General features: G+C 62.5%; 122 protein-coding genes (1 of these 122 running past the window's edge). 60 read left to right on the forward strand and 62 right to left on the reverse strand.

The window, feature by feature from the left end:
• Window positions 1-151: 151 nt before the first annotated feature.
• Genes K3758_RS04295 through motA form a run of 3 tightly spaced genes read right to left on the reverse strand, consistent with a single transcriptional unit; the run spans window position 152 to window position 1,700 of the window.
• On the reverse strand, window positions 152-577 hold the full coding sequence (locus K3758_RS04295) for a hypothetical protein (protein ID WP_259947954.1): 426 nt from the start codon (window positions 575-577) through the stop codon (window positions 152-154).
• Window positions 574-837 carry a hypothetical protein gene (locus K3758_RS04300; protein WP_259947957.1) on the reverse strand — a complete coding sequence of 88 codons (264 nt, stop codon included), beginning with the start codon at window positions 835-837 and terminating at the stop codon, window positions 574-576. The genes K3758_RS04295 and K3758_RS04300 overlap by 4 nt, the downstream gene beginning before the upstream one ends.
• On the reverse strand, window positions 834-1,700 hold the full coding sequence (gene motA / locus K3758_RS04305; RefSeq protein WP_120350409.1) for a flagellar motor stator protein MotA: 867 nt from the start codon (window positions 1,698-1,700) through the stop codon (window positions 834-836). Before motA ends, K3758_RS04300 begins: the two co-directional genes overlap by 4 nt.
• Window positions 1,701-1,793: 93 nt before the next feature.
• Between motA and K3758_RS04310 the strand changes: the two genes are divergently transcribed.
• The 6 genes from K3758_RS04310 to K3758_RS04335 all read left to right on the forward strand — a co-directional run bounded on the left by K3758_RS04310 (window position 1,794) and on the right by K3758_RS04335 (window position 7,520).
• Window positions 1,794-2,894 carry a hypothetical protein gene (locus tag K3758_RS04310; protein WP_259947959.1) on the forward strand — a complete coding sequence of 367 codons (1,101 nt, stop codon included), beginning with the start codon at window positions 1,794-1,796 and terminating at the stop codon, window positions 2,892-2,894.
• A 186-nt stretch (window positions 2,895-3,080) separates the two neighbouring features.
• Window positions 3,081-3,548 (forward strand): MucR family transcriptional regulator, encoded by a 468-nt coding sequence (locus K3758_RS04315; RefSeq protein ID WP_120350411.1) that lies wholly within the window; start codon window positions 3,081-3,083, stop codon window positions 3,546-3,548.
• Between the two features lie 42 nt (window positions 3,549-3,590).
• Window positions 3,591-4,520, forward strand: coding sequence for a flagellar motor protein MotB (locus tag K3758_RS04320; RefSeq protein WP_067938892.1), 930 nt, complete (start codon window positions 3,591-3,593; stop codon window positions 4,518-4,520).
• Between the two features lie 275 nt (window positions 4,521-4,795).
• Window positions 4,796-5,428, forward strand: a complete 633-nt coding sequence (locus K3758_RS04325; RefSeq protein WP_067938894.1) for a hypothetical protein — start codon at window positions 4,796-4,798, stop codon at window positions 5,426-5,428.
• Window positions 5,429-5,481: 53 nt separating this feature from the next.
• Entirely contained in the window at window positions 5,482-6,840 is a 1,359-nt protein-coding gene (locus K3758_RS04330) for a flagellar hook-length control protein FliK (RefSeq protein ID WP_259947960.1), read from the forward strand.
• Between the two features lie 11 nt (window positions 6,841-6,851).
• A complete protein-coding gene (locus K3758_RS04335) occupies window positions 6,852-7,520 on the forward strand; it encodes a flagellar hook assembly protein FlgD (RefSeq protein ID WP_259947961.1) in 669 nt (222 codons plus the stop codon).
• 19 nt (window positions 7,521-7,539) lie between these two features.
• Here K3758_RS04335 and K3758_RS04340 read toward each other — a convergent pair whose 3' ends face one another.
• The 5 genes from K3758_RS04340 to flgF all read right to left on the reverse strand — a co-directional run bounded on the left by K3758_RS04340 (window position 7,540) and on the right by flgF (window position 11,178).
• Complete coding sequence (locus K3758_RS04340) at window positions 7,540-8,109, reverse strand: hypothetical protein (protein ID WP_259947962.1); 570 nt, start codon at window positions 8,107-8,109, stop codon at window positions 7,540-7,542.
• 80 nt (window positions 8,110-8,189) lie between these two features.
• The gene (locus K3758_RS04345) at window positions 8,190-8,960 is read right to left on the reverse strand and encodes a flagellar basal body L-ring protein FlgH (RefSeq protein WP_120350413.1); all 771 of its coding nucleotides are present in this window, start codon (window positions 8,958-8,960) and stop codon (window positions 8,190-8,192) included.
• Complete coding sequence (flgA, locus tag K3758_RS04350; RefSeq protein WP_259947963.1) at window positions 8,957-9,616, reverse strand: flagellar basal body P-ring formation chaperone FlgA; 660 nt, start codon at window positions 9,614-9,616, stop codon at window positions 8,957-8,959. Before flgA ends, K3758_RS04345 begins: the two co-directional genes overlap by 4 nt.
• Entirely contained in the window at window positions 9,616-10,401 is a 786-nt protein-coding gene (gene flgG, locus K3758_RS04355) for a flagellar basal-body rod protein FlgG (RefSeq protein WP_067938908.1), read from the reverse strand. Before flgG ends, flgA begins: the two co-directional genes overlap by 1 nt.
• Window positions 10,402-10,434: 33 nt before the next feature.
• On the reverse strand, window positions 10,435-11,178 hold the full coding sequence (gene flgF, locus K3758_RS04360; RefSeq protein ID WP_259947964.1) for a flagellar basal-body rod protein FlgF: 744 nt from the start codon (window positions 11,176-11,178) through the stop codon (window positions 10,435-10,437).
• Between the two features lie 99 nt (window positions 11,179-11,277).
• Between flgF and K3758_RS04365 the strand changes: the two genes are divergently transcribed.
• The 11 genes from K3758_RS04365 (at window position 11,278) to K3758_RS04415 (ending at window position 21,556) form a co-directional block, all read left to right on the forward strand.
• Window positions 11,278-13,044: a hypothetical protein gene (locus K3758_RS04365; RefSeq protein WP_259947965.1), complete on the forward strand. Its 1,767-nt coding sequence runs from the start codon at window positions 11,278-11,280 to the stop codon at window positions 13,042-13,044.
• A gap of 98 nt (window positions 13,045-13,142) precedes the next feature.
• Window positions 13,143-14,411, forward strand: a complete 1,269-nt coding sequence (locus tag K3758_RS04370) for a flagellar hook protein FlgE (RefSeq protein WP_259947966.1) — start codon at window positions 13,143-13,145, stop codon at window positions 14,409-14,411.
• Window positions 14,412-14,423: 12 nt separating this feature from the next.
• A complete protein-coding gene (gene flgK, locus K3758_RS04375) occupies window positions 14,424-15,839 on the forward strand; it encodes a flagellar hook-associated protein FlgK (protein ID WP_259947967.1) in 1,416 nt (471 codons plus the stop codon).
• Between the two features lie 7 nt (window positions 15,840-15,846).
• The gene (locus tag K3758_RS04380; RefSeq protein ID WP_259947968.1) at window positions 15,847-16,908 is read left to right on the forward strand and encodes a flagellin; all 1,062 of its coding nucleotides are present in this window, start codon (window positions 15,847-15,849) and stop codon (window positions 16,906-16,908) included.
• A 15-nt stretch (window positions 16,909-16,923) separates the two neighbouring features.
• Window positions 16,924-18,024 (forward strand): flagellar basal body P-ring protein FlgI, encoded by a 1,101-nt coding sequence (locus K3758_RS04385; RefSeq protein WP_259947969.1) that lies wholly within the window; start codon window positions 16,924-16,926, stop codon window positions 18,022-18,024.
• Between the two features lie 9 nt (window positions 18,025-18,033).
• On the forward strand, window positions 18,034-18,336 hold the full coding sequence (locus K3758_RS04390; protein WP_259947970.1) for a rod-binding protein: 303 nt from the start codon (window positions 18,034-18,036) through the stop codon (window positions 18,334-18,336).
• The gene (locus K3758_RS04395; RefSeq protein WP_209217508.1) at window positions 18,333-18,710 is read left to right on the forward strand and encodes a hypothetical protein; all 378 of its coding nucleotides are present in this window, start codon (window positions 18,333-18,335) and stop codon (window positions 18,708-18,710) included. The genes K3758_RS04390 and K3758_RS04395 overlap by 4 nt, the downstream gene beginning before the upstream one ends.
• A gap of 107 nt (window positions 18,711-18,817) precedes the next feature.
• Window positions 18,818-19,789, forward strand: coding sequence for a flagellin (locus K3758_RS04400; RefSeq protein ID WP_259947971.1), 972 nt, complete (start codon window positions 18,818-18,820; stop codon window positions 19,787-19,789).
• Between the two features lie 105 nt (window positions 19,790-19,894).
• Window positions 19,895-20,299: a flagellar biosynthesis regulator FlaF gene (gene flaF, locus K3758_RS04405; RefSeq protein ID WP_259947972.1), complete on the forward strand. Its 405-nt coding sequence runs from the start codon at window positions 19,895-19,897 to the stop codon at window positions 20,297-20,299.
• Window position 20,300: 1 nt separating this feature from the next.
• Window positions 20,301-20,726, forward strand: coding sequence for a flagellar biosynthesis repressor FlbT (locus tag K3758_RS04410; protein ID WP_259947973.1), 426 nt, complete (start codon window positions 20,301-20,303; stop codon window positions 20,724-20,726).
• Entirely contained in the window at window positions 20,723-21,556 is an 834-nt protein-coding gene (locus K3758_RS04415; protein WP_259947974.1) for a DUF1217 domain-containing protein, read from the forward strand. Before K3758_RS04410 ends, K3758_RS04415 begins: the two co-directional genes overlap by 4 nt.
• Window positions 21,557-21,562: 6 nt before the next feature.
• Here the strand turns inward: K3758_RS04415 and K3758_RS04420 are convergent, their stop codons facing one another.
• From K3758_RS04420 to fliF, 5 genes are read right to left on the reverse strand one after another with little or no spacing between them, the layout of a single operon-like run.
• On the reverse strand, window positions 21,563-22,612 hold the full coding sequence (locus tag K3758_RS04420) for a flagellar motor switch protein FliG (protein ID WP_259947975.1): 1,050 nt from the start codon (window positions 22,610-22,612) through the stop codon (window positions 21,563-21,565).
• A gap of 22 nt (window positions 22,613-22,634) precedes the next feature.
• A complete protein-coding gene (gene fliP, locus K3758_RS04425) occupies window positions 22,635-23,471 on the reverse strand; it encodes a flagellar type III secretion system pore protein FliP (RefSeq protein WP_259947976.1) in 837 nt (278 codons plus the stop codon).
• Window positions 23,458-23,928: a FliM/FliN family flagellar motor switch protein gene (locus K3758_RS04430; protein WP_311201532.1), complete on the reverse strand. Its 471-nt coding sequence runs from the start codon at window positions 23,926-23,928 to the stop codon at window positions 23,458-23,460. Before K3758_RS04430 ends, fliP begins: the two co-directional genes overlap by 14 nt.
• On the reverse strand, window positions 23,915-24,577 hold the full coding sequence (locus tag K3758_RS04435) for a FliH/SctL family protein (protein ID WP_259947977.1): 663 nt from the start codon (window positions 24,575-24,577) through the stop codon (window positions 23,915-23,917). The genes K3758_RS04430 and K3758_RS04435 overlap by 14 nt, the downstream gene beginning before the upstream one ends.
• The gene (gene fliF / locus K3758_RS04440; protein WP_259947978.1) at window positions 24,574-26,277 is read right to left on the reverse strand and encodes a flagellar basal-body MS-ring/collar protein FliF; all 1,704 of its coding nucleotides are present in this window, start codon (window positions 26,275-26,277) and stop codon (window positions 24,574-24,576) included. Before fliF ends, K3758_RS04435 begins: the two co-directional genes overlap by 4 nt.
• 182 nt (window positions 26,278-26,459) lie before the next feature.
• On the opposite strand from fliF, the gene K3758_RS04445 reads away from it, so the two are divergent.
• From K3758_RS04445 to K3758_RS04460, 4 genes are read left to right on the forward strand one after another with little or no spacing between them, the layout of a single operon-like run.
• Window positions 26,460-26,993, forward strand: coding sequence for a flagellar basal body-associated FliL family protein (locus K3758_RS04445; protein WP_259947979.1), 534 nt, complete (start codon window positions 26,460-26,462; stop codon window positions 26,991-26,993).
• Window positions 26,990-27,937 carry a flagellar motor switch protein FliM gene (locus tag K3758_RS04450; RefSeq protein WP_067938964.1) on the forward strand — a complete coding sequence of 316 codons (948 nt, stop codon included), beginning with the start codon at window positions 26,990-26,992 and terminating at the stop codon, window positions 27,935-27,937. The genes K3758_RS04445 and K3758_RS04450 overlap by 4 nt, the downstream gene beginning before the upstream one ends.
• Window positions 27,918-28,319, forward strand: a complete 402-nt coding sequence (locus K3758_RS04455; protein ID WP_259947980.1) for a flagellar motor switch protein — start codon at window positions 27,918-27,920, stop codon at window positions 28,317-28,319. Before K3758_RS04450 ends, K3758_RS04455 begins: the two co-directional genes overlap by 20 nt.
• The gene (locus K3758_RS04460) at window positions 28,316-28,945 is read left to right on the forward strand and encodes a MotE family protein (protein ID WP_259947981.1); all 630 of its coding nucleotides are present in this window, start codon (window positions 28,316-28,318) and stop codon (window positions 28,943-28,945) included. Before K3758_RS04455 ends, K3758_RS04460 begins: the two co-directional genes overlap by 4 nt.
• Window positions 28,946-28,954: 9 nt before the next feature.
• On the opposite strand, the gene flhB is transcribed toward K3758_RS04460, so the two are convergent.
• From flhB to flgB, 8 genes are read right to left on the reverse strand one after another with little or no spacing between them, the layout of a single operon-like run.
• On the reverse strand, window positions 28,955-30,073 hold the full coding sequence (flhB, locus tag K3758_RS04465; RefSeq protein ID WP_259947982.1) for a flagellar biosynthesis protein FlhB: 1,119 nt from the start codon (window positions 30,071-30,073) through the stop codon (window positions 28,955-28,957).
• Window positions 30,074-30,076: 3 nt separating this feature from the next.
• On the reverse strand, window positions 30,077-30,832 hold the full coding sequence (locus K3758_RS04470; protein WP_120350435.1) for a flagellar biosynthetic protein FliR: 756 nt from the start codon (window positions 30,830-30,832) through the stop codon (window positions 30,077-30,079).
• Between the two features lie 2 nt (window positions 30,833-30,834).
• Window positions 30,835-32,919 carry a flagellar biosynthesis protein FlhA gene (gene flhA, locus K3758_RS04475; protein ID WP_259947983.1) on the reverse strand — a complete coding sequence of 695 codons (2,085 nt, stop codon included), beginning with the start codon at window positions 32,917-32,919 and terminating at the stop codon, window positions 30,835-30,837.
• Window positions 32,916-33,746 carry a lytic transglycosylase domain-containing protein gene (locus K3758_RS04480; RefSeq protein ID WP_259947984.1) on the reverse strand — a complete coding sequence of 277 codons (831 nt, stop codon included), beginning with the start codon at window positions 33,744-33,746 and terminating at the stop codon, window positions 32,916-32,918. The genes flhA and K3758_RS04480 overlap by 4 nt, the downstream gene beginning before the upstream one ends.
• On the reverse strand, window positions 33,743-34,012 hold the full coding sequence (fliQ, locus tag K3758_RS04485; protein WP_067261035.1) for a flagellar biosynthesis protein FliQ: 270 nt from the start codon (window positions 34,010-34,012) through the stop codon (window positions 33,743-33,745). Before fliQ ends, K3758_RS04480 begins: the two co-directional genes overlap by 4 nt.
• 3 nt (window positions 34,013-34,015) lie before the next feature.
• On the reverse strand, window positions 34,016-34,348 hold the full coding sequence (locus tag K3758_RS04490; protein ID WP_120350438.1) for a flagellar hook-basal body complex protein FliE: 333 nt from the start codon (window positions 34,346-34,348) through the stop codon (window positions 34,016-34,018).
• Window positions 34,349-34,359: 11 nt separating this feature from the next.
• A complete protein-coding gene (flgC, locus tag K3758_RS04495; RefSeq protein WP_067630405.1) occupies window positions 34,360-34,770 on the reverse strand; it encodes a flagellar basal body rod protein FlgC in 411 nt (136 codons plus the stop codon).
• Window positions 34,771-34,779: 9 nt separating this feature from the next.
• A complete protein-coding gene (gene flgB / locus K3758_RS04500) occupies window positions 34,780-35,184 on the reverse strand; it encodes a flagellar basal body rod protein FlgB (RefSeq protein WP_259947985.1) in 405 nt (134 codons plus the stop codon).
• A 70-nt stretch (window positions 35,185-35,254) separates the two neighbouring features.
• On the opposite strand from flgB, the gene K3758_RS04505 reads away from it, so the two are divergent.
• Window positions 35,255-36,595: a FliI/YscN family ATPase gene (locus tag K3758_RS04505; RefSeq protein WP_259947986.1), complete on the forward strand. Its 1,341-nt coding sequence runs from the start codon at window positions 35,255-35,257 to the stop codon at window positions 36,593-36,595.
• 6 nt (window positions 36,596-36,601) lie between these two features.
• Here K3758_RS04505 and K3758_RS04510 read toward each other — a convergent pair whose 3' ends face one another.
• The 6 genes from K3758_RS04510 to K3758_RS04535 form a co-directional block, all read right to left on the reverse strand.
• Window positions 36,602-37,750: a lytic murein transglycosylase gene (locus tag K3758_RS04510; RefSeq protein WP_259947987.1), complete on the reverse strand. Its 1,149-nt coding sequence runs from the start codon at window positions 37,748-37,750 to the stop codon at window positions 36,602-36,604.
• A 117-nt stretch (window positions 37,751-37,867) separates the two neighbouring features.
• A complete protein-coding gene (locus K3758_RS04515; RefSeq protein ID WP_259947988.1) occupies window positions 37,868-38,332 on the reverse strand; it encodes a CreA family protein in 465 nt (154 codons plus the stop codon).
• A gap of 61 nt (window positions 38,333-38,393) precedes the next feature.
• Window positions 38,394-40,115, reverse strand: coding sequence for a SulP family inorganic anion transporter (locus tag K3758_RS04520; RefSeq protein WP_259947989.1), 1,722 nt, complete (start codon window positions 40,113-40,115; stop codon window positions 38,394-38,396).
• A gap of 54 nt (window positions 40,116-40,169) precedes the next feature.
• Window positions 40,170-41,087: an MBL fold metallo-hydrolase gene (locus K3758_RS04525; RefSeq protein ID WP_259947990.1), complete on the reverse strand. Its 918-nt coding sequence runs from the start codon at window positions 41,085-41,087 to the stop codon at window positions 40,170-40,172.
• Window positions 41,087-41,527: a YeeE/YedE family protein gene (locus K3758_RS04530; RefSeq protein WP_259947991.1), complete on the reverse strand. Its 441-nt coding sequence runs from the start codon at window positions 41,525-41,527 to the stop codon at window positions 41,087-41,089. The genes K3758_RS04525 and K3758_RS04530 overlap by 1 nt, the downstream gene beginning before the upstream one ends.
• 1 nt (window position 41,528) lies before the next feature.
• Window positions 41,529-41,963 (reverse strand): YeeE/YedE family protein, encoded by a 435-nt coding sequence (locus K3758_RS04535; protein WP_259947992.1) that lies wholly within the window; start codon window positions 41,961-41,963, stop codon window positions 41,529-41,531.
• Window positions 41,964-42,057: 94 nt separating this feature from the next.
• Here K3758_RS04535 and K3758_RS04540 point away from each other — a divergent pair, with 94 nt between their 5' ends.
• Window positions 42,058-42,363, forward strand: coding sequence for a helix-turn-helix transcriptional regulator (locus K3758_RS04540; protein ID WP_067628498.1), 306 nt, complete (start codon window positions 42,058-42,060; stop codon window positions 42,361-42,363).
• Between the two features lie 27 nt (window positions 42,364-42,390).
• Here K3758_RS04540 and K3758_RS04545 read toward each other — a convergent pair whose 3' ends face one another.
• Window positions 42,391-42,849 carry a beta-lactamase hydrolase domain-containing protein gene (locus K3758_RS04545; RefSeq protein ID WP_259947993.1) on the reverse strand — a complete coding sequence of 153 codons (459 nt, stop codon included), beginning with the start codon at window positions 42,847-42,849 and terminating at the stop codon, window positions 42,391-42,393.
• 277 nt (window positions 42,850-43,126) lie between these two features.
• Between K3758_RS04545 and K3758_RS04550 the strand changes: the two genes are divergently transcribed.
• From K3758_RS04550 to K3758_RS04570, 5 genes are read left to right on the forward strand one after another with little or no spacing between them, the layout of a single operon-like run.
• On the forward strand, window positions 43,127-43,573 hold the full coding sequence (locus K3758_RS04550; protein ID WP_259947994.1) for a hypothetical protein: 447 nt from the start codon (window positions 43,127-43,129) through the stop codon (window positions 43,571-43,573).
• Entirely contained in the window at window positions 43,573-44,259 is a 687-nt protein-coding gene (locus tag K3758_RS04555; RefSeq protein WP_259947995.1) for a MotA/TolQ/ExbB proton channel family protein, read from the forward strand. Before K3758_RS04550 ends, K3758_RS04555 begins: the two co-directional genes overlap by 1 nt.
• The gene (locus tag K3758_RS04560) at window positions 44,252-44,629 is read left to right on the forward strand and encodes a biopolymer transporter ExbD (RefSeq protein WP_132445053.1); all 378 of its coding nucleotides are present in this window, start codon (window positions 44,252-44,254) and stop codon (window positions 44,627-44,629) included. Before K3758_RS04555 ends, K3758_RS04560 begins: the two co-directional genes overlap by 8 nt.
• A 2-nt stretch (window positions 44,630-44,631) precedes the next feature.
• On the forward strand, window positions 44,632-45,021 hold the full coding sequence (locus tag K3758_RS04565; protein ID WP_120350451.1) for a biopolymer transporter ExbD: 390 nt from the start codon (window positions 44,632-44,634) through the stop codon (window positions 45,019-45,021).
• Window positions 45,018-45,974 (forward strand): TonB family protein, encoded by a 957-nt coding sequence (locus K3758_RS04570; RefSeq protein ID WP_259947996.1) that lies wholly within the window; start codon window positions 45,018-45,020, stop codon window positions 45,972-45,974. The genes K3758_RS04565 and K3758_RS04570 overlap by 4 nt, the downstream gene beginning before the upstream one ends.
• A gap of 13 nt (window positions 45,975-45,987) precedes the next feature.
• Here the strand turns inward: K3758_RS04570 and K3758_RS04575 are convergent, their stop codons facing one another.
• On the reverse strand, window positions 45,988-47,322 hold the full coding sequence (locus tag K3758_RS04575; protein WP_259947997.1) for an aspartate aminotransferase family protein: 1,335 nt from the start codon (window positions 47,320-47,322) through the stop codon (window positions 45,988-45,990).
• Between the two features lie 174 nt (window positions 47,323-47,496).
• On the opposite strand from K3758_RS04575, the gene K3758_RS04580 reads away from it, so the two are divergent.
• The 6 genes from K3758_RS04580 (at window position 47,497) to gap (ending at window position 54,517) form a co-directional block, all read left to right on the forward strand.
• The gene (locus K3758_RS04580; RefSeq protein WP_259947998.1) at window positions 47,497-48,504 is read left to right on the forward strand and encodes a BMP family protein; all 1,008 of its coding nucleotides are present in this window, start codon (window positions 47,497-47,499) and stop codon (window positions 48,502-48,504) included.
• On the forward strand, window positions 48,504-50,051 hold the full coding sequence (locus tag K3758_RS04585) for an ABC transporter ATP-binding protein (RefSeq protein WP_259947999.1): 1,548 nt from the start codon (window positions 48,504-48,506) through the stop codon (window positions 50,049-50,051). The genes K3758_RS04580 and K3758_RS04585 overlap by 1 nt, the downstream gene beginning before the upstream one ends.
• A complete protein-coding gene (locus tag K3758_RS04590) occupies window positions 50,041-51,090 on the forward strand; it encodes an ABC transporter permease (protein WP_259948000.1) in 1,050 nt (349 codons plus the stop codon). Before K3758_RS04585 ends, K3758_RS04590 begins: the two co-directional genes overlap by 11 nt.
• Complete coding sequence (locus K3758_RS04595) at window positions 51,090-52,034, forward strand: ABC transporter permease (protein WP_259948001.1); 945 nt, start codon at window positions 51,090-51,092, stop codon at window positions 52,032-52,034. Before K3758_RS04590 ends, K3758_RS04595 begins: the two co-directional genes overlap by 1 nt.
• A 55-nt stretch (window positions 52,035-52,089) precedes the next feature.
• The gene (locus K3758_RS04600; protein ID WP_259948002.1) at window positions 52,090-53,370 is read left to right on the forward strand and encodes an amidohydrolase family protein; all 1,281 of its coding nucleotides are present in this window, start codon (window positions 52,090-52,092) and stop codon (window positions 53,368-53,370) included.
• Between the two features lie 145 nt (window positions 53,371-53,515).
• The gene (gap, locus tag K3758_RS04605; protein WP_259948003.1) at window positions 53,516-54,517 is read left to right on the forward strand and encodes a type I glyceraldehyde-3-phosphate dehydrogenase; all 1,002 of its coding nucleotides are present in this window, start codon (window positions 53,516-53,518) and stop codon (window positions 54,515-54,517) included.
• Between the two features lie 39 nt (window positions 54,518-54,556).
• On the opposite strand, the gene K3758_RS04610 is transcribed toward gap, so the two are convergent.
• The gene (locus K3758_RS04610; protein ID WP_259948005.1) at window positions 54,557-55,084 is read right to left on the reverse strand and encodes a winged helix DNA-binding protein; all 528 of its coding nucleotides are present in this window, start codon (window positions 55,082-55,084) and stop codon (window positions 54,557-54,559) included.
• A 191-nt stretch (window positions 55,085-55,275) separates the two neighbouring features.
• Between K3758_RS04610 and K3758_RS04615 the strand changes: the two genes are divergently transcribed.
• Complete coding sequence (locus tag K3758_RS04615) at window positions 55,276-56,349, forward strand: Hint domain-containing protein (protein ID WP_259948007.1); 1,074 nt, start codon at window positions 55,276-55,278, stop codon at window positions 56,347-56,349.
• 36 nt (window positions 56,350-56,385) lie between these two features.
• On the opposite strand, the gene K3758_RS04620 is transcribed toward K3758_RS04615, so the two are convergent.
• Window positions 56,386-56,955 carry a TlpA family protein disulfide reductase gene (locus K3758_RS04620; protein ID WP_259948008.1) on the reverse strand — a complete coding sequence of 190 codons (570 nt, stop codon included), beginning with the start codon at window positions 56,953-56,955 and terminating at the stop codon, window positions 56,386-56,388.
• Window positions 56,956-56,978: 23 nt separating this feature from the next.
• On the opposite strand from K3758_RS04620, the gene argH reads away from it, so the two are divergent.
• The 6 genes from argH to K3758_RS04650 are packed head-to-tail and all read left to right on the forward strand — an operon-like array spanning window position 56,979 to window position 62,897.
• The gene (gene argH / locus K3758_RS04625; protein ID WP_259948009.1) at window positions 56,979-58,370 is read left to right on the forward strand and encodes an argininosuccinate lyase; all 1,392 of its coding nucleotides are present in this window, start codon (window positions 56,979-56,981) and stop codon (window positions 58,368-58,370) included.
• A complete protein-coding gene (locus K3758_RS04630) occupies window positions 58,367-58,546 on the forward strand; it encodes a hypothetical protein (protein WP_067628460.1) in 180 nt (59 codons plus the stop codon). The genes argH and K3758_RS04630 overlap by 4 nt, the downstream gene beginning before the upstream one ends.
• Window positions 58,543-58,701 carry a hypothetical protein gene (locus K3758_RS04635; protein WP_259948011.1) on the forward strand — a complete coding sequence of 53 codons (159 nt, stop codon included), beginning with the start codon at window positions 58,543-58,545 and terminating at the stop codon, window positions 58,699-58,701. Before K3758_RS04630 ends, K3758_RS04635 begins: the two co-directional genes overlap by 4 nt.
• Window positions 58,701-59,018 (forward strand): DUF2834 domain-containing protein, encoded by a 318-nt coding sequence (locus K3758_RS04640; RefSeq protein WP_259948012.1) that lies wholly within the window; start codon window positions 58,701-58,703, stop codon window positions 59,016-59,018. The genes K3758_RS04635 and K3758_RS04640 overlap by 1 nt, the downstream gene beginning before the upstream one ends.
• A 28-nt stretch (window positions 59,019-59,046) precedes the next feature.
• Window positions 59,047-60,312 carry a diaminopimelate decarboxylase gene (gene lysA / locus K3758_RS04645; RefSeq protein ID WP_259948013.1) on the forward strand — a complete coding sequence of 422 codons (1,266 nt, stop codon included), beginning with the start codon at window positions 59,047-59,049 and terminating at the stop codon, window positions 60,310-60,312.
• 35 nt (window positions 60,313-60,347) lie between these two features.
• Entirely contained in the window at window positions 60,348-62,897 is a 2,550-nt protein-coding gene (locus K3758_RS04650; RefSeq protein ID WP_259948014.1) for a DUF4175 domain-containing protein, read from the forward strand.
• Between the two features lie 6 nt (window positions 62,898-62,903).
• Here K3758_RS04650 and K3758_RS04655 read toward each other — a convergent pair whose 3' ends face one another.
• On the reverse strand, window positions 62,904-63,977 hold the full coding sequence (locus K3758_RS04655; protein WP_259948015.1) for a zinc-ribbon domain-containing protein: 1,074 nt from the start codon (window positions 63,975-63,977) through the stop codon (window positions 62,904-62,906).
• 162 nt (window positions 63,978-64,139) lie between these two features.
• Here K3758_RS04655 and K3758_RS04660 point away from each other — a divergent pair, with 162 nt between their 5' ends.
• From K3758_RS04660 to K3758_RS04670, 3 genes are read left to right on the forward strand one after another with little or no spacing between them, the layout of a single operon-like run.
• On the forward strand, window positions 64,140-64,817 hold the full coding sequence (locus K3758_RS04660; RefSeq protein ID WP_067942215.1) for a cell division ATP-binding protein FtsE: 678 nt from the start codon (window positions 64,140-64,142) through the stop codon (window positions 64,815-64,817).
• An 11-nt stretch (window positions 64,818-64,828) separates the two neighbouring features.
• Entirely contained in the window at window positions 64,829-65,722 is an 894-nt protein-coding gene (locus K3758_RS04665) for an ABC transporter permease (RefSeq protein WP_259949971.1), read from the forward strand.
• Complete coding sequence (locus K3758_RS04670) at window positions 65,719-66,456, forward strand: 1-acyl-sn-glycerol-3-phosphate acyltransferase (RefSeq protein WP_259948017.1); 738 nt, start codon at window positions 65,719-65,721, stop codon at window positions 66,454-66,456. Before K3758_RS04665 ends, K3758_RS04670 begins: the two co-directional genes overlap by 4 nt.
• 359 nt (window positions 66,457-66,815) lie before the next feature.
• Here K3758_RS04670 and lpdA read toward each other — a convergent pair whose 3' ends face one another.
• The 15 genes from lpdA to K3758_RS04745 all read right to left on the reverse strand — a co-directional run bounded on the left by lpdA (window position 66,816) and on the right by K3758_RS04745 (window position 80,499).
• The gene (gene lpdA, locus K3758_RS04675; RefSeq protein WP_259948023.1) at window positions 66,816-68,204 is read right to left on the reverse strand and encodes a dihydrolipoyl dehydrogenase; all 1,389 of its coding nucleotides are present in this window, start codon (window positions 68,202-68,204) and stop codon (window positions 66,816-66,818) included.
• Between the two features lie 94 nt (window positions 68,205-68,298).
• On the reverse strand, window positions 68,299-68,694 hold the full coding sequence (locus K3758_RS04680; protein WP_259948024.1) for an MAPEG family protein: 396 nt from the start codon (window positions 68,692-68,694) through the stop codon (window positions 68,299-68,301).
• Entirely contained in the window at window positions 68,691-68,954 is a 264-nt protein-coding gene (locus K3758_RS04685) for a hypothetical protein (RefSeq protein ID WP_259948026.1), read from the reverse strand. The genes K3758_RS04680 and K3758_RS04685 overlap by 4 nt, the downstream gene beginning before the upstream one ends.
• 11 nt (window positions 68,955-68,965) lie before the next feature.
• Window positions 68,966-69,349, reverse strand: a complete 384-nt coding sequence (locus tag K3758_RS04690; protein WP_259948028.1) for an MAPEG family protein — start codon at window positions 69,347-69,349, stop codon at window positions 68,966-68,968.
• Window positions 69,350-69,428: 79 nt separating this feature from the next.
• Window positions 69,429-71,015 (reverse strand): 2-oxoglutarate dehydrogenase complex dihydrolipoyllysine-residue succinyltransferase, encoded by a 1,587-nt coding sequence (gene odhB / locus K3758_RS04695; RefSeq protein ID WP_259948029.1) that lies wholly within the window; start codon window positions 71,013-71,015, stop codon window positions 69,429-69,431.
• 4 nt (window positions 71,016-71,019) lie between these two features.
• Complete coding sequence (locus tag K3758_RS04700; RefSeq protein ID WP_259948030.1) at window positions 71,020-73,980, reverse strand: 2-oxoglutarate dehydrogenase E1 component; 2,961 nt, start codon at window positions 73,978-73,980, stop codon at window positions 71,020-71,022.
• A 60-nt stretch (window positions 73,981-74,040) separates the two neighbouring features.
• The gene (locus K3758_RS04705) at window positions 74,041-74,175 is read right to left on the reverse strand and encodes a hypothetical protein (RefSeq protein WP_259948032.1); all 135 of its coding nucleotides are present in this window, start codon (window positions 74,173-74,175) and stop codon (window positions 74,041-74,043) included.
• Window positions 74,176-74,286: 111 nt separating this feature from the next.
• Window positions 74,287-75,174 carry a succinate--CoA ligase subunit alpha gene (sucD, locus tag K3758_RS04710; protein ID WP_067630488.1) on the reverse strand — a complete coding sequence of 296 codons (888 nt, stop codon included), beginning with the start codon at window positions 75,172-75,174 and terminating at the stop codon, window positions 74,287-74,289.
• A 52-nt stretch (window positions 75,175-75,226) separates the two neighbouring features.
• A complete protein-coding gene (locus K3758_RS04715) occupies window positions 75,227-75,913 on the reverse strand; it encodes a hypothetical protein (protein ID WP_259948033.1) in 687 nt (228 codons plus the stop codon).
• A gap of 73 nt (window positions 75,914-75,986) precedes the next feature.
• Complete coding sequence (locus tag K3758_RS04720; protein ID WP_259948034.1) at window positions 75,987-76,280, reverse strand: hypothetical protein; 294 nt, start codon at window positions 76,278-76,280, stop codon at window positions 75,987-75,989.
• Window positions 76,281-76,413: 133 nt separating this feature from the next.
• Window positions 76,414-77,607 (reverse strand): ADP-forming succinate--CoA ligase subunit beta, encoded by a 1,194-nt coding sequence (sucC, locus tag K3758_RS04725; protein WP_067630482.1) that lies wholly within the window; start codon window positions 77,605-77,607, stop codon window positions 76,414-76,416.
• Between the two features lie 223 nt (window positions 77,608-77,830).
• Window positions 77,831-78,862 (reverse strand): MaoC family dehydratase, encoded by a 1,032-nt coding sequence (locus K3758_RS04730; RefSeq protein WP_259948036.1) that lies wholly within the window; start codon window positions 78,860-78,862, stop codon window positions 77,831-77,833.
• Window positions 78,862-79,065, reverse strand: a complete 204-nt coding sequence (locus tag K3758_RS04735) for a DUF1737 domain-containing protein (protein WP_067630476.1) — start codon at window positions 79,063-79,065, stop codon at window positions 78,862-78,864. The genes K3758_RS04730 and K3758_RS04735 overlap by 1 nt, the downstream gene beginning before the upstream one ends.
• A gap of 13 nt (window positions 79,066-79,078) precedes the next feature.
• Window positions 79,079-79,636: an NnrU family protein gene (locus K3758_RS04740; RefSeq protein ID WP_259948039.1), complete on the reverse strand. Its 558-nt coding sequence runs from the start codon at window positions 79,634-79,636 to the stop codon at window positions 79,079-79,081.
• Complete coding sequence (locus K3758_RS04745; protein WP_259948041.1) at window positions 79,633-80,499, reverse strand: CoA ester lyase; 867 nt, start codon at window positions 80,497-80,499, stop codon at window positions 79,633-79,635. Before K3758_RS04745 ends, K3758_RS04740 begins: the two co-directional genes overlap by 4 nt.
• Before the next feature lie 302 nt (window positions 80,500-80,801).
• On the opposite strand from K3758_RS04745, the gene K3758_RS04750 reads away from it, so the two are divergent.
• From K3758_RS04750 to K3758_RS04795, 10 genes are all read left to right on the forward strand, one after another.
• Window positions 80,802-81,128, forward strand: coding sequence for a hypothetical protein (locus K3758_RS04750; protein ID WP_067630467.1), 327 nt, complete (start codon window positions 80,802-80,804; stop codon window positions 81,126-81,128).
• Window positions 81,129-81,294: 166 nt separating this feature from the next.
• Entirely contained in the window at window positions 81,295-82,380 is a 1,086-nt protein-coding gene (locus K3758_RS04755; protein WP_259948044.1) for a PRC-barrel domain-containing protein, read from the forward strand.
• Between the two features lie 154 nt (window positions 82,381-82,534).
• Window positions 82,535-83,497, forward strand: coding sequence for a malate dehydrogenase (mdh, locus tag K3758_RS04760; protein ID WP_067261933.1), 963 nt, complete (start codon window positions 82,535-82,537; stop codon window positions 83,495-83,497).
• Between the two features lie 254 nt (window positions 83,498-83,751).
• Complete coding sequence (gene sdhC, locus K3758_RS04765) at window positions 83,752-84,135, forward strand: succinate dehydrogenase, cytochrome b556 subunit (RefSeq protein ID WP_259948049.1); 384 nt, start codon at window positions 83,752-83,754, stop codon at window positions 84,133-84,135.
• An 11-nt stretch (window positions 84,136-84,146) separates the two neighbouring features.
• Window positions 84,147-84,518, forward strand: coding sequence for a succinate dehydrogenase, hydrophobic membrane anchor protein (gene sdhD / locus K3758_RS04770; RefSeq protein WP_067630457.1), 372 nt, complete (start codon window positions 84,147-84,149; stop codon window positions 84,516-84,518).
• A 29-nt stretch (window positions 84,519-84,547) separates the two neighbouring features.
• Complete coding sequence (gene sdhA / locus K3758_RS04775) at window positions 84,548-86,353, forward strand: succinate dehydrogenase flavoprotein subunit (RefSeq protein ID WP_067630456.1); 1,806 nt, start codon at window positions 84,548-84,550, stop codon at window positions 86,351-86,353.
• Entirely contained in the window at window positions 86,353-86,688 is a 336-nt protein-coding gene (locus K3758_RS04780; protein ID WP_259948055.1) for a hypothetical protein, read from the forward strand. The genes sdhA and K3758_RS04780 overlap by 1 nt, the downstream gene beginning before the upstream one ends.
• 10 nt (window positions 86,689-86,698) lie before the next feature.
• Window positions 86,699-87,478, forward strand: coding sequence for a succinate dehydrogenase iron-sulfur subunit (locus K3758_RS04785; protein WP_132446576.1), 780 nt, complete (start codon window positions 86,699-86,701; stop codon window positions 87,476-87,478).
• 42 nt (window positions 87,479-87,520) lie between these two features.
• Entirely contained in the window at window positions 87,521-87,736 is a 216-nt protein-coding gene (locus K3758_RS04790; protein ID WP_067630449.1) for a hypothetical protein, read from the forward strand.
• 54 nt (window positions 87,737-87,790) lie between these two features.
• Window positions 87,791-89,443, forward strand: a complete 1,653-nt coding sequence (locus K3758_RS04795) for an FAD-binding dehydrogenase (RefSeq protein ID WP_259948059.1) — start codon at window positions 87,791-87,793, stop codon at window positions 89,441-89,443.
• Between the two features lie 91 nt (window positions 89,444-89,534).
• On the opposite strand, the gene deoD is transcribed toward K3758_RS04795, so the two are convergent.
• The 3 genes from deoD to K3758_RS04810 form a co-directional block, all read right to left on the reverse strand.
• Window positions 89,535-90,239: a purine-nucleoside phosphorylase gene (gene deoD, locus K3758_RS04800; RefSeq protein ID WP_259948061.1), complete on the reverse strand. Its 705-nt coding sequence runs from the start codon at window positions 90,237-90,239 to the stop codon at window positions 89,535-89,537.
• Between the two features lie 201 nt (window positions 90,240-90,440).
• Complete coding sequence (locus K3758_RS04805; protein ID WP_067630441.1) at window positions 90,441-90,785, reverse strand: H-NS family nucleoid-associated regulatory protein; 345 nt, start codon at window positions 90,783-90,785, stop codon at window positions 90,441-90,443.
• An 83-nt stretch (window positions 90,786-90,868) separates the two neighbouring features.
• On the reverse strand, window positions 90,869-92,836 hold the full coding sequence (locus K3758_RS04810) for a protein meaA (RefSeq protein WP_259948063.1): 1,968 nt from the start codon (window positions 92,834-92,836) through the stop codon (window positions 90,869-90,871).
• Window positions 92,837-93,000: 164 nt separating this feature from the next.
• On the opposite strand from K3758_RS04810, the gene K3758_RS04815 reads away from it, so the two are divergent.
• The 5 genes from K3758_RS04815 to K3758_RS04835 all read left to right on the forward strand — a co-directional run bounded on the left by K3758_RS04815 (window position 93,001) and on the right by K3758_RS04835 (window position 98,492).
• Window positions 93,001-94,398: a 1-acyl-sn-glycerol-3-phosphate acyltransferase gene (locus K3758_RS04815; protein WP_259948065.1), complete on the forward strand. Its 1,398-nt coding sequence runs from the start codon at window positions 93,001-93,003 to the stop codon at window positions 94,396-94,398.
• A 125-nt stretch (window positions 94,399-94,523) separates the two neighbouring features.
• Window positions 94,524-95,804 carry a crotonyl-CoA carboxylase/reductase gene (gene ccrA / locus K3758_RS04820; protein ID WP_067630432.1) on the forward strand — a complete coding sequence of 427 codons (1,281 nt, stop codon included), beginning with the start codon at window positions 94,524-94,526 and terminating at the stop codon, window positions 95,802-95,804.
• A gap of 195 nt (window positions 95,805-95,999) precedes the next feature.
• On the forward strand, window positions 96,000-96,206 hold the full coding sequence (locus K3758_RS04825) for a hypothetical protein (protein ID WP_120350489.1): 207 nt from the start codon (window positions 96,000-96,002) through the stop codon (window positions 96,204-96,206).
• Complete coding sequence (locus K3758_RS04830) at window positions 96,154-96,873, forward strand: LuxR family transcriptional regulator (RefSeq protein WP_259948069.1); 720 nt, start codon at window positions 96,154-96,156, stop codon at window positions 96,871-96,873. The genes K3758_RS04825 and K3758_RS04830 overlap by 53 nt, the downstream gene beginning before the upstream one ends.
• Window positions 96,874-96,953: 80 nt before the next feature.
• Complete coding sequence (locus K3758_RS04835; protein ID WP_259948071.1) at window positions 96,954-98,492, forward strand: ATP-dependent RecD-like DNA helicase; 1,539 nt, start codon at window positions 96,954-96,956, stop codon at window positions 98,490-98,492.
• Here the strand turns inward: K3758_RS04835 and K3758_RS04840 are convergent.
• The 12 genes from K3758_RS04840 to K3758_RS04895 all read right to left on the reverse strand — a co-directional run bounded on the left by K3758_RS04840 (window position 98,489) and on the right by K3758_RS04895 (window position 108,736).
• Entirely contained in the window at window positions 98,489-99,256 is a 768-nt protein-coding gene (locus K3758_RS04840) for a TIGR02186 family protein (RefSeq protein ID WP_259948073.1), read from the reverse strand. The genes K3758_RS04835 and K3758_RS04840 overlap by 4 nt on opposite strands.
• The gene (locus K3758_RS04845) at window positions 99,253-100,167 is read right to left on the reverse strand and encodes a sulfite exporter TauE/SafE family protein (protein WP_259948076.1); all 915 of its coding nucleotides are present in this window, start codon (window positions 100,165-100,167) and stop codon (window positions 99,253-99,255) included. The genes K3758_RS04840 and K3758_RS04845 overlap by 4 nt, the downstream gene beginning before the upstream one ends.
• Before the next feature lie 114 nt (window positions 100,168-100,281).
• A complete protein-coding gene (locus tag K3758_RS04850) occupies window positions 100,282-101,250 on the reverse strand; it encodes an ABC transporter permease (protein ID WP_259948078.1) in 969 nt (322 codons plus the stop codon).
• A gap of 35 nt (window positions 101,251-101,285) precedes the next feature.
• Window positions 101,286-102,446, reverse strand: coding sequence for an ABC transporter permease (locus tag K3758_RS04855; RefSeq protein WP_259948079.1), 1,161 nt, complete (start codon window positions 102,444-102,446; stop codon window positions 101,286-101,288).
• A gap of 1 nt (window position 102,447) precedes the next feature.
• Entirely contained in the window at window positions 102,448-104,049 is a 1,602-nt protein-coding gene (locus tag K3758_RS04860) for an ABC transporter ATP-binding protein (RefSeq protein ID WP_259948081.1), read from the reverse strand.
• Window positions 104,050-104,187: 138 nt separating this feature from the next.
• A complete protein-coding gene (locus K3758_RS04865) occupies window positions 104,188-105,189 on the reverse strand; it encodes a BMP family protein (protein ID WP_259948083.1) in 1,002 nt (333 codons plus the stop codon).
• Between the two features lie 106 nt (window positions 105,190-105,295).
• Window positions 105,296-105,751, reverse strand: coding sequence for a GNAT family N-acetyltransferase (locus tag K3758_RS04870; RefSeq protein ID WP_259948094.1), 456 nt, complete (start codon window positions 105,749-105,751; stop codon window positions 105,296-105,298).
• The gene (gene tsaB, locus K3758_RS04875; RefSeq protein ID WP_259948100.1) at window positions 105,748-106,371 is read right to left on the reverse strand and encodes a tRNA (adenosine(37)-N6)-threonylcarbamoyltransferase complex dimerization subunit type 1 TsaB; all 624 of its coding nucleotides are present in this window, start codon (window positions 106,369-106,371) and stop codon (window positions 105,748-105,750) included. Before tsaB ends, K3758_RS04870 begins: the two co-directional genes overlap by 4 nt.
• Window positions 106,364-106,924 carry a NifU family protein gene (locus tag K3758_RS04880; RefSeq protein WP_093928438.1) on the reverse strand — a complete coding sequence of 187 codons (561 nt, stop codon included), beginning with the start codon at window positions 106,922-106,924 and terminating at the stop codon, window positions 106,364-106,366. The genes tsaB and K3758_RS04880 overlap by 8 nt, the downstream gene beginning before the upstream one ends.
• Window positions 106,925-107,060: 136 nt before the next feature.
• On the reverse strand, window positions 107,061-107,519 hold the full coding sequence (locus tag K3758_RS04885) for a universal stress protein (protein ID WP_040700546.1): 459 nt from the start codon (window positions 107,517-107,519) through the stop codon (window positions 107,061-107,063).
• 97 nt (window positions 107,520-107,616) lie between these two features.
• Window positions 107,617-108,495: a branched-chain amino acid aminotransferase gene (locus tag K3758_RS04890; RefSeq protein WP_067942742.1), complete on the reverse strand. Its 879-nt coding sequence runs from the start codon at window positions 108,493-108,495 to the stop codon at window positions 107,617-107,619.
• Between the two features lie 10 nt (window positions 108,496-108,505).
• Window positions 108,506-108,736 carry a hypothetical protein gene (locus tag K3758_RS04895; protein ID WP_007117540.1) on the reverse strand — a complete coding sequence of 77 codons (231 nt, stop codon included), beginning with the start codon at window positions 108,734-108,736 and terminating at the stop codon, window positions 108,506-108,508.
• Between the two features lie 138 nt (window positions 108,737-108,874).
• Here K3758_RS04895 and K3758_RS04900 point away from each other — a divergent pair, with 138 nt between their 5' ends.
• Window positions 108,875-109,150, forward strand: the 5' portion of a protein-coding gene (locus K3758_RS04900; protein ID WP_409202624.1) for a M48 family metallopeptidase. Its footprint extends 459 nt past the window's final position; only the first 276 of its 735 coding nucleotides appear in the window; the start codon lies at window positions 108,875-108,877; its stop codon lies beyond the right edge, outside the window.

Here is a 109,150-nt window from a genome sequence, read left to right on the forward strand (position 1 = left end):
AGCCGAAATACGAACTCATCGGCCTCGGCGCCCCTCCCCGGGGCGGCATATACAATGCGGTTTTGATGGAATCGAATTGCGGTTTTTTCTTGTCCGATATTCGCTATTTAGGGGAATTTTCGGAAATAGTTCCCGTAAATGGATAGGCCCGCTAGCGCTGATCGTCGAGCCAGATCGACAGGAATCCTTCGGCTTGGGCAGCCGTTTCGGCTTCTTGCAAAGCCTGCTTGTGGGCCTCGGCGCGGCGGTTGCGGATCAGGTCAATGCGCTTGGCCTCGGCGAAGAGCCCGTTCAGCCTGTCGTGGATGCCCGCGCTATCGGCGCGCAGCCGATCGGCCTCGGCCTCTTTGCGGTGGATCGTTTCCGAGACGTTGCGGATGAAGGCCGAGACCACGCGTGTCGATTCCACGGCATCGGGGTCGCCACGGTCATTCAGCTGCTCCATCAGACTGTGGCGTTCGTTTTCGATCTGGGTCAGGGCGCGGTTCACCTCGGCCATCTCCAGCGCCACATTTTCCATCTCGAAGCGTTTGAGCCGCGACAATACGGCCAGCCCGTCGCCGCGCCGCGGTTTCACGGCTTGGCGCCCTGCGACAGAACAATGAGCCGCTCGCGCATCCGCTCAAGCACCTCAGGGTCAAGCAGCGGTAGCCCCGCCATCGGGGGAACATGGCCGATCACCCCGTGCCGACGCATGGAATTGGGCAGGCGGGCTTCTGCTTCGGCTGCCTTGTCGACCTTTTCTGCGCCTTTTTCGTCGTCCGTGCTGGCGGCCAGCCCCGGCCCGGCAAGAAGCGCGACGAGCGCAATCAGGGGCAGGGGCTGGGCGCGCATCATACCGCGGGCAGTTCGCGCTGCGAGGCCTCCACGGCGGAGAAGTTCGGCTGTTTCGTCGTGGGGATGTTGCCGCGGCCCAATTCGATGCAGATGCCGGGGGGGTGGCCCGCCACGATGGCCACGATCACGTCGCGGATCACGGTATATATCGCGCCGTCTTCCTCTTCGATCTGCTCCAACCGGCCCGCGATGGGCTGTACCATGCAGTAAGCAAGGAAGACCCCAAGGAAGGTGCCCACCAAGGCCCCGCCGATCATCGCGCCAAGGATCTCTGGCGGCTTGTCGATCGAGGACATGGTTTTGATTACCCCCAGCACCGCCGCGACGATGCCGATGGCGGGCAGCCCGTCGGCCATGCTCTGGATCGCGCTGGCAGAGACGAGCGATTCATGGTGGTGCTTCTTGATCTTGCGGTTCAACACGTCTTCCATTTGAAAACGGTCGTCGAATTGCATCGACATCATGCGGAAGCTGTCGGCGATGAGGTCGGTCAGAAAATGGTCTTTCATCAGCTTGGGGTAGCGTTGAAAGATCGGGCTGGCCTCGGGGTTTTCGATATGCTCGTCCATCGCGACGATGCCCTTGGTCTTATAAAGGCGCGCCAGTTCGAACATCAGCGCCAGTAGATCGTTGTAATCCGCCGCCTTCCACCGCGGCCCCTTGATCACGCGCATCACGCCGACCAGCGATGACTTCACCACCGAGAAGGAGTTGGCGATCACGAAAGCCCCGAGAGAGGCGCCGCCGATCATCATGCCTTCATAGGGTAGGGCGTGCAGGACGATGTCCATATTGCCCCCCGACAGCATGAAGCCGCCAAAGACCAGACCGAAGACCATTACAAGACCAAGCAAGAGTGTCATTGCTGCACACGCCTCCAAAAAGAAACTATTCTTACTTTATCCTTGAGTGAATGGGTCTATACAAGTATTATCTAGAAAAGAACTTGGGTTTCTATGATGAATAGTGGTTTTTCGGTCAAAGAAGAGTTGAGGAATGATGTCGACGCTCTGCAAGAGCCCGACGCCTTCGCCTATTTCGTCGACCCCTCCGAGCTTTCGGTGCTCGTGCAGGGTTGGCCCGAGGAGATGCGGCTGCTGCTTTGCATGGATGCGGGCGGGCTTTGTGAGTTCGTGGTCTTTCACAATGACGAAGAGCACGCGGTCTTTGACCGGGTTGCGGATATCCTTGATCGTCCCGTGGGCAGCTTTGCCGTCAGCCCCGAAGTTGAGGGGCATCCCTGCCGCAGGTTGTTGTTTTCTGAGGAAAACGCGCTGTTGAAGGCGATTCAGGAAAGCAAAACACTGGAAGAAACGGCGGCGGATTACCTGATCAATTACAACTTCGCCCGCGAAGAGGGCTTGGATTTCGACGAGTTGATGCGCCAGCGCCCTGAGTTGGAGCAGTTCCAGCGCGTCAGCACCAACAAGATCTTTCCCATCGGCACCCGCAAGCGCCGCAAGCTGCGCACGGGCCCGCCCGAAGGTTATATGCCCTCCGCCGAGGTGCAGCCGGGTGAGTGTTTCTATGTGCGCCTTGAAATGTGGCTCGCCGGGGGGCGGATGCGAATCGCGGCCAGCCCGGAAAAGCCGCTGCCCATGGTGCCGACCTTGGTGCGTGACATTGCGTTCCGTGATGATTTTGCATCGGTCTACATTCCCCGCGACACGCTCGCGGCGGAGTGGCGGCCCAAGGATAACATGGTGATCGACATCCCGGCCGAGCTTTTCCCCGCCGGGTTCAGCGACAGTTGTGAGCGGCGCGAAGTGAAGGTCTCGGTCATGCCCCGCGGTATCTTTGTCGAATTCGGCGCACACATTGACGTGCCCCCGGCACCCGAGCCTGAGTTGCTCGACCCCGCGACGTTGACACCGCAGCCGCCCGCACCGCGCAAGAGCCTGTGGAAGTCCCTGCATATCCCGCTGATCGCGGTGGCAGGGCTGGGGGTGACCGGTCTGTTCAGCACGATCATCGCGCAGACGACGGGGAATGACGTGGCCCCCGATCCGGCCCCGAAAAGCGCGATTTTCAAAACCGTCGCGCAGATGGAGCCGTGATGCATTCTGCACGATATGGCGGAAAAGTGCTTGCCAATGCTTGCGCGGGTTCCAAATACAATTCGAATCGTGATAAGAATAAACGGCAAAGAATTGTTTATCTTTGCTGCGCCCCTTGCGAAGCGCTTCTTGAATGCTTCGCGAACCTTGCAGAAGGCAAGATTAACTTAACAAGGAAGTTGCTTCATGCCTAATGTACCCCCCAAGCAGAATCTAAGCGATACCGCGATTGCGACCATCGTTTCGGGTTTCGCCAGCCGCAGCGATGTGACGATCGACGATATTTTGACCTTGGTCGAACGTCTGCGCGCCACCCCAGCTGACGCCCCTGCCACCGCATTGGCCAATATCCCCGCCGCCGTCGCGCCCATCGCGCCCAAGGCCCAAGGCATGACTGCCGCGCCGGGTGAGCAGCCGATGACCGATGACACGATCTTTTGCCTGTGCTGCGGCAAGGGGTTCAAAATGCTCAAGCGTCACCTCGGGGCCGAACATGGGCTGACCGAAGCGGAATACCGCGTGATGTTCAGCCTGCCCGCCGACGCGCCGCTGGTCGCGCCGAGCTACTCCAAGCGCAAGGCCGAATACGCCAAACGCGCAGGGTTGGGCAAATACAGCCGCGACAAGTCGGACAACAACGCAGAGCTTTCCTGATCTGGCCCCGGGCCCGATCTTGCGTAGTCGGGAGGCCGTGTGATGGCTGACAAAAAGAACGCGATGATCATCATCAAGCGCTACGACGCGGAGGGCGGCCATGCCCACCACGGCGGCGGTTGGAAGGTGGCCTATGCGGACTTCATGACCGCGATGATGGCGTTTTTCCTGCTGTTGTGGATCCTCGCCGCCTCGGATGAGGAAAAGCTGCGCGGTCTGGCCAATTACTTTACGCCGACGGTGTCGGATGGGGGCTCCTCCTCGGATGCGGCGGCGGACCTGCGTCCGCTGATGGCCGCTGGGGTGATGACCGGCGCGGTCGACAACACTGGCAATGTGCAAAAGCCGACCTTTGGCCGGGACAACCCGATGATGGTTTTTGACAGCCGCCTGCGCGACAAACCGGCGGCAGTGGTCGTGGAATATGCCGAAGCGCCCGAGCCTGCGGCAGCCGCCGATCCCGCTACATTGGCCGCGATCGAGGAATCCGAGCGCCGCCAGTCCGAGATCGACCGCATGGCCGAAGACATCGCCGAGCGGATCACCTCGGACAGCGCGCTGAATGATCTGGCGCGCAATGTCCGGTTGGAGAAATCGAACGGGGCGCTGACGGTTCAGGTGCTGGATCAGGATGAGCGGTCCCTCTTTGCGCGGGGCAGTGCGGACGTGACCCCCAAGACCCGTGAATTGCTGCTGGCCATCGGTGATGTGATCGCCGATCAGAACCAGCCGGTCGAGATCGTGGGCCATACCGATGCCGCCGCCTTTGGCGCGAACAACGGCTACACGAACTGGGAATTGTCGGCAGATCGTGCGAATGCCACGCGTCGCACGCTGATGGCTGCGGGGATCGCTGGCGCGCGCTTCATGCGGGTTTCCGGTGTGGCCGACACGCAACCGATCAACACAATCGATCCCTTGGCCTCGGAAAATCGCCGCATCTCGATTCGCTTGGTGTACCAGGCCGAGTAGCCCTTGTTTTCAAGGCTCTATCGGCCCGGTTGTGCGTAATTCAAGCCTCGACAAAAGTGCGACATACCTGCCGCTGATTCCCAAAAATAATATCCGGTCTTGAAAAATTGTTGACGGTCAAGGTCTTGCGATCTAGACCTAAAGCAATAAACGAGCACCGGGCACCTAAAAAACTTTTAAAAAACGCCCGGATAAACCATGGACAGAATGTCCTGAACGAGGCGGAAATGCAGGTAAACTCACTTATAGGTGGCATCTGGAAGGGTGCCTGCCACATGGATTCATCGGCCGATGGCCGTCATTTCAACATGCTGATCCGGGCGCTGATCCCGGTTCAAGCTTCGGTCTTCGAGATGCAGGATTGGGCCGGTCACCCGGTGGCAATGCCTGATTGCATCGAACCGATCCCGGGCATCTGCCTTGGCGATATCCTTGCCGAAGAACTCGACGCCGATGTGCCTTATGGCTCGCTCGTCGTCATTCGCAAAAGCGACAATTTCACCAATATCTCCCAAGCCGCCGGTGCGCTGGTGGGCGAAGTCTTGATCGGGATCATCGGACGCGGACTGTTCCCGATGATGGACGAAGACAGCGTTCTGCATGCATTGGGTCAGGCATATCATCATGCGGCAGAGGCGGATGAGCTGCTCAAGCTGGGGCTTGAGCCTGCGGCCTTCCGCATGGGGCTGAGCGCGGTTTTGGGGCAGTACTGGGGCCGTCCTGTCGACAGTCACTCGGTCTTTGCGGCACAGCCCGCCGAGAGCGCACAGATTTCGCTGCGGGCCCTGACCGGCACAGAGACACCCGTGACCCTCAATCAGTGGACTTTGCGGTTGAAAGCCCTTGTTGAAGGCCGCAGCGCGCGCCGCGCCTTCGAAGATCAGCGCGGAAACGTGCGGATCTCCTGATCCCAAAAGGGCCTTCGGGTTCCCTTGTGGAAGCCTAAGTTGGAGGACGTCAAATGATTGCTCAGCTTCAGGCAGCACCAGCGGTGCCAAGTGTCCCAGGTCTCGGGCAGCCGTCCCCAAAAGGGGCGGCCGAAGGCTTTGCCGCGCTGATGCAGGGCATGGCGGGGCAGGAGGCCGCGCCAGAGCCGCAGGTTCAGGGCATGCAAACCCCCTTGCCGGAGACAGACACCGCCGAGGATGCGCTGCCTGAGGGGATCGACCTTGAGACGGCAGAGGGGCTGATGGCCCTGATGGATCACACCATCGCGGGGCTGGAGGAGGCCAACCACCCGATCACCCCAAAGGCCGCACTCGCCGCATTTGCCGAAGCCTTGGGCGCGGCGCCGCCCGACAGTGTCGGCGCGTTGGAAGCGGTGGCCCAAATTGACGACCTCAGCCTTGAGGCCGCGCTGGAAGAGAAACTTGGCCGTGCCCTGCGCATCCCGACGCCGACCAGCCAGCTTAGCATCGCGTCGGCGGTGGTGCCGGTCGTCGGACGGGTCGCCATCGTCAGGGGGCCGGTCTTGGGGATGGCCGAAGGGGCCGCGCCGGCTTTGCAAATCGATGGGATCGTTGGTCAAGTCGCCGCCAAGCCGGTAACCTCGGGCGACACGCCGGTCCTGCGGTTGACGCCTGATGCGACTACAGAAAGGGTCGTCGCTGCGCCCGCCGCCTCTGCCGCTCCCACCGCGGCTGCCGAGGCCAGTACAAGTCCCATCCCGCAGGTGGACTTGAGCGCGGAAGCCGCAGATCCCCGCATCACCGCCGCCGCCGACCGGTTCAGCGCCGCTGTCGATGCCGCCAAGGCACCCCAGCCCGGCGCGAATGCCCCGGCAGCCGAGGCCGCGCTGCGCGAAGTGGCCGCTTTGACCGCGCTGCAGGCCCCCCAGAGTGAGGGGCTTCGCCTCAGCCCGCCGCAGCCGACACCCGCGCCGAACCCCGCCGCCGCGCCAGATGAGCAACTGCGCCAGCATGTCAGCCAGCAGATCCGCGGCCTCGACACCGCGGACAACAAGCTGCGCTTCTCGCTCTCGCCCTACGGCATGGGCGAGATCGAGATCGAGGTTGTGCGCAGTGAGGCGGGGCGCATGCAGATCGCCATGACCACCGAAAGCGCCTCGGTGCTGAACATGTTGCGGCAAGACCGCGAACAACTGCTGGATGCGCTGCAGTCGCGCGGCATCAGCGCCGATAACGCCGATCTAGATTTCCAGACCTTCGGGGACCGGGGCCGCAACGGCGGGCAGCAGCATGGGCCAGAGTTCACCCAAAGAGCAGCGCAGGCCGATGATGCGCCGGGCACTGACGCCCAGCCCTTGGCGCAAACCCCCAGCTCAAACTTGAGCGCCGGGCAGTTGGATATCCTCACCTGAAAGGCGAGACCATGATTGACGCGACCACAGCAAGCACCCTGAGCACCGCCAACACCTCGGCGGCGGCGACCTCTTCGGCAGAGCTTCAAGAGAGCTACAACAGCTTTCTGACCCTACTGACGGCGCAGATCTCAAACCAAGACCCCCTGAACCCGGTGGATTCGACGCAGTTCGTTTCGCAGTTGGCGCAATTGACCCAAGTCGAGCAGAGCATCGCCACCAACGCGAGCCTTGAGCAGATCAGCGCGATGCTTTCCACCGTCGGCGCGATGTCGGACCTGCAATTGATCGGGCGCGACGTGCTTGTCCCCTCGAGCCAAGTGCGCATGACTGAAGATGAATTCCCGCTGAGCTATCAGCTCAATGCCGGGGCGGAGGATGTGACCGTCCGCATCTATTCCCAAGACGGCAGCCTGATCCGCGAGATGCCCGGCCCCTCTACCGCAGAGGGGGAGGTGATCGACGTGGATTGGAACCGCCTCGATTCAGTCGGCCTGCCGGTGCCGCCCGATACTTTCCGGGTTGAGATCACGGCGACGGATGCCGCTGGCAATGACGTGGGGGTGACCCCGTTGACCCGGTCCGAGGTGACGCGGGTGAACTTCACTGCCTTGGGGCCGGAGTTGGAGTTGGATAACGGGGAATCCGTGCTGTCGAACGTGGTGCGTTCGGTTCTGTAAACCTGCGGCGCGGCGCGGGTCAGAGCCGCGCCACATCCTGTTTGTAGAGCGATACGAACATCACATCGTCGACGCCCTTATGCTCTTTGCTGATCAGATCGCGCAGCAACCGCGAGAGGGCTTCGCTGTCAATCGCCACCCCGCGCAGCACAGCGCTTTCGGCGGCGAGGTTCATCGCCTGCAAAAGGGAATCGCGCATCCGCGTCGCATCTTCGACCCGGCGGTAGCGTTCGGCCAATTCCAGCGTTCCCATCTTCAGCGCGAAATCCGCCACGATATAAGAGACGCTGTTGGTCTTCTCTACCGGGATCGTCATCTGACCAAGCCGCACCACGGTGCGGTCCTTGGCCAGTTCATAGCTGTCCATCGGCGCTTGGGCCTCATCCTTGGCGGATGCCTCGCCATGGGCGTCTTTCTCGGGGGTGTGGCCCGCGTCTTTTACCACCTCATCCGCGCCAAGGGGGGCGTTTTCATCAATCTCTGTTCCCGCCGCTTCGGCTGGGGCAGGGCCAAGGGCCAGACCGGCGCCATAGCCTGCGCCCATGCAAAGCAAGGGGAGTGCTACGAATGCGATTGCTGCCTTTTTCATGTTCGACCTTTCCTGAGCTTTCGTCAGGTTTAACGGTCGATTGCGACGGCAATGGTCTCACTTTGTGACCAAGTCGCGAATTAATAGGGCAGGATCACATCCATCGCATCTTCGCCGTAACTGCGCTCTTGGGCGCGCGAAAGCGTGCCACGACCGCCATAGGCGATGCGGGCCTCGGCGATCTTGTCATAAGAGATGGTGTTGTCATCGCGGATGTCGGCAGGGCGCACGATCCCAGCCATGCGCAGCTCACGCAGCTCTTGATTCACCATGATTTCTTGGCGTCCCGCGACCACAAGCGTGCCGTTGGGCAATTTGTCGATGACCAAGGCGGCCACTTTAAGCTCGATCTGTTCGTTGCGCGAAATGGCGCCAGAGCCGCTTGCCTCGGAGGCCGAGCCGATCTCGACGACATCGCCGCTCGGTAGGTCGGCTGCGCTGATTCCGGGCAGAATTGCGGCAATTTTCGCGCCATAGCCAAAGAATGTCGGGAAACCGATAGAGCTTGCACCCTCGCGCTCGCGGTCGGTTGAGTTGCGCAACTGCGCGCGGTCGTCGATTGAGATCACGACCGTGACGATATCGCCGATATCATCGGCGCGCTGGTCCGCAAACAACGCTTCGCTGCGGGCCGAGAAGAGCGAGGCTTTGGCACTGCCGCGACGTGGCGGCTCCATCGCGACGGCGGGCATCGGCACCTGAACGCGGGCCACCTCGGGGATGGTTTGCCCATCCACCACGATCGGCGAGGGCTGCGGATCGCGGTCGAAGTGATCTGCGGTATCGCAGGCGGTCAGGGCAAGGGCCGCGCCCAACATCAAGACAGAGGGGCGCGCGAAAGCGGTGGTCATCGAATGATCTCCACGGTCCCTTCGCCGGTGGCGATGCCGGTGACCGTTTTGTTGCTGACAAGGTTCACGATACGGATTTCCTGCCCCTCATGCGCATCATCAAGCGCGCGCCCCGGAGAGGAGAGGGCCAGAAGCCCGTCGCTGAAATAAATATCCACCCGTTCGCCCCGGTTGATGACCAGGGGCTGGATGATGGACTGGATCTGGATTGGGCGGCCCGGCGTCAGTACGCGGCGGACCTGTTTGCCGATGACCTCTTCCATATCCGTCATCACATAGGTGCCGATGCGGCCCACGGGCAGGCGCATGACGGTCAGGTCGTCTTCCATGATGATTTCATCGGGCAGCAGGCGCGTGAGCGGGACAGGGACCGGCATGGTCACAAGGGCATAGCCGCCGATGCGCTGCACCTCGCCCGTCTCAAGCACCGCATTCGCCAGAAATTTGCCGCTGCGCGGGTCCATCCAGAACTCTGCCAGCGTCAACACGGCGTCAGCTGGGGCGTCCTTGACGGTGATCTCGAACTCGCCGTCTTGCGGCAGGCTGTCGGCGTAATCCGTGCGCGCGCGTTCCTCGACCAACACGCCGATGGGGGCCGACAGGGCAGGGCCCGTCAGCACCATCAGGCCAAGGAAGAGGGCGGCGAGCCGTTTCATTAGCGGATTTGGTTCGCAGCCGAGAGCATCTGGTCTGCGGTCTCGATTGATTTGGAGTTCATCTCATAGGCGCGCTGCGCCGAGATCAGATCGGTGATCTGCTGGATGACATTCACGTTGGACGCCTCAAGATAGCCCTGACGGATCATCCCCGCGCCCGGATCACCGGGGTTCACCACCTGCGCCTCGCCCGAGGCTTCGGTCGCCAGCAGGAAGTTGTTGCCCACCGGGCGCATCCCCGGCTCGTTGACAAAGGTGGTCAGGCTGAACTGGCCCAGTTCCACCGGCACGGGATCGTTTTCGACATAGGCCATGACGACGCCCTGTTCGTTGATCTCGACCGCTGTGGTGTTTTCGGGCACGACCATGCCCGGCTCGACACGGTAGCCCTGCATGGTGACGATCTCCCCCTCGGGGGAAAGTTGGAACGACCCGTCGCGGGTATAGGCGGTGCCGCCATCGGGCAGCGTGACCGAGAAATACCCACGCCCGTCGATAGCGACGTTAAGCTGGTTCTCGGTGGCAACCATGCCGCCTTGGGTATTCAGCCGCACGGTGCCTGCGGTCTGCACGCCCATGCCGATATCGATGCCCACGGGGCGGGTCGATCCGGCCTCGGAAGTGACAGCGCCCTCGCGCTGCATGGATTGATAGATCAGATCCTGAAAGGCGGCGCGGCTGGCTTTAAATCCGGTGGTGTTCGCGTTGGCGATGTTGTTCGAGATCACATCGACATTGGTCTGCTGCGCCATCATGCCGGTTGCGGCGATGCTAAGTGCCTTCATTGTCTCGTTCCTTCCGTTTCACGGATGTCGGGGTCAGACCGCCTGCGCGATCCGTTTGAGCGAGTCGCGGCGCAGGTCGTCCGCATTGCCCATCATGGTATTGGTGCGCTCATAGGCGCGTTGCACGTCGATCAGCCGGGTCATCTCGCGCACCGGGTTGACGTTGCTAAGCTCCAGCGTGCCTTGGCGCACCTGCACGGCTTCGGCCACGGCGGGATTGGCAGCGCCCTCGGGCGCAACCAGCATGCCGCCGCCAAGACGCTTGTAGCTTTGGATTTCAGGGATATTAAAAACGCCGATACGGCCCAGCGGGCCGGTCTCACTGCCCGAAATCGTGCCGTCTTCGGAAATGTTGATGTCGCCTATGCCCGCGGGGGGCAGTTGGATCGGCGCACCGCCCGCGTCGAGTACTTTGGCCCCCGACAACAGGGTCAGATTGCCCTCAGGGTCGAGGACAAAGCTGCCATCGCGGCCAAAGGCCTGCTGCCCGTCGGCGGTTTGATAGCTGAACCACCCCTCACCATGCAGCGCCACATCCAGCGGGTTGCCGGTCTGCGACAGCGCGCCGGGGCGGGTGTCGATGTAGGAGCCTGTGTCGCTGACGAATGCCGCCTGATCGTCGCCAAGCGCTGTGTTGTCCTGCAACAGCGCTTCGAACACCACATGCTCGCCCTTGTAGCCTGCGGTGCTGGCGTTGGCGATGTTGTTGGCGGTGATGTCGAGTTGGCGCTGAAGGGAAGTCGCCAGCGACATGCTGATATGGCTGGTTTCCGTCATGGCGGGCCTCAGTTTGGGCAAGGATGGCGTGACTTTATTGAAGGTCAGTGTGAAATAAAGAATGGATCTTTACAAGAATAAAGTGCATCTATTCATAGAATGAAGCATCTGCACAACATTGTCCTTGGTCTCTCTTTGATCTTGGCCGCGCCCTTGGCGGGGGAGGAGGGCGCTATCTTTGCGCCTCTGTCCTTGGTGGAACATGGGCAGGAGGATTTCCTTGCCGCCCGTGAGACGCTGATGATGCAGCTTTTCGCCACGACCGATCCGGATGCCTCCCAGCGGGCCGCGGCGCTGCTGGACCTTTCGGAATTGCACCTTGCATGGATGATGCGCCCTGAGGCGGCAGGCTTTTTGGCGGCGCTCGACGGCGAGGCCCTCAAAGGTGACGCAGCGCGGCGGCATCGAACATTGAACCTCGCCCTTGCTTTGTTGGAAGAGGACGCGGGCGCGGGCGGAGATTTGGGGCAGGCGGTGTCTTGGTCCGTCGGGTGGAGCGAGGGGCAGGCCCTGCGGGCAGCGGCCTTTGCCCGGCTGGGGGCGGCGGAGGAGGCGGCGCGTTTGATGCCGCGCACGTTGGAGAGTCTCGGCGCCCTGTCACCCGCGATCCAAGCCGCGGTCCTGCCGGACCTGCTTGAGGCGGCTTTGGAGGCCGAGAATTGGGATGTGGCGCAGGCACTGGCCGCGCAGTTTCCTAAACATGCAGAGTTGCGCGATGGCCCCGCCTATCGCTACCTGCTGGCCCGCGCGTCAGAAGTGTCGGGCGATCTTTTGATGGCCTTTGAGGGCTATGTCCAAGCCGCGCAGGGCCGCGATCTCTATGCGCAACGGGCGCGGCTCGCGCTGGTTCGGATGGGGCGAGAAACCGAGACTTTGCCGGGGAAAGATGCACTGTCGCTGCTGAAAACCGCGCGCTGGATGTGGAGCGGGGATGACCTTGGCCGCGAGGGCGCGGTGCTGCTGGCCGAGGTCGCGACAGAGCAGGGCGATACCGATACCGCCCTTTGGGCCTTGCATAATTTGCTGCGCAGCGCCCCTGATGATGAGGCCGACGCGCTACGCGCACAGGCGCGGGATATCTATGGCGCATTCTACGCGGCGGGCGCCGCAGGTGAACTCGATCTGGGGCCGTTCCTTGAGGGGCACGCCCGTATCAGCGCCCGCTGGCGCTTTGATCCGGGTTTTGTGGAAAATGCCGTCGCCGTGCCGCGGCGCCTGCTGGGCACCGGGATGACCGCCCTTGCTGCGCGCGAGTATCGCGCGTTGCGTGAAATGGTCGAGGCTCTGGAGGGGGTCGGGACGCATGCCCCCGATGCAGCTCTTTTGGCCGATCTGCGCCGCGGCGAGGCCCGCGCGCTTTTGGCGGGCGGGCAGGCAGATGCGGCCGTAGATTTACTGAGCGGCTATGCCGACGATCAGGGGGCCGAGGCCGAAGCTCTTTTGGTCGAAGCCTTGGCGCAGGCGGGCCGCACGGATGAGTTGGCCGCCCTGCGGCTGCGCGCCCAAGACATGGACCTGCGCCGCAGCCGTGCCGTGGCTCTATACGAGACCGGCAAATGGGGCGCGGCCCGGCAAGCCTTTCTTGAAATGTGGGAGGCCCATCCCCCGCAGTTCGCCTTTGCCGATGCCACGCGCCTGACCCTTGCCGCCTATCAGGCGGGCGATAGTGAGACCGTCGCCCGGGCCGCCGCGGCCTTTCCCGCGCTTGCCGAACTGCCCGGCTGGGCAGACCTCGCCACCGGGCTCGGCGCGCAGCCCCGAGGGGAGGGGCCGCGGGGATCAGACGTGATGCGGCTGAGTATGGAAAGCGCGGATCGTATCCTTGATGCCGTGACCAAAGTGACGGACGTCAAGGAAAGTCAGTGACATAAATATCAAATGCGAATTTTATTCTTGCTTTGGTCATGAAAAGTCGGCTTTGTCATGTATAACCCAAGAATAACAAGAACGAGCAGGATCAAGTCATGAGCATTACAAGCGCCCTTCAGATCGGGGTCAGCGGGTTGCAGGCCAACTCCTCCCGCGTCCAGAATATCTCTAGCAATATCGCCAACGCCAATACGGTCGGTTATCGGCGGACCTTCTCGGAATTCGTGACGCAGAACACCGGGTCGACGCAGGCGGGGGTGCTGACGGATGTGCGGGCCGATATCTCGGCCAATGGCAACATCATGGGCACCGGTCGCTCAACGGATCTGGCGGTGCAGGGCGATGGCTTTTTCGTCGTGTCGCGCAACCCCAATGATCCTGTCGAGTCCAATTACTACATGACCCGTGCGGGATCCTTTACCCCGGATCAGGACGGCAACCTGCGCAATTCGGCGGGTTATTTCCTGTCGGGCTTTCCCACCGATGCAGCCGGGGCCACCGGAAGCGTCAGCAGCACCAGCTACAATGACCTCAGCACTGTGAATGTGGCGAGCTATCAGGTTCAAGGCACGCCCAGCACCCGCGTTGGCGTTTCGGGCAATGTGCCTGCGCAAGAGACCGGCGCCGGCACCACCGGCACGGCCTTCGAATCCACCCTGCGCTATGTGAACCAACTGGGCGGCAGCGATGCGCTGAACCTGTCTTGGACACCGGGGGCCACGGCCAATGAATGGACCGTCAGCATCAGCGATGAAGCGGGCAATAACTACGGCGATGCGACGGTGAATTTCACCGACAGCGGCGTCAATGCGGGCAGCCCTGAGAGCTACACGCCCGGCACCCTGCCGATTGACCCCGCGACCGGCGTTGTGACCCTGCAGATCAACAACGGCGGCACCCCACAGCCGCTTGAGATCGACTTCGGCGCGCCCGGCACCTTTGAGGGGATGACCCAGTTCTCGGGCGATTACACGCCTCCGGCTTTTGCGGATGACGGCACCGAGACCGGCAGCCTTGAGCGGGCCGAGATGAGCGATAGTGGCATCCTTTACGGGGTCTTTGACAATGGCCAGCGCCGCGCGCTGTTCCAAGTGCCGCTTGCCAATGTTGCCAACCCCGACCAGATGCGCTCGGTCGATGGCAACGCCTACGTTGCCACCCGCGATTCCGGCGCGGTGAGCATTGGCAATCCGATGCTGAACGGTCTGGGCAGCATCAACAGCGGCGCGCTGGAAGGCTCCAACGTGGATATCGCCCAAGAGCTTACCGACCTGATCCAAACGCAGCGGGCCTATTCCTCAAGCGCCAAGATCATCACCACCAGCGACGAAATGCTGAGTGAAACGCTAAGTATCAAACGCTAACCCGGTGCATGAATGAGCATCTCATCCGCCTTTAGCATTGCCCGCAGCGGGCTGAGCACGACAGAGGGTCGCGCCAACCTTGTTGCGGGCAATATCGCCAATGCGCAAACCGAAGGTTACGCCCGCCGTGAAGCGGCGCAGGTCTCCACCAACGGTCAAAGCGGAACGGTCGAGCTGCGCATCGCGCGGCAGGTGGATGAACGCCTTGCAGGCTTGTCGCGGAATGCTTCGGCTGAACTGGGTCAAGCCTCTGCCACAAACGAGATTCTCGGCAGTTACCTGATCACGTTGGGCGAGCCGGGCGATGAGGTTTCCCCCGCCGCCCGTCTGGCGGAGTTTCAGGCCGGTCTCGACCTTTTGGCGAACAACCCCTCCGATCCTGCGGCGCAGAACGACCTGCTGTCGCGGACCGAGACCTTGGTGCACAGCATCAACAAGGCCGCCATCGAGCTTGAAGCCAGCCGCGGACAGGCTGGCGATAGACTTGTGTCAAGCGTGGGCGAGGTGAACGCGGCGCTGTCGGATATTGCCGAACTGAACGAACGTCTGGCGCTTGCCGGGTCCAATCCCACCGGCACCAGCGGGCTGATGGATGAGATGAACCGCCGCCTCGATGCTTTGGGCACGCAGATGGATTTCCAAAGCCGTTGGGAAGCGGATGGAACGCTGACGCTGCACACCACCGGCGGCACGGAACTGGTCCATGGAGAGACCGCCGTCACGCTGAGCGCCAACCGCGATACCGGGCGGCTGATGGCCGGGGACATCGACATCACGCCAAACAGCACCACCGCGCGCGGATCCGACAGCGGCCGCCTTGCGGGGCTGAGCGGGTTGATCGCCAATGACCTGCCGCAGATGAAACTGCAGCTGGATGAACTCGCCCGCGGTCTGGTGCAGAGTTTCGAGGCCGCCGATGCCTCTGTCGGGGCCGGGCAGCCGGGGCTGTTCACTGACGCGGGTGGCGCATTTGACCCGGCGCAATTGGATGGGCTGGCCGGGCGGCTTTCGACCAACAACAGCGTTCAGCCCGACAAGGGCGGCGCGCTGTGGCGTCTGCGCGATGGCGTCGGGGCCACAATCCCCGGAGAGCCGGGCGACACCACGCAATTGAACGCCTTCGTCGATGTCCTTGAAACGGGGATGACCTTCGACGCGGCGACCGGCCTTAGCACGAATGCGCGTCTGGGGGATTTCGCCGCTGATCTGGTCAGCCAGCAGAACGTCCTGCGGGTCAGCGCCGACGCGCAGGCCAAGACGGCTCGCGTGCGGCTTATCACCTTTGAGGACAACCGGAGCAGCATTGAAGGCGTCAACGTCGACACCGAATTGCAAAAGCTCTTGGAAATCGAACAGGCCTACGGCGCCAATTCGCAGGTGCTCAGCAGCCTGAGCGACATGCTCGATACCCTTTTGGCCAGCGTGTGAGGATAGGATGACCGAGATTTCCCGCACCGTTTCCACCGCCCTGCAAAGCCTGCGCCAGCGCGAGCAGACCAGTCGCCTCGCCGCCGAAATTTCGGACGTGTCAAAAGAGGTGACGACCGGACTGAAGGCCAACCCCTACGACGATCTGGGCCACCGTTCGGCCGATGCCATCGCGATCCGGATGCAGATAACCCGCAACGATGGTTTCCTGACCTCCAATGCGCTTTTAGATCGTCGCTTTCTCGCCGTGGAAACCTCGCTCGGCGCGATGCGCGATGTCGGTCAAAGTGTGCTCGAGCAAGCCTTCACCACCGACAACGCGGGCGGGCTTTCGGCGACCTATCTGTCGCAGGCGGCGCGCACGGCGCTTGACCAAGTGTTGGAACGTGCAGCGGTCAGCGACAGTTCCGGTTTCCTGATGTCCGGCACCCGAAGCGACACCAACCCGCTTCAGGCATGGGACGAGATCAACCCGCGCACGGGGGAATCCCCGGCCATCGCAGTGGATCATATGATCGGCGGCCCCCTAACGGACATGGCCGACGTGCAGCGCGCCATCGACGATCTGAAGGCGGGGTTTGGCGATAGTTCAATGTTCCCAAACCATAATTTCGAAAACACCTTTTACAACGGCGCACCGACGGGCAATCCGCCGCTGACCTCGCGCACCTCTGAGACCCAGACGCTGAGCCAAGGTGCGCAGGCCAATGACCCGGCGATCCGTGATCTGATGCGCGGTTTGGCCATGCTGAGCGCGGTAAACCCCAGCGATATCCCCGATGAAGCCGCCCGTGATGCGTGGCTAACCGAGGCCCGCAGCGCCATCGGCGCGGGGCTCGAAGGGCTGACCGATCTGGAAACCCAGACCGGCCTGAAACGCGGGCAACTGGCCGATACGATCTCGGCTCAGGAAAGCCGGGCGCTGTTTCTCGACGCCGAGGTGATGAATCTCGAAGGCGTCGATCAATATGACGCAGCCACCCGTCTGACCCAATTGCAAAATCAACTCGACTCCAGCTTTGCCGTCACCGCGCGCCTCTCGCGCCTGTCCTTTTTGAACTACCTTTAACCGGAACCGCCGCCCATGAACGCCCTGTTTAAACTCCTGCTGATCGGCCTCACCTTCGCGCTAGCCGCGCCGGCGGCTGCACAGGTGCGGATCAAGGATATCGTCACCGTCGAAGGCGTGCGGTCGAACCAATTGGTGGGCTACGGGCTGGTTGTGGGGCTCAACGGTACGGGCGACAGCCTGCGCAATGCGCCTTTCACCGAACGCGCCATCGAAGGCATGTTGGAGCGGCTCGGCATCGGCAATCTGACCGAAGACCAGATGCGCACGGCGAATACTGCCGCTGTCATGGTCACCGCGTCCCTGCCGCCTTTCGCACGGATGGGCAGCACCATTGATGTGGTCGTGTCCTCCTTGGGCGATGCGTCTTCGCTGCGCGGCGGCACGCTGATCGTCACGCCGCTGACCGCCGCCGATGGTGAGATTTACGCCGTGGCCCAAGGCCCGATCGCCGTCGCGGGTTTCGCAGCCCAAGGTCTCAACGCCTCCATCGTCGAAGGCGTGCCAACCGGCGCGCGGATTGACAACGGCGCCATCGTCGAGCGTGAGGTCGACTTTGACTTCAGCGAGCTGACCAGCATCAAACTGGCGCTGCGCAATGCCGATTTCGTCACCGCGCAGCGGGTCGAGGCGGCCATCAACCAAGCCATGGGCCCGGTCGCCACCGCCATCGATTCGCGCACCATCACCGTATCCGCCTACGGCAAGGGATCGTTGATGGAGACGATGGCCCTGATCGAGCCACTGCAAGTGCAGCCCGATCAAGTCGCCAAAGTGGTGATCGACGCGCGCTCTGGCACCATTGTCATCGGCGCGAATGTCCGCATCGACCGCGTCGCGGTCAGCCAAGGTGGCCTGACCGTCACCGTCCGCGATGATTTCAACGTCAGCCAGCCTGAATCGCTGTCGATTGGCGGGACCACCGTGGTGGTGCCGAATTCTTCGGTCGGCGTGGAAGAGAAAGACGCGAAATTCGCCGTCATCGACGGGTCGGTCAGCCTGCAACGGCTGGTCGACGGGCTGAACGCCATCGGCGTCGGCGCGACCGAGACGATTTCAATCCTTCAAGCCATCAAGGCGGCGGGCGCTCTGCACGCCGACCTTGAGATCATCTAGGGGCAGGTCATGGAATTCGCATCTTTCCCAATCCCCGCGCCGACCCCGGCAGCCAAGCCCGCAGTGACCCAGGCCGATGCCGTCACCGCCGAAAAAGCGCAGGAGTTCGAGGCGATGTTCCTCGGACAAATGGTCGATGAAATGCTCTCGACAGTGGACATCGGCAGCTTTGGTGGCGGCCATGCCGAAGAGACATGGCGCAGCTTTCTGTCCAACGCGATTGGCGAAAGCATTGCCGAGCAGAACACCACCGGAATCGCACGAAGTATCGAAGCGGCGATGCAGCGCTATCAAACGGGGGCAGACCGATGAGCGATCCGCGCAAAGCGCTCGCCGCCGTTGACGCATTGGGCAATCTGCTGCGCCGCGAAATCGCCGCGGTCGAGGGTGGAGCGTTCAATCAACTGGTCGAATTCGCCAGCGAAAAGGCCCGACTCACCGCCGTGTTGGAAGAGCAACTCAGCCACGACCCCGAAGCGGTCAGCAAAGATAAATTGCGCGATCTAAAAGATCTGATTGCGCGCGATCATCACCACCTGCAACTGGCCCGCCAAGCCACATCAGAGATGATCTCACAGGTTTCCCAAATCCGGGAAAAGCACAGCATTGCAGGCATTTACGGCCGAAGCGGTGCAAAACGTGACAACCGCGCAACACTGATGACAACCGTGGACAAAAGTTTCTGAATTGCCTCAATGTTGCCAGTTTTTCGCGTAAAAACGTAATCAAGCGGGTTCGCCCCGCAGTTGTCAGAAAGACGACATGACGAACTAGAATAGTCTGGAATAAGAATATGTCTTCGATCAACACAAACACCTCCGCAATGAATGCTCTCGCAACTCTGCGGAACGTCAACTCGAACCTTGGCACAACCCAAGACCGTATCTCGACCGGTCTGAAGGTCTCTTCCGGTAAGGACAACGCAGCTTACTTCGCGATTTCCGAAACCATGAAGGGCGACAGCGGCATGACCAAAGCCGTGAATGAGAGCCTGACACTGACCAAGAACTCGGTTGCGACCGCGCGTCTTGGTGCTGAGCAGTTTTCTGACTTGGCGACGGAATTTCGCGACAAGGTTGCTTTTGCGCAAGAGAACAAAGGCGGTCTCGACGAAATCGAAGCCGACTTGACCCGTCTGGTAGCCGACATGGCAGCGATTATGTCTCAGTCGACTTTCAACGGGGACGACCTCGTCAACGCCGCCAAATCTGATAACGCGGCCACGCCTGCGGCTTCAACACCGCTTGCTTTGGATGTCTATGGCGATACCGCCACCGCTTCGACGAGTGCCGCTGCAGCCGACCGGGAGATCATTACAGGTATCAGCCGGGATGCAGGCGGCACCCTGCAAACTACAAAAATCACTGTTTCGCCAGTTGACCTCAACAAACAACTTGAGACTTTTAGTGCGATTGCGACGGACTTTTCCACGCGGGCGGCTGCAACTGGTGACGTCGATACCGATGGCACGATCGACGGTGACCAATACCTTGCCAACGTTCTGACGCTGGCCGATACCGCAACCCAAGCTACTGTTGACGCAGCGACTTCCCTCGGTCAGTCCGAGAAGTCGATCGAGCGTCAGCAAGAGTTCCTGACCAAGCTCTCCGACAACCTCGACTCCGGCGTTGGCGCGATGGTTGACGCCAACATGGAAGAAGAAGCCGCCCGTCTTCAGGCGCTTCAGGTTCAGCAGCAGCTGGCATCGCAGTCCCTGTCGATCGCCAACCAGGCACCGCAGAACATCCTGAGCCTGTTCCGTTAAGGAATAGGGTTTTCGGGGCCAGAGCCTAGCGCTTTGGCCCCGGTCCAACCGCCTCAGAATTTGCGGTTGGCAGGCAGCAAACTATAAAAACAAGGAAGAATTCCTATGGGGCTGGCAGCATACAAACGAACAATTCGCGAAAGCGAAACCCCGCGGCAGATCGAGCGCCGCATCCTAAGCCGCGTCACACATGACCTTGCCGAAAAGGGCCAAGGCTTTGATGCGACCGAGGATAAAAGCGAGCGGTTGAACATCCTCGCCTCCGGTCTGCGCGATGCAATCTACGAAAATCAACGGTTCTGGTTGGCCCTGCGCCATGACCTATCTGAGCCGGAAAACAAGATGCCTAATGCGTTGAAAGCGTCGCTGATCTCCATCGCGCTTTGGGTGGATCGTCACAGCACTGCGCTGATGGCAGGCGAGGGGCGTCTGGCGGGTCTCGTTGAGATCAATGGCAACATCGCCGCAGGTTTGGCCGGGCAGGCCGCGCCGCAGATGCAGGAGGTGTAAGATGCTGAAACTCACTCTTCGCCCCCGTGAACGTGTTGTCGTCAACGGTTGTGTCATCCGCAACGGCGACCGCCGTCAGGCGCTGACTGTCGAAAACCGCGCCGACATTGTGCGCGAGTCCGATCTGTTGAAGCCGGATGCGGAATCCACGCCTGTTTCCAAGGTCTATTTCTTGGTGCAAACGGCGCTGATCCGACCCGATACCCGCGATCAAATCTTGCCAATGATCCAGCAAGGCTTGGCCGATCTCGCCTGTTGCTTTGGCGCTGAGATGCGCAGCCGGATCATGGAAGCGGCGAACTTCGTCTCCATGGCCGACTTCTACAAGGCGATGAGCGAATTGCGCGCGGTGCTGAAATACGAGACTGAGCTGATGCAGCTTCGCCCGGCGCCTCCGGCGGCACACCATGAGGCCGCGCACGCATGATTTCGCTGGGCGGCATCGGCACGCAGGTGGCGGTTAAGCTGTTTGACGCGACGCGCGACAAACAGCTCGACCTTGCCGCCAACGATGCCTTGAACGCCCGGCAGATCGAAGCCTTTAAAGAGCGTATCGGCGACATCAAATCTGCGAAGGAATTTGTTGCCGATACCGAAGTTTATACTTTTGTCATGCGGGCCTTTGATCTTGAGGATCAGATCTTCGGTAAGGCAATGATCCGCAAAACGCTAGAGAGCAATTCCGATGAGTCTTCGGCCCTCGTGAACCGGCTGAGCAACCCGAAGATCAAAGATATGTACGATACGTTGGGCTTTGCCCCCGGTGGCGGGCGGAGCTTTAACTTCAATCGCACTGGCTGGCAGGATGAGATGATCGACCGGTTCAAAGAGCGGGTCGTGCTAAACTCTGCCGGAGAGGACAACGAAGGCGCCCGGATCGCGTTGGAGTTCAAATCCAAAGCCTCGGAAATCAACACTTGGCTCGACGTGTTGAAAGACGAAGACCTCGGCAGTTTCATGCGCCGTGCGCTTGGCGTACCGGATGAGGCGATTGCGGTCGATCTCGACCGCCAGATCGCGCTTTTTGAACAGAAGTTTGACATCGAAAAACTGAAAGACCCAGCCGAGGTCGACAAGCTCGTCTCGCGGTTCTCGGCGATTTACGATGCGGTAGAGGGTGTCTCGTCGTCGTCGAGCACCGTGCTTTCGCTGATGCAGGGGGCCGTCTCTATCGGTCAGGGCAGCACCTTTACGGCCATCACCATCGACATCCCCACGATCACCGGCGGCTACAGCGCGTCGAGCGCCTACCGCTGATCCTCTTTATTCGATGAATTCGTCGTCATCGGCTGCCGAGGGCAGTTCGATCACGCCCTCGTCGGCGAGGGTCTTGGCATATTCCACCATGGCGGCCTGTGCGGCGCGCACGTCGCGGCCCCGTACCGGACCGGTGGCGGCCATCTCGTCCATCAGCATCTGACGCGAGCGTTGGGGCAGGCATTCCATCAGGTGATCGCGCTGCTCTTTCTTGGCTCCGCGCATCGCCATGGGCAGGGTGGCCCCATCCAGCCCGCGCATGACCTGCGCCAAGTCCTGCATCGGCAGTTTGAACAGATCGTCAAAGACGAACATACGCTGTTTGATGGCTTGGAAGGCGTCGGGGATACGCGAATCCAGCGCGCCGGAAAGCTCTTCGAAGGCCTGCACATCCAACTGGTTGAACAAATCCGCCATGCGCTGATGCGTCTCGACCGAATTGGTGTGCATCGCGTTCGACAGAATGTCTTGTTTCAAGGTCTCTTCGATCTGCTGCATCATGTGCAGCGGCACCGCCTCCATTGCGATCATGCGTTCGGCGATGTCTTGCATCCGCTCAGGACCGAGCAGCGGCAGCACTTTGGCGGCCACGCTGGTGTCGACGTTGTTGAGGATCGCCGCCGCGGTCTGGTCGTGCTCGCCCTTGAGATAGTTGGCGATCACCGTCTCATCCAGCGCGCCAAAGCCGCGCCACATGGCGTTCTCGCGTTCGCTGTCCTTGAGCCCGGCCATGATGCTGGACACCTGTTCTTCGGGCATGAACTTGCGCAGCATGGACTCTGCCGTCGACAGCGACCCTACGACCGATCCAGTGCCGCTGACCACCTTTTGGGTGAACTCCTTAAGCACATGTTCCACCACCTCCGCAGGGATCGGGCCAAGGCGGCTCATGGCGCTGGTGATGCGCTCGATCTCGGCGGTGCCGAGCTTTTGCATGAGTTCCGATCCGGTCTGCTCTCCGAGGCACAAAAAGGTGATGGCCGCCTTGGTGGGACCGTTCAGATCCTCCACCGTGATGGGCTTTCTGCGGGTTTTGGAAAGGGCATTGGTCGACATGGATAAATCCTTTCAGTGCAGGTCAGCCACCGGCAAGCGGCACATAGCTTTCGATCAGCGATCCTGCCAGCATGTACCAACCGTCGATCAGCACAAAGAAGATCACCTTGAACGGCAGGGAGATCAACACCGGGGGCAGCATCATCATGCCCGCACTCATCAAGACCGAGGCGATGATGAGGTCAATGGCGACGAAGGGCAGGTAGATTAAAAAGCCGATGGTAAAGGCGCGGCGCAGTTCCGAGATCATGAAGGCCGGAACGAGATGGCGAAAGGTGGCCTCTTCCGCCGAGGCGGGCAGGGGGGTCTCTTCGGCCTCTTCATCCGCGGGCGCGATGCGCAGGAACAGGGCGTAATCCTCGGGGCGGGTGTTGACGTACATGAAGTTTTTGAAAGGCGTGGCGATCCGCTCAAGCGCCTGTTCTTCGCCAATGGCGTTTTCCAAAAGCGGCTCGACCCCGGCCTCATAGGCGTCCTCGAACACTGGCTGCATGACGAAGAAGGTCATGAACAGCGCCAGCGAGGTCAGCACGATATTGGGCGGGGTCTGGTTCAGGCCAAGGGCCGAGCGCAGCATCGACAGGACGATGACAAAGCGCGTGAAGCTGGTCATCACCACCAAGAGCCCCGGCGCGATGCTAAGCACGGTGACCAGCGCGATGAACTGAACGATCCGGCCTGACAGATTGGCGTTTTCGTCACTGCCGGGCGCCGTGTCGCCAATCACATCCGACAGCGTGGAGAGAAACCCTCCGTCTTGGGCCATGGCCATGCCGCCGCTGGCGAGAAGCACCAGCAGGGCAAGGCCCATGCGGCCCGACACATAGGCGCGCAGAGAGGGAAGGTCAGTCAGGGACATAGTCCTTGACGATCTGGGTCAGGGACACGCCAAGCCGGTCTTCGCCGACCTTCACAAGATCGCCGCGTGCCACCAGACGGTCAGAGACCATGAGGTCGACCGGTGCGCCGATTTTGCGGTTCAACTCTACGATAGAGCCTCGGGTGAGTTCCAGCAGGCGCGAGATCGGCATGCGGGCTTGGCCCAGCACGATCTGCACATCAAGGCCGACGTTCAGCATGGCGTTGATGCCAGCGCCACCGGCCTCGGGGCGCGGGGCAAGGGCGTTGCGCGAGTCTTCGGTGTCGAGTTGCGGGAAGACGCCCGCGTCATCGCTGCCTGTGCTGGCGGTATTGCCGAAGGCGTCAGCGCGCGGCTGTTCTTGCGCGCCGGGCGTGGCGTCGGGCATGGCGTCGGGCGCGGTGCCTTTCGCGGCGTTGTTGTCGTCTGTGGGCGATTGCAGGTCAGGCTTGTCCATTTCCGTCCTTCTCCTTTTGTGCTTTCAGCGCCCGCGCATGGGTGTCGCGCAATTCGGCGAGCAGGCGGTCGCAAATCTTTTTGAACCCGTAATCAAGGCTGCCGTGATCCCATTCCATCCGGGCATCCCCATCGGGCAGGTCGGCATCGGCGCGCAGGTCCAGCACGCCGTCGCATTTGTAGTACACAGCGCGCTGGCGCAGCTCAGGGCCAATCTGGTCAAGCGTGGCGGGCGACAGACGCACTTTGATCTGGCTCGACCCGATGGCCATTTTCAGCGATTGGGTCACGGTCTTTTTCACCCGCGCGGTCGACAGGCGTTCGATCACCTCGGGCAAGACGATCTCGCAGGTTTGCAAGGTAAAGCCCACGATCTGCGCCATCAGCGCCTCTTGATGGGCCTGCATCGCCTGCGACAGCCGCGCCAGTTCCTGCGCCAGCTTTTCGGCCATCACGGCATGTTCGGCCTGCATGGTCTGGTGCATCTCGGCCCGGCCCGCGTCGGCCCCGGCCAAATAGCCTTCGATATGGCCTTGCTTATGGGCCTTTTTCATCTTCGCTTCGATTTCTTCGGGCGTGGGCAGCGCCGGATCCTGCGGCTTGCTTTTGCCGTCCTCGTCGAAGTTCTGCAGCTTGAGGGTCGTAATCACAGATCATCCCCTTCCGACAGCCATTGGCCCAGAACCCGCAGGGCGTCTTCGGTGTTGTCTTCGGCCAGTTCGGCCACGGCGCGCAATTGGCTGTGTTGCACCGCGCCCTCGACCGAAGCAAGTTGCACCATGTCGCGGGGCATCTCGTCCATTGGGCCAAGCACGGCACCGGTCTGGCCGCCCGCCGGGGTGGGCAGGCGGTTTGGCGGGGTCTCGTTCTGGGTGCCGCCGGTTAGCGCTTTTGGCGCGTTATCCTGCTCAGGGCCGTCTAGCAGGCCCGCGTCGGCGCCAGCACCGGCCAGCGCGGGCTGGGGCAGGGTGGCATCCAGCACCATGCGCAGCGGGCGCGCGCCCAGCACCATGATGATCGCCACCAGCGCCAAGGCAAAGAGCGACCGCAGGATGGTCATGGCGTTATCGGCCAGCACCGCGCCCAAGCCACGGCCTGCGGGGCTGCTGAACTCGGAATCGAAATCAAGGAACTGAAGGCTGTCAACCTGCACCTGATCGCCGCGTGCCTGATCAAAGCCGATGGCCGTGCTGACCAGTTGGCTCAGACGTTGCATTTCTTCGGGGCTGCGCTCGATATAGCCCTCGGACCCGTCGGGCAGGGTGCCATAGCTGCCGTTTACCAGCACGGCGACCGAGATACGCTCGATATCGCCCGGCTCGCGCACAAGCTCGCTCTGGATCGAGCCGATTTCGTAGTTGATGATCTCGTCGTTCTCAGAGCGGGTGGACTGCCCCGCGCCGCCGCCCGCATCGTCGCGTAGCTCATCGGGGATGTTATTGGCCACATCCACTGTGCCCGTCGCCGGGTCGGTCTCATTGGAGTTGCGCACGCGGGTCTCGATCGACCGGGCAACCTGCTGGGCGGGATCAAACGTGCGGGACACACGCACCTCACGCTCGGTCGTCAGATCGACACTGACCCGCACGCGGGCATTCCCTGGTCCGACGCGGGCGTTGAGGATCGATTCAACCTTTTGCGCCAGTTGCTCTTCGATCATGTTGCGCTGACCTTGGAGCGAGAAGTCAGAGCTGCCGCCCTCGTCCTTGGCCAAGATCGTCTCACCCGAGGCCGACAGGACGGTTACGTTCTGCGCTTCCAAATCCGCCACGGCAGAGGCTACCAGTGCTTGGATCGCCTGCGCTTGGCTGCGGGTCATACTGGCGTTGGCCTGCGAGCGTACGATGACCGAGCCGCTGGCCTCGGCGCGGCTGCGCGAGAAGGCGGCGCGTTCGGGCAGCACCAGATGCACCCGCGCGGCTTTGATGCCGCTGATGGTTTGGATCGACCGGGCCAGCTCGCCTTCCAGCGCGCGCAGCCGGTTCACCTTTTGCATGAAGGAGTTCATCCCCATGCCGGACATGTTGTCGAAAATCTCCCAACCCGGCACACCTTCGCCCGGCAGCCCCGCATCAGCCAGCGCCATGCGGGCACGGGCGATATCGGTCTCGGCCACCGAAATGGTATCGCCATTGCGCGATAGATCGACCGTGAGCCCCGCCTGTTCCAACGTCTGCATCATCTGCGATGCGGTGCCGGGGCTAAGCTGGCTGTAAACCGGAACATAGGTGGGCGCGAGGATGGTCCGCGCGCCGATAAAGATGGCTGCGGTGATCGCCAGACCGATGCCGCCTAGAAGAGCCAGCCGCTTTGGACCTAAATCCTTAAGGTTTTCAACGATCTGATTCACGGGCCCTCACTCGATTGGATAGTCCGAGCATTCCCCGCTCGGTCGCCACTATGCAAGCATATATCGATTTATACTTGTGAGAACCGAAAAATAAACAGGTTTCTGTTGCAATAAAGCTTGTTTGGGGATGTATTTGTTCTTGCATATGGCGCTCCGCGCAGGATCCGATTAAGAGTTGAAGAATGAAAAAGCCTCTTGCTATCCTTGCTGTCGTCTTGCTCTGCCTTCTTGCTGGCGTCGGTGGGGTGACGCTTGCCATTGGCCCGTCGGGGCTGTTGAAGATGGTGGGGCTCGGCGGGGATGAAACCGTCGAGGAAACGGTTGAGACTGCGGACAATGCCCATGGTGAAGAGGTGGCGGACGACGGTCACGGCGACAAACCCAAGACCGAAGTTAAAATGCCGGTCATGCCGTTCCCCGAGATCATCGTGAACGTCACCGATACCGGGCCGCAGGGTGGGCAGACCAGCCGGTTTCTCAAGCTGAACATGCTGATGGTCTATGACGAAACCGCCGAGGGCGCGGACCGCCTGATCGCGCGTGAGATTTACCTGCGCGACAGCTTCCAAGACTTCCTGCGGCAGTTGCATGTCAGCGACCTGACTGGCAGCTATGGGCTGGCGATGCTGAAAACCGAACTGCTGCGCCGGGCGCGGGCGGTGGGCCACACTGACGCGCCGCATGAAATACTGATTGCCGATATGGTGGTGCAATGACGATAGCGGATTCCTCCGATGCGCTAAGCCTCGAAGAGACGATGATCCGTCAGGCGCGCGAAAGCTTTCAGCGCCTGCCCACGCTTGAGATCATCATCGACCGCCTGTTGCTGGCTTTGGTGCCTGACCTCAAATCCTATTGCACCGTAGCACCAGAGATCGAGCTTAGCTCGCTGGAATATATGCCCTATGAGGACGCGATGGAGAGCATTCAGGCGCCCTCGCTCATCGCCATCGCCAATGCCGAGGGCTGGGGCAGCCAGATCGCCTGTGTGGTCGAGCCGGATCTGCTGTTTTCGGTCCTAGAGATCATGCTGGGCGGCCGCCGCGCCACGAGCCAACAATGGAAGCCCCGCGGGTTGACTGCGATTGAGCAGAAACTGGGCCGCAGACTGGCGGAACTGTCGCTTAAAGGGCTGGCGCATTGCCTGCAGGATGTCAGCCCCGTGCAATTCGACATCCAATCGTTGGAGTCCAATCCCCGGTCGGTCATGCTGGCCGCGCCGCGCACCGCGACGGTGCTGGTCCGAATGCATCTGCAATTCGAAGACCGCAGCGGCCACATGGCGCTGGTGCTGCCCTATGGCACGCTGGATGAGGTCAGCGCGCAGTTGGCGCAGCCCTTCCTTGGCGGGCGTTCGCCCACCGACAGCAACGCCCGCAAGGATATGAACAGCCAGATATCAAGCACCACGGTCACCATCACCGGCGTGCTCCAAGAGGTGACGATCCCGCTGCATGAGGTGCTGGAATGGAAGCCCGGTCAGGTGATTGATCTGGGCATGACGGTCGATACCCCCGTGGTCGGCATGGTGAACGCGCAGCCGATGTTCCAAGCCGCCTTTGGCCAGCGCAGCAATGGCGCTTTGGCACTGCGGGTGATCCAGTCCTTGCTGCCCAAGGAAAGTCAGGAGGACAGCGACGATGATGCCGGCCTTGATTGATATCCTCATCATCGTGCTGCTGGTCGGCACGCTGGTCTATGCCTTTATCCTTGATCGTCGGGTTCGCGCGCTCATGGCCACCTTGAAGGAAATGGAGCCGATGGTCGGGGCCTTTTCCAGCGCGGTCGATCAATCCGCCAAATCGGTAGAGGACCTGCGCGATCTCAGCACCAAGGTGCAGCGCCCCGAGCCACCCGTGCAGCGCGACACCCCGCAGCCGCGCCAAGCCGCGGCCGAGCCTGCCACCGCAGGCCAAAGCCCGGCACAGATGCGTGCCGCGCGGCTCAAAGGGCGCAGCCAAGTGCACGGGCAGGCGGCGGTGCAGGGCAAATCCGAACTGGTCCGCACCTTTTTCGACATCACCAAGGAGCGTAAGGAATGAGCCGTATCTCCCTACCAAAGATCGCGCTTTTTGGCCTTGGCGTCGCCGGGGTGCTCAAGCTCACGGTTGAGTTCATGCCGATGATGGCCATCGCCGAGACGCCGGGTGACACCCCCCCGGTGCCGGTCGAGCTTGCCGCAGCCCCCGCGCCGCCCAGCTATGACGCCAGCGCTCCGGGGCAGAGCGGCATGTGCGAGCCGAGCCATCTGATCGCCGAGGCCATCGCCGAAGAGCGTGCCCTGCTCAAAGACCAACGCGACACAATCGCCGACCGGGAAGCCAAACTGGCTTTGGCCGAGCAAAGCCTCAAGGCCGAGCAAACCCGGCTGGCAAGCCTGCGCGATGAGATCGGCGCGCAGCTGAAGGTGATCGAAGAGGCCAACAACCAAGACATGACCAAATTGGTCGAGCTTTACCGCAACATGAAGCCACAGGTGGCGGCGGGCATCATGGACGAAATCGACGTGGAAACCGCTGTGCAGGTGATCGGTGCCATGCCCGAACGCGATGCCGCGCAGATCATGGGCTCGTTCAGCCTTGTCCGCGCACGTTTGATCACCAAAATCCTGCTGGAACGCTCCAAACTCCCCGCCGACCGCAACCTCGAAGGGCTGCGCCTGCGCTGAGCGGGCGGTTTAATCCTCGCGGATCGACGACCCCGCGGGCGGCTTGCGGCGCACGTTGCGGCGCAGGTCCATGACAAAGCCGATGATCTCGGCCACCGCCTGCCAATGCTCCATCGGGATACGGTCATCCACCTCTACCGCCGCGTGAAGCGCGCGGGCCAGTGGGCGGTTTTCGATCATCGGAATGTCGTGCTCTTTGGCCAGTTCGCGGATGCGGTGGGCCATCACATCGGCCCCTTTGGCCACGCAGACCGGCACATCATCGACGCCCTGTTCATATTTCAGCGCCACGGCGTAATGGGTCGGGTTGGTCAGGATCACGCTGGCATTGGGGATGGCCTGCGCGATGCGCTGGCGGGCGCGGGCGCGGCGCAACTCGGCACGGCGGCCCTTGATCTGCGGATCGCCCTCGCTGTCCTTATGCTCGTCGCGGATTTCCTTGAGGCTCATCATCTGCTTTTTCTTCCACTGCGCGCGCTTCCAGATGATGTCGGCAATGGCGATGGGCACCAAGAGCACGGTGGTGACCAGAAAGATCCAGCGCACCTTTTGCAAGGCTGCATCCAGCAATGTCTCAGGGATGAAGGCCTGTGTCTGGCCCAGCGATTGCGCAATATCGCGCACGGCCCAAACGGTGATGAAGCCGATCACCAGCACCTTGGCGGTGTTCTTGGCAAACTCGACAAAGGCCTCGGCCGAGAACAGCCGCTTGAACCCCGATAGCGGATTCAGTTTGGAAATTTTCGGCTTGATCCGTTCGGCGGAGACCACGGTCTCCCCTTGGATCAGCACCCCAAAGAGGGCCGCCAACACCATGATCCCCGCGACCGGCATCATCGCCAGCCCCAGCGTAAACCCCAATGACTTCAGCACATTCCCGGCCTCAACGACCCCGGTGCCGCCGGTGCCAATGGCGGTGACACCAGCGTTCAGCAGCGGGCCTTGCAGCGCTTCGACGATGCGGCCAATCGAACTGGGCAGCACGAAGATCAGGATCATCAGCAGGGCAAAGACCAGCATCGCCGTGCCGGTCTCACGCGATTGAGGCACGTCGCCTTTCTTGCGCGCGTCGCGGAGCTTTTTCTCCGTCGGCTCTTCGGTCTTACTGCTCTTGTCCTCGTCTGACATGGCCTAGAATCCGTAGGTGGTGAGCCAATTCGCAAAAGGCTCAAGAAACCCGCGCATCATGGTCGGAACCGCTAGCACCATCAAGGCCAGCCCGGCGGCGATCAGCAAGGGCTGGGCAATAAAGAATACCTGAAGGCTCGCCATCATACGGTTGGCCAGACCCATCCCGACGTTCAGCACCAGACCGGCGACGTAGAATGGCGCGGCGATCGAGAGGCCGAGGTAGAGGCTGACTTGCGTCGCGCGGGCAAACTGATCGGTCAGATCTGCCAGCATAAAGGTGCCGGGGATGAAAACCTGATAGGACATCAGAAGCGATTCAATAATCAGGTGGTGCAAGTCGGTGATAAAAATCAACGCCGTGGCCCCGATCAGCAGCATCGCCGCCATGGAGGTCGCCCCCTCGAATGCGCCGATGTTCGGTGCCAAGGCATTGGCCAGCCCCGACATCAACGCCATCTGATAGCCCGCGAATTGCAGCGCCGAGAGCAGCGTGCGCGCCACCAGCCCGATCCACAGCCCCACGGTGATCTCGGACCCGAAGATCAACAGCAGGGCGCCGGGGCGATCCTCGGCCACCGGGCCAAGGCCCGTGACCGGATAAAGCGCGGCACTCAGGATCAGGCCAAAGAACAGCCGGTGCCGCGTGGGTACCGAGGTTTCAGCAAAGCCCGGCATGAACAAAAGCGCGCTGCCGATGCGGGCGAAGACGACGAAGTATCCCATCAGCGCGTCGGTCAAAAGGGCGGAGAGGTCCATCCCTAGCCCCCGATGGTGGCGACGGTCCGCAGGGATACCTTGCGATGAATTTCGGCGTTGGAAATCACCGGCGTCATCGGGCTGACCCGCTCTAACATAGAGCGCACATAGGACCGCGCCTCGGGGTTGACCATCAGCGCGGGCCAGCTGTCCTCAGAGGCGAAGCGCTGGATTTGCTGGCGGGCTTGCAGCACGAATTCCTGTACCCGTTTGGGCGACATGACGAATGTGCGGTCCTCGCCGACGATCTTGACCGCCTCGATGAACTCGGCCTCCCACGAGGGCGACAGGGTGATGACAGGCACGAAACCCTGACCATCGGACAGGCCTTGGCAAATCTGGCTCGACAGGCGGCGGCGCACGTTCTCAAGCACCAGCGCGGGCTTGCTCGTTTGGCGCGTGGCTTCGGCCATGGCCTCAACAATCAGCGGCAGGTTGCGGATTGAGACGCGCTCTAGCAGCAGTTCTTGCAAGACCTGCTGCACCAGAATGGCGGGGGAGGGGACGGGCAGATCGTTGACCAGTTTTTGGTAATTCCGGTCCAGCCCCTCAATCGCCTCTTTCGCCGAGCCATAGGTGAGCAGTTCGGACATGTTCTCTTTCACCACTTCGGTCAGATGCGTGGTGATGACACTTTCGGGATCGACGACCGTATAGCCCTGCGCCTCGGCCTGATCGGCGACCTTACTGTCGACCCAAAGCGCGTCCAGTCCGAAGGTGGGTTCACGCGTGGCCTCACCCGGCAGTTGCAGTGGCGCGCCCTCGGGATTGATCACCATCATCTGATTGGCGCGGATGTCGCCCTTGGCGACATCGACACCGTGGATCTGGAACGAGTAGCTGTTGATCGGCAGGCTCACGTCATCCTTGATCCGCACCGAGGGCATGGGAAAGCCGAATTCCTCGGCAAAATGCTTGCGCAGGGATTTGATCTTGCTCGGCAACACCGCGTCGGGGCGGTTGGCCAGCGCCACCAGCCCTTCGCCCAGCACCAGCCGCAGCTCATCCAGATGCATCGGGTTGTTGTCGACCTCCGGCATCTCCTGCTTTTTCTGCGCCTCGGCATCGGCCTTCGCCTTGGCCTCAGCCGCCTCGGCCGCGCCGCGCTGGATCACCACGCCCAAGCCCACCATGGCCGCGGCCAGAAGGGCAAAGACCAGCAGCGGGAAGCCGGGCAAAAGACCGATGCCAAAGAGCAGCAGAGCAGCCATATAAAGCGCCTTGGGGAAGTTCGAAAGCTGATCGAACACCGCCTCATTGGCGGCCCCCCGGGTGCCGCCCTTGGTCACGATCAGACCGGCGGCGAGCGAGACGACCAATGCCGGGATTTGGCTCACCAGCCCGTCGCCGATGGTCAGCGAGGTGAAGACGTTAAAGGCATCGCCCACCCCCATGCCGCGCTGCACGACGCCGATCAGAATGCCGCCGATGACGTTGATCAGCGTGATGATAAGCCCCGCCACCGCATCGCCGCGCACGAATTTCGAGGCACCGTCCATCGCACCGAAAAACGCGCTTTCGTCTTCCAGTTCTTTACGGCGGCGACGGGCCTCATCTTCGTCGATCAGCCCCGCCCCCATATCGGCGTCGATCGCCATCTGCTTGCCCGGCATCGCATCCAGCGAGAACCGCGCGGCAACTTCGGCGATACGGGTCGAACCCTTTGTAATCACGACGAAGTTGATGATGACGAGAATGGCAAAGATCACCACACCGATGACGAAATTACCCGCCACGATGAACTTGGAGAACCCTTGGATCACATCCCCCGCCGCATGCAGACCTGCGTGCCCTTCGCTGAGGATTAGCCGGGTTGAGGCCACGTTGAGCGACAGGCGCAGCATGGTCGTGACCAGCAGCAGCGTCGGGAAAGAGTTGAACTGCAACGGAGAGGGGATCCAGAGCGCCACCATGAAGATCAACACGCTGAGCGACAGTGACAGCGCCAGCCCGAAATCAAGCAAAATCGGCGGCAGCGGCAAGAACAGAACCGCCAGCACCAGCGCCATGCCAACGGCAAAGCTAACGTCTTTGTTGGCGCCGAACATGCTCAGCTGCGGCAGGATGGTGTTTGGTTTCGTACTCATCCCGCATCCTCCGCGCGGACGGTGGTGAACTGCGGCAGAACCGGCTGCATCTCCTGTGCCGAATAAAGCGAACGGCGCGCGTTCGCCGCCCCGCCGATCTGCGCGCCCCATGTGGCCTTGGCCGCTAACCTGTCATAACTGCCCGAGGTGCTGCGGGGGGTCTTGCGCGGACGCGCGGGAACGGGACTGGCGCTGGCCAGCGCCTGAAACTCCGGCAGCCGCGCATTGGCGGCAGAGATGTTCTTTTGCAGTCGGTCGAGGTAGGTGTCGCGGAACTCAGGCTCAAAGGAGTGATACGACCCGGCAGCCTGCATCCAACTGCCCGTGCGGCGGTGCAACCGCTTGAGGAACCGCGCCGCGTAATCGACATTCACCCGCGGATCAAACCCCTGGGCAGGGCTGTCGAAAGCTTCCGGGTGCCAGCGCATGTTGATCTGCATGCAGCCCACGTCGATCGAGCGGATACCGCTTGCCTGACGCTCTGCGATCCAATCAAGCGCGGCGTTGCGGCTGTCGAAGAGCCGCCCTTCGCCCGCCGCGTTGACCGCGTAGGGCCAGACCGTGAAATGCCCGTTGCGCCGGGTGCCCGCCTCTTGCAGACCGATGGCCAGCAGCAGGTTATCTGGGATGCCATGCCGCGTTTGTGCCGCCAGAATTTCGCGGATGCAGACGCCCTCGGGCCCGCCCTTGGCCGCCAGCGTCTGTGCGGTCGCGGTCACTTTGTCCTTGCGCGTCGGCTCATAGAACGACCCCCAGCCTTGGGCGAGGGCAGGGGAGGCGAGCGCGGCCGCCAAAAGCGCCGCTGCGATATGCCGCCAGCCCCTCACAGCCCACCGTTCTGCACGAGGTCAAAGATGGTGTCCGACAGGTTCTTCAGCGTGGCATACATAAACGGTGTGGCCGCCAGCAGGGTGACAAAGATCATCACGATCTTGGGCACGAAAGTCAGCGTCATTTCCTGAATTTGCGTCAGGGCTTGGAAAAACGCGATCACCAGACCAATCGCCAGCGCCACCCCCAGCACCGGACCCGAGGCCAGAAGCACGGCCCAGACGGTAGCAGAGATGATGTCATAGGTCTGGGTTTCGGTCATGGCCTAGATCGGCATCCGCAAGATTTCCTGATAGGCTTCGACAAAGCGGTCGCGCACCGACACGGCGACTTTGACTGTGCTTTCCATCGCCAGCATCGCTTCGACCACCTGCTGGGTATCCGCCTCACCGCGCAGCCCGGCTTGGGCCACGGCCTCGCCCTCGCGCACTGTTTCCAGCGCGTTTTCCGAGGCTTGCTGCACCATATTGGTGAAGCTATTGGCGCTGGCGCCTGCCTCTTCGGCGATAGCTTCGCCTTTTTGCGCCGTTAGCGATTGCGAGGTGCGATAGGCACCGCGAACCGCGGCGGTCGAGATCAGGGAGGCGGGATCGCTCATCTCAGGTTACCTCACTTCAACAGGTCGAGCATCTGGCCGCGCATCCGGCGACCGGACTCGAACATGTTCATGTTGGCTTCGTAGTTGCGCGATGCTTCGCGCATGTTGGCCATCTCAATGATCGGATCGACATTGGGCCGATTGACATAGCCGGTGTCATCCGCTGCTGGATGCGACGGGTCATAATCGCGGCGAAACGGCGACTGGTCGCGTCCGATGCGGTCAACCTCAACCAAAGAGCCGCCGCCGTTGCGATCAATCAACTCGGAAAAGCTGATGGTCTTGCGGCGGAACGGGTCGGCGCCCGGCGTGGTGCCCGTGGAATCTGCGTTGGCCACGTTTTCCGAGATCACCCGCAGACGCGCGGTTTGCGCGGTCATCCCGCTGGCGGCGATTTTGGCAATAGACTGAAGCGGATCCATGCGTTTTCCTTACCTGTTTCCGGTGACGGCCATGGTGAGCATGTCATAGCTCTTGCGATAAAGCTGTGCGGCCAACCGGTAATGATCGCCGATCTCGGCGGCCTTCACGGCCTGTTCTTCGAGGTTCACGGTATTGCCGTCCAGCGTGGTGCCAGCAGCGCTGCGGTCGGTGACCTCACGCACGCCGGGCGTGCCATGGGCGACGCCGGTGAAGTGTTTGTCATGGGTGGTCACCAGCCCGGTATCGCGCGACAGTTCTCCGCTGAGCATTGAGGCGAAGGACGACACATCGCGCGCCTTGAAGTTCGGCGTCGCCGCATTGGCCACGTTTTCAGACACGACCTTTTGTCGGGCCGAAAGCCACTGCATCCGGTCTGAAGCGAGTCCAAGAATAGAAAGATTAGACAAGTTCATTTTTTTGCCTATAGCCTGTTTAATCCTTGTATAGTAAATATTAGCCTGCTCTCCTAGAGGAAATTTATCCATGCAGACACTCTTTTCCGAGCTGACCAGCTTTGCCCGCGAGGCGGGCGAGGCCGAGATCACCGGCGAAGTGCGCGCGATCACCGGCATTACGCTGACTGCCGTAGGGCTGGAGCGGGTGCTGGGCATCGGCGAGCGCTGCATCGTGCATGGCTCTGACGGGCCGGTCCATGCAGAGGTCGTGGGGCTGGGCACCCATGGCACCGAGTTGCTCCCTTTTGGGTCGTGGCGCGGGGTCGCGGCGGGCGATCGGGTCGAGGTCGCGGTTGGCCGCGATGTGATCCGCCCGGATGAAAGCTGGAAGGGGCGGGTGATCAGTGCCTCTGCCGCACCGCTCGACGGGAAGGGGCATCTGCCCGAAGGCAACCAACCGCGCCCGCTGCGCGCCGCCCCGCCGGGTGCGTTCGACCGCAAACGCATCGGCCCGAAACTGGCGACCCATGTGCGCGCGCTCGATGTGTTCACCCCGCTTTGCCAAGGCCAGCGCTTGGGCATTTTTGCGGGTTCTGGTGTGGGTAAATCAACGCTGATGGCCATGCTGGCACGCTATACGGACTGTGATGTAGTGGTCATGGCGCTGGTCGGCGAACGGGGCCGCGAGGTGCAGGATTTCATCTCGACCGACCTTGGCCCCGAGGGGATGGGGAAGGCGGTGCTGGTGGTCGCCACGGGGGATGAGCCGCCGCTCACCCGTCGCCAAGCCGCTTGGACCGCCATGGCCGTGGCCGAACATTTCCGCGACCAAGGCCAGCATGTGTTGCTGCTGATGGACAGCGTGACCCGCTTTGCCATGGCGCAGCGCGAAATCGGCCTCGCCTCGCGCGAACCGCCCACCGCCAAGGGCTATCCGCCGACGGTGTTCTCGGAGCTTCCGCAGATGTTGGAGCGCGCCGGGCCGGGGCCGGTGGGCAAGGGCGACATCACCGCGATCTTCACCGTTCTGGTGGACGGCGATGACATGAACGACCCCATCGCCGACGCCGTGCGCGGCATCACCGACGGGCATATCGTGTTGGATCGAAAGATTGCAGAGAAGGGGCGCTATCCGGCGATTGACCTGCTGGCGAGCGTCTCGCGGACGTTGCCGGATTGCCACAGTGATGTGGAGTATACGTTGCTCACCGCCGCCCATAAGGCGCTCGCGGCCCATGCCGATATGGAAGAATTGATCCGTATCGGAGCCTACCGCAGCGGCAGTAATCCTGAACTGGACCGCGCGATTGCATTCGCTGGGCCGTGCGAGACGTTCCTTAGCCAGCGCAAGGCCGAGCACACCCCGCCGCAGTCCTCATTTGCTGAGGTGGCAGGGATGCTCGACCGGGCCGGGATCAGCCCCGGCTGATACCGCCTATTGCAGGCGGCGCAGCAGATCGACCGAAGGCTCGCCCGTCGCAGGCAGGCCCACGCTGGCTTGATAAGCGCTGATCGCCTTGCGGCTGTTTGGCCCGATCACCCCATCGGTGCCATCGGTATCAAACCCCCGCGCGGTCAGCCGCTGTTGCAACGCCATACGGTCGTCTTTGGTCAGCCCATTGGCATCGGGGGGGAAGCTGCCGCGCAGCGGTCCGCCCCCGGCGATGCGGTCGGCCAGATGGCCCACGCCAATCGCGTAGCTGTCGGAGTTGTTGTAGCGTTTCAGCGCCCGGAAATTGCTGGTCACCACAAACTGCGGCCCGCCTGCCTGCGGCTGGATCACGGACCCGGCGCTGGCGGGGATGCTACCCACTTCGCCGCCCCATTTCACGCCGCGCGTCCAGCCGTTGCGCGACAGATACGCGGCGGTCGAGGCCAGTGCATCGCTGGGGTCTTCCGACCAGATGTCGCGCCGGCCATCGCCGGTGAAATCCACCGCGAAAGCTTGATAGGAGGTGGGAATAAACTGCGTATGCCCCATGGCCCCGGCCCAAGACCCGGTAAGGCGGTCCGCGCTGATGTCGCCGTTTTGCAAGATTTTCAGCGCCGCGATCAGTTGCTTTTCAAAGAATGCGCCGCGCCGCCCGTCATAGGCCAGTGTCGAGGTAGCGGAGACCACAGGCACATTGCCGCGCCGCTCGCCAAAGAAGCTTTCCAGCCCCCAGACCGCCGCGACGATCTCGGCGGCGACGCCGTAGCGGCTTTCAATCGCGCTGAGCGTGCTGCGGTGCCGTGCGAAAGCGGCACGGCCTTTGGAGATGCGTTCGTCCGAGGCCGCGATGGCGAGGTAATCCTCCAAGCTGCGGCTGAATTCCGTTTGGTTACGGTCCCGTTTCACCACACCGGGCAGGTAGCCCGCGCCGCTGAAACCTTGGGCCAATGTACTGGCAGAAATCCCTTGCGCCGAGGCACGGCCCTTAAACGCCGCGACCCAAGCGTCATATCCTGCATTGGGCACCGGCCGCAGATCGTCCGGCACCCCTGCCGCTGCTGCGGGGCCAAGCGCGCCGCCCCCCGTTGAGCAGGCCGAGGTCAGCCCCAGAGCGGCGAGGCCGAATGCGAATGTTCTGCGTGAATGTCTCATAAAACCTGCCTGTCGCTGCATTGTTGCGTTTTGCGCAGCATATCGCAGGCAGGTCGCCCGACAAGGCGGGATCGCCAGGATGGCAAGCCTTCGCCGAGGAAAACTTGGCCCTTGGGCTTATTGTCCGGGCTGAAACAGGGGCACCGTCGACATCGACATCTTGGCCGAGCCGTCCTGCACTTGCTGGCTGTGGCTGATGTAGATGAGTGTGTTGTTCTCTTCGTCGAAAATCCGCTTCACCCGCAGCGTTTTAAAGATGATCGAGCGGCGTTCGCTAAAGACATTTTCGCCTTCATCATCGCGCTCGATATCACCCACTTCAATCGGGCCGGTCTGACGGCAAGAGATGGAGGAGTTCGACGGGTCTTCGAACCAGTTGCCCTTTTGCAGCCGGTCGATCAAGCCGCGTTCGAAATAGGCCAGATGACAGGTCACGCCCTTGACCTTGGGGTCGGCCACGGCTTCGACGATGATGTCATTGCCGAGCCAGTCCACATCGACGTTCCCCACCTGTTCGGCAGGGGCGGCGGTGGCGAAAAGGCAGGCGGAAAGGGCGGCGGCGCGCGCGAATATCTTGTTCATGGCAGGCAAACGCGCGACGGGCAGGGCGGTTCCCTAGGCTCCGCCGAATTTTCGACAGTCTCTACCGCCGCTCTGCCAAGGCGCAAACGGCTTCGTGCTGGCTTAGAAAGACCTCGCCGGTGAGGTCATCCAGAAAATGACTGCGCTTCAGCCGGTCCATCACCGGGCCCTTCACCTCGCTCAGATGCAGCCGGATATCGGCATCCCGCAGCCGTGTGTTGATCGCCTCAAGCGATTCAAGCGCCGACAGGTCGATCTCATTCACCGCCGGGAACATCAGGACCACATCGGTCAGTTCGGGCTTTTCGGCGGCATGGCGTGCCAATTGGTCTTCAAGGTACCGCGCATTGGGAAAATATAGGCTTTCGTCCACCCGCAGCGACAGCACATGGGGCTGGGTCTCAACCTCATGGCGCAGCACATTGCGGAAATGCTCAGTCCCCGGCACCCGGCCCACCACGGCCATATGCGGGCGCGAGGTCTTGTAAAGATGCACGAGGATCGAGGTGATGACCCCCGCGCTCACGCCCGCTTCCACGCCGAAGACCAGCGTCAGCAGGATCGTCACGCTCACGGCGGCGAAATCGGCATGGCTAAAGGCCCACGCGCGTTTGAGGATCGAGAAATCAACGAGGCTCAGCACCGCGACGATGATCGTGGCGGCCAGCGTGGCTTTGGGCAGGAAGAAAATTAGCGGCGTCAGAAACAGCGCCGCAAGCGCCAGCCCGACGGCGGTGAAAGCGCCTGCGGCGGGCGTCTCGGCCCCCGCGTCGAAGTTCACCACAGAGCGGGAGAAGCCCCCGGTGACCGGGAAACCCCCGGTGAAGGCGGCCCCAAGGTTCGCACTGCCCAGACCGATGAGTTCTTGATCCGGATCGATGCGCTGGCGTTTCTTGGCGGCCAATGTCTGCGCCACGCTGATGCTCTCTACAAAGCCGATGATCGAAATCAGCAGTGCGGGGATGAACAGTTGCGACAGCAGGTCGGGCGAGAAGGAAGGCAGCGTGAGCGGCGGCAGACTTTGCGGCACCTCGCCCACGATGGCCACGCCGCGACTGCCCAGATCAAAGGCCCAGACCGCCAGTGTGGTGCCGACGATCGCCAGCACCGGTCCCGTCTTCGCTCCGATATCAGCCATGCGCGGCCCCAGCCCGATACGCAAAAGCAAGGGTTTCAACCCGCCGCGCACCCAGAACAGAAACGCCGTCGCGGTCACGCCCAGCAGCAGGGTGATCGGGTTCACCTCCCCCAGATGCGCCCAGAGGCTGGCGAGGATGTCGACCAGCGTATGGCCTTCGCCTTCGACCCCCAGAATATGGCGCAACTGGCTGGCGGCGATCAGGATGCCTGAGGCGGTGATGAACCCCGCAATCACCGGGTGCGACAGGAAATTCGCCAAAAACCCCAGCCGGAATAGCCCGAGCGCCAGCAGCATCGCGCCCGACAGAAACGCCAGCGTCAGCGCCGCCGTGACATAGCCCGCCGTCCCAGCCTCGGCCATATTGCCCACCGCTGCCGCTGTCATCAGTGACACCACGGCCACTGGCCCCACTGCCAGCGCCCGGCTGGTGCCAAAAATAGCGTAAAGCACAATCGGCGCGATGGAGGCGTAGATACCCGCCTCAGGCGGCATGCCCGCAAGCAGCGCATAGGCCAGCGATTGCGGGATCAACATGATGGTGACGATCACCGCGGCCACCATATCTCCGGTGAACTGGCCACGGTCATAGCGCCGCCCCCAGTCAAGGATCGGCAGATATTGCGCAAGGGGCCGCAGGGTCATGTCAGGCAATCCGTCAAAGGGAAGGGGCCGCCCCGAAGGGCCGCCCGGTCTGGTTTAGTCGAAACGGTTCACTGGCAGTTTGAGGTAGTGGTTGCCGTCATCCTCGGTCTCGGGCAGCCGCCCGCCGCGCAGGTTGATCTGCAAGGCGGCAAGGATGCGGTTCGGCAGCGATAGAGTTGCGTCCCGCTTCTGGCGGCGCTCGATATAGTCCTCGCGTTTCGTGCCGTCCTTGACGTGGATGTTGTTGGCTTTGTGTTCATCAACCGTCGCTTCCCACGTCGGCTCCTTGCGGTCATCGGTGCCGTAGTCATGGCCGATATAAAGCCGCGTGTCGCCGGGCAGGGCGAGGATGTCTTGGATCGAGTCCCAAAGCTCCGCCGTTTTGCCCCCCGGAAAATCCGACCGCGAGGTGCCTGCATCGGGCTGCATCAATGTGTCATGCACGAAAGCCGCATCGCCGCAGACGTAAGTGATCGACCCCAGCGTGTGACCGGGCGACAGCATCACTTTGGCGTCTAGTTCACCAATCTTAAACGTTTCGCCCTCTTCAAACAGATGATCAAAGTCGCGGTCGGGGTCAAAGGCGTTTGGCAGGTTGTAGAGGTCCGCCCAAATCTTGGCGATCTCAGGCACCAGCGCACCGATGGCATTGGGCGCTCCGGTCCGTTCCTTCAGGTGGGCGGAGGCCATGACGTGGTCCGCATGGGGATGCGTATCAAGCACCCATTCCACGCTCAGGCCATGCTCTTTCACAAGGTCCAAGACCTGATCCATGCTCTCGGTCGTGAACTTGTAGTTCTTCGGATCAAAGTTCCAGACCACATCGATCAGCGCGGCCTTTTTGGTCGCCGGATCGGCGCAGATGTATTGGATCGAGCCTGTGTCGGGCTCATAAATGCCCCAGACATCGGGGCTGCCCGCACCGGTTGAGGGGGAATGGCGCACAACGGGGGAATTCAGAGGGTCGCTCATCAGGCAGGTCCTTTCTTGGTTTTGGTCATCAAATCAGGGGTGTGGCGGGCGATCCACATGCCACCCAGCATGAAGGGCACAAAGATCAACGTGCCACTGGCCGCCAAGGGCAGGGCGGTCAACGCCGGGCCGGGGCAAAAGCCGCCCAAGCCCCAGCCCATGCCAAAGATCGCAGCACCGGTCAGCAGTTTCGGCTCCAGATCATTGCGGGTGGGGACGCGGAATTTATGGTCGAAATAGGGCGTCTGACGGCTGCGGAACAGCCATGCAAAGCCCGGTGCTGTCACTGCGATGGCACCGCCCATGACAAAGGCGAGGCTGGGATCCCATGTGCCAAAGACATCGAGAAAGTTCAGCACCTTGGCGGGGTCCGCCATGCCAGAGACGATAAGGCCAATGCCAAAGACAAGGCCGGAGAGGAGGGCGAATATCTGTTTCATATCACGCCCCCAACACATGCCGCATGACAAATACGGTCACAAAAGCCGTTGCCATGAAGGTCACCGTCGCCACGATCGACCGCGCCGAGCCACGGCTGATGCCGCAGACCCCATGGCCCGAGGTACACCCATTGCCATAGGTCGCGCCAAAGCCGACCAGCAGCCCGGCCAGAGCCATCAAAAGTGGGTTCGAGGGCACCCATTGTTGCGGCCAGCCGCCCGAGACAATCAACCAAAGCGGTGCTGCCAACAAAAGCCCCAGCACGAAGAAGAATGAAACGCCCCGCGCTTCGCCGTCACTGCCGCGCGCAAATAGCCGTGAGGTCAGCCCGCTGATGCCCGCGATGCGCCCGTTCGTCGCCATCAGCAGCACCGCCGAGGACCCGATCAACGCGCCGCCGCCCAGCGACAGCCAAGGTGTGAATTCGGTTTCCATCTCTCAACTCCTTACGCGCCCGCCATGGCGGCTGGCTTGTCTTAGACTGTTATTCAGTATATATTACTCACTCCTAATATTCAATGATGCTAATATGAAAAACTCGGACGATTTCTTGGACGGTGATATTGCCGGAGCGGCTGCCCTGATGACGATGCTCGCATCAGAGGCGCGGCTGCAGATCCTGTGCCGACTGCTGGGCGGAGAGCGTTCGGTTGGGGATTTGGCGCAGGCCTGCGGGTTGTCGCAATCCACCATGTCGCAGCAGCTTAAAAAGCTGAAAGAAGCGGGGTTGGTCGATAGTCGCCGCGCGGGGCAGACGATCTTTTACCGGGTGAAAGGGCAGGAGGCCGTGGCCGTTCTGGAAACGCTGCACGGCCTCTACTGCGCGCAAAAATAATGCGCCCGGCAAAACCGGACGCCTCTTTCACGCTTTGCGATCCGCGTAGGATTTGACGAACTGGCCGATCTTCTCTTCGGTCAGGTCAATGCCGCGTGATTTGCCTTCCTGAAGGGCCGTGTCACCGTCCCATCCCTTGTCTGCCGCAAGGGCCATCAGCGTCATCGCCCCGGCCCGTTTGCCCGAGGCGCAGTGCAGGAACACCGGCTGCGGCAGGTCGTCCAGTGACTTGCGGAATTCGTCTACCGTCTCGGGCCCAAGCGTATCGGGCGTGACCGGATGGTGCAGGTAGTTCAGCCCCAGCTTCTCAGCCACCAGCCGCTCTTCATCGGGGGAGAGGCCGCCTTTTTCATCCGAGGCGCGGAAGTTTACCACTGTTTTCATCCCGGCCGATGCCGCCTGTTCCAGTGCTTTGGCGTCCGGTGTGAACAGGGCCACGTTATGGGCGTGGTCGATGGTCGCGATCTTTTGGCTGTCGTCAGTCACTCTGGCCTCCTTCTCTGCGCGGGCGTTGTTTTCCCGCAGGCAATGGTTTCAGCAGCCTAACACCAGATCAACGCAACTGTTCCCTGCTCACCAAGTGGGCAGGGCGGCGGTCGTCTTATCTGAGTATTAAAGTCAGGATTGTCACCGCTGACCGATTTTGCTAGGCAGCACAAAGAAATTCCGCTTGGCGTGACAGCTGCTTTGACGATTCTGCCCCCCGTGGCAGGCGCCCCAGCAGCGCGCCGTGATCAAAGATAAATCCATCGGGAGCCACCCTATGCCGCATTTTCGTTCCGCGTTCCTCGCGGCCCTGTCCCTGACCTTTGGCCAAGGCGCCGCCGCCGAGACGCCTGCCGCCGCAGCGGCGACTGCGGCCCCCTCGCTCAAGGTCGAGTTGAACGCCGCCGACACGACGGAGGCCAATTGCAAGCTGACCTTTCTCATCACGAACGACCTCTCTGCGCCCTTGGACAAGGCCGTCTATGAAACCGTGCTGTTCGACCGCGAAGGCACCGTGAACCGGCTGACCCTTTTCGACTTTGGTCAACTGCCCATAGGCCGCCCGCGCGTGCGCCAATTCGTGGTGCCGCAGACCACCTGCGAAAACCTTGGCCGTATCCTGTTTAACGGTGCGCAAAGCTGCGAAGGCGCGGGGATCGCGGCGGGCACCTGCGAAAACGCGCTGGCCCCAGCAACCCGGACCGAGATCGAGGTGCTGGGCTGATGGATCAACTAAGCGAACTGCTGACCCCCCTGCGGGGCATCGCCGAAACCGGTGGCCCGGTGGTGGTAATCCTGATGGCCGTGGCGGTGCTGACCCTCGCCGTGGCACTTTATAAAACATGGCAGTTCCGCGCCGCCGCCGTGGGCCGCCACCGGGCGCTGTCCGAAGCGGTCAATGCATGGGAACGGGGCGATGCCGCCGCTGCCCGCGCGGCGCTGGGCCGGTCGAAAAGCTATCTCGCCCCGGTGATCGAATTGGCCATGTCTGCGCCCGACGCGGGCGCTTCGCGCTTGCAGGCCGAGGCCGAGTTGCGCTTTGCCAAGCTGGAGCGCGGCTTTCGCCTGCTCGATTCCGTGGCGCAGCTTGCCCCGCTCTTGGGCCTCTTCGGCACGGTTCTGGGCATGATCGAAGCCTTCCGCGCCTTGCAAGACGCAGGGTCGCAGGTGGATCCCTCGATCCTCGCGGGTGGCATCTGGGTGGCGCTTCTGACCACCGCCGTGGGGCTGGTCGTTGCCATGCCGACCGCGCTGGTGCTCAGCTGGCTGGAACAGCGGATGGAAACCGAGCGCGTCATCGCCGACAAGGCGATCCTTACCGTACTGCACCCCGGCCAGAACGCGGCCCCCGCCGCCACACCTGCCGCGACCCAATTTGCCGCCGCCGCGCCCCGGCCAGCCCATGGCTAGGCCACGCCGGCGGCGCAACCGCCTCTCCATGACCTCTCTGATCGATGTGATCTTTCTGCTGTTGTTGTTTTTCATGCTGACCTCGACCTTCTCCAAATTTGCCGAAATCGAATTGGCCGCAGCGACATCCGGGGCAGGGGCTGAGACGGGGGCGAAACCGTTCTTTTTGCAACTAACCACCGAGGGGCTGCGCCTCAATGGCGATGCGCTGGCGCTTGACGCGCTGACCGCCAGCCCCTTGGCCGAGGCCGAGAAGGGCACACCGCTTCTGGTCTCGCTCGGGGCCGAGGTCGAGGCGCAGGCGCTGGCCGATCTGCTCATCGCGCTGCGCGCCCTGCCGGGGCTCAGCGTCTCGGTTCTGGAGGGCTGACCATGCGTCCCATCGCCAAGGCTAAACCGCAACGCGAACCGACCATCGCGCTGATCAACATCGTCTTTCTGATGCTGGTCTTCTTTATGGTCGCGGGCACCCTGTCGCAGCCGCTGGATTCCGACCTGAACCTCGTGGAAACCCGCGAGCTTGAGGGCCGCGCGCCGCCCAATGCGCTGGTGGTCCATGCCGATGGCCGCATGACATTCGCAGGCCAAGACCGCGCCAGCGTGGCTGAATTCATCGACGCGCTGCCCGAAGAAGAGCGCGACACCGTGCGGCTGCTGCCCGACCGCGCGCTGCCCGCCCGCCGCCTTGTGGAGCTGACCCGCGAGCTGCGCGGGGCCGGGGCAGAGCGCGTCATGCTTGTCACCGAAAGGGCGCTGCAATGATCCCCCGGTCCGGTCTTGTCAAAACACTCTCCATCGGTGTCGCCGCCAGCCTTGTGGTGGGCGTGTCGCAGCTGGCGCAAATTGACGACAGCGCCAAGATCGCGGGCGGCGGAGCGCCCGCCGCGGCCCAGCTTGGCACCCGGTTTGAGGATATGGCCGTCGGCACACTAGAGGCCGAACCGGTGGAAGAGATCACGCCGACCCCCGAGCCCGAACCCTTGGAAACCGCAGAGGCGCTACCGCCAACCCCCATGCCAACGGTTACGCCCACGCCTGCCGCCGAGCCAATGCAAGCGGTGAAGGCAGAGCCCATGCACGTGGCCCCACCTCCCGCCGCTGCGGCGCAGACACCCGTCTTGCCTGCCCTGACCCCAGTCGAAACCCCGCCCGAGACCGCCAGCGCTACGCCGACCATCACAGCCGTGGCCCCGGTGCCCCCGGTCGAAACCCTCACCGCCGAGGCCGAGGATGACGCACCACGCCTGTCGCAGCGCCCGCAGCGCCGCGACCCTGAACGCGCCGCCGAGGCCGCCAAGAAGGCCAAGCCCAAGCCGCAGCCGAAACCCAAGCCAAAGCAAACCGCGCGCGGCAATGCGAAGCGCGACAACACCAAGGGCGCGCAGACCGCCAGCCGGGCGGGCAACGCCGCGCAATCGGGCACCCGCCAGCGGGCTGCCGCGCCTGCGGGCAACGCGGCGGCCAGCAACTATCCCGGCCAAGTGATGAGCCGCATCGCCCGCGTCGGCAAACCGCGTGTCCGCTCACGCGGGACCGCCGTGATCGCTTTTTCCATTGGCGGGGGCGGGCAGTTGGCTGGCGTCCGGGTGGCGCGCAGTTCCGGGTCGGCGGCGCTGGACCAAGCGGCGCTCGGCATCATCCGACAGGCCGCACCCTTCCCGCGCCCGCCCGCCGGGGCGCAGCGCAACTTCTCGATCCAGATCAAAGGCCGATGAGCGGGCGGAGGGCTCAGCCCTCTGCAATCACCCCGTCGACGGCCTTGCCCAGCATCTCGACCGTCATCTCGATTTCCTCGGGCGGGGAGGTAAAGGCCGGGGCCAGCAGAACGTGATCCCCCGCCGTGCCATCGGCGCAGCCCTGCGAAGGGTAGCAGATCATCCCCGCCTCCATCGCCGCGCGCTGGATCTTGCCCGCAAGGTTGCGGCTAACGTCAAAGGGCGTCTTGCTGTCGCGCTCGGCCACCAGTTCGATGGACCAGAACAGCCCCCGCCCGCGGATGTCACCGACATGGGCATGCTGGCCGAAGCGGTCGCGCAGCGCGGTTTCCAACTGCTGCCCCCGGGTGCGCACCGCGCTTAGCAAATCACGGCTCTCGACCTCTTGCAGCACCGCCAGCGCGCCCGCCGTGGCCACCGCGTGGGACATATAGGTGTGCCCGTTCCACAGGTTGCCGCTGCCCGCCATGATCGCCTCGATCACGCTTTGCCGCGCCATCACCGCCGCGATCGGCTGGTAGCCCGCGCCGAGGCCCTTGGCCATGGTGGTGATGTCGGCGCAAATCCCCTCCTGCTCCAGCGCGAAAAGGCTGCCGGTGCGCCCCATGCCGCACATCACCTCATCGGCGATGAGCAGCACACCGTGGCGGTCGCAGATCTCGCGCACATGTTTGAAATAACCCTCCGGCGCAGGCTGGGAGCCGAGCGAGGCGCCGACCACCGGTTCGGCTACGAAGGCGGCGACCGTCTCCGGCCCCAGCTCGACAATCCGCGCCTCCAGCTGATCCGCCAGTCGCCGCGCAAAATCCGCCGCGCTCTCGCCGTCGCGTTGCAGCCGGTAAGAATAGGCGGCGTCGATATGTTCCACCTCCATCAGCATCGGCGCGAAGGGCTTGCGCCGTCCGGCATGGCCGCCCACCGCCAGCGCGCCCAGTGTGTTGCCATGATAGCTGGGCTTGCGTGCGATGATCTTCGCGCGCGCTTTGTCGCCCCGCTCCAGATGATACTGCCGCGCGAGCTTCAGCGCCGCTTCCATCGCCTCGGACCCGCTGCCCAGATACATCACCCGCCCTTCGCCGGTGCCTTCAGGCGCGCGGGCGATCAAATGGCCGGCCAAAGCCTCTGCCGGGGTGTTGGTGAAGAGGCCAGTATGGGCAAAGGCGAGCTGGTCCATCTGCGCGGCGACAGCGGCGCGCACGGCCGCATTGTCATGTCCAAGGCTCGACACCGCAGCGCCGCCGCAGGCATCCAGATAGCGCTTCCCCTTGTCATCAATAAGGAAATTTCCCTCTCCGCGCACGATCACAGGTTGCGTGGCGCGCAGGTTACGGTGCAATACATGGCTCATCGTAGAATCCGATCCTTGGGGTCGACCCTATTTACCGCTTCGCTTGCTGACTGCCACATTAATCAGCACACCGCGCGTATTCGGAAAAGCTTGGGCTGACCTAGGGTCAGGAGAAGCTTGACAGGTAAATTATTTTATCAAACGGTAAAATACCTAACCAACGGGGGATACAATATGACACAACGCAATCTCACACGCCGCTTCCTATTGAGCACGGCGGCCATGCTGGCCGGGGCCAGCCTTTTGCCACAGGGCGCGCTGGCTGCCGAGCCGCTTAAAGTGGCTGGCGTCTATACCGTGCCGGTCGAACAGCAATGGGTCAGCCGCATCCACAAAGCTGCCGAAGCCGCACAGTCGCGCGGCGATATCGAATATACTTTCACTGAAAACGTCTCCAACACCGACTACGCCCGCGTGCTGCGCGAATATGCCGAGGCCGGGAACCAGTTGATCGTCGGCGAAGTCTTTGGTGCCGAAGCCGAGGCCCGCGAGGTTGCTGCCGATTACCCCGATGTGGCCTTCCTCATGGGCTCCAGCTTCAAGCAAGACGAGGCGCTGCCCAATTTCGCGGTCTTCGACAACTACATCCAAGATGCGGCGTATCTGTCGGGCATCATCGCCGGTGCCATGACCGAGAGTGGCAACATCGGTATGGTCGGCGGCTTCCCCATCCCTGAGGTCAACCGCCTGATGCATGCCTTTATGGCGGGTGCCGCGGAAATGAACCCCGATATCAAGTTCCAAGTGAGCTTTATCGGCTCTTGGTTTGATCCGCCCAAAGCCAAGGAGACCGCCTTCGCCATGGTGGAGCAGGGGGCCGACGTGCTTTATGCCGAGCGGTTCGGCGTGTCGGACGCGGCGCAGGAGAAGGGCGTTCTGGCCATCGGCAACGTGATCGACACGCAAGCCGAATACCCCGAGACCGTCGTCGCCTCGGCCCTGTGGCATTTCGAGCCGACCCTTGATGCCGCCATCGCCGCGGTCAAAGCAGGCGAGTTCATGGCCGACGACTATGGCCGCTATTCCTTCATGTCCGAGGGCGGCTCCTCGCTTGCGCCACTGGGCACCTTCGAGGGCAAAGTCCCGCAAGAGGCGCTGGATATGGTCAAGGAGCGCGAGCAGGCGATCAAGGACGGCTCCTTCACCGTCGACATCAACGACGAAGAACCGAAGTCCTCTTAATGACCGATCCAAGACCCGAGGCGCAGGTTGTCCTGCGCCTCGATAATATTACCAAACGATTTGGCAAGCTCACCGCCAATGACGCGATCAGCTTTGATCTGCGGCAGGGCGAAGTCATTGCCTTGCTGGGTGAAAACGGCGCGGGCAAGACCACGCTGATGAATATCCTGTTCGGCCATTACACGCCCGACGAAGGCTTTGTTGAGGTCTTCGGCCAGCGCCTGCCCGCGGGCAATCCACGCGCCGCGCTGGCCGCAGGCGTGGGCATGGTGCACCAGCATTTCACGCTGGCCGACAATATGACCGTGCTGGAAAATATCGTGCTCGGCACTCGCTCGATCTGGCGCTCCGGTTTTGGCCGTGCGCAGGCGCGTCAGCGGATTGTCACGCTGATGGAGGACTACGGGCTGCGGGTGGACCCCGATGCACAGGTCGGCAGCCTCAGCGTCGGTGAGCGGCAGCGGGTCGAGATCCTCAAAGCCCTTTACCGCGAAGCGCGTATCCTGATTTTGGACGAGCCCACCGCCGTTCTGACCCCGCAAGAAACCGACGACCTCTTCGCCACCATGCGCAAGGCCGTCGCGCTTGGCCTCTCGGTGATCTTCATCTCGCATAAACTGCATGAGGTCATGGCGATCTCGTCCCGCGTCGTGGTGCTGCGCCATGGCAAGCTGGTGGCCGAAGCCAAGACAGCCGAGACTGACCGCGCGCGGATGGCGCAAATGATGGTGGGCTCAGAAGTCGCCGCCCCTGTTGTGCGCCGTGCCGATCCGGGTGCCGCGCTGGTCACGCTGGCAGGCGTCTCTTCGCCTGACATCGGCTCTGCACCGGGGTTAAAGAATGTCGATCTTGATCTGCGTGCGGGCCAGATCACCGGCCTCGCCGGAGTTTCGGGCAACGGGCAGACCGCGCTTGCCGACCTCATCGGCGGGCTGATCCGCCCCACCTCCGGCACGTTTCACGTGAAGGGCGACGCGCCGCGCGGTTGGTCGCCCCATGCCGCGATCAGCGCAGGCATCGCCCGCATCCCCGAAGACCGCCACAAGACTGGCACCATCGCCGATTTCGATCTCACCGAAAACGCGGTGCTTGAGCTTTACTCGCGCCCCGGATTTTCCCGCCACGGCTGGATGAATTGGCGCGCCGCGCGTGATTTCGCGGCCAAGATCATCACAGGCTACGACGTGCGCTGCCCCGGTCCGGACACCCGGATCCGGCTGCTCTCGGGCGGGAATATGCAAAAGCTGATTTTGGGCCGCGTGCTGGAGACCACCCCCGCAGTGGTGCTGGCCAACCAGCCCGTGCGCGGCCTCGACATCGGCGCGTTAACCTACGTGCACGAACAACTGCTCGCCGCCCGCGACCGGGGCGCGGCGGTGCTGCTGATCTCAGAAGACCTCGACGAGGTGACAGCGCTGTCGGACGTGATCCACGTGATCTCCGAAGGCCGCCTCTCGCCCCCCTTCGCTCGCGGCGCACTGACGCCTGCCGAGCTTGGCGTCTGGATGGCTGGCGACGGATTTGAGGAGGCCCCTCATGCGGCTTGAACCCATCGCCAACCCCACCTGGACCCGCTCGCTGGGCCTGCCCGCACTGGCGCTTGTCGCGACGGTGGTTGCCGCTTCGTTGCTGGCCATGGTCGCTGGCGCGCAGCCCTTTTCGGTGCTGGGCTTGATCGTCAAAGGTGCCTTTGGCTCTAAATTCGCCACACTGGAAACCCTCAACCGCGCCACGCCGCTGATCTTTACCGGTCTGGCTGTCGCGGTCGCCTTCCGCGCGAAACTGTGGAACATCGGGGCCGAAGCGCAGCTTTACATGGGCGCGGTGGTCACTGTGGTGCTGGGCACCGGTGCGCTGGCCTGGCCCAGCTTTGCTTTGCTGCCGACCATCGCGCTCGCCGCCATGTTGGCGGGCGCCGTGGTGCTGCTGGTGCCGACATTCCTCAAGACCCGCTTTGGCGTCGATGAAGTTGTCACCACGCTGCTTCTAAATTTCGTCGTCCTGCTCTGGGTGTCCATGCTGCTCGAAGGGGCATTGAAAGACCCGATGGGCCTCGGCTGGCCCAAATCCGCGCGGCTGATTGGAGAGGCGCGACTGCCGCGCATCGCCGAGGGGCTGCGGCTGCACTGGGGCTTCGGCCTCGCGCTGATCTCGGCCTTCGTCGTCTGGGTGATCCAACGCCGCAGCACGCTGGGCTACGAGATGCGCGCTGTGGGGCTGAACCCTGCGGCGGCGCGGTTCGCGGGCATTCCGGTCAACGCCACGCTGATCAAGACGGCGCTGCTCTCGGGCGGCCTTGCTGCGTTGGCGGGCTTTTCCGAGGTGGCAGGGCTGAAGGGCAACCTCACCTTGGATATCTCGCCCGGCTTTGGCTACACGGGCATCATCGTCGCCATGCTGGCGCTGCTGAACCCGCTTGGCGTGGTGGTCGCCGCGCTCTTCGTCGCGGGCATTTTCGTCGGCGCTGACAGCATGAGCCGCGCGGCGGGCGTGCCGACCTACCTCGCCGACATCATGCTGGCGCTGGCGCTTTTGGCGATGGTGTTGGCGATCATGCTGACCAAATTCCGGGTGAGGCGCGACTGATGGATATTCTCGACATTCTCCTTCAGGCGAGCTTTTGGACCGCCGCGATCCGCATCGCCTCGCCGTTGATCTTCGCCGCTTTGGGCGAGCTGATCTGCGAGCGGGCAGGGGTGCTGAACCTCGGCATCGAAGGCATCATGGTCGTCGGCGCTTTCGCCGGTTGGCTCACCGTCTATCTCGGCGGCGGCCTGTGGCTTGGCGTCGCGGTGGCGATGCTCTCGGGCATGGCCTTTGGCTTGGTGCACGGCGTGCTCACGGTGCCCTTCGGCCTCAGCCAGCATGTCGTCGGGCTTGGCATCACGCTGCTGGCCACGTCGCTGACCTACTACTGCTACCGTCTGGCGCTGCCCGAGGTCACCTCGCCGCCGAAGATCGAAGCCTTCCAACCGCTTGAAATCCCGATCTTCTCTGACATCCCCGTGATCGGCCCCGCGCTGTTTAACCAAACGCCGCTGACCTATCTCGCCTTTGTGCTGGTCGTCGCTGTGACGTTGGTCCTTTACCGCACGCCCATGGGCCTTGCCCTGCGCGCAGCGGGCGAAAACCCGGCCGCGGTCGAGGCGCAGGGCCTCAGCGTTTCCGCCATTCGCATCGGCGCGGTCATGGTCGGCAGCGGGTTTATGGCCGTGGGCGGGGCGTTCCTGACCATGTCGGCGTTCAACTCCTTCTTCTTTGAGATGGTCAACGGACGCGGGTGGATCTGCATCGCGCTGGTGGTCTTCGGCTCATGGAAACCGGGCAAGACGCTCTTGGGCGCGGTGCTGTTCGCCGCTTTCGACGCGTTGCAGATCCGCGTGCAGCAGACGCCACTCGGCGCGGATATTCCCTATCAAATCTTCCTGATGGCGCCTTATATCCTGTCGATCCTCGCGCTGGTCGTGATGTCACGCCGGGCACAGGTGCCCGCGGCGCTGATGGTGCCGTTCAACAAGGGGGAGCGCTGAGTTGGCGCTTCCCATCACGCCCTCGCCTGGCCAAATCAATCACACGAGTAACCCCATGTTCGACCTCATCATCAAAGGCGGCACGCTCCCCGACGGCCGCAGCACCGACATCGGCATCAAGGCCGACAAAATCACCGCCATCGAAGACCTCTCTACCGCCGAGGCCCGCGAGACTATCGACGCCAGCGGCGACCTCGTCAGCCCGCCCTTCGTCGATCCGCATTTCCACATGGATGCCACGCTCAGCTACGGCACCCCGCGCATCAACGCTTCGGGCACGCTTCTGGAGGGCATCGGCCTCTGGGGCGAACTCAAAGAGCTCATGACCCAAGACGAGGTCAAAGCCCGCGCGCTGGAATACTGCGACTGGGCGGCCTCGCTTGGCCTGCTGGCCATCCGCAGCCATGTCGACACCTGCGACGACCGCCTCTTGGGCGTCGAAGCCCTGCTTGACGTGCGTGATGCGGTCAAAGACTACATCGACCTGCAACTCGTCGCCTTCCCCCAAGACGGTCTCTATCGCGACCCGACGGCGCATGAAAACACCATCCGCGCGCTCGACATGGGCGTCGACGTTGTCGGCGGGATCCCGCATTTCGAGCGCACCATGGCCAACGGCGCACGCTCCGTCACCGCGCTTTGCGAACTCGCCGCCGAACGCGGCCTGATGGTCGATCTGCATTGCGACGAGACCGACGACCCCCATTCGCGCCATATTGAGACGCTGGCCTACGAGACCCAACGCCTCGGGCTGCAGGGCAGGGTGGCCGGTTCGCATCTGACCTCGATGCATTCGATGGACAATTACTATGTCTCGAAACTGTTGCCGCTGATGGCCGAGGCGGAGGTCGCCGCGATCCCCAACCCTCTGATCAATATCACCCTGCAGGGCCGCCACGATACCTACCCGAAACGCCGCGGCCTCACGCGGGTGAAGGAGATGCAGGCCATGGGCATCGACGTCGGCTGGGGGCAGGACTGCGTGATGGACCCGTGGTATTCCATGGGCACGGGCGACATGCTCGACGTGGCTTTCATGGGGCTGCATGTGGCGCAGATGACTTCGCCGGAAGAAATGCACCGCTGCTTCGACATGGTGACGAATGTGAACGCGCGGATTCTGGGCTTGCAGGATTACGGCCTCAAGGTCGGCGCGACGGCCTCGCTGGTGGTGCTGGACGCGGGCAACCCCATTGAGGCGCTGCGCCTGCGGCCCGACCGTCTGTGCGTGGTGGCCAAGGGGCGGGTGATCTCACGCCAGTCGCGCAATGACGCGCGGCTCAGCCTGCCGGGGCGGCCAGAGAGCGTGCGCCGCCGCCACAGCGCACATTCTTAACACCCCGCTCTAGCGGCCTTTTGATCGGCCCCTCTCACCGGGGGCCGATTTCGCATCTAAGGCCGATTGAACTCCGCTGCACCCAATGCTATGTTAGCGCTAACCGCGCCAATTCGCCCGAAACCGGGCCACCGGAGGACCCACCATGACCACAAAAATCGCGATCAACGGCTTTGGCCGCATCGGACGCTGCGTGCTGCGCGCGCTGATCGAGAACGGCTTTGCCGGGATCGAAGTCGTTGCCATCAACGATCTGACCGATGCCGAAAGCCTGTTGCACCTGCTGAAATACGACTCCGTCCATGGCCGCCTGACCGCGGACGCGGAATTGAAAGACGGCAGTCTGCATGTCGCAGGCCAGACCATTCGCATGACGGCAGAGCGTGATCCGGCGAAACTGCCGTGGGGCGATGTCGATGTCGCCTATGAGTGCACCGGGTTCTTCACCACGCGCGATGCGGCAGCGAAACATCTGGAAAACGGCAGCAAGCGGGTGCTGATCTCGGCCCCCGGCAAGGGCGTGGATCGCACCGTGGTCTACGGGGTGAACCATCAAGATCTGACCGCCGAAGATGTGATCGTCTCCAACGCCTCCTGCACCACCAATTGCCTCGCCCCGGTGGCCAAGGTGCTCGACGACACCTTTGGGATCGAGACTGGCTATATGACCACGATCCACGCCTATACCGGCGACCAGCCGACCCATGACAGCCCGCACCGAGATCCGTATCGGGGCCGCGCCGCTGCCTTGTCGATGGTGCCAACGTCCACCGGTGCCGCTGCCGCGATTTCCGAGGTAATCCCGCATCTGAAAGGGGTTCTTGAAGGCTCTGCCGTGCGGGTGCCAACGGCCAATGTCTCGCTTGTTGATCTGTGCATCATGCCCAAGAAAACTGCCACGGCAGAGGCGGTGAACGCGGCGATGCAAGAGGCGGCCAACGGTGCGCTGAAGGGCGTGCTGGCCTATGAACCCGCGCCATTGGTTTCGGCTGATTTCAACCACGATCCGCATTCCTCGACCCTTGCCCCCGAGCAGACGCGGGTGACCGATGGCGGCATGATCCGCGTGGTCAGCTGGTACGACAATGAATGGGGTTTCTCGAACCGCATGAACGACACCGCGCGTGCGATTGCCGCGTTGATCTAAGCGGCATGGAGCGCGGGGAGGACCTTCCCGCGTTCCACCTTACAGCGATGCCGCCGCTCGGCTCGCTTGGTCATATTGCCCCGACATTGCCCGAAGCTGCGCCGCGATCTGGCGCAATTCCTCGCCCGAGATATCGGTGCGCGGCAATCCATCGAGGAAGCAGGCCTGCCGGATCGCGCGATAAGCTTCGCAAAGATCGGCCCCCGCGGCGGAGGTGCGATAAAACACCTCCTTCCCGCGCTTTTCGGCAGTCAGCAGTTCGGCCTTTACCAATTTGCGCAGCGCATAGTTCACCGTATGCGTGTCTTCGATATTCAGCAGAAAACAGATATCCGTCAGCCGCTTTTCCCGGCCCCGGTGATTGGCGTTGTGCAGTACGAGGATTTCCAGCGGCGTCAGATCTCCATTGCCCGCCGCCGCCATGCAACGCGACATCCAGCGGGTAAAGGCGTTGTAGGCGATGATCATCCCGTATTCGAGCTCGGAGGCTTCCCAGCCTTCGCCCTCGGCCAAATGCCGCGAAGAGACGATCCGGCGTGACGGGGTTGGGGGTACTTCTTCCGACATGCGGTGCCTCCGGTTGTTTTATCCGGATAACGTTACCAAGACGCTGACGAGTTACAAGCGTTCCGGCGCGTGCTGCGGTGGGAAGATCAAATTGCAACAGGTTGCACCGCCACATTCATGCCATCTTCCGCGAGGGCAGCGGCTTTGCTAGGCTGACGTTAATAAAAATACGTGAGGCAGGCAGAGCAGCAATGAAAACGGGCTTTCGAGGCACGTTTGTCATCAGCTGGTCGCAAACAGAGATCGACGGTCTGGAGGCCGCGCCGGTTCAGTCGCTCGAACTGGGCTCGGCTTGGTCGTGGCGCGGGGATACTCTCCGTGTGGATGGGCCGAACGATGTGTTGCGGCTGGATATGGCGGACGGGGCAGAGCAGCTGCGCAAACGCGCGGCCCGCAAGGTGCAGCGCCTGATCGGCGCGGCGCTGGAGGAGGGCGGCGTGATACCTTCCAAAGCCCAGCGTAGAGACCATACCGCCCCATCGCTCGACAACAGTTTCATGGTCACCAACGGCGCGCGGACCTACACGGTCACGCTGATTGACGCAGGCCAAGGTCGTACACCGCTGTTGATGTTTGTCGATGAATTGCCACCGCGGGATTGCGAACTGTGGGTGATGCACAGCACGCTCAAGCCGCAGCGCGATGCGCTTTCAGAAGCCGAAAGCGGTGGTGTGATTTGCTTTACCCCCGGCACCCGCATCCGCACCCCCATGGGCAGCGCCTTGATCGAAGATCTGCGCGAGGGTGAGCTGATCCAGACCAAGGACAACGGCCCGCAACGGTTGGAGTGGATCGGCAGCCGCCGGATGAGCGGCGCGCGTCTGCACGCCATGCCGTATCTGCGCCCCGTGCGGTTCCGCTCCGGCGCTTTGGGGATCGCGCAGCCCGACGCCCCGCTGCTGGTCTCGCCCGACCACCGGATCGTGCTGAAAGGCCCGCAGGCCCGTGATCTGTTCAATTGTGACGAGGTGCTGGTCGCGGCCAAAGACCTGATTAACGGGCGCAGCGTGGCCAGCGATATGTCCCTGCGCGAGGTGACCTATATCCATGTGCTGCTGGCCGAGCATCAGGTGATGTGGGCCAATGGAGTGGAAACCGAGAGCTTCCATCCGGCCGCAGCCCCGCTCACCAGTCTTGGCGCGCAGGACCGGGCGCGGCTTTTGGCGGCGCATCCGCTGTTGGAGGCTGATCCGCACAGTTACGGCGAGTTCGCGCGGCGCAATCTCAGCACGTCAGAGGCGGCGATCCTGCGGCATGTGGCCTAAGGGCCGGGCGCTGACGCCCGACCTTACGTTTGGGGTTTAGCTCTCGGCGTCTTCTTTGATCAGCGCCGCGATAATCGCTCGCGCGCTTTCTGAATCCCATTCCGCATCGCCCTGCAACCGGGCGATCTCACGCCCTTCACGGTCCAGTAGCACGCTGATCGGCAGGCCGAAAACGCCCATTTGGCTGGCGAGCTTCTGCTTCGGGTCTTGGTGGCGGGGCAGGCTGTCGACGCCAGCTTCCTCAAAGAAACGCTTGATCCCTTCTTCTGAATTGCGCCCCGTGGCGATGGTCAGCACCTGAAAATCATCGCCGCCGAATTCCTTTTGCAGCGCGTTCAACTGCGGCATTTCCTTGCGACAGGGCGCGCACCATGTGGCCCAGAAATTCACCAACACGACCTTGCCTTCGTAATCCGCCAGCGACATCGCTTCGCCATCGTCCTCACGCTCAAAGGTCACGTCAGAAGCCGCCTGCGGCGCGTCATGGATCACGAGTTTCTTCATGTCCCCGTCGCGCAGCCCCGCGATGTCAGCCGTTCCGGCAAGGGCGGGGTTTGCACCTGCGACAAGCAGCGTATAAACGAAGCCAAGCACCAGATTTTTCATACGTCCCTCCAAGGGTATTCAACATGACCGACACGACCTCGAACAAAATGTGGGGTGGCCGTTTCGCCGCCGGACCGGACGCGATCATGGAGGCGATCAACGCCTCGATCGGGTTCGACAAACGGATGGCCGCACAAGACATCAGTGGGTCGCGTGCCCATGCCGCCATGCTGGCAGCCACGGGCATCCTGACTGATAACGACGCTGACGCGATACGGGAAGGGCTTCTCACGATCTTGTCAGAGATCGAAGAGGGCCGGTTTGAATTCTCGGCAGCCCTTGAAGACATCCACATGAACGTCGAGGCGCGGCTGAAAGACCTGATCGGTGAGCCCGCAGGCCGCCTGCACACGGGCCGCAGCCGGAACGACCAAGTCGCCACCGATTTCAAACTCTGGGTACGTGACCAGTTGGACGCCGCCGACGAGGGGCTCCAAGCGTTGATCCGCGCGCTTTTGTCTCAGGCAGAGGCCGGGGCCGATTGGGTCATGCCCGGTTTCACCCACCTGCAAACCGCGCAGCCCGTGACGTGGGGCCATCACATGATGGCCTATGTCGAGATGTTTGGCCGCGACCTGTCGCGCTTCCGCGATGCGCGCAAGCGGATGAACGAATGCCCACTGGGAGCCGCCGCATTGGCCGGCACCTCCTTCCCGATCGACCGCGAGATGACCGCAGAGGCGCTCGGCTTTGACCGCCCCGCCGCGAACTCCCTCGACGCGGTGAGCGACCGCGACTTCGCGCTGGAATTCATGTCAGTCGCCAGCATCTGCGCTATGCACCTGTCGCGCTTCGCCGAAGAACTGGTGATCTGGTCCTCCGCGCAGTTCCGTTTTGTGGCGCTGTCGGATCGCTTCTCGACCGGCTCGTCGATCATGCCGCAGAAAAAGAACCCCGATGCCGCCGAGCTCATTCGTGCCAAGGTGGGCCGCATTTTTGGGGCCAATACCGCGCTGATGATGGTGATGAAGGGGCTGCCGCTGGCCTATTCCAAGGACATGCAAGAGGACAAAGAGCAGGTCTTTGACGCTGCCGACAACCTGATGCTGGCGCTCGCAGCGATGACCGGCATGGTGGGCGACATGACCGCCGAGCGCGAGAACCTCGCCGCTGCCGCAGGCTCGGGATTCTCCACCGCCACCGATCTGGCCGATTGGCTGGTGCGGGTGCCGAACCTGCCGTTCCGCGACGCGCACCATGTGACCGGCACGTTGGTCGCCATGGCCGAGGCGCAGGGCTGCGATCTGCCTGACCTCACGCTTGAGCAGATGCAATCGGTCCATGCCGAGATCACTAGGGACGTTTTCGATGTGCTTGGCGTCGAAAACTCGGTAAACTCGCGCATGTCCTATGGCGGCACCGCCCCTGCGCAGGTGCGTGCCCAAGTCGAGCGTTGGAAGGAAATCCTGAAGTGAAACGCGCCCTCGCGACCCTTGCTTTGCTGAGCCTTGCCGCCTGTGGCGCGGATGGCGAACCTGTGAAACCGACAGCCAGCAGCACGATCACCATGTCGTCTTCGGGCGTGTCGGTCGGCACCGCTGTCGGGCTGCGCCGCGGGCCGTTTTCGCTGGCGCTTGGGGTCGGGTCGTGAGGCCGCTTTTGCAGATTACGCTGGTGGCCGGGACACTTAGCTTGGCCGCCTGCACCCCGCCGCAGCCATCCGCGCGGCAAGATGCGCCACCGCCAGCCGAGCCGGGGATCAGCCTGTCGGGCTATGCCACGGTCGGCGTGGCAAAGACTTTCTGATGTCGCCCCTGCGCATGCTCTACCTCGCCCTTGCGGTCTGGGGCACGATCCATCCGATGTATTACTTCGTCACTTGGTTCAACGCCGAGGGCTGGAGCCTGAGTGCCATGGTTGATGCATGGCACGCCAATGCCGCCGCCAGCGGGCTGGTCTGGGACCTGACCATCGCTGCCGTCACATTAACCATCTGGATCATCGCCGAAGTCGCGGTGCGCCGGAATTTCAGCGCGCTGATTGCCATTCCCGCCACGTTCTGTATTGGGGTGAGCTGTGGCCTGCCGCTCTATCTGTTTCTGCGGACAGCGCCGATCAAATAGGGCCGGGACGACATAAGGCGACGCGCAGATGGATCATTTTCTCTATAAAGACGGTGTGTTGCACGCCGAAGACGTAAGCTTGGCCGAGATTGCCGCCGCGGTCGGCACGCCGGTCTATGTCTATTCCACCGCAACGCTGCTGCGGCATTTTCATCTTTTTGACGACGCGCTTGCGGGGATGGATCATCTGGTCTGCTACGCGATGAAGGCCAATTCCAACCAAGCCGTGCTGCGCACGCTGGCGCAGGCGGGCGCGGGGATGGATGTGGTCTCGGGCGGGGAATACCGCCGTTCCAAGGCGGCAGGCGTGCCGGGCGACAGGATCGTCTTTTCCGGCGTCGGCAAAACCCGCGAAGAGATCGAATTGGCGCTGACGGGCGGCATTCGCCAGTTCAACGTCGAGAGCGAGCCGGAGATGATCCTGCTTGATATCGTGGCGCGCGAGTTGGGCAAAGTGGCCCCGATCACCATCCGCGTGAACCCCGATGTCGATGCGAAAACCCACGCCAAGATTGCCACCGGCAAAAGCGAAAACAAGTTCGGCATCCCCATCGCCCGCGCCCGCGAGGTCTATGCCATGGCGGCCAAGCTGCCGGGGTTGGAGATTGTCGGAATCGACGTGCATATCGGCAGCCAACTCACCGACCTTGCCCCCTTTGAGCAGGCCTATGGCAAGGTCGCGGAACTGACCGAAGTGCTGCGCGCCGATGGCCATAACATCCGGCGGCTGGACCTTGGCGGCGGTTTGGGCATTCCTTACGAGCGTTCCAATTCCGCCCCGCCATTGCCGACGGATTACGGCGCGATGGTACAGCGCACGCTAGGGCATCTGGGCTGCGAGGTCGAGATCGAACCGGGCCGTTTGATCGCGGGCAACGCGGGTGTCTTGGTCAGCGAAGTGATCTACCTGAAATCCGGCGAGGGCCGCGATTTCCTGATCCTTGATGCCGCGATGAACGACCTGATCCGCCCCGCCATGTATGATGCTTGGCATGACATCGTGCCGCTGAATGAACCCGCACCGGGGGTAGAACCGCGCCCGGTCGATATCGTCGGCCCGGTTTGCGAATCCGGCGATACCTTTGCTAAGCAGCGGATGATGCCAGTGCTGGGGTCCGGTGATCTGGTGGCCTTCCGCTCTGCCGGAGCCTACGGCGCGGTGATGAGCAGCGAGTATAATTCGCGCCCCCTGATCCCCGAGGTGCTGGTGAACGGCGATCAATTCGCGGTTATCCGCCCACGGCCAAGCTTTGACGAAATGATAAACCGCGATACCATCCCTGAATGGCTTTGACGGCATCCCGCCGCCGGGCCACCGGAGCGTGACGCATGGAAACATCCACTGACAAGACAGACGGGCTGCGCGTATTGCGCGGGCCATTGCGGCTGACTTGGGCGGGGATGCTGGCCGAGACGCTGGTGCAGGCGCTTTGGCCGATGCTGACGCTGCTGCTGGCGGTGCTGGCGCTGCTGATGATGGGGGCGCAGGACAGTCTGGGCGGTGATCTGCTTTGGGGTGTGCTGGCCGCTGTGGGCCTTGGGTTTCTCGGCACATTGGTTTTCGCGCTGCGGCGCTTTCGTATTCCCTCACAGGCCGAGGCCTTGGCGCGGCTGGATGCCAGCCTGCCGGGGCGGCCCATTCGGGCGCTTTTGGACGATCAGGCGATTGGCGCGGGCGACACAGCCTCGGCGGCGGTCTGGCAGGCCCATCAGAAACGTATGGCCGCGCGGGCCGCGCAGGCGCAGCCGGTCAAGGGTGACCTGCGGGTCGCGCAGGCCGATCCCTATGCGCTGCGCTATGTGGCGCTGCTGGCTTTCGTCGTTGCACTGGTCTTCGGCTCGGTCTGGCGGCTGGGTGAGGTGACGCAGCTGACCCCCGGCGGGGCGGGCGGCGCGCTGGCCTCTGGCCCGGTTTGGGAGGGGTGGGCCGAGCCGCCGCGCCATACTGGAAAGCCAACGCTTTATCTGAATGATCTAGAGGCCGGGGCGCTGTCGCTGCCTGCGGGCACGTTGATCACCCTGCGCCTTTACGGAGAGTTGGGCGCGCTGACGGTGCAAGAAACCGTATCGGGCCGCGCGGGGGGCGCGACCTCTGAGCCCGCGCAGGATTTCACCCTGCGCCAAAGCGGCGTGATCAGCATTGAGGGTCCGGGCGCGCGGGCATGGCAGATCACGATGCTGCCCGACGCCGCCCCGCAGATTGAGCGGTTGGGCCCGCCCGAGGTGACTGCCTTGGGCGAGATGAGCCTGCCGTTTGCCGCGCGGGATGATTACGGCGTCGAAGCGGGCGAGGCGCGGATCAGCCTTGATCTGGCCTCTGTCGACCGGCGCTATGGGTTGACCATCGACCCTGACACACGGCCCGAGATCGTCGTGCCGCTGCCCATGCCGATCACCGGTGACCGGCGCGATTTTGAAGAAAGCTTGATCGAGAATTTCTCTAAGCACCCTTGGGCCAATCTGCCGGTATCTCTAGAGCTTTCCGTGCTCGACGCTGCCGAACAGCAAGCCGTGACCGAGGTGAGCCAATTGACCCTGCCGGGGCGGCGCTTTTTCGATCCCGCGGCGGCAGCAGTCATCGAGATGCGCCGCGATCTTTTGTGGTCGCGGGCCAATGCGCCGCGCATCGCGCAGGTGCTTCGCGCTGTGACCTATGCGCCGGGGGAGGATCTGCGCTCGGATGTGACGGTTCTGCGGCTCAAGCAGTTGATCCGCCGTCTGGAAATCCGCGCGCGCTATGGGTTGGACGAAGAGGTCCAGACCGAGATGGCCGAAGACCTCTGGGCGCTGGCGATTGAACTTGAAGAAGGCGTGTTGGCCGATGCGCTGGCGCGGATGCGCCGGGCACAGGATCGGCTGAATGAGGCGATGAAGAACGGCGCGTCGTCGGCAGAGATTGCCGAGCTGATGGAGGAATTGCGCCGCGCCACCGAAGAGTACCTAGAGCAACTCCAGCGCCAACAGGCCCGAGAGGGCGAGGGCGAAGGCCAGCAGCCCCAAGGCGAGTCCATGCAGATGACGCAAGACGATTTGCAACGCATGATGGACCGCATTCAGGAGTTGATGGAGCAAGGCCGCATGGCCGAGGCCGCAGAGGCGCTGCGTCAGTTGCAGGAAATGATGGAGAACATGCGCGTCACCCAAGGCCAGCCCGGCGAGGGCGGCAATTCACCGGGTGAGCAGGCGATGGAAGGGCTCTCGGAAACCCTGCGCGAGCAACAGGGGCTTAGCGATCAGGCCTTCCGCGACCTGCAAGAGCAGTTCAACCCCGGCACCGGGGCGGGCGAGAATGAAGGCAACGAAGGTCGCAATGGTGGTCAGGGCCGCGGTCAGAGCCATGAGGGCCAGCGGGGGCAGGGCGGCCAATCCGGCGAAGAGGGGGCCGAAGAAGGGCTGGCCGGGCGTCAGCAAGCGCTGCGCGACGAGCTGCGCCGTCAGGAAGGCCGTCTGCCGGGGCAAGGCACGCCCGAAGGGGATGCCGCGCGTGATGCACTGGACCGCGCCGGAGAGGCGATGGGCCGCGCCGGAGACGCCCTGCGCCGCGATGAGTTGGCCGAGGCAATCGACAATCAAGCACAGGCCATGGAGGCGCTGCGCGAAGGGATGCGGTCGCTTGGCGATGCGATGGAGCAAGAACAGGGCGAGGGCCAGCCCGGTCAAGGCACTGCCGAAGGCGACCGCCGGGCCGAGGCGCGCGATCCGCTGGGGCGCGAGCAGGGGGGCAATGGGGCGAATAGCTCAGACGCGCCGCTGGCACAGGGGCCAGACGATCAGGGCCGCGCGCGGCGTCTGCTGGACGAAATCCGCCGCCGCTCGGGCGAGGCGGAGCGGCCCGAAGTTGAACGCGATTACCTCAACAGACTTTTGGATCGGTTTTAACCGGGGTCACCCCTGCGATTGGGTCGCCACGGTGTCGAGCCAGACCAGCAGGTCCTGCAACTGCCCATCGAGCCAAATGCGTGCGTCGTCCATCCATGCCACATAGGACGATAGGTAAGGATCGGCCTGCGGCAAGGATTGCGCAATCTGCGGCGCGTAGACATAGACTGCCGCCAAGATGGCCGCCAAGGCGATCATCACGGTGAAGCCGCGCATGAACCCGCCCGATTTGCGCGGTTTTTCAGGGCGGTCGAGCGCGGCGGTGGGCGTTGGCCCCGCCTGCTGGCCCTGCGTGCGGTCGTGGCGCAGGGTGGAGTTGATCTCTTCGATATCGGGCAGCAGATCCCGGCGCGACGCGCTGCCGTAGGCGTCATTCTCGCTTTCGGGAACCGGCTCTCCGCGCATTTTGGCCATGCGCAGACGGGCTTCATGGGCGCGGCGGGCGTCTTCGTCCTCGGGCACTTGGTCATCTTCGGCGATGTCGGGACGGGGGGCTTGTTTTGGCGCGGGACGGGGCGCGTCGTCAAGACCGAGGTCCGGCTGGCTTTCCAACGGCTCTGACGGACGGCGACGGCGGGCTTCCTGCTCCGCCGCGGCCTCCTGACGCAGGATTTCCGCGATGGCAGGGTCGAGCGAGCGTCTGACGGGCGCGGCGGCGGGGGCCGGGCGCGCGTTTTCCTCCTCCGGCGCGAAGGCAGCGTTTTCGAAGGCGTCGGTATCAGAAGCGTCGTTTTCGAAGTCGCCCTCTTCAAATGCCCCCTTTTCAAATCCGTCGTCTTCGAAGTCCTCGTCTTCGTAATCCTCATAATCCTCATCCCCGAAGGGCTGGAGATCAGGCAGGCTATTGGCTGCGGACTGCTCTTCGCCGGTTTCATCCGACGCGCGTTGCTTCATATGCATCACGTCGTCATCGAAATCCGGGTCGTCGAATTCACTGTCGTCCTCTTCGGGCGCATTGTCGGGATGAAGCTGAAACCACGTCTGCCCGCAGTTGGAACATTGCACGTCACGCCCTGCCACCGGCATCACCTCATCGGGGACTTCGTATTGCGCGTCGCAGTTGGGGCAGATCAGCCGCATGGTCATTCCTGGGTTCGTTCGGTGCTCTCGGATCGTAACGGACAGCATATGTCCTAGAATAACGTAGGAAAAGTGATATCTGGGCAGGGTGCGGGGGTTCTGAGTGATTGAATCCTTTCCGGTGCTGAGGCACAACAGGTCGAAGTGTTTTAAGGTGGTTGCGTGATAGAGCTCGAAAATGTGGCCTACAGCTATGGCGGGGGCGAATTGCTGTCCGACATCACGCTGAAACTCGCCCCCGGATCGTTTCATTTCCTCACCGGCCCCTCGGGCGCGGGCAAGACCACCTTGATGAAGCTCTGCTACGGGGCCTTGCTGCCCACGGCGGGGCATCTGCGGATTTTTGGCACCGATGTGCGCGGACTGGGCCGCGACGACATCGCGCTGATGCGCCGCCGGGTTGGCGTGGTGCATCAGGACGTGAAATTCCTCGACCACCTGCCGTTGACCGAGAATATCGCCCTGCCGCTGAATGTCTCGGGCCGTCAGGCCGAGGCGGGGGGCACCGATCTAGAAGAACTGATGTCTTGGGTCGGCCTTACCAACCGGGCCGACGCCCTGCCGCCCGAGCTTTCGGGTGGGGAGCGGCAGCGGGCCGCACTGGCGCGTGCGGTGATCATGTCGCCCGATGTGATCTTGGCGGATGAGCCGACGGGGAACATCGATTGGGAGATGTCGCAACGGCTGCTGCGCCTGTTGATCGAGTTGAACCGCATGGGCAAGACCGTGTTGATCGCCACCCATGATCTGGGCCTGATCCGCGCCACCAAGGCGCATGTGCAGGCCCGCGTGCTGCGCATCGCCAACCGGCGCATTCAACTGGCGGGGGCGGATTTGTGAAGCGGTTCGACATGGGCGCCCTGCGCGCGATTTTCAAAGGCGACAGGCAAGCGGACCGCGTGGTGCCGCCCTCGGGTTTCACGGCGCAGCTCACCTTGTTTGCCGCCGGGGCGATGGCCTTTCTCGCGGTATTTGCCTTGGCGCTGTCGCTTGCTTCGGGCCGGTTGGCGCAGGTCTGGGGGCAGGAATTGGCGCAGTCGGCGACGGTGCGCATCGTCGCGCCATTGGACCAACGTGCGGCCCAGACCGAGGCGGCGCTGAAGGTGTTGCAGACGACCAAGGGCGTGGCCTCGGCCCGCGCGCTGACGGATGCCGAACAGGAAGAACTGCTTGCCCCATGGTTTGGCCCGGAACTGGCGATGGAGAGCTTGCCGGTGCCACGGTTGATCGAAGTGGTTGAGGAAGGCGAGGGGCTAGACCCGGTGGGCCTGCGCCTGCGTCTCTCTGCCGAAGTGCCCGGAGCCGTGCTGGATGACCACAGCCGCTGGCGCGCGCCGTTGGTTGCGGCGGCAAGCCGGTTGCGCCTGTTGGGCTGGATTTCGACCCTGCTGATCGGGGCTGCGGTGGCGGCCATGGTGACGCTGGCCGCGCAGGCGGCCCTTGCGGCGAATGCGCAGGTGATCGCGGTGCTGCGGCTGGTGGGGGCGACCGATGACTATATCGCCCGAGCCTTCATTCGGCGCTTTACCCTGCGCGCGCTTTTGGGTGCGGCGGCGGGCACGGTGCTTGGCATGGTGGCGGTCGTTCTGTTGCCCGATGCCGGCGAGGCGGGCGGCTTTTTGACCGGCTTGGGCTTTCGCGGCTGGCACTGGGTGGTGCCGCTTCTGGTGCCGATCTTGGTCGGAGCGGTGGCCTTTGCCGCCACCGGGGCTGCGGCCCGGCGTACGTTGAGGGAACTGACATGAAGCTGCTGCAATGGGTCCGGTCGATCCTCTATATCGTGCAGGTGACCGTGGCGATGCCGGTGCTCGGGTTGGCCTTTGCGCCTTGGGCGATGTTTTCGAAACGCGGGGCCTATCGGGCCTGTAAGACCTATGCCGCTTGGGCCATGTGGTCGGCCCGCTGGCTGATCGGGCTGCGCTGCGAGGTGCGTGGCACGGTACCGGATGGTGAAGTTTTGGTGGCCGCAAAACACCAATCGTTTTTGGATATCTTGATGATCTTTCACGCTCTGCCGCGTGCAAAATTCATTATGAAACGCGAGGTGCTTTGGACCCCGGTGATTGGCCAATACGCCAAACGGATGGGCATGATTGCCGTCAACCGTGGCAAGCGCGGGCAGGCGATTACCAAGATGATGGCCGACGTGAACGCCGGTCGGGTCGAGCCGGGGCAGTTGGTGATCTATTCCCAAGGCACCCGCGTGGCACCGGGCCTCAGCGCGCCCTACAAGGTCGGCACGGCGGTGCTTTACGACCAGATGGGGCAGGTTTGCGTGCCGGTAGCGACCAATGCGGGCCACTTCTGGCCACGCAGGGGGCTGTACCGCAAACCGGGTTTGGCGGTGGTCGAGTTTCTTGAGCCGATTGAGCCGGGGCTGGAAAAGCGAAGCTTTATGGCGCGGTTGGAGGAAGAGGTCGAGAGCCGTTCGAACGCCTTGCTGCATGAAGCTGGGTGGCGTCCTGTGGAGGCCGGGTAGTTCCGATCAACCGGCGGTCCCTTTTAAAGCGAAATCCTATCAAAATGTGCCACCCCGCGGGTCGGCGCTGCCCTTCGTGTTTTTAAGCTACGCCGAAGCGCCCGCTGAAGCAACGGCTTCACGGGGTTCGATCTTCGGTCTCTGGAAGCCGTTAAAGTGGCGGCGCCGCCTTGGGGAGGTGGAAAGAGCAGGCGTCACCCTGAATGTCTCTACGTATCGACATGACCCGCGAAGGGCCTCGTCTTCCGTGTGTGTCGCGACGGGGGAGGTTGTAGAGCAGGGGTGTTAACGCCTGATGCGCTCGCCGCGCGCACCCCGCGCAACGAAAAAGGGCGGACCCATGGCCCGCCCCCTCGGTCTTACATGTGGATCGGCCCATCGCCGCAGGCCAGTGCGGCTTCGCGCACGGCTTCGGAGTAGGTCGGGTGCGCGTGGCAGGTCATCGCCAAATCCTGCGCCGAGGCGCCGAATTCCATCGCCACGCAAACCTCGTGGATCAGGTCGCCCGCGCCGGGGCCGATGATGTGACAGCCGAGGATGCGGTCGGTTTCCTTGTCCGCGATCAGCTTGACGAAACCGTCACCGGCAAAGACCGCCTTGGCCCGCGCGTTGCCCATGAAGGAGAACTTGCCGACCTTGTAGGCCCGGCCCGCATCCTTGAGCGTTGCCTCGGTTTCGCCGACGCTGGCGACCTCGGGGTGGGTGTAGATCACGCCGGGGATCACGCCGTAGTTCACGTGGCCATGTTTGCCCGCGATCACCTCGGCGGCGGCCATGCCCTCGTCCTCGGCTTTGTGCGCCAGCATCGGGCCTTCGATCACGTCGCCGATGGCATAGACGCCTTTGACGGAGGTTTCCCAATGCTCATTCACGGCGATCTGACCACGCTCGGTCATCTTGATCCCGAGATCGTCCAGACCCATGCCTTTGATAACGGGCTTGCGGCCTGTGGCGACGAGCACGGTGTCGGCCTCGATCTCATGTTCGCTGTCGTCTTTGCGCAGCATGTAGCTGACCGTGGCCTTGCCCTTGGCGACTTCGGTCTTTTGCACGGCGGCGCCCATGACGAAGTTGATGCCCTGCTTTTTCAGCATCCGCTGGAAGGTTTTCTGCACCTCGGGGTCCATGCCCGGAGTGATTGCATCAAGGAATTCAACGACGGTAATCTCGGTTCCCAGACGCGCGTAGACGCTGCCCAGTTCCAGCCCGATGACGCCCGCGCCGATCACGACCATCTTCTTGGGAATTTTGCCCAGTTCCAGCGCGCCGGTGGAGGTCACGACGGTTTTCTCGTCGACTTCGACGCCCGGCAGGGAGGCCGCTTCGGAGCCGGAAGCAATGATGATGTTCTTGGCCTCATGGACCTCATCACCGACCTTGACCTTGCCCGCCTCGGGGATCGAACCCCAACCTTTGAGCCAGTCGATCTTGTTCTTTTTGAACAGGAATTCGATGCCCTTGGTGTTGGTTTCGATGGTCTTGTCTTTGTAGGTCAGCATCTGCTTCCAATCGACGGTCGGCGCTTTGGCCTTCAGACCCATCTCTTCGAAGTTATGCTCGGCCTCATGCAGCATATGCGTGGCGTGTAGCAGCGCCTTGGAGGGGATGCAGCCCACGTTGAGGCAGGTGCCGCCGAGGGTCTCACGGCCCTCCACACAGGCGGTTTTCAGGCCCAGTTGCGCGCAACGGATGGCGGCGACATAGCCGCCGGGGCCGGAGCCGATCACGATGACATCATAGCTCGACATGGGGGGGTCTCCTTAGCAGTCGGGTGTTACAGGCAAGGTAGGAGGCGCGGTTTTCAGGTGCAAGCGCCGCTGCCTGCGGGTGTGGGGGAAAGGGTTAAATAAGGGCCGCCAGCAGCATCAACATGGTCGCGGCAAAACCGATGACCCAGATGAGCGACCGATGCGGGCGCAGGCCGAGCGCATAGGCGGGAACGTAGAGCACGCGCGCGATCAGATAGACCCAAGCGCAGGCGGCGGTAAAGGCGGTGTTCTGCGCTGACATCTGCACCACGCCCACGGCAATGCCGAAAAGGATCAGCCCCTCGAAATGGTTATCAAGCGCGCGGCCCAGACGGGCGGTGCGGTCTGACAGCTTGCGGCTGGGCTCACGGTCCCGCGCCGACATGGTGTAGCCGGGGCCAATCTCGCGGTTGGCGGGGACGGCGTAGAGCACGAATTGCAGCCCTTGCAGCAGGGCCGCAAGGGTCAGGACGGTGAGTTCGGCGCTCATGCGGATTTCACGAAATAGGCGGTGGAGCCGGTCACGGTGCCCTTGTCATCGCTACTGAGGGCGTTGGAGCGCTTGAGCCAGTCGTCGGCTTTCTTGCGGTCGTTCACATCAAGCAGGACGGAAGCCTTGGTGCTGCTGTCGGCGTGTTTCCAGATTTGCAGCACCGAAAGCCCTGCGTTCCGCCGCGCCTCGGCATCGGAGTCAAAGGCGTCTTTCCAAGCGGTGTAATCGGTAACGTCGAAGTGGCAGATCATCTGCATGGGAGTGCCTTTCAGAGCGCGTGGAAATAGAGAACGGCGGTGGCGGCATAGCCCGCGAGCCATGCCAGCGTGCGGATCGTCGGCACGCCAAGGGCGTAGACGATGACGTAGATGATGCGTGCGAGCAGGAAGACCTGCGCGGCCAGCAGCGTGGCGCTGTTGTTGCGGCCCAGCATCTCGATCAGCAGCACGGCAGGCGCGAAAAGCGCCATGGCGACGACGGAGTTATCAACCGCGCGGCCTAGACGGGCGGTCATGCCGATGGTGGTGCGCGTCTCGTCGCGCGAGGACATCAGGTAGCCCATCGACAACTGCCGGGTCGCGCCCAGCACTTGCAGCAGGATTGTCAGCATGACCAGAAGGCCATAGGCGGCGAGGAGGGTTGTTTCGGTCATGGTCTGTGTCCTTTCACATTGTGGGAAAATCCACGGGTCCACAGGTAGATAGGGCGGGGGTCGCCCCCCGCCCATAGTATCACAGATCCATCAACAGACGGCGGGGATCTTCGAGCATCTCTTTGACGCGGACGAGGAAGGTCACAGCGCCTTTGCCGTCGATGATCCGGTGGTCGTAGCTGAGCGAGATATACATCATCGGACGGATCACGACTTCGCCGTTGATCGCCATCGGGCGGTCCTGAATTTTCGCCATGCCGAGGATACCGGACTGTGGCGGGTTCAGGATCGGTGCGGTCATCAGCGAGCCGTAGACGCCACCGTTGGAGATGGTGAAGGTGCCGCCGGTCATGTCGGCCATGGTCAGCTTGCCGTCACGGGCCTTTTTGCCCATGGCGTTCACGGCCTTTTCGATCTCGGCAAAGGACATCGCGTCGGCGTCTTTGATCACCGGCACCACAAGACCCGTGGGCGTGCCTGCGGCGACACCCATGTGGACGTAGTTCTTGTAGATGATGTCGGTGCCGTCGATCTCGGCGTTGACCTCGGGGATTTCCTTCAGCGCGTGGCAGCAGGCCTTGGTGAAGAAGGACATGAAGCCCATGCGGACGCCATGTTTCTTTTCGAAATCAGCCTTGTAGGTGTTCCTCAGCGCCATCACCTCGGTCATGTCGACCTCGTTGAAGGTGGTCAGGATCGCGGCAGTGTTCTGGGCTTCCTTGAGACGACGCGCCATGGTCTGCTTGAGGCGGGTCATCTTGACCCGCTCTTCGCGCGACGCATCGTCAGGGGCGGAAGCGGGGCGCGGTGCGGCGGGTTTGGCCTCGGCTTTGGGCGCGGCGGAGGTGCCAGCGGCGATCGCTTTGGCCACATCTTCCTTCATCACCCGGCCATCGCGGCCAGAGCCTGTGACCTGATCGCGGCTGATGCCAGCTTCGGCCATGGCTTTCTTGGCCGAAGGTGCGTCTTCGACATCTTTGCCATCGGCGGATTTAGTCTCGGGCGCGGCACCGGCACCGGATTTCGCGTCTTCGCCCTTGGGGGCGGCAGCGCCCGCGCCGGTGGTCAGAACGGCCAGCGTGGCTGAGGCTTCAACCGTGCTGCCTTCTTCGGCAAAGATTTCGGCCAAGACACCAGCGGCGGGGGCGGGGACTTCGACGCTGACTTTGTCGGTCTCCAACTCGCAGAGCATCTCATCGGCTTCGACCTTGTCGCCGACCTTTTTGAACCAAGTGCTTACGGTCGCTTCGGTCACCGACTCACCCAAGGTGGGCACCTGCACGTCGATGCTTTCGCCTTCGCGGGCGGCGACTTCGGTGGCGCCTGCGTCGATGGCTTTGGGCGCATCGCCGCCACGGTCGGACTGGGAGGCGGCACCGGGGTCTTCGGCGGCTTCTTTGGCTTTGGGCGCTGCGGCAGAGCCACTGTCGCTTTCGCTGACGTTGGCCAGCAGGGCGTCGACGCCGACGGTGTCACCCTCTTGAGCAACAATCTCGCTCAGGGTGCCAGCTACGGGGCTGGGCACTTCGACGGTGACCTTGTCGGTTTCCAGCTCGCAGAGCATTTCATCCACCGCGACGGTATCGCCGGGCTTTTTGAACCATGTGGCAACGGTGGCTTCGGTGACGGATTCGCCCAGCGTGGGTACGCGTACTTCGCTTGTCATGGTCTTAGGTTCCTTTGATGGTCAGCGCCTCGTCGACGAGGGCGGCTTGTTGTGCTTTGTGCTGGCTGGCCAGACCCGTCGCGGGCGAGGCCGAAGTGGCGCGGCCCACATAGGAGGCGCGGCCATGTTTCGCGTCGATGCGGCCCAGAACCCATTCGATGTTGGGCTCGATAAAGGACCAGGCACCTTGGTTCTTGGGCTCTTCCTGACACCAGATCATCTCGGCCCCTTTGAACCGCTCCAACTCTCTGACCGCGGATTGCGCGGGGAAGGGGTAGAACTGTTCGAAACGCAGGATGTAGACATCGTCGATGCCGCGGGCGTCACGCTCTTCCAGCAGGTCGTAATAGACCTTGCCCGAACACATCACCACGCGCTTGATCTTGTCATCTGCCACCAGTTTGGTGTCGGAATTGCCTTTCTCGGCGTCATCCCAGAGCACCCGGTGGAAGCTGGAGCCGGTGGTGAAATCCTCGGCCTTGCTGACGGCCAGCTTGTGGCGCAGAAGTGACTTGGGGGTCATCAACATCAGCGGCTTGCGGTAGCTGCGGTGCAGCTGACGGCGCAGGATGTGGAAGTAGTTGGCGGGCGTGGTGCAGTTCGCCACGATCCAGTTGTCGCCGCCGCACATGGTCAGGAAACGCTCCAGACGTGCAGAGGAGTGCTCAGGCCCCTGACCCTCATAGCCATGCGGCATCAGGCAAACGAGGCCCGACATGCGCAGCCATTTGCTTTCACCTGACGAGATGAACTGGTCAAACATGATCTGCGCGCCGTTGGCGAAGTCACCGAATTGCGCCTCCCAGAGCGTCAGCGCATTCGGCTCGGCCAGCGAGTAGCCATATTCAAAGCCCAGCACCGCGTATTCGCTGAGCATCGAGTCGATGACCTCATACTCGGCCTGACCTTCGCGGATGTGGTTCAGCGGATAGTAGCGGTCTTCGTTGTCTTGGTTCACGAAGGCGGAGTGACGCTGGCTGAAGGTGCCGCGCGTGCTGTCCTGCCCCGAGAGGCGCACTTTGTAGCCCTCGGTTAGCAGAGAGCCAAAGGCCATTGCCTCAGCCGTTGCCCAGTCAAAGCCCTCACCGCTTTCGAACATCTGCTTTTTCGCTTCGAGGAGACGCCCGATGGTCTTGTGCAGCGGGAATTTGTCCGGCGCGGTGGTGATCGCCTTGCCGACGTCTTGCAGTGTTTCAGGCGCGATGGCGGTTTTGCCGCGCTGGTAGGACTTGTTCTTTTTGTCCATGCCGGACCACTTGCCGTCCAGCCAGTCGGCCTTGTTCGGGCGGTAGTCCTTGCCGGCCTCGAACTCATCTCCCAGATGGTTCTGGAAAGCGGTCTTCATGTCTTCGATCTCACCCTCGGGGATCAGACCGTCGGCCACCAGACGTTGGGTATAAAGGCTCAGCGTGGTTTTCTGTTTCTTGACGCTCTTGTACATCACCGGGTTGGTGAACATCGGCTCGTCGCCTTCGTTGTGACCAAAGCGGCGGTAGCAGAAGATGTCGATGACCACGTCTTTGTGGAACTTCTGGCGGAATTCTGTCGCCACGCGGGCGGCGTGCACGACCGCTTCGGGGTCATCGCCGTTGACGTGGAAGATCGGCGCCTCAACCACCAGCGCGTTGTCAGTAGGATAGGGCGAAGAGCGCGAGAAATGCGGCGCGGTGGTGAAGCCGATTTGGTTGTTCACCACGATATGCATAGTGCCGCCAGTCTTGTGCCCCTTAAGGCCCGAAAGCGCGAAACATTCCGCCACGACGCCTTGACCAGCAAATGCCGCATCGCCGTGCAGCAGAATTGGCATTACCGCCGTGCGATCTTTGTCGTTCAACTGGTCCTGCTTGGCGCGGACCTTGCCCAGCACGACGGGGTTCACCGCCTCAAGGTGCGAGGGGTTGGCGGTCAGCGACAGGTGAACGGAATTGCCGTCAAACTCACGGTCCGAGGAGGCGCCGAGGTGGTATTTCACATCGCCCGAGCCATCCACATCGTCAGGTTTGAAGCTGCCGCCTTGGAACTCGTTAAAGATCGCGCGGTAGGGTTTCTGCATGACATTGGCGAGGACCGAAAGGCGGCCTCGGTGCGGCATGCCGATGACGATGTCCTTGACGCCCAACTGGCCGCCGCGCTTGATGATCTGCTCCATCGCCGGAACAAGGCTTTCGCCGCCATCAAGGCCAAAGCGCTTGGTGCCCATGTATTTGACGTGGAGGAACTTCTCAAAGCCTTCGGCTTCGACCAGTTTGCTCAGGATCGCCTTGCGGCCTTCCTTGGTAAAAGCGATTTCCTTGCCGTAGCCCTCGATCCGCTCTTTCAACCAACCGGCCTGCTCGGGGTCGGAAATATGCATGTATTGCAGCGCGAAAGTGCCACAGTAGGTCGAGCGGACGATGCCGACGATCTGCTTCATTGTCGCGACTTCGAGGCCCAGCACGTTGTCGATAAAGATCGGGCGGTCCATGTCGGCATCGGTGAAACCGTAGGATTTCGGGTCAAGCTCGGGCTGGTTGCCCATGTCGCGCATGCCCAAGGGGTCGAGTTGCGCGGCGAGGTGCCCACGGATGCGGTAGGCGCGGATCAGCATGAGCGCGCGGATGCTGTCGAGCACGGCGGCGCGGATTTGGTCATCCGAGACCGCAACGCCCTTTTCCTCGGCCTTCTTCTTGATCTTGTCGCCAGCGGCTTTCGCCTCGGTCGGTTCGGGCCAGACGCCGGTCAGCGCGCCCATCACCTCGCTTTGGGGGGCGGGGGGCCAATCAGGCCGCGCCCAAGAGGGGCCTGCGGCCTCGGCCTGTGCGGTTTCGGCGTCATCGCCCATCGCCGCAAAAAACGTCTGCCATGCCTCGTCGACCGTGTTGGGGTCGTTGGCATAGCGGGCGTACATCGCCTCAAGATATTCCGCGTTTTCGCCTTCCATGAAGGAAGAGGCGTGGAACTGTTCGTTGGCGGGTTGGTCGGTCATTGGGTCACCTTTGTTCGGCGGGGCAGACGGGACAGGGTCAGAATCAGGGTCGGTCTATAGTCAGGCCCGGGGCGGGGGGCCATAGGTATCGAGGGCGGGGTCGCGAGGGCCAGCCAAGGCCGCCGGTTCGGGCGTTTGCCCAAGGGCCAGCGCCACGCGGGGGCGGGAGGCAGTGAGCGCGGTCTGAATGTGCATCTTACCCTCCTTCGCAAGCGGGCGGCGCCGGGTGGTTCTATTCAAGACCCCGCAAAACGTAGTGCTTTGCAGAGTGGGTCAATGGGCGGGCCAAGGCCCGCCCGGCGGGCATCAGCCCTTGTCGATCGCTTCTTTGACCGCTTCGCCCAGTGTCGCGGGGCTGTCGGCCACAACGATACCGGCTTCTTTCATCGCTTCGATCTTGCTCTCCGCGTCGCCTTTGCCACCGGCGACAATCGCGCCTGCGTGGCCCATGCGGCGGCCGGGAGGGGCCGTGCGGCCCGCGATGAAGCCAGCGGTGGGCTTCCAACGGCCTTTTTTCTTCTCATCGGCAAGGAACTGTGCCGCTTCTTCTTCGGCGGAGCCGCCGATTTCGCCGATCATGATGATCGACTGGGTCTCGGGGTCGGCAAGGAACATTTCCAGCACGTCGATATGCTCGGTCCCTTTGATGGGGTCGCCGCCGATGCCCACGGCAGAGGATTGGCCAAGGCCCATGTCGGTGGTCTGCTTGACCGCCTCATAGGTCAGCGTGCCCGAGCGCGAGACAACGCCGACGGAGCCGCGGCGGTGGATGTGGCCCGGCATGATGCCGATTTTACAGGCGTCAGGCGTGATCACACCAGGGCAGTTGGGGCCGATCAGGCGCGACTTGGAGCCTTCGAGCGCGCGGGCAACGCGGGCCATGTCCAGAACCGGGATGCCTTCGGTGATGCAGACGATCAGTTCCATCTCGGCGTCGATCGCCTCGAGGATCGAATCTGCCGCGAAGGGGGGCGGGACGTAGATCACGGAGGCATTCGCCTCGGTCACATGCTTGGCTTCGTGCACGGAGTTAAACACGGGCAGGTCGAGATGCGTTTGACCGCCTTTGCCCGGGGTCACGCCGCCGACCATCTTGGTGCCATAGGCGATGGCCTGTTCGGTGTGGAACGTCCCCTGCGAGCCGGTCAGACCCTGACAGATGACTTTGGTGTTTTCGTTGACTAGTACGGCCATGATTTCTTCCTTGGTCGGTGATGTTTAATCCCGGGGGCGGGCCCCGGGGGCGTCAGGCGCGATGCGCCCGGTTGGTGGGATGCGCCGTGGCAAGCGCAGGGCCGGGCCACAGCAGGATGGCGGCGAGGAACATGACCGGGATGCCAAGCTCCCCGATCTCCTCGACGACGAAAGCGGTGCGTTCGGCATCGGCGGAAATCTCGATCCCCAAGGGGGCGAGTTTGCGCGCGATGCCGTCGAGCAGTTTGTAAGCGACGGTGAAACCGATCCCCAGCAGGACGGCCCCGGCCCATGCACGGCCGTGCCAGAGGGCCGAGAGATAGGGCCGAGCGTGACGCCAGAGCATGAGGAAAATCGCGGTGACGATCAGCGCAAGGATCAGGGCGGCGATCAGCCGTTCGGCCAGCGGGACGCCCTCACCAGTATATTGCCGGGCTTTGAACAGACCGCGGGTGAAGAGGCTTTTGTCGAGGTCCAATTCACGCGCCGCCATGACCGCCAGCACCAGCGGCAGATACCAGACCCGCAGCACAGCGCCGCGCAGTGTCCAGACCAGCGCCACAATGCAGAGGAGGTAGCCCACGACCGAAAGGTTTTCGTAAAAACCGCCTTCGGCCAGCAGGGTGGTTTGCGTGGCGACCGGGAGGGCGTTCACGACCACCATCTGCACGGCAAAAGCCACGATAAGGGCGAGGATCACCCACCAGCCGGTGCGAGAAGAAGAGAGCGCCCGCGTCATAGGTCCGCCTTTTGCGCAGCGCGGTCGCGCTTGGCCGCTTGGGGCATAAGGGGAGCGGACGACAGGACAGGCATCAGTAAAGCTGTTCATCTTGATCAGCCAGCAGATCCAGCAGTCGCAGGGTCAGCAGACCCGCGCCCATGATCATTAGGCTGCGGCCAATGGAGCCGGTGAGGTTTGACGGCAGGATCATCGCCAGCCCGTCACGGGATTTCCGCGCGGCACGGCGCAATCCGCGGTCGTGGCGACGGTGGTTGACCGGTTCGGGCAGGCGCAGGGCGCCGGGTTGCCATTGCCGGATCAGAATGCCTGCCCCCAATAGCGCAATGCCCGTCAAAACGGGGGAGGATTTGGGAGAGTGATCCATACTGACCTCATTGCGTGATCGGGTGGGCGCGGCGCGGTGTCGTCGCATCTGCCCCCGCCGCCATGGGGCGGCGGGAACGGTGATATCGGCCATGCCCGCGGGCGCGAAGCCCTGCGGGATTGGCCAAAAAGGCTTAGCCTTTGACCGCTTTCACGATCTTCTGCGCGCCATCTTTCAGGTCGTCGGCGGCGATGACATCAAGACCGGAGTTGTTGATGATCGCTTTGCCTTCTTCGACGTTGGTGCCTTCGAGACGGACAACCAGCGGCACTTTCAGACCGACTTCTTTCACCGCAGCGACAACGCCCTCGGCGATGACGTCACAGCGCATGATGCCGCCGAAGATGTTGACCAAGATGCCTTTGACGTTTTCGTCGGAGGTGATGATCTTGAAAGCTTCGGTGACTTTCTCTTTGGTCGCACCGCCGCCCACGTCGAGGAAGTTGGCAGGCTCGGCACCGTAGAGTTTGATGATGTCCATCGTCGCCATCGCAAGGCCCGCACCGTTCACCATGCAGCCGATCTCACCGTCGAGCGCGATGTAGTTCAGGTCATACTTGGAGGCTTCGAGTTCCTTGGAATCTTCCTCGGTCTCGTCGCGCAGGTTGGCGATGTCGGGCTGGCGATACATGGCGTTGCCGTCAAAGCCGACTTTCGCGTCGAGCACTTTCAGGTCGTTGCCGGGCATGACGATCAGCGGGTTGATCTCAAGCATCTCCATGTCTTTGTCGACGAAGGCTTGGTAAAGCTGACCCATCAGTTTGACGCACTGCTTGACTGCCGTGCCTTCAAGGCCCAGCGAAAAGGCAACGCGGCGGCCGTGGTAGGGCTGGTAGCCGGTGGCCGGATCGACAGAGAAGCTGAGGATTTTTTCGGGTGTCGCTTCGGCGACCTCTTCGATGTCCATGCCGCCTTCGGTAGAGCAGACAAAGGAGATGCGGCTGGTCTGGCGGTCAACCAGCAGGGCGAGGTACAATTCGCGCTCAATGTCAGAACCGTCTTCGATATAGATGCGGTTGACCTGCTTGCCTGCGGGGCCGGTCTGGTGCGTGACCAGCGTTTTGCCCAGCATCTTTTTGGCTTCTTCAGCGGCTTCTTCCACGGATTTGGCAAGGCGCACACCGCCCTTTTCGCCAGCGGCGGCTTCTTTGAAGCTGCCTTTGCCGCGACCGCCTGCGTGGATCTGCGCTTTGACAACCCAAAGCGGTCCGTCCATTTCGCCGGCTGCGTTCTTGGCATCTTCTGCCTTCAGCACAACGCGGCCGTCGGAGACAGGGGCGCCATAGCTGCGCAGGAGGGCTTTTGCCTGATATTCGTGGATGTTCATGAAAACGGTCCCGTTTCTGTTCCAGTTGCCCCGTAGTATGGGGATGACTTTCGTTCCTGTAAGGGTTTTTTCGGAGAAAGCCGGGATTGACCAGCTAAAAATGCGTTTTGTGATCACACGATAAATACGTGTGATCACAAATGCGCTAAACAGCTCCGAATCGGCTGATTTTTGCTTGTAATGCGGGGGATAGCTGGCCCGGCCAAAGGGGCGGGCCAGTGGTTTAGCGCGGCATGAGCGCCCAGTAATCGAGGTCAAGCAAAACCTCGGGGCGGTATTTGCCCGCCGCGTCACGCAATTCAAACGGCGCGCCGCCTTTGGTCGCGACCAACCGCAAACGCACAGCGCCAACACCGGGTGCTGAGGTCTCGGCCTTGTCGAGCACTTCGGACCAAGCGCGAATGGTATCACCGGCAAGGCAGGGGTTGGCATGCGCCCCGCCGTTCAGGCCCACGACCATCTGCGCATTGGCCAGCCCGTTGAAGGACAGCGCCCGCGCCATGGAGATCACGTGACCGCCATAGATCAGCCGCGACCCATCCGGGCGGGCGGAGGTGTCGAAATGCACTTTGGCCGTGTTCTGCCACAGGCGCGTGGCCATCATGTGCTCGGCCTCTTCGATCGTGACGCCGTCAACGTGGTCGATCTTTTCACCCACGGCGTAGTCGCCCCAGCGGTGCGGCTCTCCGGCTTGGGCGAAGTCGTAGTTGGAGAAGTCGAGGCCTTGCGGGATGTGCAATTGATCCACGGTCAGGGCGTCGGGCAGATCGGGCACTGTGGTCTCGGGCGCGGGGGCGTCGATATCGCCTTTGCGGACCATCACCCAGCGGACATAGTCGAGCACCTTTTCGTCATTCTGGTTCAGCCCGGTGGTGCGGACCCAGACGACGCCGGTCTTGCCGTTGGAGTTTTGTTTAAGGCCGATGACCTCGCTTTCCGCGCGCAGCGTGTCACCGGGCCAGACGGGGCGCAGCCAGCGGCCTTGGGCATAGCCCAGATTGGCCACGGCATTGAGCGAGACATCCGGCACGGTTTTGCCAAAGACGATGTGAAAGGCGATCATATCGTCGAGCGGGCTGGCCTTCAGCCCGCAGGACTGAGCGAAACTGTCGGCGGAATAGAGCGCGTGCCGCGCGGGGTAGAGCGCGTGATAGAGCGCACGTTCGCCCGCGCCGACTGTGCGGGGCACCGCGTGATGCAGCACCTCGCCCAGTTTGTAGTCTTCGAAAAAGCGGCCCCGGTTGGTTTTGCTCATCACTGCTCGCCCAATTTGGTGTCGGGCGAATAGGTGCCGGGGGCGTCTTTCACCACCGCTTGGCCGCAGCGCATCACGCCCGCCTTGTGGTCCCATGTCTGGGTCGGGGTGCCGTAAAGCTCCCAGCCTTTGTTCAGCGCGTCGGTGACCTTGTGGCAAAAGGCGGAGGTGTCTTCTTCGGAGAGGAAGCGGTAAACTTTCATGGGAGGCTCCGGATCAATTGGGAAAGGGGATGACGCCGAGCCATGTGTGAATGCCGGCGACAAGGACGAAGAGGATCGTGGAGATCACGACCAGACGGATATAGGTGGCGCGGCCTGCGTGGGGCGGGGGTGTCCAGCCCGGTTCGGCGCGGTTGATGAGGATCACTTCGCTCACGGCCCAGCCCAGCATGGTGCCAAAGAGCAGGATCGAGGCAAGATCACCGTTAACCAGCAGGTGTGCCGTGGCCCAGATTTTCACGGCCAGCAGTTGCGGGTGGCGGGTTTTATAGGCGGGCCAGGCTTTGGCCCCCTTGGCTGCACTTGAACCGAAGACCCAGAAGGCCAGCAGCATCAGAAGGTTGTTAAGGTGCGTCAGGAAGCTCGGTGGGTTCCAGACCGGAATGAACTCCGCCGCGCGATAGCCCCAGATGATGAGGGCCAGCGCCACGACCAATGCGGCGGCCACCGCGCCTCGGCCTGCGGTACCCATCTGCGCCCGTTGGGCGGGCATCAGGCGTTTGAAAAGATGGGCACCGATCCAGAGGATCAGACCGAGGATAAGGATTGTCATGGCGAGGGCTCCGGACTCATGGCTGCAATTGCCGCCAGTTTTGCCAGTGTTTCGCGGGCGGTGGCAACATGGAGATTTTCCACGATCTTGCCATCGACGACCGCCACACCTTGGCCCGCCGCCTGTGCCTCTTCATAGGCGTCGATCTGACGGCGGGCGAGGGCGGCTTCGTCTTCGGATGGGGTGAAGGCGGCATTGGCGATGTCGAGCTGCGCGGGGTGGATCAGCGTCTTGCCGTCGAACCCCATATCGCGGCCTTGATCGCATTCGGCGCGCAGCCCGTCTTCATCTTTAAACGCATTATACACCCCGTCGATGATCGCCACGCCATGGGCTTTGGCGGCCAGCAGGCAAAGGCCAAGCCCTGTGATCAGCGGCAGGCGGTCGGGGCGGAAGCGGGTTTGCAGGTCTTTCGCTAGATCATTGGTGCCCATGACCAAGGCCTGCAACTGGCGGTGTCCGGCGATGGCGGCGGCGTTGAGCATGGCACCGGGGGTTTCCATCATCGCCCAGAGCGGTATGTCGCCCACAATCTCGGTCAGCGCTTCGAGATCGGCGGGGGATCCGACCTTGGGCAAGAGAATCGCGTCGGGCTTCATCGCGGCGGCGGCACGGGCGTCATTGACGCCCCATTCGGTGTCCAGCCCATTGATCCGCACCACCCGCATCCGCGCGCCGTAGCCGCCTGTGGCAAGCGCCTCGGCCAATGTCTCACGGGCGGCGACCTTTTCGTCGGGGGAGACGGCATCTTCGAGGTCGAAGATCACCGCATCGCAGGCCAATCCGCGCGCTTTGTCGAGCGCGCGGGGCTTGGAGCCGGGGATGTAGAGAACGGAACGCAGCGGGCGGGTTGTGGCGGTCATGTAAGGCTCCTCGGGCAGGGCGGCGCAATGGCCGCCTAACATTGTTGCGCACAGAGGGGCATTTTTGTGCGAAAACTTCAAGGCAAAATATGCCGCAATGCAGCGAACCCGTTGCGCTGTTTTTGCGGGCGGCAGATTAACCAGTCCTTCAGGCTTGACGCGCAGTCTTTTGCGCATCGCATCTGCTGCACCCTTTTGCAAAGCGGATGCAGTCATTTCAACCAAGGCTGCCTAAGGGCCGGTGCAAAAGACACGCATTGTCATCCCCAAGGGTCACGCCTTTTGATGCAAAGGAAGATGCTATGTCAGGTTTTGTTAAATTTATCCACCTCGCGGCGCTCACCGCCGCCTCTGCAATCGTGCTGGCCACAACAACAGAGGCGCAGACCCCGCGCAACTGCGCGCCGCGCGATCATGTGGTGCTGCGGCTGGCCGATGGGTATGGGGAGACGCGCCAGTCGATGGGGCTGGGCGGCGACAACGCGGTGATGGAGGTTTTCGCGTCAGATCAAACGGGCAGCTGGACGATCACGGTGACCGGGGTCAATGGGATCACCTGTCTGGTCGCCTCGGGGCAGGGGTTTGAGGCCTTGGCCGAAGCATTGCCTGCCAAGGGCGAAGACGCCTGAAAAGGGCGATATTGGCTGAATGCACGGGCGGCCATTGGCCGCCTTTCCTGTGTCTGGGCCAAGGTGGCGCGATCGATTTATTTGCGTGGCAGTGGAACTGGATAGGGCCATCCGGGTTGTGGTTCCAGAAGAGCAATTAACGCTCAATTTTGGAAGGAGTACTACAATGAAACGTTTTCTGAGCACCACGGCCATCGTACTGACAATGACCGGCGCAGCCTTTGCGGAAGCGCATTCCGAAGGCTTTGGCAACGTTGCTGTTGAACAAACAGACTTCCTTGCATCCGACCTGATTGGCATGCGCATTTACAACTCTGAAGCCGAAGTCGACGCGGCCACCCCCGTTGCCAATGGCGCAGAGCAGGAATGGGATGACATCGGCGAGATCAACGACATCATCGTGTCGAAAGACGGCGAAGTGACTGCCGTTATCCTCGGCATCGGCGGTTTCCTTGGGCTGGGCGAACGTGACGTTTCCATCTCTATGGACAAGATTCGCATCCTGAACGACGAAGACGGCGACCGTTTCCTCGTTGTGAACACCTCAAAAGAGATGCTGGAGCAAGCGCCTGAATTCGAACGCCCCATGATGGACGGCGAAGCGATGGAAGGCGAGGCGATGACCGAGACTGACGACAACGTCACCGTCGTCACCAACGGCGAAACCGAAACCGAGGAAATGGCCAACGAAGTAGAGGCCGAGACCGAGGAAATGGTTCAAGACACCGAGAACGCGGCCGAGAACCTTGAAGTCGAAACCGAAGAGATGGCCAACGAAGTAGAGGCCGAATCCGAGGAAATGGAGCAAGAAGCCGAAACCATGATGGAGAACGCCGAAGCTGAGACAGAAGAAGCTGTCAACGAAGCGGACGCCAACACCACCGTGATCACCGGCGACGAAACTGTTGAGCGTGAACTGCTGCCGCGCCCCGAAGTTGAGCGTGAAGGCTATGCCGCTGCCGAAGCGGACATGATCCAACAGATGAGCGCTGACGACCTCGAAGGCTCCTATGTCTATGGTGCCAACGACGAAACCGTGGGTGAGATCGACACGCTGCTGATCGGCGACAACGGCCAGATCGACCGTGTTGTCATCAACGTTGGCGGCTTCCTTGGTCTGGGCGAAAAGCCAGTGGCCGTGACATTTGACGAACTGCAGGTTCTGAAAAACGTCGAAGGAGATGATGTACGTATCTACATCGACAGCACCGAAGAGCGCCTGGAATCGCAGCCTGAGTACCAAGGCGACTAATCTTTCGCCTTAAGTTTCAGCAATTGGCCGCCCCAAGGGGCGGCCTTTTTCGTGGCGAGGGCAGGGGTTAGCCGCTGTTCGATGCTGCAACTTGCACGGGACCGTGCATTTCGGTATCTCCGGCGCAAATGAAACCTCTGTCGGAGACATGACCATGGCCAGACCCAAGATCGCGCTTATTGGCGCGGGGCAAATCGGCGGCACTCTCGCCCATCTCGCAGCGTTGAAGGAATTGGGCGATGTCGTCCTTTTTGACATTGCCGAGGGCACACCCGAGGGCAAGGCTCTCGATATCGCGTCGTCGGGCCCCTCGGGCAAGTTCGACGCCACCATGTCGGGCACCCAGGATTACGCCGACATCGCAGGCGCGGACGTCTGCATCGTCACCGCCGGTGTTGCGCGCAAGCCGGGCATGAGCCGCGATGACCTGCTGGGCATCAACCTCAAGGTCATGAAATCCGTGGGCGAGGGCATTGCCAAACACGCCCCCGACGCTTTCGTGATCTGCATCACCAACCCGCTCGACGCGATGGTTTGGGCGCTGCGTGAATTCTCCGGTCTGCCGCACAACAAGGTTTGCGGCATGGCGGGCGTGCTTGATAGCGCGCGTTTCCGTCACTTCCTCGCGACTGAGTTCAACGTCTCGATGAAAGACGTCACTGCCTTCGTTCTGGGCGGCCACGGCGACACAATGGTGCCGCTGGTGCGCTACTCTACAGTTGCAGGCATCCCGCTGCCCGATCTGGTCAAGATGGGCTGGACCACGCAGGACAAACTTGACGCGATCGTGCAGCGCACCCGTGATGGCGGTGCCGAGATCGTTGGCCTGCTGAAGACCGGTTCGGCCTTCTACGCGCCTGCCACTTCCGCCATTGAGATGGCCGAAGCTTATCTGAAAGACCAAAAGCGCGTGCTGCCCGCAGCGGCGCATGTCGATGGTGCCTATGGCCTCAATGGCTTTTACGTCGGCGTGCCCACCGTGATCGGTGCTGGCGGTGTCGAGCGTGTCGTCGAGATTTCGATGAACAAAGACGAGCAGGCGATGTTCGACAACTCCGTCAACGCCGTCAAAGGTCTGGTCGAAGCCTGCAAAGGCATCGACGAGAGCCTCGCGTAAGCGCCAGAGCATACCAATTGGAAAGCGCGTCCCTCACGGGGCGCGCTTTTTCGTTCCGGGAGAGATGCTGAATTTGTGATCACACGATAATATGCTGTGATCACAAAAGTGGGCATGACCACATCAGTCTGCCATTTTTCCACCGAAACACTGGCCAAACCTCGCAGATTCCCCGCAGTTCCCCGTGACAGTCCTGTAAAAACCGCTATCAAGATGCAAAGCACAGGACAAAGCACAGGACAAAGGACCGCGCCATGGCCGATGTGAACCGGGGTAACCGCCCGCTTTCCCCGCATTTGACGATCTACCGCCCACAGTTGACCTCTATGACGTCGATTCTCACCCGGATCACCGGCAACGCGATGTTGATCACCGCGCTGTTGATCGTGTGGTGGTTCCTCGCTGCGGCGACCTCGGCGGAGTATTTCGATACCGTGAACGGGATCATGACCAGCTGGTTCGGTGATCTGGTGTTCACCCTGTCGCTCTTGGGGCTGTGGTATCACACGCTGGCCGGTATCCGGCACCTGATCTGGGACACGGGCCGTATGCTCGACGTGCCGACCGCTGAGAAGCTGGGCTGGACCGCACTGATCGGGTCGGTCGTGCTGACCATCCTGACCATCATCATCGTTTGAGGAGCGACACCATGGCATACATGACAGATCGCAAACGCGCCCGTGGCCTTGGCTCGGCGAAAACCGGCACCGCGCATTTCTGGGCGATGAAAGTCTCTTCGCTGGCGCTCTTGGTGCTGATCCCGCTGTTCGTCTTTACCTTCGGCAGCGCGCTTGGCGGCACATATGACGAGATTCTCGCCTATTACGCGCGGCCTTTCCCGGCCATCGTGGCGGCCCTGACGCTGATCGTGGGCTTTAAACACTTCAATGACGGCGTGCAGGTTTTGATCGAGGACTATGTCCACGGGCTGGCCAACAAAGTCGCCCTCATCGTGATGACCATCATCAGCTACGGCGCAGCAGCGGTCGGCGTTTTCGCCATCGCCAAGCTCGCCCTGTAAACAATACGCCCAAACGGGAGACCGATTAAATGGCAGCATATGAATATGAAACCCACGAATATGACGTTGTCGTGGTGGGGGCAGGCGGTGCTGGTCTGCGCGCGACTTTGGGCATGGCGGAGCAGGGGCTGCGCACGGCCTGTATCTCCAAGGTTTTCCCAACCCGTTCGCACACCGTGGCGGCGCAGGGCGGCATTGCCGCGTCCTTGAGCAACATGGGCCCCGACAACTGGCAGTGGCATATGTATGACACGGTCAAAGGCTCTGACTGGCTGGGCGACACCGACGCGATGGAATACCTCGCCCGCGAAGCGCCCAAGGCGGTTTATGAGCTTGAGCATTACGGCGTGCCGTTTTCGCGCACCGAAGAGGGCAAGATCTATCAGCGTCCCTTCGGCGGCCACACCACCGAATTCGGCGAAGGCCCGCCCGTGCAGCGCACCTGTGCCGCCGCCGACCGGACCGGCCATGCGATCCTGCACACGCTTTACGGCCAGTCGCTGAAACAAAACGCAGAATTCTTCATCGAATACTTCGCCATCGACCTGATCATGTCGGACGACGGCGTTTGCCAAGGCGTGCTCTGCTGGAAGCTCGACGACGGCACCATGCACCTGTTCAGCGCCAAGATGGTCGTGCTCGCGACCGGCGGCTATGGCCGTGCCTATTTCTCGGCGACCTCGGCCCACACCTGCACCGGCGACGGTGGCGGCATGGCAGCCCGCGCGGGTCTGCCGCTGCAAGACATGGAATTCGTTCAGTTCCACCCCACCGGCATTTACGGCGCGGGCTGCCTGATCACCGAAGGTGCGCGCGGCGAAGGCGGGTATCTGACCAACTCCGAAGGCGAGCGTTTCATGGAACGCTACGCGCCGACCTACAAAGACCTCGCATCCCGCGACGTGGTCTCGCGCTGCATGACGATGGAAATCCGCGAAGGCCGCGGTGTGGGCGAAAACAAAGACCACATTCACCTGCACCTGAACCACCTGCCGCCAGAAACGCTGGACCTGCGCCTACCGGGCATCTCGGAATCCGCGCGTATCTTTGCCGGTGTGGACCTGACGAAAGAGCCGATCCCGGTGCTGCCGACGGTGCACTACAACATGGGCGGCATCCCCACCAACTATTGGGGCGAAGTGCTGAACCCGACCGCCGACAACCCCGACGCCATCGCACCCGGCCTGATGGCTGTGGGCGAGGCGGGCTGTGCTTCGGTCCACGGTGCGAACCGGCTTGGCTCCAACTCGCTCATTGACCTCGTGGTCTTTGGCCGCGCCGCCGCGATCCGCGCCGCCAAGATTGTCGACGCCGACAGCCCGGTGCCTGCGCCGAACCTCAAATCGGTGGAAAAGGCATTCGATCGTTTCGACGGTCTGCGCAATGCCAAAGGCGGCACGCCCACCGCCGAGCTGCGGCTTGAGATGCAAAAGACCATGCAGGCCGATGCCGCCGTCTTCCGCACCGATAAGACGCTGGAAGAGGGCCGCGAGAAGATGATCGAAGTCGCCGACAAGCTGAACGACCTGCATGTCACCGACCGCAGCCTCGTGTGGAACTCGGACCTGATGGAGACGCTGGAGCTGACCAACCTCATGCCCAACGCCACCGCCACGATCACCGCCGCCGCTGCCCGCAAAGAGAGCCGTGGTGCCCACGCGCATGAGGACTACCCGGATCGGAACGACGACGAGTGGCGCAAGCACTCGCTGGCGTGGTTCGATGGCAATGACGCGAAACTCACCTACCGCGCCGTGCACCTCGACCCGCTGACCAAAGAAGACGAAGGCGGGATCGACATGAAAAAGATCGCCCCCAAGGCACGGGTGTATTGATGGTTCGCACAGCACTCATCGCGGCCACGTTGTTCGCTCTCTCGGGCTGTGTCGAAGTCCAGCAGGCGGTGGATGACACCGCCCGCCAAGGCTCCAAAGGTGTGGTGACCGAAATCTTGGCCACCCGCTTCCCGCAGGTGCCCAAAGAGCTGATCACCCCCTTCACCGACTGCATCATCGACAATGCCGACGCGCTGGAACTGCGCGAATTGGCCCGCGCCGCCGTGGTCGGCGTGGAAGACACAACAGCGGGCACCGTGCGTACGATCCTGTCGCGCCCCGAGACCCGTACCTGCCTGCTGGCCGCCGCGCCCGCAGCCGGTCTGACGCTTTAGGAGACGCACAATGGTTCAACTGACGCTTCCGAAAAACTCCCGCATGACCAGCGGCAAGACATGGCCCAAGCCGCAAGGCGCTACCAACCTGCGTGAGTTCCACATCTACCGCTGGAACCCCGACGACGGCAAAAACCCGGCGCTCGACACCTATTTTGTCGACATGGACGATTGCGGGCCGATGATCCTTGATGCGCTGATCAAGATCAAAAACGAGATTGACCCGACACTGACCTTCCGCCGCTCCTGCCGCGAAGGCATCTGCGGCTCTTGTGCGATGAACATCGACGGCATCAACACGCTGGCCTGCACCTATGGCATGGAAGAGATCAACGGCGTGGTCAAAATCTACCCGCTGCCGCATATGCCGGTGGTCAAAGACCTGATCCCCGATCTCACGCATTTCTACGCCCAGCACGCCTCGATCCAGCCTTGGCTCGAAACCGAGACACCCGAGCCGCGCAAAGAGTGGAAACAGTCGATCGACGACCGGGCCAAGCTCGACGGTTTGTACGAGTGCATCATGTGCGCCTGCTGCTCGACTTCCTGCCCCAGCTACTGGTGGAACGGCGACCGCTACCTTGGGCCAGCCGCCCTGCTGCACGCCTACCGCTGGATCATCGACAGCCGGGATGAGGCCACGGGCGAGCGTCTGGATGACCTCGAAGACCCGTTCAAGCTCTACCGCTGCCACACGATCATGAACTGCGCCAAGACCTGCCCCAAGGGGCTGAACCCGGCCGCGGCGATTGCTAATATCAAGAAACTGATGGTCGAACGGACCGTCTAAAGACAACAGGGCCCGGCCAAGCGCCGGGCCTTTGGTTCTCTTATGATCCTGCCCTTCATCATCGTTATCGTCTTTGTGATCGTGCTGATCTTTGCCCGCCGCAACGCGCCGACGCGCGATTGCCGCTGGCGCGAAGACCGGACGGGCGACAAGGGCGCTTTGCGCAAATACCACTGCGTCGCCTGCGGGGCCGAAGCCTACCGCAGCGAAGGCCCGCCGGATCGCTGCCTCAAAGGGCTCGACACGCCGCGCCTGTGATATTGCCTTTGCCTTGAACGCGCCGCACACTCCTTTCAAAAGGGGAGAGGCGCGATGGGAAGTGAGACCTTCAAAGCAGATGTGATCGTGGTCGGCGCAGGCTTAGCCGGCATGGTGGCCGCTCACGAAGCGGTACTGCGCGGGCGCCGGGTTCTGCTGCTGGATCAGGAGGGGCCACAAAGCCTTGGCGGACAGGCGTTCTGGTCGCTTGGCGGGCTCTTCATGGTCGACACGCCTGAGCAGCGCCGCATGGGCATCCGCGACAGCCCGGAACTGGCCTATAACGACTGGATGGGGTCCGCGCAATTTGACCGGCCCGAAGACGCCAATCCCCGCGCGCTGGCGGTGGGTTTCCTCGAATGGGCCGCGGGCGACATGCGCGACTGGCTTCAAGGTTTCGGAATGCGCTGGTTCCCGGTCGTCGGCTGGGCCGAACGCGGCGGGGCAGGGGCCGGGGGCCACGGCAACTCCGTCCCGCGCTTCCACATCACATGGGGCACCGGTACCGGCGTCGTCGCCCCCTTTGCGCGGCTCATGCAGGAACATGCCGCCAAAGGCCAACTACTTCTCGGCTTCCGCCACCGGGTGACCCGTCTGGTCACCACCGACGGCACCGTGACGGGTGTCGCGGGGAATGTCCTCGACGACAGCAGCGCCCCACGCGGCCACAGCACCTCGCGCTCCATCAAGGCCGATTTCGACCACAGCGCCGAGGCGGTGATCCTCACCACCGGCGGCATCGGCGCGAACCATGATCTGGTGCGAAAGCACTGGCCAACCGACCGCCTCGGCCCCGCCCCGCGCCAGATGGTCAGCGGCGTGCCCGACTACGTCGACGGCAAGATGCATGCCATCGCCGCAAAAGCCGGGGCAGGGCTGATCAACGAAGACCGCATGTGGCACTATTGCGAAGGCGTCGAGAACTGGGATCCGATCTGGCCCAGCCACGGCATCCGCATCCTGCCCGGCCCATCGTCGATGTGGTTCGACGCCGGGGGCAACCGGATGGAGGCCCCCTGTCTGCCCGGTTTCGACACGCTCTCAACCCTGCGCCGCATCCTGCAAGCGGGCGAGCACAGCTGGTTCATCCTCACACAAAAGATCATCGAAAAGGAATTCGCCCTCTCGGGTTCAGAACAGAACCCCGACCTCACCTCCGGTAGCTGGCGCGAGGTGCTCAAAGCCCGCCTCGGCAAAGGCGCCACTGCCGCAGTTGAGGCGTTCAAGGACAAGGGCGCAGACTTCATCGTCGCTGACGATCTCGACACCCTTGTCACCCGGATGAACGCGCTCACCCCCGACGCGCCCGTCCGCCCTGACCACATCCGCACCCAGATCGAAGCCCGCGATGGCCAACTGGACAACGCCTTTGCAAAAGATGCCCAGATCACCGCAATCCGCGGGGCCCGCGCCTACCGCGGCGACCGGCTGATCCGGACCGCCAAACCCCACGCTATCCTCGACCCTGCCAAGGGCCCGCTGATCGCCGTGCGCCTCAATATCCTCACCCGGAAATCCCTCGGCGGGCTGCACAGCGATCTCCAAGGCCGCGTGCTCACCCCCGAAGGCACGGTCCTGCCCGGCCTCTTCGCCGCCGGAGAGGTCTGCGGCTTTGGCGGCGGCGGCTACCACGGCTACAACGCCCTCGAAGGTACCTTCCTGGGCGGCTGCCTCTACTCCGGACGCCTCGCCGGTCAAAACGCCTGATACCAGCCCCCACAAAAGCAAAAGGCGCGACCCCCGCCGCGCCTCTTCATCCTTTTTCAAATACCGTCCGCACTCTCAACGGACGCGACAGTCAGGCAAAAGCCGCTTCCAGCGCAATCTCAACCATATCACCAAAGCTCTTCTCCCGGTCTTCCGACGGCAGCGCCTCACCGGTCTGCAAATGGTCGCTCACGGTCAAGACCGCCAGTGCCCGGCGCTTGTGCCGCGCGGCGAGCGTGTAAAGCTCCGCCGCTTCCATCTCGACACCCAGAATACCGTGGCGCACCATCTGCTCGTCCAGATCGGGGCGCTCGGCATAAAAGACGTCCGAAGAATAGATCCCGCCGACATGGGTTTTCGCCTCCAGCTTCTCGGCCGCTTCCACGGCGGCCCGCAGCAGGCCCCAATCGGCGCAGGGGGCGTAGTTCAATTCGCGGAAAATACCGGAGGAGGGCGAGGTGATGGTGCTGGCGGTCATCGCGATGATAACATCGCGAATGCCTACATGGCTCTGCATCCCCCCACAAGAGCCGATGCGGATCAGAGTTTGCGCGCCATATTCCGTCATCAGCTCATTGGCATAGATCGACAGCGAGGGCATGCCCATGCCGGAGCCTTGGATGGTGACGCGGTTGCCGCGCCATGTGCCGGTGAAGCCCAGCATGCCGCGCACTTCGTTGACCAGTTCGGCCCCCTCCAAAAAGGTCTCTGCCGCCCATTTCGCGCGGTAGGGGTCGCCGGGCATCAATACGGTTTCGGCGATATCGCCGGGTTTCGCGCCAATATGGACGGTCATTTCTGTCTCCTGATGTTTGGCGCATTTTGCCTGCCCGAGGCGGGCTTCACAAGGGCCGCGATGGGGGAGGGGGTGTGACGTAATGCGGACAGGGGCGCGGCAATTGGGACGGTTGCCCAATTCACATTTCCGTCAAAAATAAAAAAAGCGCCGGTGAATTTCCATTCACGCGGCGCCAAATTCCCGTAATTCGGGAAACGGTTAAATCCGCATCGTTTCCGGATCGGCACCATTCTCTACTTGGGCGCGAAACCAATTCGGTTGGCGGCCTTTTCCGGTCCAAGTCTGGGACGGGTCTTCGGGGTTGGAAAACTGAGGTTTCGATTTCGGGCCCGCAGCCGCTTTGCGCGGTTTCTTGGCCTTCTTAGGCGCGGGTTGTTCATCAGCTAACTCATTCAGGGAAAAGCCATATTCCGCCGCTGCCTTTTCGGCCGCCTTACGTGCCGCTCGGCGCTCGCGGGCCTGCGCGGCCTGCAATGCCTTTTTGACATCCGACAGAAGTTTCTCCAATTCCTTGCGGCTCATGGATTTCAGGTCTTTTTCCATATCTGATATTTCCTTTCCAGATTGTGCTGGTACGGGGAATTATAGATCCAATTGGTTAATTGCACGTTGTATTTTGTGTCAGCCTATTCTGCGGCCACCGCTTTGGGGTCGGCCAGCGCAATGATATCTTCCATGATCACGTTCAATTCGAAATCTTTCGGGGTATAGACTTGGGCCACTCCGGCAGCGCGCAAGCGGGTCGCGTCAGCCTCGGGAATGATGCCGCCGACGATGACCGGGATATGGTTCAACCCTGCCTCGGCCATGCGCTGCATCAGGTCTTCGACCAATGGCACATGCGAGCCGGAGAGGATCGACAAGCCGACCACATGGGCGGCTTCCGTTTGCGCGGCTTCGACGATTTCCGCGGGTGTCAGGCGGATGCCTTCATAGCTGATGTCCATGCCGCAATCGCGGGCGCGGACGGCGATCTGCTCTGCCCCGTTCGAATGGCCGTCGAGCCCCGGTTTGCCAACGAGGAATTTCAGCCTGCGGCCTAGTTTGTCGCTGACGGCATCCACCGCGTCGCGCAGATCGTCCAAGCCTTCGGTCTTGTTGGACTGGCCCGCGGAAACCCCTGTCGGGCCACGATATTCCCCGTGAACGGCACGCATCTGCGCGGCCCATTCGCCGGTGGTGACGCCCGCCTTGGCGGCGGCGATGGAGGCGGGCATGATGTTGTTGCCCGCGCTGGCGGCGGCACGTAGGTCGGCCAGTGCCTGTTTAACGGCGGCCTCGTCGCGCGCGCTGCGCCATGCGTCGAGCCGGGAGAGTTGGTCGGCTTCCGCACCGGGGTCTGATTGCATGATATCGCCCGCGCCGGTCATCAGCGGCGAGGGCGCGCCTTGTTGCCATTTGTTCACGCCCACGACGACTGTCTCGCCGCTTTCGATGCGGCGCAGCCGGTCTGCGTTGCTTTCGACCAAGCGGCCCTTCATGTAATCGATCGCGGAAATCGCGCCGCCCATACCGTCGAGGTTTGCCAATTCAGCGCGCGCGCCTTCTTTGAGCAATTCGACCTTGGCATCGACCGCCGGATTGCCGTCGAAAAGATCGTCGAATTCCAGAAGGTCGGTTTCATGGGCCATGATCTGCTGCATCCGCATCGACCATTGTTGGTCCCACGGGCGGGGCAGGCCGAGGGCTTCGTTCCACGCGGGCAATTGCACAGCACGGGCGCGGGCCTTTTTCGACAGGGTCACAGCGAGCATTTCGATGAGGATACGGTAGACGTTATTCTCGGGCTGTTGTTCGGTCAAACCTAGTGAATTGACCTGAACCCCATAGCGAAAACGACGGAATTTGGGGTCTTCGACCCCATAGCGCTCGCGGCAAATCTCGTCCCAAAGGTCTACAAAGGCGCGCATTTTGCACATCTCGGTGACGAAACGGATCCCTGCGTTCACGAAGAATGAGATGCGGCCCACCAATTTCGGGAAATCCTCTGCCGGGACGCGGGGTTTCAGCGCGTCAAGCACCGCCGTGGCGGTCGCCAGTGCAAAGGCCAATTCCTGTTCCGGCGTCGCACCTGCTTCTTGCAGGTGGTAGGAACAGACGTTCATCGGGTTCCATTTCGGCACGTTGGTATAGCAGTATTCAGCCACATCCGCGATCATCTTGAGCGAGGGCGCAGGCGGGCAGATATAGGTGCCGCGGCTGAGGTATTCCTTGATCAGATCGTTTTGCACCGTGCCTTGCAGGGCGGAAATATCCGCACCCTGTTCTTCGGCCACGGCGATATAGAGCGACAGCAGCCAAGGGGCCGTCGCGTTGATCGTCATGGACGTGTTCATCTGTTCAAGCGGGATGCCATCGAAAAGCGCGCGCATGTCACCGAGGTGATTCACCGGCACGCCGACCTTGCCAACCTCGCCACGGCTGAGCACATGGTCGCTGTCATAGCCGGTCTGGGTGGGCAGGTCGAAAGCCACCGAAAGCCCGGTCTGCCCGCGCTCCAAGTTTGACCGGTAGAGCGCGTTGGACGCGGCGGCGGTGGAATGGCCCGCATAGGTGCGAATGAGCCAGGGGCGGTCTTTCTGCGGTTGGGTCATCTTGGCCTCTTGAATCTGGTGGCAATAAAGTTGCGTAATGACGTTGATAAGGGAAATAATATGCCTCTGTCAATTCGCTGCGTTGCGGCATCACGCGCGCCCGGCCGGTGGGCGGAAAACAGATAATTATTGTCCTCTCGCCTGCGCGCTGTAAGGGTTAAGCTATGACGCAGACTGTGCAATTGCCCCTTTGGCTGTTCATCCTCATCGTGGTTTTCGCAGCCGTCACGGCGCTGAGCCATTTTCTGCTGCCTTCGGTGCGTTGGTTCTTTCGCCGACGGCTGGAACGGGCAGTGGAGCGGCTGAACAAGCGGCTGACCCGGCCCATCGAGCCCTTCAAGCTGGCCCGGCGGCATGACATGATCCAGCGCCTCATCTATGATCCGGAGGTCAGCCAAGAGATCGTAAACTACGCCCGCAGCAATGGCGTGCCCGAGAACGTCGCCTTTCAAAAGGCCCGCGAATATGCGCGCGAGATCGTTCCGCGGTTTTCCGCTTTTGCCTATTTCAGCTTTGGCATCCGGTTGGCGCGGTTGTTGACCAATACGGTCTATCGGGTCGAGACGGCCATGAGCAACGAGTCGACATTCGCCGCGCTGCCGCGTGATGCCACGGTGGTTTTCATCATGAACCACCGGTCGAACATGGATTACATGCTGGTGACCTACCTCGCCGCGCGGTCTTCGGCGCTGAGCTATGCGGTGGGCGAATGGGCGCGGGTTTGGCCGCTGAGCACGCTGATCCGCTCCATGGGCGCCTATTTTATCCGGCGCCGATCGCGCGGGGCGCTCTATCGCAAGGTCTTGGCGCGCTATGTGCAGATGGCCACGACGGGCGGGGTGACGCAGGCGTTCTACCCCGAGGGGGGGCTGAGCCTCACCGGGGCTTTGCAGCCCCCAAAGGTGGGCTTGCTGTCTTATGTGGTGGAGGGGTTCGACCCCGAAGGGGAGCGTGACATCATCTTTGTGCCCGTGGCGATTAACTATGACCGGATCTTAGAAGATCGCGTGTTGATCGCCGCCGGAGAGCGCGGCGACCGGCGCTTTGGCGCGCGGATCACGGTGGTGGTGGGTTTTGTGCTGCGCAAGATTTGGCGGCGGATGCGTGGGCGGGACACGCGCTTTGGCACGGCGGCAGTGACCTTTGGTGATCCGCTTTCCCTGCGCCGCGCGGGGGCGGATGTGCCGGTCTCGGATCTGTCGGAGATGTTGATGGACCGGATCGCGCAGGCCATGCCCGTGTTGACCGTACCGCTGATCGCGCGGGTGATGCTGCAGGCGAAAGGGCCGCTGAGCGAGGCGGAATTGCTGGCGAAAGTGGCCGCCACGCTTGAACAGATGCCGCTGCGCAACCGCGTGCCCAAGCCCGACGTTTTGCCGGACCGCGTCGCCCGCGCCACGGCCCGCCTTAAGAAACGTGGCGTCATTTCCGAAGACCCGCAGGGGCTGCAGACCGCGGCAGGGCAGGAGCCTGTTTTGGCCTTTTATGCGAATTCCATTGCCCATTTCCCCAGCGAGAATGCTGCACCTGCGGCAGAAATTGCTGCGACTGCTGGGTCATAAAATTACAAAAGTAGAGTTGTGGGGGTTGCAATGTTGCGCGGTGGATCATATCCCAAAGGGGAGCCGCCGCGATTCTGCAGTGCGGCACAGACCTTGTAGAGACCGATCACCGGCAGGAGGCCCACATGGCACTGGATACGAAACACGCCGACTATGACGCCCCGCAAAAAGACCTGTATGAAGTGGGCGAAATGCCCCCGATGGGTCATGTCCCGAAACAGATGTATGCTTGGGCCATCCGCCGCGAGCGGCACGGCGACCCGGATAGCGCAATGCTGCAGGAAGTTGTCGATGTGCCCCAGCTCGACAGTCAGGACGTGCTGGTCTTGGTCATGGCGGCGGGCATCAACTACAACGGTGTCTGGGCCGCGCGCGGCGTGCCGATCAGCCCCTTTGATGGCCATGGTGAGCCCTATCACATCGCAGGTTCCGACGCCTCTGGCATCGTCTGGGCGGTGGGCGACAAGGTGACCCGCTGGAAAGTCGGCGACGAGGTGGTGATCCACTGCAACCAAGACGATGGCGACGATGAGGAATGCAACGGCGGCGACCCGATGTATTCGTCCAGCCAGCGCATCTGGGGCTATGAGACGCCCGATGGGTCGTTCTCTCAGTTCACCCGCGTGCAGAGCCAGCAGCTTATGCCGCGCCCCAAGCATCTGACATGGGAAGAAAGCGCCTGCTACACGCTGACGCTGGCCACCGCCTACCGGATGCTTTTCGGTCACGAGCCGCATGACCTGAAGCCCGGCCAGAACGTGTTGGTCTGGGGCGCGTCGGGTGGCCTGGGGTCTTATGCGATCCAGCTCATCAACACCGCGGGCGCCAATGCGATCGGCGTGATCTCGGACGAGAGCAAGCGGCAGTTCGTGATGGATCTGGGCGCCAAGGGCGTGCTGAACCGCAAGGATTTCAACTGCTGGGGCCAGCTGCCCACGGTGAACACGCCGGAATATAACGAGTGGTTCAAAGAGGCCCGCAAGTTCGGCAAGGCGATCTGGGACATCACCGGCAAGGGCGTGAACGTCGATATGGTGTTCGAACACCCCGGCGAGGCGACCTTCCCGGTCTCGACCTTCGTGGTCAAAAAGGGCGGCATGGTGGTGATCTGTGCCGGGACCAGCGGCTTCAACCTGACCTTCGATGTGCGCTATATGTGGATGCACCAGAAGCGTTTGCAGGGCAGCCACTTTGCGCATCTGAAACAGGCGAGCGCGGCGAATAAGTTGATGATGGAACGCCGTCTTGATCCCTGCATGTCCGAAGTCTTTAGCTGGGCCGATCTGCCCGAGGCGCATATGAAGATGATGCGAAATGAGCATAAGCCGGGCAATATGTCGGTGCTGGTGCAGGCCCCCACGACCGGGCTGCGCACACTCGAAGACACGGTGATGGCGCGCGACTGAGCGAGACCGATAGACTGAGACAAGATCCCCCCCGTGGCCCCGGCCGCGGGGGGTTTTCGTTAGCCCGCAACCAGAACAAGGCCTTACCGCAGCCAACCCCGCCATTTATGGGGGGACGAAAAGCGCGGATGGTGCGAAATCGTGCACATGCTATGGTTGTATTAATCTGCCATTAACCAAAGCTGGGCGACCCTCATGCAAGATGATTGGATATTGGACGTATTGGCCGATCTTAGGGCATTTGCCATGGCGAACCAACTGCCGCGCACGGCGGAACAGTTGGACGACGCGGCGCTGATCGCTCTGGCCGAGATGTCCTTGCAACGCGAAAGGGCCATAGGCCGGACGCATGAGGATAGAGCCGCATCTGGAACGCATTTGGGAAAGGCTGGCACAGGCTGACGGCCAACCCGAACTTGGCCAAGCCTGCGAAGACCTGCGCGATCACTACGGCATTTTGCATGTGGTCTATCACTGGGTCGACACGGCGGGCATGCAATATGGCTGCGGCACCTATGGGCCGCTCTGGTCCGAACGCTATCAGGCGAACAACTACCTCCGCATCGATCCGGTTGTCGCTGGCTGCTATCGCCGGTTTGAACCGGTGGACTGGAAAGACCTCGATTGGTCCTCCCGCGCGGCGCGGCAGTTCCACCGGGATGCCTTGGACCACGGGGTCGGCAATCAGGGTTTCTCGGTCCCGATCCGGGGGCCGCATGGGCAATTTGCGCTGTTCACCACGAACCATAGTTGCACGGATGGGGTCTGGGCCGCCTTCACCGCGCGGCACCGGCGCGATCTGATCTGGGCGGCGCATTGTTTCAACGAAAAAGCGCTGGCACTGGCTCCGGACCGTGCGCCCTGCGCAGTGCAGGCGCTGTCCCCGCGTGAGGTTGATGCGATGACGCTGTTGGCAGTGGGCTATAGCCGCGCGCAGGTGGCCGACCGGTTGTCGATCTCGGAACACACGCTGCGGGCCTATGTGGAAAGCGCGCGGTTCAAACTGGGCGCATCGAACACGACCCATGCCGTCGCACGCGCGCTCAGCCGGGGGCTGATCGTCGTTTGAGCCGGATAATTCACGTGAATCGCGGGCGGGCAGGGCAAAGCCATCTGGCCCCCGGCGCGGGGCTCAATTAGGGTCGCCCAATGACATCTACCGCGCTCACCTACTCCGAAGACCAAGCCGCCGCCCATGACAAGGTGGCCGTGATGCTGCGCTCTGCGGGCATTGATCTGGACGATTCATTGCTGATGCCCCCTGCGGGCGGGCCGGATCAGGTGATGGCGGTGATGGGCAAGGCCGGATCGGGCAAAACGCTGCTGCTGGCCGAGCTTTATCGTGCCTTGGAAGCGGCGGGTGTCGATATCGTCTCCGGCGATTACGAATCGCGCAAGAAACGCGAGAAACGCACGCTGGCGATCCTTGCGCCGACCAATAAGGCGGCGAGCGTTTTGCGTCTGCGCGGCGTGCCCGCAACGACGATCCACCGCGTTCTTTACACGCCGGTTTACCACCCTGAATACGAGCGCATCGCGGAATGGCTGACCGGGAACGGCGAAAAGCCGGACATCGAAGGGCTGAGCGAAGTCGCGCTTGACCGGGCAGCGGCGTTTTTTGCGAACAACAAATCCGTCCCCGGGGCGCTGGCGGCTGCGGGGCTGCGGGGCAGTGATTTCATCACCGGATGGAAGCGCCGCGAAGACCCGCTGGATATCGGCTTTGTCGATGAAAGCTCGATGCTGGATGACAAACAGTTCGAGGACCTGAAAGAGATTTTCCCGACGCTGCTGCTGTTCGGCGATCCGGCGCAGTTGGCCCCGGTGGGGCAATCCGGCACGATGGTGTTTGAAAAGCTGCCCGAAAAGCGGGTGTTGAACCTCAATCGTATCCACCGACAGCAAGCCGACAATCCGATCCTTGATCTGGCCCATGCGCTGGCCGACCCGCAGCTAGAATTTCATGATTTCGAGCGGATGATCGAAGACGCGGCACGCAAAGACGACCGCGTGGTTTGGGGCCAGCGGGTTGAGGTTGATCTGATGGCGCGCAGCCCCGTGCTGGTCTGGCGCAACGCCACGCGCATTCGGTTGATCAACGCATTCCGTGCCGTGCATGGTGCGCCCGAAGATGCGCTGCTGGCCGGGGAGCCGTTGATCTGTGACGGGATCGAACTGCCTCTGAAGCACCGCAAGAAACGGCTGGATCTTGAGGCGCGCGGCCTGATCAAAGGCGCGCAGGTGGTCTATCTGGGCGAGGGGCGCAAGCCGGGGTTCAGCCGGTTGCACGTCATTGGTGCCGAAGACCCGCAGGTAAGTGCCGCGTCGATCGTCAAAATCGAAAAACCGGATGAGGAAGAGCCCTTTATCCCCTTCGCCGCGCGGATGGGGGCGACGTTTCTGCACGGCGCTGCTGTGACGATCCACAAGGCGCAGGGCAGCCAGTGGGAGAACGTGCAGGTCTTTGCGCCCGATCTTTATGCTGCCGCGCGAATGGGGCGCTCTGAGGCCGGGCAACCGCTGTGGAAACGGCTGGCCTATGTCGCCATTACCCGCGCGCAGGAGCGGCTGATCTGGGTGGTGCGCAACCGTTTAAGCAAGCCGTCCGGCCCGCTGCGCGTGGATGACCTGCGTGCCGCCCCTGCAGCGGCGCTGACACTTGAGGCGACCGAGGACGGCGCGGCTTAGCGGCGCAGCAGCCCAAAGACGGCAGAGGCGCCCCAGCCCGCGGTAATGGCGATAAAGAGCGACAGCAGCCCGTAGATAAAGGCCTGCTCATGGGCGAGGTTGAATAGCCATCGCTCCATCCCGACTTTGCGCACGTCGATCACCGTTTCATATTGCGCCACCACATCGCCGCCACGGGTCAGAAAAATCCGCGTGTCATAGGCGCCCTCGGTGAGCGAGGCGGGCAGGGCGACGGCGGCGCGGAAAAGGGTTTGTTCGTCAACCTTCACGCCGTCTTCGATGACTTGGTAGAGGTTCGCATCCTTGCGCACGCGGATCAGCGCATCGGTGAATTGGGTGGGGTCTGCGATCTCCATCGGCGCACCGACAGAGCGGATGGCGCGAGGGATGGAGATGCGGTGGCGCAGGTCTTCGATACGTTTAAGCACTTCGGACAGCGGGCCAGAGGTGACTACGGCATAGAAACTCGGCGCGCGGTCGACCTCAACCGCGTCGGTGTTGACCCAGATGCCAAAGCGCCGTTCCTTGCGCCGCACCATGATCGGGGTCGAGGGGCCAGAGACGGTCACGACCACCTCAAGCGGCGCGCCCTCAGGGATTGGCGTTTCACGTTTGACAGCGCCGTAGACGAGGATTTCCGACCCGTCGAAATTGGTGGTGATGGAGACTTCGGCTTGGCTGAGGCCCAGCACGATCTCCTCTTCCGCTGCGGCGGTGAGGGCCGTGAACATCAGGCCAGCGAATGCGAGGGCTGCGCGGATCATTCTGCCGCCACCGGGCTGAGGGAATAAAGCTCGGACGGCTCCAGCAGCAGATCAAGCGCCAGCTTGCCGCAGACCGCGAGGACCAGAACCGCCAGCAAGATGCGCAACTGTTCGGCCTGCATCCGCACGCCGATGCGCGTGCCAACCTGCGCGCCCAGCACGCCACCGACCAGCAAAAGCACCGCCAGCACGATGTCGACCGTCTGGTTGGTTGTGGCGTGCAGCATGGTGGTGAAACCGGTCACGAAAATGATCTGCAACAGCGAGGTGCCGATCACCACTTTGGTGGGCATGCCCAGCAGGTAGATCATCGCGGGCACCATGATGAACCCGCCGCCGACGCCCATGATGGCCGACAGCATCCCAACCGCCGCGCCGACAAGCACCGGGGGGATCACCGAGATATAAAGGCCCGATACCCGAAACCGCATTTTGATTGGCAGGCCGTGGACCCAGTAGTGTTTCTTGCGCTGCACGCGCCCGCCTTTGCGGGTGCGGCGGATCGCGCGGAGTGACTCAAAGAACATCAGTCCGCCAATGATGCCCAGAAAAATCACGTAGCAAAGGGTCACCAGCAGATCGACCTGACCCAGCGATTTCAGGTAGTTAAAGATGAACATGCCGACGCCCGAGCCGACAAGACCCCCGGCCAGCAGCACCCAGCCCATTCGGAAATCCACCGTGCGCCGTTTGAGGTGCGCCAGTAGGGCCGAGAAGGACGAGGCGACGATCTGGTTGGTCGAGGTGGCCACGGCCACGGCAGGGGGGATGCCCACAAAGAACAAAAGCGGCGTGATCAGAAACCCGCCACCGACGCCGAACATGCCCGACAGGATGCCCACAATGCCGCCCAATCCCAGAAGGAGAAAGGCGTTAACCGAAACTTCGGCGATGGGCAGGTAGATTTGCATGACGTTTCCTAGCCCCGAACGGCCGCGCTTTTCAACATAGCTTGCCGCGATAAAGCGACCACTGGGATAGGTTGCGCCGATCCGGCCCTCGGGTGCAAGGGCCGGAGGGGGATGTCAGCGTTCTTTTACATAGGGTTCGCCGCCCGCGCGGGGCGGGATCGCCTTGCCCACGAAGCCCGCGAGGATCACCACCGTCATCAGATAGGGCAGCGCACCCAGAAGCTGGCCCTGCACCTTGATGCCGATGACCGACTGGATCACGTCAGGCCGCGTCTCTAGCGCGCCGAAAAGGCCAAAGAGCAGCGTGGCCCAGAGCGCGTACCAAGGGCGCCACTTGGCAAAGATCAATGCGGCCAGCGCGATGAAGCCGCGGCCCGCCGACATGTCTTTGACAAAGCCCGCCTGCAGCGCGGTGCTGAGGTAGGCCCCAGCCACGCCACAGAGCAACCCGGCAATGGCCACGGCGGCATAGCGCAGACCGACGACCGAGACGCCCGCGGTGTCCACGGCGGCAGGGTTTTCGCCCACCGCCCGCAGACGCAGGCCAAAGCGGGTGCGGAACAGGATCCACCATGTCAGCGGCACGGCGAGGAAGGCGGCATAAACGAGGATCGAATGGCCCGAGATCAGCTCTTCGTAGAAGGGGCCGATGAAGGGCACGTCGGCCACGGTCTCGGCAAAGGGCAGGGTGATCGGCTCGAACCGTGCGCCGCCAAAGAGCGAGGGGGTGCGGCCGCCTTGGGCGAACCAGTCTTGGGCAATCAGCACCGTCATGCCCGCCGCAAGGAAGTTGATCGCCACGCCAGAGATCAGCTGGTTGCCGCGGAAGGTAATCGAGGCCAGCCCGTGCACAGCGCTGAGTGCCAGCGAAGAGGCGATGCCCGCCGCAAGGCCAAGCCAGACCGACCCGGTGAGCGATGCCACCGCGGCGGAAAAGAACGCTGCCGCCAGCATCTTGCCCTCAAGCCCGATGTCGAAGACGCCCGCGCGTTCGGAGAAAAGACCGGCAAGACAGGCCAGAAGCAGCGGCGTGGCCAGCCGCACGGTGCTGTCGAGCAATTGGATGAGCGTGATATAGTCCATAGGTCAGACCCGCTTTCTCAGGGGGGTATAGGGGCTCATTCCGCGCTCTCCGACTGGGCGCTGCGGGGGCCGGGTTTGGGCTCGCTGTCAGCGGAATTGGCAGGGGGGCCGGGGCGGCGGAACATAAGGAAAAGACGCTCCAGCGGCATCCGCACCATGTTGTCGAGCGCGCCGGTAAAGAGGATCACCAGCGCTTGGATCACGACGATCAATTCGCGCGGGATCGAGGTCCAGAGGGCCAGTTCGGCACCACCTTGGTAGAGGAAGCCGAACAGAAGGGCGGCGAAGAAGACACCAACGGGATGCGAGCGGCCCATGAGTGCCACGGCGATGCCGATAAAGCCCGCGCCCTCGGTGGCGTTCAGCACCAGTCGTTCGCTTTCACCCATGACGTTGTTGATCGCCATCAGCCCCGCGAGCGCGCCCGAGATGATCATCGTGACCATGGTGATGCGCGCGGGCGAGATGCCCGCGTATTTTGCGGCAGGTTGCGAATGGCCATAGGCGCGGATTTCATAGCCCAGACGGGTGCGCCAGATCAGCAGCCAGACCACGATACAGGCCGCCGTGGCGACGAGCAGTGAGACGTTGGCAGGGGCGGACTTGGAAAAGGCGATGCCAAGCGGGGCCAACAATTCATGCAACGTGGGCAGATGCACGGCCTCGGGAAAGCGCGCGCTGGCCGGGTCCATGCTGCCGGGCGGGCGCATGACGTTGACCAGAACGTAGTTCAGCAGGGCGGCGGCGATAAAGTTGAACATGATCGTGGTGATGACGACATGTGAGCCGCGTTTGGCTTGAAGCCAGCCCGGAATCGCGGCCCAGATCGCGCCCAAAAGCCCGGCCATCACACCGCAGCCAATCAGCGCCAACGTCCAATGCGGCCAAGGGATATAGAGCGCGGCAATGGCGACGCCCAAACCGCCCAGCATTGCCTGACCTTCGCCCCCGATGTTAAAGAGCCGCGCGTGAAAGGCCACGGCAACGGCAAGCCCGGTAAAGATGAAGTTGGTCGCGTAATAAAGCGTGTAGCCCCAGCCATAGGTCGAGCCGAGCGCGCCTTTGACCATCAGCGTCACGGCGGCAATCGGGTCTTCACCAATAGCAAGGATCACCAGCGCCGAGAGCAGGGCGGCCAGCAACAAAGAGATCAGTGGCACGAGGATCACCTCGGCCCATTTTGGCATCACGTCCATCTCAGACCTCCTTGCTGGCGTCGCCGCCGGCGCGGGCGAGATTGGCTTCGACCTCGGCCACGCTGTGTTCGTTTTCGGTGTCGGTGATGCCAGCCATCAGCAGCCCCAGTTCTTTCTCGTCGGTTTGGTCGGCAGCGCGTTCGCCCATGATCTGACCGTCAAACATCACAGCGATGCGGTCCGACAGGGCAAGGATTTCTTCCAGCTCGACCGAGACCAGCAAGATCGCCTTGCCCTGATCGCGCAGGGCGATGATCTGCTCGTGGATGAACTCAATCGCGCCGATGTCGACGCCGCGGGTGGGCTGGCCGATGAGCAGCAAGTCGGGGTTGCGCTCGATCTCCCGGGCCAGAACGATCTTTTGCTGGTTCCCGCCCGAGAAGTTTTTGGCCGCGAGCGTCGGGTCAGGCGGGCGCACGTCAAAGCGTTCCATCTTGTCTTCGGCATCGGCACGGATGGCCGCGTGGTCCATCAACATGCCGCTGTTAAAACGGTCATCGTGGTGGTAGCCGAAGACGTTGTTTTCCCACGCCTGAAAATCCATGATCAGACCCTCGCGCTGTCGGTCTTCGGGCACATGGGCCACACCGCGGGCGCGGCGCGATTGGCCGTCGGATTTCTTGCCCGAAAGGTCCAGCGGCGTGCCGTTTAGCGTGACGCTCCCGGTGCCATCGGCATAGCCGCCCAGCACTTCGAGAAGTTCGGATTGGCCGTTGCCCGCAACACCCGCAAGGCCCAGCACTTCGCCCGCGCGGATCTGCAGGTCGATGCCGCGCAGACGCTCGACGCCCTTGTCGTCAACCACGCGCAGACCTTTGACATCAAGGATCACATCACCCGGCGTGGCAGGCTTTTTATTCACGCGGAGCAAGACCTTACGCCCGACCATCAGCTCGGCCAGTTCCGGCGGGGAAGTCTCGGCGGTTTTCACGGTCGCGGTCATCTTGCCCCGGCGCATGACCGACACGGTGTCGGTGATCTCCATGATCTCGCGCAGCTTGTGGGTGATGAGGATGATGGTTTTTCCCTCAGAGCGCAGGCGCCCAAGGATGCGGAATAGCTGGTCGGCTTCGGCAGGGGTCAGCACGCCGGTCGGCTCGTCCAAGATCAGAATGTCGGCCTGCCGGTAGAGCGCCTTGAGGATTTCCACGCGCTGCTGCATGCCCACGCCGATGTCCTGCACCAGCGCGTCGGGATCGACGTTGAGGCCGTAGTCCTCAGACAGGCTGATCAGTGTTTTGCGGGCCTTGGAGAGCGAGGGCTTCAACAGGCGGCCATCTTCGGCGCCCAGAATGATATTTTCCAGCACTGTGAAGTTTTCGACCAGCTTGAAATGCTGGAACACCATGCCGATGCCCGCCGCGATGGCGGCTTGGCTGTCGGGAATGTCGGTCTTTCTGCCACTGATGAAAATCTCACCCGCGTCGGCTTTGTAAAACCCATAAAGGATCGACATCAGCGTCGACTTGCCCGCGCCGTTTTCACCGATAATCCCGTGGATCGTGCCGGGCATCACGCGGATCGAGATGTCTTTGTTGGCCTGCACCGGGCCGAAGGCTTTGGAAATGCCCTTAAGTTCAATCGCGGGAGCGGTATCGGTCATATCAAAAGGTCCTGCGGCCATTGCGGGTTTTGATCTGGGTTTGGCCCAATTCTTTCCGGGGCATGGCGTTCTCCGGTTCGGAAAGGGCCGCGCCGATGATACGGCGCGGCCCTAAGGGTTAGTTTGGTAAATTTAGGCTTAGAAGTCCAGCGCCGGGCAGCTGTCGTTCTCGTAGTAAGAGACCACTTTGATCTCACCGTCGATGATCTTTTGGCGCGCTTCGTCGACTGCGGCTTGCATCTCTTCGGTGACAAGGTCCTTGTTGTGCTCGTCCATGGCGACGCCGACACCTTCTTCGGCAAGGCCGAGGGTCACGACTTCGCCAACTTCGAGGTCTTCGCCCGCCATCATCGCGTCATAGACCGCGACATCGACACGTTTCAGCATCGAGGTCAGGACTTTGCCCGGGTGCAGGTGGTTTTGGTTGCTGTCCACGCCGATCGACAGGATGCCTTCGTCGGCGGCGGTTTGCAGCACGCCCACGCCGGTGCCGCCTGCTGCGGCGTAAACCACGTCAGCGCCTTGGTTGATCTGGGCTTTGGTGATCTCAGACCCCTTCACCGGGTCGTTCCAAGCGGCGGGGGTGGTGCCCGTCATGTTGGCGATGACTTTGGCATCGGGGTTGGTCGCCATGACGCCTTGGGCATAGCCGCAGCCAAAGTGGCGGATCAGCGGCACGTCCATGCCACCGACAAAGCCGACGGTGTTCGACTCAGATGCCATCGCGGCCATCACGCCGACGAGGTAGGACCCCTCATGCTCGGCAAAGCTGACCTGACGCACGTTGGGCAGGTCGAGCCAGTTCACGTCGACCACGGCGAATTTCGTGTCGGGATAATCAGGGGCCACTGTCGAGAGCGGATCGGCCATGGCGAAACCCATGGTGATGATCGGGTTGGCACCGGATTCGGCGAAGCGGCGCAGAGCCTGCTCACGCTGCGCTTCGGACTGCATTTCGATCTCGGCGAATTTGCCACCGGTCTCTTCGGCCCAACGGGTCGCGCCGTTGAAGGCCGCTTCGTTGAAGCTTTTGTCGAATTTGCCGCCAAGGTCAAAGATCAGCGCGGGTTCGGCCAGCGCGGCGCCCGATGTCAGGGCCAAGCCTGCGGCTGCGCCGAGGAATTTCGTCATGAGGGTCATTTATCGTCTCCCGGTTGTGGTGCCGGGCGGTCGGGCAGGTGCTGCCGCCACGGCGTTTGTGGATCATATGATCAGGTGTAATTTAGGGCGCAGGCAGGGGGTAGGGTCAACCGCTTTTTGCGGGCAGGGCGGCGGGATCGCCACAGTGACCACGGGTCAACATGCGTCGCAGAATGCAGGCATCGACCGCCGCCGCATCCTTGCGCGCATAATAGGCACGGCGGATGGCAATTTGGGCAAAGCCTTCATCCGCATAGAGTGCGCGGGCGGGCAGATTGTCGGCGGCAACCTCAAGAAAGGCGCTGTCACAGTCGGCCGGCAGCGCCGCCAACCAGTCGCGCAGCAGGGCGCGGCCCAGCCCTTGGCGCTGCCGGGCAGGGGCGACGGCGAGGGTGAGCAGTTCAGATTCGCCCGCGATGGTGCGGGTCAGGGCAAAGCCACCGGGACGGGTGAAAAGCTCCACGAAGGGGCTGTCCAGCAGGCTGGTGAACTCTGCCTCCTGCCACGGCCTGTCTTGGGTAAAGGCAGCGGCGTGGAGGGCCGCAAGCGCGGCTGGTGTCACGGCAGCAGCACCGGGGCCGCGTCGCGCGCCGGGGCGGCATCGGCGGGGCGCAGGTAAAGTGGCGCGGGGCGGGCCGGACTATCGGCGAAACGGCGGGCCGTGATGCGGGCGATGGCTTCGGCCACCGGCATGGCGGGAGGCTCTCCGCCCGCGCCGATGAGGGGGCCGGTGAAGGCCGGAAGAGCCGCTGCGTCGTAAAGGGCGGGGGTGGAAATGCCCGCGTTGTCATAGCCTTGGAGGAAGACCTGATCGCGCCGTGCATCCACGGCGCAGGCGCAGGGGCCATCGTGACCCTCGCGCAATGCGTCAAAGGCATCGACCCCGACCGCCGGAATGCCAAGGCCAAGTGCCAGCCCACGCGCGGCGGAAACAGCGATGCGGATGCCGGTGAAATTGCCCGGACCGATGCCAACGCCAAGCGCGTCGAGATCGGCGTAGGCCACCCTCGCGTCACTCAGCAGTTCCTCGCAAAGGACCAACAGCCGTTCGGCCTGGCCCTTGGTCATCGGCTCGACGCGCGCCGCCAACATCCGGTCGCCCGACAGCAAAGCGGCCGCGCAATGCGCGGCCGATGTGTCGAAGGCCAGAATGAGCGGCCCGCTTGCGCGATGCTCAGGCAACCGGACGAACCTCTGTCACCTCGGGGATGTAGTGGCGCAGCAGGTTTTCGATGCCCATTTTCAGCGTCAAAGTGGACGAGGGGCAGCCCGCGCAGGCGCCTTGCATGTGCAGATAGACAACGCCACGCTCGAACCCGTGAAAGGTGATATCGCCGCCATCTTGGGCCACGGCAGGGCGCACGCGGCTGTCGAGCAACTCTTTGATCTGACCGACAATTTCACCGTCTTCGCCATCATGGGCGGCATGGCCCGATGTGGGCTGGTGGTCAGAGGCCATGACCGGCTCGCCGGATTGGAAATGCTCCATGATCGCGCCCAGCAGGGCGGGTTTCACATGGTCCCATTCCACCGCGTCTTGCTTTGTCACGGTGACGAAATCGGTGCCGAAGAACACGCCCGTCACACCCTCAACAGCAAAGAGCCGTTGGGCCAGCGGCGATGTCGCACCGGCGTCGGGGGTCGGGAAATCGGCGGTGCCCATCTCCAGCACGGTCTGACCCGGCAGGAACTTGAGCGTTGCGGGGTTCGGAGTGGATTCGGTCTGGATGAACATGGGGTGTACCTCGCTTTCGGCGTGGGTTCTGATATGCGCCTGCGCGGGCGGCAAGTCAAGGTTTAGAACCGTTCTAAATTGTGTGTGGCCCACACGGAGGGGCGGGATGCAGGGCTGGGTCAGGCGTGGGCGGCGGTCAAGTGATCGCTTCGAGCCGTTCCTTGCTGAGATCGCCGGGCACGATGGTGATCGGCACAGGCAGAGCCCCGGCAGACCGCGACAATTGCGTAACAAGCGGGCCGGGGCCTTTCTTGCGGTCGCCGCTGGCGCCGAGCACCAGAACACCGATGTCCGGGTCGTCAGAAAGTTGCTGAATGATCTCATCCGTGGGCTCACCCTCGCGGATGATCAACTCAGGATCGACGCCCTGTTTGTCGCGCATCCATTTGGCGAAAACCTCGAAATGCACCTCGATCCGCTCGCGGGCCTCTTCGCGCATCAGGTCGCCGACGCCGATCCAATGGTTGAACTCTTCGGGCGGGATCACCGACAGGACGGCCACGCCGCCCCCGGTACGCGCGGCGCGCAGAGCGGCAAAGCGCATGGCATTCAAACATTCGGTGCTATCGTCCAACACCACTAGGAATTTCCGCATCAAACCCTCTCTCCGCACCTCCTCCCGGTGCGGTGTGATCATGGCGCGGGCGGGCGGCGCTGGCAATTGCTTTTGCGCGCCGCTGCCGCCCGGACCTTCAGCCGCGCTGACTTGCGGCCCAATCCCAATACATTTCGCGCACGCGGCGGGTCACCGGGTTCTGGTTGTCCCCGGTGCCATATTGCGTGTCGTCAAAGGCGCGGACGGGGGTGACCTTCATCATATTTCCCGACAGGAACACCTCATCGGCGGCATGGAAATCGTCAAAGCTGAGGACGGTCTCATGCACCTTCATGCCCGCGTCGCGCATGTTCGACATATGCCGCGCGCGGGTGATCCCGGCAAGGAACGTGCCATTGGGAATGGGGGTGAAGACCTCGCCATCCTTGACCATGAACACGTTCGCACTGGCGCTTTCAGCGACATTGCCCATTGCATCGGCCACCAGTGCGTTGCCGAAGCCTTTGGAACGCGCTTCGACCATCATCCGGGCGTTGTTGGGATAGAGGCAGCCCGCCTTGGCGTTGACCACGTTGTCTTCCAGCACGGGGCGGCGGAAGCGGGTGCGGGTGAGGGTGGTCGCGGCCTCTGGCGGGGCCATGGGGATCGCCTCCAGACTGATGGCGAAACCGGTGGCGCCTTCGCGCGGCACGATGCCCAACTCGTCGCCCGCCAGCGCCCAATACATCGGACGAATATAGACCGCCTGATCGCGCGAATAGCTTTTCAGCCCCTCTCGGCACATCTCGATCATGTCCTCGGTTTCAACCGTGGGGGTGATCATCAGCGCGCGGGCAGAGCGGTTGATCCGCGCGCAATGCGCTTCCAGATCGGGGGCCAGCCCGTCGAACAGCCGCGCCCCGTCGAAAACGGTGGTGCCAAGCCATGCGCCGTGGTCGGCGGCCTTGATGGTCGGCAGATCGCCGTCGTGCCATGCGCCGTTGAAATAGGTCTTGATGTCTGTGCCGGTGGCCATGTGACGATCCTCAGGAATTGCTTCGGTAGATGCCCTCGGGCAGGTTCAGTGCCGCCGTCAGATCGCGCAATTGCGCGGGGGACAGGGTGATCTTGGCCACACGATCTGTGCGTGCGTCCCATTGCTCGATCGTGATCTCCTCTGCAAAGGCAGAGACGGTCACGTCTTCGCGCAGGGGCGCGTCGGATTCGTCGATCAGGGTGATGACGGTGGCGTCGAATTCATGCTCAATGGTAAACATGAGGGCACATTAGGCTTTGTACCCGCGAGCGCAAGACCGCCGTTGGGACGTCAAAGCTCTGTGAACGGGGGTGGCAGCGCCGGGGCGTCATGATAGACAGGTGGGCGAGGAAAAACCGAGCGAGGACTTGCCGTGAAATTGTTGAATGCCCTTGGCGCATTTGCCGTCATCGCCCTGCTTTCGGCCTGCGAGGTGGCACCGGTTCAGACAGGGCCGATCCAGGTCGACCGGCCACAGACCACCGGGCAGCAGACCACCGGGCAGTCGGGCCCACGGCTAAGCGCGAACGCCGCCGCGCGGAGCTTTGTGCAGGTGGTTCGCACGCTTGAGCCCGTGGCCGAGCGGGAGTGCCGCAACCGCACCACGGGGATGAATTGCGACTTCAATATCGTGGTCGATGATCGCCCCGGCCAG

The organism is Sulfitobacter sp. W002 (assembly GCF_025142135.1).
Classification (GTDB): domain Bacteria; phylum Pseudomonadota; class Alphaproteobacteria; order Rhodobacterales; family Rhodobacteraceae; genus Sulfitobacter; species Sulfitobacter profundi.

Excerpts from the sequence above, each read along its gene's own strand:
- K3758_RS04300 (WP_259947957.1), bottom strand. The coding sequence starts at position 837 with ATGATGCGCGCCCAGCCCCTGCCCCTGATTGCGCTCGTCGCGCTTCTT.
- motA (WP_120350409.1), bottom strand. The coding sequence starts at position 1,700 with ATGACACTCTTGCTTGGTCTTGTAATGGTCTTCGGTCTGGTCTTTGGC.
- K3758_RS04310 (WP_259947959.1), top strand. The coding sequence starts at position 1,794 with ATGATGAATAGTGGTTTTTCGGTCAAAGAAGAGTTGAGGAATGATGTC.
- K3758_RS04315 (WP_120350411.1), top strand. The coding sequence starts at position 3,081 with ATGCCTAATGTACCCCCCAAGCAGAATCTAAGCGATACCGCGATTGCG.
- K3758_RS04320 (WP_067938892.1), top strand. The coding sequence starts at position 3,591 with ATGGCTGACAAAAAGAACGCGATGATCATCATCAAGCGCTACGACGCG.
- K3758_RS04325 (WP_067938894.1), top strand. The coding sequence starts at position 4,796 with ATGGATTCATCGGCCGATGGCCGTCATTTCAACATGCTGATCCGGGCG.
- K3758_RS04330 (WP_259947960.1), top strand. The coding sequence starts at position 5,482 with ATGATTGCTCAGCTTCAGGCAGCACCAGCGGTGCCAAGTGTCCCAGGT.
- K3758_RS04335 (WP_259947961.1), top strand. The coding sequence starts at position 6,852 with ATGATTGACGCGACCACAGCAAGCACCCTGAGCACCGCCAACACCTCG.
- K3758_RS04340 (WP_259947962.1), bottom strand. The coding sequence starts at position 8,109 with ATGAAAAAGGCAGCAATCGCATTCGTAGCACTCCCCTTGCTTTGCATG.
- K3758_RS04345 (WP_120350413.1), bottom strand. The coding sequence starts at position 8,960 with ATGACCACCGCTTTCGCGCGCCCCTCTGTCTTGATGTTGGGCGCGGCC.
- flgA (WP_259947963.1), bottom strand. The coding sequence starts at position 9,616 with ATGAAACGGCTCGCCGCCCTCTTCCTTGGCCTGATGGTGCTGACGGGC.
- flgG (WP_067938908.1), bottom strand. The coding sequence starts at position 10,401 with ATGAAGGCACTTAGCATCGCCGCAACCGGCATGATGGCGCAGCAGACC.
- flgF (WP_259947964.1), bottom strand. The coding sequence starts at position 11,178 with ATGACGGAAACCAGCCATATCAGCATGTCGCTGGCGACTTCCCTTCAG.
- K3758_RS04365 (WP_259947965.1), top strand. The coding sequence starts at position 11,278 with ATGAAGCATCTGCACAACATTGTCCTTGGTCTCTCTTTGATCTTGGCC.
- K3758_RS04370 (WP_259947966.1), top strand. The coding sequence starts at position 13,143 with ATGAGCATTACAAGCGCCCTTCAGATCGGGGTCAGCGGGTTGCAGGCC.
- flgK (WP_259947967.1), top strand. The coding sequence starts at position 14,424 with ATGAGCATCTCATCCGCCTTTAGCATTGCCCGCAGCGGGCTGAGCACG.
- K3758_RS04380 (WP_259947968.1), top strand. The coding sequence starts at position 15,847 with ATGACCGAGATTTCCCGCACCGTTTCCACCGCCCTGCAAAGCCTGCGC.
- K3758_RS04385 (WP_259947969.1), top strand. The coding sequence starts at position 16,924 with ATGAACGCCCTGTTTAAACTCCTGCTGATCGGCCTCACCTTCGCGCTA.
- K3758_RS04390 (WP_259947970.1), top strand. The coding sequence starts at position 18,034 with ATGGAATTCGCATCTTTCCCAATCCCCGCGCCGACCCCGGCAGCCAAG.
- K3758_RS04395 (WP_209217508.1), top strand. The coding sequence starts at position 18,333 with ATGAGCGATCCGCGCAAAGCGCTCGCCGCCGTTGACGCATTGGGCAAT.
- K3758_RS04400 (WP_259947971.1), top strand. The coding sequence starts at position 18,818 with ATGTCTTCGATCAACACAAACACCTCCGCAATGAATGCTCTCGCAACT.
- flaF (WP_259947972.1), top strand. The coding sequence starts at position 19,895 with ATGGGGCTGGCAGCATACAAACGAACAATTCGCGAAAGCGAAACCCCG.
- K3758_RS04410 (WP_259947973.1), top strand. The coding sequence starts at position 20,301 with ATGCTGAAACTCACTCTTCGCCCCCGTGAACGTGTTGTCGTCAACGGT.
- K3758_RS04415 (WP_259947974.1), top strand. The coding sequence starts at position 20,723 with ATGATTTCGCTGGGCGGCATCGGCACGCAGGTGGCGGTTAAGCTGTTT.
- K3758_RS04420 (WP_259947975.1), bottom strand. The coding sequence starts at position 22,612 with ATGTCGACCAATGCCCTTTCCAAAACCCGCAGAAAGCCCATCACGGTG.
- fliP (WP_259947976.1), bottom strand. The coding sequence starts at position 23,471 with ATGTCCCTGACTGACCTTCCCTCTCTGCGCGCCTATGTGTCGGGCCGC.
- K3758_RS04430 (WP_311201532.1), bottom strand. The coding sequence starts at position 23,928 with ATGGACAAGCCTGACCTGCAATCGCCCACAGACGACAACAACGCCGCG.
- K3758_RS04445 (WP_259947979.1), top strand. The coding sequence starts at position 26,460 with ATGAAAAAGCCTCTTGCTATCCTTGCTGTCGTCTTGCTCTGCCTTCTT.
- K3758_RS04450 (WP_067938964.1), top strand. The coding sequence starts at position 26,990 with ATGACGATAGCGGATTCCTCCGATGCGCTAAGCCTCGAAGAGACGATG.
- K3758_RS04455 (WP_259947980.1), top strand. The coding sequence starts at position 27,918 with ATGATGCCGGCCTTGATTGATATCCTCATCATCGTGCTGCTGGTCGGC.
- K3758_RS04460 (WP_259947981.1), top strand. The coding sequence starts at position 28,316 with ATGAGCCGTATCTCCCTACCAAAGATCGCGCTTTTTGGCCTTGGCGTC.
- flhB (WP_259947982.1), bottom strand. The coding sequence starts at position 30,073 with ATGTCAGACGAGGACAAGAGCAGTAAGACCGAAGAGCCGACGGAGAAA.
- K3758_RS04470 (WP_120350435.1), bottom strand. The coding sequence starts at position 30,832 with ATGGACCTCTCCGCCCTTTTGACCGACGCGCTGATGGGATACTTCGTC.
- flhA (WP_259947983.1), bottom strand. The coding sequence starts at position 32,919 with ATGAGTACGAAACCAAACACCATCCTGCCGCAGCTGAGCATGTTCGGC.
- fliQ (WP_067261035.1), bottom strand. The coding sequence starts at position 34,012 with ATGACCGAAACCCAGACCTATGACATCATCTCTGCTACCGTCTGGGCC.
- K3758_RS04490 (WP_120350438.1), bottom strand. The coding sequence starts at position 34,348 with ATGAGCGATCCCGCCTCCCTGATCTCGACCGCCGCGGTTCGCGGTGCC.
- flgC (WP_067630405.1), bottom strand. The coding sequence starts at position 34,770 with ATGGATCCGCTTCAGTCTATTGCCAAAATCGCCGCCAGCGGGATGACC.
- flgB (WP_259947985.1), bottom strand. The coding sequence starts at position 35,184 with ATGAACTTGTCTAATCTTTCTATTCTTGGACTCGCTTCAGACCGGATG.
- K3758_RS04505 (WP_259947986.1), top strand. The coding sequence starts at position 35,255 with ATGCAGACACTCTTTTCCGAGCTGACCAGCTTTGCCCGCGAGGCGGGC.
- K3758_RS04510 (WP_259947987.1), bottom strand. The coding sequence starts at position 37,750 with ATGAGACATTCACGCAGAACATTCGCATTCGGCCTCGCCGCTCTGGGG.
- K3758_RS04515 (WP_259947988.1), bottom strand. The coding sequence starts at position 38,332 with ATGAACAAGATATTCGCGCGCGCCGCCGCCCTTTCCGCCTGCCTTTTC.
- K3758_RS04520 (WP_259947989.1), bottom strand. The coding sequence starts at position 40,115 with ATGACCCTGCGGCCCCTTGCGCAATATCTGCCGATCCTTGACTGGGGG.
- K3758_RS04525 (WP_259947990.1), bottom strand. The coding sequence starts at position 41,087 with ATGAGCGACCCTCTGAATTCCCCCGTTGTGCGCCATTCCCCCTCAACC.
- K3758_RS04530 (WP_259947991.1), bottom strand. The coding sequence starts at position 41,527 with ATGAAACAGATATTCGCCCTCCTCTCCGGCCTTGTCTTTGGCATTGGC.
- K3758_RS04535 (WP_259947992.1), bottom strand. The coding sequence starts at position 41,963 with ATGGAAACCGAATTCACACCTTGGCTGTCGCTGGGCGGCGGCGCGTTG.
- K3758_RS04540 (WP_067628498.1), top strand. The coding sequence starts at position 42,058 with ATGAAAAACTCGGACGATTTCTTGGACGGTGATATTGCCGGAGCGGCT.
- K3758_RS04550 (WP_259947994.1), top strand. The coding sequence starts at position 43,127 with ATGCCGCATTTTCGTTCCGCGTTCCTCGCGGCCCTGTCCCTGACCTTT.
- K3758_RS04555 (WP_259947995.1), top strand. The coding sequence starts at position 43,573 with ATGGATCAACTAAGCGAACTGCTGACCCCCCTGCGGGGCATCGCCGAA.
- K3758_RS04560 (WP_132445053.1), top strand. The coding sequence starts at position 44,252 with ATGGCTAGGCCACGCCGGCGGCGCAACCGCCTCTCCATGACCTCTCTG.
- K3758_RS04565 (WP_120350451.1), top strand. The coding sequence starts at position 44,632 with ATGCGTCCCATCGCCAAGGCTAAACCGCAACGCGAACCGACCATCGCG.
- K3758_RS04570 (WP_259947996.1), top strand. The coding sequence starts at position 45,018 with ATGATCCCCCGGTCCGGTCTTGTCAAAACACTCTCCATCGGTGTCGCC.
- K3758_RS04575 (WP_259947997.1), bottom strand. The coding sequence starts at position 47,322 with ATGAGCCATGTATTGCACCGTAACCTGCGCGCCACGCAACCTGTGATC.
- K3758_RS04580 (WP_259947998.1), top strand. The coding sequence starts at position 47,497 with ATGACACAACGCAATCTCACACGCCGCTTCCTATTGAGCACGGCGGCC.
- K3758_RS04585 (WP_259947999.1), top strand. The coding sequence starts at position 48,504 with ATGACCGATCCAAGACCCGAGGCGCAGGTTGTCCTGCGCCTCGATAAT.
- K3758_RS04590 (WP_259948000.1), top strand. The coding sequence starts at position 50,041 with ATGCGGCTTGAACCCATCGCCAACCCCACCTGGACCCGCTCGCTGGGC.
- K3758_RS04595 (WP_259948001.1), top strand. The coding sequence starts at position 51,090 with ATGGATATTCTCGACATTCTCCTTCAGGCGAGCTTTTGGACCGCCGCG.
- K3758_RS04600 (WP_259948002.1), top strand. The coding sequence starts at position 52,090 with ATGTTCGACCTCATCATCAAAGGCGGCACGCTCCCCGACGGCCGCAGC.
- gap (WP_259948003.1), top strand. The coding sequence starts at position 53,516 with ATGACCACAAAAATCGCGATCAACGGCTTTGGCCGCATCGGACGCTGC.
- K3758_RS04610 (WP_259948005.1), bottom strand. The coding sequence starts at position 55,084 with ATGTCGGAAGAAGTACCCCCAACCCCGTCACGCCGGATCGTCTCTTCG.
- K3758_RS04615 (WP_259948007.1), top strand. The coding sequence starts at position 55,276 with ATGAAAACGGGCTTTCGAGGCACGTTTGTCATCAGCTGGTCGCAAACA.
- K3758_RS04620 (WP_259948008.1), bottom strand. The coding sequence starts at position 56,955 with ATGAAAAATCTGGTGCTTGGCTTCGTTTATACGCTGCTTGTCGCAGGT.
- argH (WP_259948009.1), top strand. The coding sequence starts at position 56,979 with ATGACCGACACGACCTCGAACAAAATGTGGGGTGGCCGTTTCGCCGCC.
- K3758_RS04640 (WP_259948012.1), top strand. The coding sequence starts at position 58,701 with ATGTCGCCCCTGCGCATGCTCTACCTCGCCCTTGCGGTCTGGGGCACG.
- lysA (WP_259948013.1), top strand. The coding sequence starts at position 59,047 with ATGGATCATTTTCTCTATAAAGACGGTGTGTTGCACGCCGAAGACGTA.
- K3758_RS04650 (WP_259948014.1), top strand. The coding sequence starts at position 60,348 with ATGGAAACATCCACTGACAAGACAGACGGGCTGCGCGTATTGCGCGGG.
- K3758_RS04655 (WP_259948015.1), bottom strand. The coding sequence starts at position 63,977 with ATGCGGCTGATCTGCCCCAACTGCGACGCGCAATACGAAGTCCCCGAT.
- K3758_RS04665 (WP_259949971.1), top strand. The coding sequence starts at position 64,829 with ATGGGCGCCCTGCGCGCGATTTTCAAAGGCGACAGGCAAGCGGACCGC.
- K3758_RS04670 (WP_259948017.1), top strand. The coding sequence starts at position 65,719 with ATGAAGCTGCTGCAATGGGTCCGGTCGATCCTCTATATCGTGCAGGTG.
- lpdA (WP_259948023.1), bottom strand. The coding sequence starts at position 68,204 with ATGTCGAGCTATGATGTCATCGTGATCGGCTCCGGCCCCGGCGGCTAT.
- K3758_RS04680 (WP_259948024.1), bottom strand. The coding sequence starts at position 68,694 with ATGAGCGCCGAACTCACCGTCCTGACCCTTGCGGCCCTGCTGCAAGGG.
- K3758_RS04685 (WP_259948026.1), bottom strand. The coding sequence starts at position 68,954 with ATGCAGATGATCTGCCACTTCGACGTTACCGATTACACCGCTTGGAAA.
- K3758_RS04690 (WP_259948028.1), bottom strand. The coding sequence starts at position 69,349 with ATGACCGAAACAACCCTCCTCGCCGCCTATGGCCTTCTGGTCATGCTG.
- odhB (WP_259948029.1), bottom strand. The coding sequence starts at position 71,015 with ATGACAAGCGAAGTACGCGTACCCACGCTGGGCGAATCCGTCACCGAA.
- K3758_RS04700 (WP_259948030.1), bottom strand. The coding sequence starts at position 73,980 with ATGACCGACCAACCCGCCAACGAACAGTTCCACGCCTCTTCCTTCATG.
- K3758_RS04705 (WP_259948032.1), bottom strand. The coding sequence starts at position 74,175 with ATGCACATTCAGACCGCGCTCACTGCCTCCCGCCCCCGCGTGGCGCTG.
- sucD (WP_067630488.1), bottom strand. The coding sequence starts at position 75,174 with ATGGCCGTACTAGTCAACGAAAACACCAAAGTCATCTGTCAGGGTCTG.
- K3758_RS04715 (WP_259948033.1), bottom strand. The coding sequence starts at position 75,913 with ATGACGCGGGCGCTCTCTTCTTCTCGCACCGGCTGGTGGGTGATCCTC.
- K3758_RS04720 (WP_259948034.1), bottom strand. The coding sequence starts at position 76,280 with ATGGATCACTCTCCCAAATCCTCCCCCGTTTTGACGGGCATTGCGCTA.
- sucC (WP_067630482.1), bottom strand. The coding sequence starts at position 77,607 with ATGAACATCCACGAATATCAGGCAAAAGCCCTCCTGCGCAGCTATGGC.
- K3758_RS04730 (WP_259948036.1), bottom strand. The coding sequence starts at position 78,862 with ATGAGCAAAACCAACCGGGGCCGCTTTTTCGAAGACTACAAACTGGGC.
- K3758_RS04735 (WP_067630476.1), bottom strand. The coding sequence starts at position 79,065 with ATGAAAGTTTACCGCTTCCTCTCCGAAGAAGACACCTCCGCCTTTTGC.
- K3758_RS04740 (WP_259948039.1), bottom strand. The coding sequence starts at position 79,636 with ATGACAATCCTTATCCTCGGTCTGATCCTCTGGATCGGTGCCCATCTT.
- K3758_RS04745 (WP_259948041.1), bottom strand. The coding sequence starts at position 80,499 with ATGACCGCCACAACCCGCCCGCTGCGTTCCGTTCTCTACATCCCCGGC.
- K3758_RS04750 (WP_067630467.1), top strand. The coding sequence starts at position 80,802 with ATGTCAGGTTTTGTTAAATTTATCCACCTCGCGGCGCTCACCGCCGCC.
- K3758_RS04755 (WP_259948044.1), top strand. The coding sequence starts at position 81,295 with ATGAAACGTTTTCTGAGCACCACGGCCATCGTACTGACAATGACCGGC.
- mdh (WP_067261933.1), top strand. The coding sequence starts at position 82,535 with ATGGCCAGACCCAAGATCGCGCTTATTGGCGCGGGGCAAATCGGCGGC.
- sdhC (WP_259948049.1), top strand. The coding sequence starts at position 83,752 with ATGGCCGATGTGAACCGGGGTAACCGCCCGCTTTCCCCGCATTTGACG.
- sdhD (WP_067630457.1), top strand. The coding sequence starts at position 84,147 with ATGGCATACATGACAGATCGCAAACGCGCCCGTGGCCTTGGCTCGGCG.
- sdhA (WP_067630456.1), top strand. The coding sequence starts at position 84,548 with ATGGCAGCATATGAATATGAAACCCACGAATATGACGTTGTCGTGGTG.
- K3758_RS04780 (WP_259948055.1), top strand. The coding sequence starts at position 86,353 with ATGGTTCGCACAGCACTCATCGCGGCCACGTTGTTCGCTCTCTCGGGC.
- K3758_RS04785 (WP_132446576.1), top strand. The coding sequence starts at position 86,699 with ATGGTTCAACTGACGCTTCCGAAAAACTCCCGCATGACCAGCGGCAAG.
- K3758_RS04790 (WP_067630449.1), top strand. The coding sequence starts at position 87,521 with ATGATCCTGCCCTTCATCATCGTTATCGTCTTTGTGATCGTGCTGATC.
- K3758_RS04795 (WP_259948059.1), top strand. The coding sequence starts at position 87,791 with ATGGGAAGTGAGACCTTCAAAGCAGATGTGATCGTGGTCGGCGCAGGC.
- deoD (WP_259948061.1), bottom strand. The coding sequence starts at position 90,239 with ATGACCGTCCATATTGGCGCGAAACCCGGCGATATCGCCGAAACCGTA.
- K3758_RS04805 (WP_067630441.1), bottom strand. The coding sequence starts at position 90,785 with ATGGAAAAAGACCTGAAATCCATGAGCCGCAAGGAATTGGAGAAACTT.
- K3758_RS04810 (WP_259948063.1), bottom strand. The coding sequence starts at position 92,836 with ATGACCCAACCGCAGAAAGACCGCCCCTGGCTCATTCGCACCTATGCG.
- K3758_RS04815 (WP_259948065.1), top strand. The coding sequence starts at position 93,001 with ATGACGCAGACTGTGCAATTGCCCCTTTGGCTGTTCATCCTCATCGTG.
- ccrA (WP_067630432.1), top strand. The coding sequence starts at position 94,524 with ATGGCACTGGATACGAAACACGCCGACTATGACGCCCCGCAAAAAGAC.
- K3758_RS04825 (WP_120350489.1), top strand. The coding sequence starts at position 96,000 with ATGCAAGATGATTGGATATTGGACGTATTGGCCGATCTTAGGGCATTT.
- K3758_RS04830 (WP_259948069.1), top strand. The coding sequence starts at position 96,154 with ATGAGGATAGAGCCGCATCTGGAACGCATTTGGGAAAGGCTGGCACAG.
- K3758_RS04835 (WP_259948071.1), top strand. The coding sequence starts at position 96,954 with ATGACATCTACCGCGCTCACCTACTCCGAAGACCAAGCCGCCGCCCAT.
- K3758_RS04840 (WP_259948073.1), bottom strand. The coding sequence starts at position 99,256 with ATGATCCGCGCAGCCCTCGCATTCGCTGGCCTGATGTTCACGGCCCTC.
- K3758_RS04845 (WP_259948076.1), bottom strand. The coding sequence starts at position 100,167 with ATGCAAATCTACCTGCCCATCGCCGAAGTTTCGGTTAACGCCTTTCTC.
- K3758_RS04850 (WP_259948078.1), bottom strand. The coding sequence starts at position 101,250 with ATGGACTATATCACGCTCATCCAATTGCTCGACAGCACCGTGCGGCTG.
- K3758_RS04855 (WP_259948079.1), bottom strand. The coding sequence starts at position 102,446 with ATGGACGTGATGCCAAAATGGGCCGAGGTGATCCTCGTGCCACTGATC.
- K3758_RS04860 (WP_259948081.1), bottom strand. The coding sequence starts at position 104,049 with ATGACCGATACCGCTCCCGCGATTGAACTTAAGGGCATTTCCAAAGCC.
- K3758_RS04865 (WP_259948083.1), bottom strand. The coding sequence starts at position 105,189 with ATGACCCTCATGACGAAATTCCTCGGCGCAGCCGCAGGCTTGGCCCTG.
- K3758_RS04880 (WP_093928438.1), bottom strand. The coding sequence starts at position 106,924 with ATGTTCATCCAGACCGAATCCACTCCGAACCCCGCAACGCTCAAGTTC.
- K3758_RS04885 (WP_040700546.1), bottom strand. The coding sequence starts at position 107,519 with ATGCGGAAATTCCTAGTGGTGTTGGACGATAGCACCGAATGTTTGAAT.
- K3758_RS04890 (WP_067942742.1), bottom strand. The coding sequence starts at position 108,495 with ATGGCCACCGGCACAGACATCAAGACCTATTTCAACGGCGCATGGCAC.
- K3758_RS04895 (WP_007117540.1), bottom strand. The coding sequence starts at position 108,736 with ATGTTTACCATTGAGCATGAATTCGACGCCACCGTCATCACCCTGATC.